At 63.1% G+C, this 114,163-nt stretch carries 104 protein-coding genes, 4 tRNA genes, 1 other RNA gene and 1 riboswitch (2 of these 110 cut by a window edge); of the genes, 39 read left to right on the top strand and 70 right to left on the bottom strand.

Annotation, left to right across the window (positions count from 1 at the left end; genetic code table 11):
• Positions 1-158: the 5' end (the start) of an ATP-dependent RNA helicase HrpA gene (gene hrpA / locus ABEA23_RS09635; protein ID WP_345477803.1), read on the bottom strand. Its footprint begins 3,919 nt before the window's first position; 158 of the gene's 4,077 nt are visible here — the first part of the coding sequence; the start codon lies at positions 156-158; its stop codon lies beyond the left edge, outside the window.
• 72 nt (positions 159-230) lie between these two features.
• Positions 231-314 (bottom strand) — tRNA-Leu (locus ABEA23_RS09630).
• Between the two features lie 246 nt (positions 315-560).
• Here ABEA23_RS09630 and ABEA23_RS09625 point away from each other — a divergent pair.
• From ABEA23_RS09625 to ABEA23_RS09580, 10 genes are all read left to right on the top strand, one after another.
• Positions 561-1,019, top strand: coding sequence for a 23S rRNA (pseudouridine(1915)-N(3))-methyltransferase RlmH (locus ABEA23_RS09625; RefSeq protein WP_044493003.1), 459 nt, complete (start codon positions 561-563; stop codon positions 1,017-1,019).
• A complete protein-coding gene (locus ABEA23_RS09620) occupies positions 1,012-1,683 on the top strand; it encodes an NADPH-dependent F420 reductase (RefSeq protein WP_345477802.1) in 672 nt (223 codons plus the stop codon). The genes ABEA23_RS09625 and ABEA23_RS09620 overlap by 8 nt, the downstream gene beginning before the upstream one ends.
• Positions 1,684-1,722: 39 nt before the next feature.
• Positions 1,723-6,369, top strand: a complete 4,647-nt coding sequence (locus ABEA23_RS09615) for an ATP-dependent helicase (protein ID WP_345477801.1) — start codon at positions 1,723-1,725, stop codon at positions 6,367-6,369.
• Positions 6,370-6,442: 73 nt separating this feature from the next.
• Positions 6,443-7,300 carry a VOC family protein gene (locus tag ABEA23_RS09610; RefSeq protein WP_345477800.1) on the top strand — a complete coding sequence of 286 codons (858 nt, stop codon included), beginning with the start codon at positions 6,443-6,445 and terminating at the stop codon, positions 7,298-7,300.
• Positions 7,297-8,334 carry a pseudouridine synthase gene (locus ABEA23_RS09605; protein ID WP_345477799.1) on the top strand — a complete coding sequence of 346 codons (1,038 nt, stop codon included), beginning with the start codon at positions 7,297-7,299 and terminating at the stop codon, positions 8,332-8,334. The genes ABEA23_RS09610 and ABEA23_RS09605 overlap by 4 nt, the downstream gene beginning before the upstream one ends.
• Before the next feature lie 12 nt (positions 8,335-8,346).
• The gene (locus ABEA23_RS09600; RefSeq protein ID WP_260073247.1) at positions 8,347-8,940 is read left to right on the top strand and encodes a DedA family protein; all 594 of its coding nucleotides are present in this window, start codon (positions 8,347-8,349) and stop codon (positions 8,938-8,940) included.
• A gap of 94 nt (positions 8,941-9,034) precedes the next feature.
• A complete protein-coding gene (locus tag ABEA23_RS09595) occupies positions 9,035-11,176 on the top strand; it encodes a hypothetical protein (protein WP_345477798.1) in 2,142 nt (713 codons plus the stop codon).
• A gap of 57 nt (positions 11,177-11,233) precedes the next feature.
• Positions 11,234-11,773, top strand: a complete 540-nt coding sequence (locus ABEA23_RS09590; RefSeq protein ID WP_044493016.1) for an NUDIX hydrolase family protein — start codon at positions 11,234-11,236, stop codon at positions 11,771-11,773.
• The gene (locus ABEA23_RS09585; RefSeq protein WP_044493018.1) at positions 11,770-12,234 is read left to right on the top strand and encodes a hypothetical protein; all 465 of its coding nucleotides are present in this window, start codon (positions 11,770-11,772) and stop codon (positions 12,232-12,234) included. Before ABEA23_RS09590 ends, ABEA23_RS09585 begins: the two co-directional genes overlap by 4 nt.
• 45 nt (positions 12,235-12,279) lie before the next feature.
• Entirely contained in the window at positions 12,280-13,527 is a 1,248-nt protein-coding gene (locus ABEA23_RS09580; protein ID WP_345477797.1) for an acyl-CoA dehydrogenase family protein, read from the top strand.
• On the opposite strand, the gene gcvT is transcribed toward ABEA23_RS09580, so the two are convergent.
• Both gcvT and gcvP read right to left on the bottom strand, forming a co-directional pair.
• Positions 13,524-14,651: a glycine cleavage system aminomethyltransferase GcvT gene (gene gcvT, locus ABEA23_RS09575; RefSeq protein ID WP_345478663.1), complete on the bottom strand. Its 1,128-nt coding sequence runs from the start codon at positions 14,649-14,651 to the stop codon at positions 13,524-13,526. The two genes, ABEA23_RS09580 and gcvT, sit on opposite strands and share 4 nt — an antisense overlap.
• 60 nt (positions 14,652-14,711) lie before the next feature.
• A complete protein-coding gene (gene gcvP / locus ABEA23_RS09570) occupies positions 14,712-17,594 on the bottom strand; it encodes an aminomethyl-transferring glycine dehydrogenase (RefSeq protein ID WP_345477796.1) in 2,883 nt (960 codons plus the stop codon).
• A gap of 208 nt (positions 17,595-17,802) precedes the next feature.
• Positions 17,803-17,930, bottom strand: a riboswitch (glycine riboswitch).
• Positions 17,931-18,128: 198 nt separating this feature from the next.
• Here gcvP and ABEA23_RS09565 point away from each other — a divergent pair.
• Genes ABEA23_RS09565 through ABEA23_RS09555 form a run of 3 tightly spaced genes read left to right on the top strand, consistent with a single transcriptional unit; the run spans position 18,129 to position 22,154 of the window.
• Complete coding sequence (locus ABEA23_RS09565; RefSeq protein WP_345477795.1) at positions 18,129-19,232, top strand: ABC transporter substrate-binding protein; 1,104 nt, start codon at positions 18,129-18,131, stop codon at positions 19,230-19,232.
• A gap of 10 nt (positions 19,233-19,242) precedes the next feature.
• Positions 19,243-21,033, top strand: coding sequence for an ABC transporter permease (locus ABEA23_RS09560; RefSeq protein WP_345477794.1), 1,791 nt, complete (start codon positions 19,243-19,245; stop codon positions 21,031-21,033).
• Positions 21,030-22,154 (top strand): ABC transporter ATP-binding protein, encoded by a 1,125-nt coding sequence (locus tag ABEA23_RS09555; protein ID WP_345477793.1) that lies wholly within the window; start codon positions 21,030-21,032, stop codon positions 22,152-22,154. The genes ABEA23_RS09560 and ABEA23_RS09555 overlap by 4 nt, the downstream gene beginning before the upstream one ends.
• A 16-nt stretch (positions 22,155-22,170) precedes the next feature.
• Here ABEA23_RS09555 and ABEA23_RS09550 read toward each other — a convergent pair whose 3' ends face one another.
• Both ABEA23_RS09550 and ABEA23_RS09545 read right to left on the bottom strand, forming a co-directional pair.
• Positions 22,171-23,127 carry a DUF368 domain-containing protein gene (locus ABEA23_RS09550; RefSeq protein WP_345477792.1) on the bottom strand — a complete coding sequence of 319 codons (957 nt, stop codon included), beginning with the start codon at positions 23,125-23,127 and terminating at the stop codon, positions 22,171-22,173.
• A 35-nt stretch (positions 23,128-23,162) separates the two neighbouring features.
• The gene (locus tag ABEA23_RS09545) at positions 23,163-24,983 is read right to left on the bottom strand and encodes a carboxyltransferase domain-containing protein (protein ID WP_345477791.1); all 1,821 of its coding nucleotides are present in this window, start codon (positions 24,981-24,983) and stop codon (positions 23,163-23,165) included.
• A gap of 40 nt (positions 24,984-25,023) precedes the next feature.
• Between ABEA23_RS09545 and ABEA23_RS09540 the strand changes: the two genes are divergently transcribed.
• Both ABEA23_RS09540 and ABEA23_RS09535 read left to right on the top strand, forming a co-directional pair.
• Positions 25,024-26,301, top strand: a complete 1,278-nt coding sequence (locus ABEA23_RS09540; RefSeq protein WP_260073254.1) for an MFS transporter — start codon at positions 25,024-25,026, stop codon at positions 26,299-26,301.
• Positions 26,302-26,643: 342 nt separating this feature from the next.
• The gene (locus ABEA23_RS09535; protein WP_345477790.1) at positions 26,644-28,470 is read left to right on the top strand and encodes an HNH endonuclease signature motif containing protein; all 1,827 of its coding nucleotides are present in this window, start codon (positions 26,644-26,646) and stop codon (positions 28,468-28,470) included.
• An 8-nt stretch (positions 28,471-28,478) separates the two neighbouring features.
• On the opposite strand, the gene ABEA23_RS09530 is transcribed toward ABEA23_RS09535, so the two are convergent.
• The 7 genes from ABEA23_RS09530 to ABEA23_RS09500 form a co-directional block, all read right to left on the bottom strand.
• Positions 28,479-29,273, bottom strand: a complete 795-nt coding sequence (locus ABEA23_RS09530) for a putative hydro-lyase (protein ID WP_345477789.1) — start codon at positions 29,271-29,273, stop codon at positions 28,479-28,481.
• A gap of 11 nt (positions 29,274-29,284) precedes the next feature.
• A complete protein-coding gene (locus tag ABEA23_RS09525) occupies positions 29,285-30,532 on the bottom strand; it encodes an NRAMP family divalent metal transporter (protein ID WP_345477788.1) in 1,248 nt (415 codons plus the stop codon).
• A 121-nt stretch (positions 30,533-30,653) separates the two neighbouring features.
• The gene (locus ABEA23_RS09520; protein WP_345477787.1) at positions 30,654-31,355 is read right to left on the bottom strand and encodes a GntR family transcriptional regulator; all 702 of its coding nucleotides are present in this window, start codon (positions 31,353-31,355) and stop codon (positions 30,654-30,656) included.
• 36 nt (positions 31,356-31,391) lie between these two features.
• Entirely contained in the window at positions 31,392-33,128 is a 1,737-nt protein-coding gene (locus ABEA23_RS09515; RefSeq protein ID WP_345477786.1) for an acetyl/propionyl/methylcrotonyl-CoA carboxylase subunit alpha, read from the bottom strand.
• The gene (locus tag ABEA23_RS09510; RefSeq protein WP_345477785.1) at positions 33,125-34,825 is read right to left on the bottom strand and encodes a 5-oxoprolinase subunit B/C family protein; all 1,701 of its coding nucleotides are present in this window, start codon (positions 34,823-34,825) and stop codon (positions 33,125-33,127) included. The genes ABEA23_RS09515 and ABEA23_RS09510 overlap by 4 nt, the downstream gene beginning before the upstream one ends.
• Complete coding sequence (locus ABEA23_RS09505) at positions 34,822-35,595, bottom strand: LamB/YcsF family protein (RefSeq protein ID WP_345477784.1); 774 nt, start codon at positions 35,593-35,595, stop codon at positions 34,822-34,824. Before ABEA23_RS09505 ends, ABEA23_RS09510 begins: the two co-directional genes overlap by 4 nt.
• 117 nt (positions 35,596-35,712) lie before the next feature.
• Positions 35,713-37,170, bottom strand: coding sequence for a helix-turn-helix domain-containing protein (locus tag ABEA23_RS09500; protein ID WP_345477783.1), 1,458 nt, complete (start codon positions 37,168-37,170; stop codon positions 35,713-35,715).
• A 134-nt stretch (positions 37,171-37,304) separates the two neighbouring features.
• On the opposite strand from ABEA23_RS09500, the gene ABEA23_RS09495 reads away from it, so the two are divergent.
• On the top strand, positions 37,305-38,678 hold the full coding sequence (locus tag ABEA23_RS09495; protein ID WP_345477782.1) for a CitMHS family transporter: 1,374 nt from the start codon (positions 37,305-37,307) through the stop codon (positions 38,676-38,678).
• Positions 38,679-38,779: 101 nt separating this feature from the next.
• Here ABEA23_RS09495 and ABEA23_RS09490 read toward each other — a convergent pair whose 3' ends face one another.
• Together ABEA23_RS09490 and aceA are read right to left on the bottom strand one after the other, a co-directional pair.
• The gene (locus ABEA23_RS09490; RefSeq protein ID WP_345477781.1) at positions 38,780-39,334 is read right to left on the bottom strand and encodes a hypothetical protein; all 555 of its coding nucleotides are present in this window, start codon (positions 39,332-39,334) and stop codon (positions 38,780-38,782) included.
• A gap of 19 nt (positions 39,335-39,353) precedes the next feature.
• Complete coding sequence (gene aceA / locus ABEA23_RS09485; protein WP_345477780.1) at positions 39,354-40,712, bottom strand: isocitrate lyase; 1,359 nt, start codon at positions 40,710-40,712, stop codon at positions 39,354-39,356.
• Between the two features lie 225 nt (positions 40,713-40,937).
• Between aceA and ABEA23_RS09480 the strand changes: the two genes are divergently transcribed.
• A complete protein-coding gene (locus tag ABEA23_RS09480; RefSeq protein ID WP_233722119.1) occupies positions 40,938-41,342 on the top strand; it encodes a hypothetical protein in 405 nt (134 codons plus the stop codon).
• A 20-nt stretch (positions 41,343-41,362) separates the two neighbouring features.
• On the opposite strand, the gene ABEA23_RS09475 is transcribed toward ABEA23_RS09480, so the two are convergent.
• The 4 genes from ABEA23_RS09475 to ABEA23_RS09460 form a co-directional block, all read right to left on the bottom strand.
• On the bottom strand, positions 41,363-42,022 hold the full coding sequence (locus ABEA23_RS09475) for a thermonuclease family protein (protein ID WP_345477779.1): 660 nt from the start codon (positions 42,020-42,022) through the stop codon (positions 41,363-41,365).
• 54 nt (positions 42,023-42,076) lie between these two features.
• Positions 42,077-42,631, bottom strand: coding sequence for a hypothetical protein (locus ABEA23_RS09470; RefSeq protein WP_345477778.1), 555 nt, complete (start codon positions 42,629-42,631; stop codon positions 42,077-42,079).
• A 170-nt stretch (positions 42,632-42,801) separates the two neighbouring features.
• A tRNA-Ser gene (locus ABEA23_RS09465) sits at positions 42,802-42,889 on the bottom strand.
• Positions 42,890-43,009: 120 nt separating this feature from the next.
• The gene (locus ABEA23_RS09460; protein WP_345477777.1) at positions 43,010-43,816 is read right to left on the bottom strand and encodes a tyrosine-protein phosphatase; all 807 of its coding nucleotides are present in this window, start codon (positions 43,814-43,816) and stop codon (positions 43,010-43,012) included.
• Positions 43,817-43,894: 78 nt separating this feature from the next.
• Between ABEA23_RS09460 and ffs the strand changes: the two genes are divergently transcribed.
• Both ffs and ABEA23_RS09450 read left to right on the top strand, forming a co-directional pair.
• Positions 43,895-43,991, top strand: an RNA gene (gene ffs, locus ABEA23_RS09455) — signal recognition particle sRNA small type.
• 141 nt (positions 43,992-44,132) lie between these two features.
• Positions 44,133-44,624, top strand: a complete 492-nt coding sequence (locus tag ABEA23_RS09450) for a DUF6480 family protein (RefSeq protein ID WP_345477776.1) — start codon at positions 44,133-44,135, stop codon at positions 44,622-44,624.
• A 58-nt stretch (positions 44,625-44,682) separates the two neighbouring features.
• Here the strand turns inward: ABEA23_RS09450 and smpB are convergent, their stop codons facing one another.
• Genes smpB through ABEA23_RS09395 form a run of 11 tightly spaced genes read right to left on the bottom strand, consistent with a single transcriptional unit; the run spans position 44,683 to position 53,434 of the window.
• Entirely contained in the window at positions 44,683-45,183 is a 501-nt protein-coding gene (smpB, locus tag ABEA23_RS09445; RefSeq protein WP_345477775.1) for an SsrA-binding protein SmpB, read from the bottom strand.
• Positions 45,184-45,237: 54 nt separating this feature from the next.
• The gene (gene ftsX / locus ABEA23_RS09440) at positions 45,238-46,155 is read right to left on the bottom strand and encodes a permease-like cell division protein FtsX (RefSeq protein WP_233722120.1); all 918 of its coding nucleotides are present in this window, start codon (positions 46,153-46,155) and stop codon (positions 45,238-45,240) included.
• Positions 46,152-47,744, bottom strand: a complete 1,593-nt coding sequence (ftsE, locus tag ABEA23_RS09435) for a cell division ATP-binding protein FtsE (protein ID WP_345477774.1) — start codon at positions 47,742-47,744, stop codon at positions 46,152-46,154. Before ftsE ends, ftsX begins: the two co-directional genes overlap by 4 nt.
• Positions 47,745-47,750: 6 nt before the next feature.
• The gene (gene prfB, locus ABEA23_RS09430) at positions 47,751-48,863 is read right to left on the bottom strand and encodes a peptide chain release factor 2 (protein ID WP_345477773.1); all 1,113 of its coding nucleotides are present in this window, start codon (positions 48,861-48,863) and stop codon (positions 47,751-47,753) included.
• A gap of 60 nt (positions 48,864-48,923) precedes the next feature.
• Positions 48,924-49,367, bottom strand: coding sequence for a pilus assembly protein TadG-related protein (locus ABEA23_RS09425; protein ID WP_345477772.1), 444 nt, complete (start codon positions 49,365-49,367; stop codon positions 48,924-48,926).
• Entirely contained in the window at positions 49,364-49,825 is a 462-nt protein-coding gene (locus tag ABEA23_RS09420; RefSeq protein ID WP_345477771.1) for a hypothetical protein, read from the bottom strand. Before ABEA23_RS09420 ends, ABEA23_RS09425 begins: the two co-directional genes overlap by 4 nt.
• Positions 49,812-50,222, bottom strand: a complete 411-nt coding sequence (locus tag ABEA23_RS09415; RefSeq protein ID WP_345477770.1) for a TadE family protein — start codon at positions 50,220-50,222, stop codon at positions 49,812-49,814. Before ABEA23_RS09415 ends, ABEA23_RS09420 begins: the two co-directional genes overlap by 14 nt.
• The gene (locus ABEA23_RS09410) at positions 50,197-50,385 is read right to left on the bottom strand and encodes a hypothetical protein (protein WP_345477769.1); all 189 of its coding nucleotides are present in this window, start codon (positions 50,383-50,385) and stop codon (positions 50,197-50,199) included. Before ABEA23_RS09410 ends, ABEA23_RS09415 begins: the two co-directional genes overlap by 26 nt.
• A gap of 45 nt (positions 50,386-50,430) precedes the next feature.
• Positions 50,431-51,351: a type II secretion system F family protein gene (locus ABEA23_RS09405; protein WP_345477768.1), complete on the bottom strand. Its 921-nt coding sequence runs from the start codon at positions 51,349-51,351 to the stop codon at positions 50,431-50,433.
• On the bottom strand, positions 51,348-52,202 hold the full coding sequence (locus ABEA23_RS09400) for a type II secretion system F family protein (RefSeq protein ID WP_345478662.1): 855 nt from the start codon (positions 52,200-52,202) through the stop codon (positions 51,348-51,350). The genes ABEA23_RS09405 and ABEA23_RS09400 overlap by 4 nt, the downstream gene beginning before the upstream one ends.
• Positions 52,203-52,216: 14 nt before the next feature.
• Positions 52,217-53,434 (bottom strand): TadA family conjugal transfer-associated ATPase, encoded by a 1,218-nt coding sequence (locus tag ABEA23_RS09395; RefSeq protein WP_345477767.1) that lies wholly within the window; start codon positions 53,432-53,434, stop codon positions 52,217-52,219.
• A gap of 249 nt (positions 53,435-53,683) precedes the next feature.
• Between ABEA23_RS09395 and ABEA23_RS09390 the strand changes: the two genes are divergently transcribed.
• From ABEA23_RS09390 to ABEA23_RS09380, 3 genes are all read left to right on the top strand, one after another.
• A complete protein-coding gene (locus ABEA23_RS09390) occupies positions 53,684-57,646 on the top strand; it encodes a type VII secretion EssC family protein (RefSeq protein WP_345477766.1) in 3,963 nt (1,320 codons plus the stop codon).
• Between the two features lie 74 nt (positions 57,647-57,720).
• Positions 57,721-58,356, top strand: coding sequence for a PepSY domain-containing protein (locus ABEA23_RS09385; RefSeq protein WP_345477765.1), 636 nt, complete (start codon positions 57,721-57,723; stop codon positions 58,354-58,356).
• 106 nt (positions 58,357-58,462) lie between these two features.
• On the top strand, positions 58,463-58,978 hold the full coding sequence (locus ABEA23_RS09380) for a MarR family winged helix-turn-helix transcriptional regulator (RefSeq protein WP_345477764.1): 516 nt from the start codon (positions 58,463-58,465) through the stop codon (positions 58,976-58,978).
• Positions 58,979-59,019: 41 nt separating this feature from the next.
• Here ABEA23_RS09380 and ABEA23_RS09375 read toward each other — a convergent pair whose 3' ends face one another.
• From ABEA23_RS09375 to ABEA23_RS09350, 6 genes are all read right to left on the bottom strand, one after another.
• Complete coding sequence (locus tag ABEA23_RS09375; protein WP_345477763.1) at positions 59,020-59,892, bottom strand: SseB family protein; 873 nt, start codon at positions 59,890-59,892, stop codon at positions 59,020-59,022.
• Between the two features lie 7 nt (positions 59,893-59,899).
• Positions 59,900-60,664 carry a bifunctional 1-(5-phosphoribosyl)-5-((5-phosphoribosylamino)methylideneamino)imidazole-4-carboxamide isomerase/phosphoribosylanthranilate isomerase PriA gene (priA, locus tag ABEA23_RS09370; RefSeq protein ID WP_345477762.1) on the bottom strand — a complete coding sequence of 255 codons (765 nt, stop codon included), beginning with the start codon at positions 60,662-60,664 and terminating at the stop codon, positions 59,900-59,902.
• 62 nt (positions 60,665-60,726) lie between these two features.
• Complete coding sequence (hisH, locus tag ABEA23_RS09365; protein WP_233722122.1) at positions 60,727-61,368, bottom strand: imidazole glycerol phosphate synthase subunit HisH; 642 nt, start codon at positions 61,366-61,368, stop codon at positions 60,727-60,729.
• Complete coding sequence (gene hisB, locus ABEA23_RS09360) at positions 61,365-61,982, bottom strand: imidazoleglycerol-phosphate dehydratase HisB (RefSeq protein ID WP_345477761.1); 618 nt, start codon at positions 61,980-61,982, stop codon at positions 61,365-61,367. Before hisB ends, hisH begins: the two co-directional genes overlap by 4 nt.
• A 12-nt stretch (positions 61,983-61,994) precedes the next feature.
• Entirely contained in the window at positions 61,995-63,173 is a 1,179-nt protein-coding gene (locus tag ABEA23_RS09355) for a histidinol-phosphate transaminase (protein WP_345477760.1), read from the bottom strand.
• A 70-nt stretch (positions 63,174-63,243) separates the two neighbouring features.
• Positions 63,244-63,678 carry a LysM peptidoglycan-binding domain-containing protein gene (locus ABEA23_RS09350; RefSeq protein WP_049897307.1) on the bottom strand — a complete coding sequence of 145 codons (435 nt, stop codon included), beginning with the start codon at positions 63,676-63,678 and terminating at the stop codon, positions 63,244-63,246.
• Positions 63,679-63,878: 200 nt separating this feature from the next.
• Here ABEA23_RS09350 and lexA point away from each other — a divergent pair, with 200 nt between their 5' ends.
• Positions 63,879-64,613, top strand: coding sequence for a transcriptional repressor LexA (lexA, locus tag ABEA23_RS09345; protein ID WP_345477759.1), 735 nt, complete (start codon positions 63,879-63,881; stop codon positions 64,611-64,613).
• Here the strand turns inward: lexA and ABEA23_RS09340 are convergent.
• Both ABEA23_RS09340 and hflX read right to left on the bottom strand, forming a co-directional pair.
• Positions 64,610-66,679 carry an ATP-dependent DNA helicase gene (locus tag ABEA23_RS09340; RefSeq protein WP_425577157.1) on the bottom strand — a complete coding sequence of 690 codons (2,070 nt, stop codon included), beginning with the start codon at positions 66,677-66,679 and terminating at the stop codon, positions 64,610-64,612. The two genes, lexA and ABEA23_RS09340, sit on opposite strands and share 4 nt — an antisense overlap.
• A gap of 4 nt (positions 66,680-66,683) precedes the next feature.
• On the bottom strand, positions 66,684-68,276 hold the full coding sequence (gene hflX, locus ABEA23_RS09335; protein ID WP_345477758.1) for a GTPase HflX: 1,593 nt from the start codon (positions 68,274-68,276) through the stop codon (positions 66,684-66,686).
• A 226-nt stretch (positions 68,277-68,502) separates the two neighbouring features.
• Here hflX and ABEA23_RS09330 point away from each other — a divergent pair, with 226 nt between their 5' ends.
• Positions 68,503-69,129 carry a class I SAM-dependent methyltransferase gene (locus ABEA23_RS09330; protein WP_044493092.1) on the top strand — a complete coding sequence of 209 codons (627 nt, stop codon included), beginning with the start codon at positions 68,503-68,505 and terminating at the stop codon, positions 69,127-69,129.
• Positions 69,126-70,385 (top strand): hypothetical protein, encoded by a 1,260-nt coding sequence (locus ABEA23_RS09325; RefSeq protein WP_345477757.1) that lies wholly within the window; start codon positions 69,126-69,128, stop codon positions 70,383-70,385. Before ABEA23_RS09330 ends, ABEA23_RS09325 begins: the two co-directional genes overlap by 4 nt.
• Positions 70,386-70,390: 5 nt before the next feature.
• Here ABEA23_RS09325 and dapF read toward each other — a convergent pair whose 3' ends face one another.
• The 11 genes from dapF to ABEA23_RS09270 form a co-directional block, all read right to left on the bottom strand.
• Positions 70,391-71,305 carry a diaminopimelate epimerase gene (gene dapF, locus ABEA23_RS09320; protein ID WP_345477756.1) on the bottom strand — a complete coding sequence of 305 codons (915 nt, stop codon included), beginning with the start codon at positions 71,303-71,305 and terminating at the stop codon, positions 70,391-70,393.
• Positions 71,306-71,307: 2 nt separating this feature from the next.
• On the bottom strand, positions 71,308-72,237 hold the full coding sequence (miaA, locus tag ABEA23_RS09315; protein WP_345477755.1) for a tRNA (adenosine(37)-N6)-dimethylallyltransferase MiaA: 930 nt from the start codon (positions 72,235-72,237) through the stop codon (positions 71,308-71,310).
• A complete protein-coding gene (gene miaB / locus ABEA23_RS09310; RefSeq protein WP_345477754.1) occupies positions 72,237-73,769 on the bottom strand; it encodes a tRNA (N6-isopentenyl adenosine(37)-C2)-methylthiotransferase MiaB in 1,533 nt (510 codons plus the stop codon). Before miaB ends, miaA begins: the two co-directional genes overlap by 1 nt.
• A gap of 44 nt (positions 73,770-73,813) precedes the next feature.
• Complete coding sequence (locus tag ABEA23_RS09305) at positions 73,814-74,617, bottom strand: regulatory protein RecX (protein WP_345477753.1); 804 nt, start codon at positions 74,615-74,617, stop codon at positions 73,814-73,816.
• Between the two features lie 10 nt (positions 74,618-74,627).
• Positions 74,628-75,686, bottom strand: a complete 1,059-nt coding sequence (recA, locus tag ABEA23_RS09300; RefSeq protein ID WP_260072741.1) for a recombinase RecA — start codon at positions 75,684-75,686, stop codon at positions 74,628-74,630.
• Positions 75,687-75,887: 201 nt separating this feature from the next.
• Positions 75,888-76,109 carry a DUF3046 domain-containing protein gene (locus ABEA23_RS09295; protein ID WP_044493103.1) on the bottom strand — a complete coding sequence of 74 codons (222 nt, stop codon included), beginning with the start codon at positions 76,107-76,109 and terminating at the stop codon, positions 75,888-75,890.
• Positions 76,106-76,612 carry a MarR family winged helix-turn-helix transcriptional regulator gene (locus ABEA23_RS09290; protein ID WP_345477752.1) on the bottom strand — a complete coding sequence of 169 codons (507 nt, stop codon included), beginning with the start codon at positions 76,610-76,612 and terminating at the stop codon, positions 76,106-76,108. Before ABEA23_RS09290 ends, ABEA23_RS09295 begins: the two co-directional genes overlap by 4 nt.
• Positions 76,613-76,674: 62 nt before the next feature.
• Positions 76,675-77,076, bottom strand: coding sequence for a helix-turn-helix domain-containing protein (locus ABEA23_RS09285; protein WP_044493106.1), 402 nt, complete (start codon positions 77,074-77,076; stop codon positions 76,675-76,677).
• A gap of 77 nt (positions 77,077-77,153) precedes the next feature.
• Positions 77,154-77,795 (bottom strand): CinA family protein, encoded by a 642-nt coding sequence (locus ABEA23_RS09280; RefSeq protein ID WP_345477750.1) that lies wholly within the window; start codon positions 77,793-77,795, stop codon positions 77,154-77,156.
• 63 nt (positions 77,796-77,858) lie between these two features.
• A complete protein-coding gene (pgsA, locus tag ABEA23_RS09275; RefSeq protein WP_345477749.1) occupies positions 77,859-78,473 on the bottom strand; it encodes a CDP-diacylglycerol--glycerol-3-phosphate 3-phosphatidyltransferase in 615 nt (204 codons plus the stop codon).
• A 16-nt stretch (positions 78,474-78,489) separates the two neighbouring features.
• Complete coding sequence (locus ABEA23_RS09270) at positions 78,490-81,579, bottom strand: FtsK/SpoIIIE family DNA translocase (protein ID WP_345477748.1); 3,090 nt, start codon at positions 81,577-81,579, stop codon at positions 78,490-78,492.
• 117 nt (positions 81,580-81,696) lie between these two features.
• Here ABEA23_RS09270 and ABEA23_RS09265 point away from each other — a divergent pair, with 117 nt between their 5' ends.
• Positions 81,697-82,920 carry an amidohydrolase gene (locus ABEA23_RS09265; RefSeq protein ID WP_345477747.1) on the top strand — a complete coding sequence of 408 codons (1,224 nt, stop codon included), beginning with the start codon at positions 81,697-81,699 and terminating at the stop codon, positions 82,918-82,920.
• Between the two features lie 5 nt (positions 82,921-82,925).
• Here ABEA23_RS09265 and ABEA23_RS09260 read toward each other — a convergent pair whose 3' ends face one another.
• Both ABEA23_RS09260 and dapA read right to left on the bottom strand, forming a co-directional pair.
• Positions 82,926-84,608 (bottom strand): ribonuclease J, encoded by a 1,683-nt coding sequence (locus ABEA23_RS09260; protein ID WP_345477746.1) that lies wholly within the window; start codon positions 84,606-84,608, stop codon positions 82,926-82,928.
• Between the two features lie 18 nt (positions 84,609-84,626).
• The gene (gene dapA, locus ABEA23_RS09255) at positions 84,627-85,613 is read right to left on the bottom strand and encodes a 4-hydroxy-tetrahydrodipicolinate synthase (protein WP_345477745.1); all 987 of its coding nucleotides are present in this window, start codon (positions 85,611-85,613) and stop codon (positions 84,627-84,629) included.
• Between the two features lie 19 nt (positions 85,614-85,632).
• Between dapA and ABEA23_RS09250 the strand changes: the two genes are divergently transcribed.
• The 3 genes from ABEA23_RS09250 to ABEA23_RS09240 are packed head-to-tail and all read left to right on the top strand — an operon-like array spanning position 85,633 to position 88,083.
• Positions 85,633-86,850 carry a heparan-alpha-glucosaminide N-acetyltransferase domain-containing protein gene (locus ABEA23_RS09250; RefSeq protein WP_345477744.1) on the top strand — a complete coding sequence of 406 codons (1,218 nt, stop codon included), beginning with the start codon at positions 85,633-85,635 and terminating at the stop codon, positions 86,848-86,850.
• A gap of 25 nt (positions 86,851-86,875) precedes the next feature.
• Complete coding sequence (gene dapB, locus ABEA23_RS09245; protein ID WP_345477743.1) at positions 86,876-87,637, top strand: 4-hydroxy-tetrahydrodipicolinate reductase; 762 nt, start codon at positions 86,876-86,878, stop codon at positions 87,635-87,637.
• A 2-nt stretch (positions 87,638-87,639) separates the two neighbouring features.
• Positions 87,640-88,083, top strand: coding sequence for a hypothetical protein (locus ABEA23_RS09240; protein ID WP_345477742.1), 444 nt, complete (start codon positions 87,640-87,642; stop codon positions 88,081-88,083).
• A gap of 72 nt (positions 88,084-88,155) precedes the next feature.
• Here ABEA23_RS09240 and ABEA23_RS09235 read toward each other — a convergent pair whose 3' ends face one another.
• Positions 88,156-89,022 carry a LysR family transcriptional regulator ArgP gene (locus ABEA23_RS09235; protein ID WP_345477741.1) on the bottom strand — a complete coding sequence of 289 codons (867 nt, stop codon included), beginning with the start codon at positions 89,020-89,022 and terminating at the stop codon, positions 88,156-88,158.
• Positions 89,023-89,091: 69 nt separating this feature from the next.
• On the opposite strand from ABEA23_RS09235, the gene ABEA23_RS09230 reads away from it, so the two are divergent.
• Positions 89,092-89,700: a LysE/ArgO family amino acid transporter gene (locus ABEA23_RS09230; RefSeq protein WP_345477740.1), complete on the top strand. Its 609-nt coding sequence runs from the start codon at positions 89,092-89,094 to the stop codon at positions 89,698-89,700.
• A gap of 14 nt (positions 89,701-89,714) precedes the next feature.
• Here the strand turns inward: ABEA23_RS09230 and ABEA23_RS09225 are convergent, their stop codons facing one another.
• From ABEA23_RS09225 to ABEA23_RS09200, 6 genes are all read right to left on the bottom strand, one after another.
• Positions 89,715-90,266, bottom strand: a complete 552-nt coding sequence (locus ABEA23_RS09225; protein ID WP_345477739.1) for a MogA/MoaB family molybdenum cofactor biosynthesis protein — start codon at positions 90,264-90,266, stop codon at positions 89,715-89,717.
• A 124-nt stretch (positions 90,267-90,390) separates the two neighbouring features.
• Positions 90,391-92,610: an NADP-dependent isocitrate dehydrogenase gene (locus ABEA23_RS09220; RefSeq protein WP_345477738.1), complete on the bottom strand. Its 2,220-nt coding sequence runs from the start codon at positions 92,608-92,610 to the stop codon at positions 90,391-90,393.
• Positions 92,611-92,724: 114 nt separating this feature from the next.
• On the bottom strand, positions 92,725-94,074 hold the full coding sequence (gene mgtE / locus ABEA23_RS09215; protein WP_345477737.1) for a magnesium transporter: 1,350 nt from the start codon (positions 94,072-94,074) through the stop codon (positions 92,725-92,727).
• 132 nt (positions 94,075-94,206) lie between these two features.
• Complete coding sequence (gene purH / locus ABEA23_RS09210) at positions 94,207-95,871, bottom strand: bifunctional phosphoribosylaminoimidazolecarboxamide formyltransferase/IMP cyclohydrolase (RefSeq protein WP_345477736.1); 1,665 nt, start codon at positions 95,869-95,871, stop codon at positions 94,207-94,209.
• 78 nt (positions 95,872-95,949) lie between these two features.
• On the bottom strand, positions 95,950-96,630 hold the full coding sequence (locus ABEA23_RS09205; RefSeq protein ID WP_260072729.1) for a response regulator: 681 nt from the start codon (positions 96,628-96,630) through the stop codon (positions 95,950-95,952).
• Positions 96,627-97,874: a sensor histidine kinase gene (locus ABEA23_RS09200; RefSeq protein WP_345477735.1), complete on the bottom strand. Its 1,248-nt coding sequence runs from the start codon at positions 97,872-97,874 to the stop codon at positions 96,627-96,629. Before ABEA23_RS09200 ends, ABEA23_RS09205 begins: the two co-directional genes overlap by 4 nt.
• A gap of 192 nt (positions 97,875-98,066) precedes the next feature.
• Here ABEA23_RS09200 and phoU point away from each other — a divergent pair, with 192 nt between their 5' ends.
• Complete coding sequence (phoU, locus tag ABEA23_RS09195; protein ID WP_260072727.1) at positions 98,067-98,723, top strand: phosphate signaling complex protein PhoU; 657 nt, start codon at positions 98,067-98,069, stop codon at positions 98,721-98,723.
• Between the two features lie 91 nt (positions 98,724-98,814).
• On the opposite strand, the gene ABEA23_RS09190 is transcribed toward phoU, so the two are convergent.
• The 5 genes from ABEA23_RS09190 to ABEA23_RS09170 all read right to left on the bottom strand — a co-directional run bounded on the left by ABEA23_RS09190 (position 98,815) and on the right by ABEA23_RS09170 (position 102,141).
• Complete coding sequence (locus ABEA23_RS09190) at positions 98,815-99,282, bottom strand: hypothetical protein (protein WP_345477734.1); 468 nt, start codon at positions 99,280-99,282, stop codon at positions 98,815-98,817.
• A gap of 20 nt (positions 99,283-99,302) precedes the next feature.
• On the bottom strand, positions 99,303-99,542 hold the full coding sequence (locus tag ABEA23_RS09185) for a hypothetical protein (protein WP_345477733.1): 240 nt from the start codon (positions 99,540-99,542) through the stop codon (positions 99,303-99,305).
• Between the two features lie 151 nt (positions 99,543-99,693).
• Positions 99,694-100,440, bottom strand: coding sequence for a phosphoglyceromutase (locus ABEA23_RS09180; RefSeq protein ID WP_044493127.1), 747 nt, complete (start codon positions 100,438-100,440; stop codon positions 99,694-99,696).
• Between the two features lie 33 nt (positions 100,441-100,473).
• Positions 100,474-100,776, bottom strand: a complete 303-nt coding sequence (locus ABEA23_RS09175; RefSeq protein ID WP_049897322.1) for a DUF2516 family protein — start codon at positions 100,774-100,776, stop codon at positions 100,474-100,476.
• Positions 100,777-100,785: 9 nt separating this feature from the next.
• A complete protein-coding gene (locus ABEA23_RS09170) occupies positions 100,786-102,141 on the bottom strand; it encodes a trans-sulfuration enzyme family protein (RefSeq protein WP_345477732.1) in 1,356 nt (451 codons plus the stop codon).
• A 110-nt stretch (positions 102,142-102,251) separates the two neighbouring features.
• On the opposite strand from ABEA23_RS09170, the gene tmk reads away from it, so the two are divergent.
• The 6 genes from tmk to ABEA23_RS09140 all read left to right on the top strand — a co-directional run bounded on the left by tmk (position 102,252) and on the right by ABEA23_RS09140 (position 106,304).
• Positions 102,252-102,908 (top strand): dTMP kinase, encoded by a 657-nt coding sequence (tmk, locus tag ABEA23_RS09165; protein ID WP_345477731.1) that lies wholly within the window; start codon positions 102,252-102,254, stop codon positions 102,906-102,908.
• Positions 102,905-104,065, top strand: coding sequence for a DNA polymerase III subunit delta' (locus ABEA23_RS09160; RefSeq protein ID WP_345477730.1), 1,161 nt, complete (start codon positions 102,905-102,907; stop codon positions 104,063-104,065). The genes tmk and ABEA23_RS09160 overlap by 4 nt, the downstream gene beginning before the upstream one ends.
• A gap of 29 nt (positions 104,066-104,094) precedes the next feature.
• Positions 104,095-105,660, top strand: a complete 1,566-nt coding sequence (locus ABEA23_RS09155; protein WP_345477729.1) for an alpha/beta hydrolase — start codon at positions 104,095-104,097, stop codon at positions 105,658-105,660.
• Between the two features lie 103 nt (positions 105,661-105,763).
• Positions 105,764-105,836 (top strand) — tRNA-Thr (locus ABEA23_RS09150).
• Between the two features lie 39 nt (positions 105,837-105,875).
• Complete coding sequence (locus tag ABEA23_RS09145) at positions 105,876-106,028, top strand: NUDIX hydrolase (protein ID WP_345477728.1); 153 nt, start codon at positions 105,876-105,878, stop codon at positions 106,026-106,028.
• Positions 106,029-106,085: 57 nt separating this feature from the next.
• A complete protein-coding gene (locus ABEA23_RS09140; protein WP_345477727.1) occupies positions 106,086-106,304 on the top strand; it encodes a hypothetical protein in 219 nt (72 codons plus the stop codon).
• On the opposite strand, the gene ABEA23_RS09135 is transcribed toward ABEA23_RS09140, so the two are convergent.
• From ABEA23_RS09135 to ABEA23_RS09125, 3 genes are all read right to left on the bottom strand, one after another.
• Positions 106,301-106,723, bottom strand: coding sequence for a hypothetical protein (locus ABEA23_RS09135; protein WP_044493138.1), 423 nt, complete (start codon positions 106,721-106,723; stop codon positions 106,301-106,303). The genes ABEA23_RS09140 and ABEA23_RS09135 overlap by 4 nt on opposite strands.
• 24 nt (positions 106,724-106,747) lie before the next feature.
• Positions 106,748-106,838 (bottom strand) — tRNA-Ser (locus ABEA23_RS09130).
• Between the two features lie 125 nt (positions 106,839-106,963).
• Complete coding sequence (locus tag ABEA23_RS09125) at positions 106,964-107,791, bottom strand: hypothetical protein (protein WP_345477726.1); 828 nt, start codon at positions 107,789-107,791, stop codon at positions 106,964-106,966.
• A gap of 47 nt (positions 107,792-107,838) precedes the next feature.
• Between ABEA23_RS09125 and ABEA23_RS09120 the strand changes: the two genes are divergently transcribed.
• Both ABEA23_RS09120 and ABEA23_RS09115 read left to right on the top strand, forming a co-directional pair.
• Positions 107,839-109,251 (top strand): phosphomannomutase/phosphoglucomutase, encoded by a 1,413-nt coding sequence (locus ABEA23_RS09120; RefSeq protein ID WP_345478660.1) that lies wholly within the window; start codon positions 107,839-107,841, stop codon positions 109,249-109,251.
• A gap of 19 nt (positions 109,252-109,270) precedes the next feature.
• The gene (locus tag ABEA23_RS09115) at positions 109,271-109,795 is read left to right on the top strand and encodes a GbsR/MarR family transcriptional regulator (protein WP_345477725.1); all 525 of its coding nucleotides are present in this window, start codon (positions 109,271-109,273) and stop codon (positions 109,793-109,795) included.
• 9 nt (positions 109,796-109,804) lie between these two features.
• Here the strand turns inward: ABEA23_RS09115 and ABEA23_RS09110 are convergent, their stop codons facing one another.
• The 4 genes from ABEA23_RS09110 to ABEA23_RS09095 all read right to left on the bottom strand — a co-directional run.
• A complete protein-coding gene (locus ABEA23_RS09110) occupies positions 109,805-110,851 on the bottom strand; it encodes a FecCD family ABC transporter permease (protein WP_345477724.1) in 1,047 nt (348 codons plus the stop codon).
• The gene (locus ABEA23_RS09105; RefSeq protein ID WP_345477722.1) at positions 110,848-111,897 is read right to left on the bottom strand and encodes a FecCD family ABC transporter permease; all 1,050 of its coding nucleotides are present in this window, start codon (positions 111,895-111,897) and stop codon (positions 110,848-110,850) included. Before ABEA23_RS09105 ends, ABEA23_RS09110 begins: the two co-directional genes overlap by 4 nt.
• Positions 111,878-112,936 carry an iron-siderophore ABC transporter substrate-binding protein gene (locus ABEA23_RS09100; RefSeq protein ID WP_345477721.1) on the bottom strand — a complete coding sequence of 353 codons (1,059 nt, stop codon included), beginning with the start codon at positions 112,934-112,936 and terminating at the stop codon, positions 111,878-111,880. The genes ABEA23_RS09105 and ABEA23_RS09100 overlap by 20 nt, the downstream gene beginning before the upstream one ends.
• A gap of 176 nt (positions 112,937-113,112) precedes the next feature.
• On the bottom strand, positions 113,113-114,163 hold the 3' portion of the coding sequence (locus ABEA23_RS09095; RefSeq protein ID WP_425577156.1) for a phosphoenolpyruvate carboxykinase (GTP). 818 nt of this gene lie beyond the right edge of the window; only the last 1,051 of its 1,869 coding nucleotides appear in the window; the start codon falls outside the window, past its right edge; its stop codon occupies positions 113,113-113,115.

Genomic DNA, 114,163 nt, shown 5'->3' with positions numbered 1-114,163 from the left:
CCGGCGACGACGACCACCTGGTGCTCCCGCAGCGCTTTCAGGATAGTTTCCCGCTGGCCGGTGACCGGCAGCTGCTCCGGATAGTTCAGGTTCTCCGGGGTCCACACCGAAGGTGTGGAGCTCTCGGTGTCGGGGGCGGGATTCTGCAGGTCAGACATGGCTGGTCCAGTCTACGTCGGAAGAAAAAAGAGCTGAGGCCCCGGGTGTGGACCCGGAGCCTCAGCTCTATGTGCGCGAGGGGGGACTTGAACCCCCACGCCCGTGAAGGCACTGGCACCTGAAGCCAGCGCGTCTACCTATTCCGCCACTCGCGCATCGGCCCCCGTTATCCCGGTTTACCCGGGTCCCTGGGGACCTCGAACTGCTGAAAACAGCGAGCACTATCTTAGGCACAGACTGACCGGTTCGTCCAATCGGCAGGATCAGACTCGCGTGATCCCTCGATTTTATTGGCCTGCAAGCTTCCTGGACGCCAGCTGGGAGGCATGAAGGCGCTCGCCGGTCTTCTATGATCTTGGTCTCACTCCAGACGCGGCGGTCTCCCGCATAGGCTGTCAGGCATGAGCATCACTGTTCTAGCCATCGGGAAGAAGCATGAGGCGTGGGTCTCCGAGGGAGTCGAGCGCTACACCAAGCGGTTGCGCAAGCCCTACGATCTGACCTGGAAGCTGCTGCCGCATTCATCCCGCGAAGGTGACGCCGCCCGGGACGAGGAATCGGCTCGCCTGCTGGGCGCTGTGAAGGGCGATGACCATGTGGTGCTCCTGGATGAGCGCGGCAAGAACCTCTCCTCCCCGGAGGTGGCGAATCATCTCCAGACCCAGTTCAGCGGTGGACGCAGTGTGGTGCTCATCATCGGGGGTGCCTACGGGGTGAACCAGGCGCTCACTAGCCGTGCGAACTTCACCTGGTCCTTAAGCCGGCTGGTCTTCCCGCATCAGCTGGTGCGCTTGATTCTGGCTGAGCAGATCTACCGCGCCCAGGAGATCAGCGGCGGAAGGCCCTATCACCATGTCTGAGGATCATCAGGAGCCCGAGCCGGTTGTCGGCATTCTAGGGGCGGGGCGGGCAGGCACGGCCTTCGCCCGGACCATGCTCTCAGCCGGTATTGCCGTGGACATCTGCTCAACTCGCCCGCCCAAAGCGCTGCAGCACCATCTGAAGATCTACGCTCCTGGCGCCCGGCCGGTCTGGCCGGCGGAAATCGCAGAGCGCACGCTCAGCCAGGGACCCGGCATCGTCGTACTGGCAGTACCCCAGGAGGAGCTCGACGAGGTGGATCCGCAGTGGGTCTCGGGCACTGTGCTCATAGACGCCACCAACACGTGGCACCACGAGCCGCTGCCGGGCTGGCTGCAGGCCGCCGTGGATGAGCAGCTTCCCAGCTCCATGGCCATTGCGGGACGCTTCGGCACAGCACAGGTGGTGAAGGCGCTAAATCACATCTCCCATCATGAGGTGGAGCAGGCCGCTGCACCGCACGCTGCCCATGAGCAGCGCCGGGCACTGGCTGTGGCGGCAGATGACGACGACGCCCGTGGTCAGGTGATGCAGCTGGTGTCGCAGATGGGCTTCGACCCGGTGTCACTGGGCCCGCTTCCGGCCGGGCGCATCATGGAACCCGACGGCCCACTGTTCAACCGGCCGCTGAGCCGGCAGGACCTGCTGCGCTGGGTGCGCTGAACAGCCAGCCTGTCAGCAGTGACGCTTAGGCTGGAGGGCGTGACTGCGCTGGAAAGATTCACCGAAGCGACCCGGAACTGGTTCCAGGCCTCCTTTGGCGCGCCCACCGCTGCCCAGGAGGGCGCATGGGAGGCCGTCTCCGCAGGTAAGAACGCGCTGGTCGTGGCCCCCACCGGCTCGGGAAAGACACTTTCGGCCTTTCTCTGGTCCATTGACCGGCTGATCGCCGGTGGTAGCGAGCCAGATGCTGCGCCCCGGACCGCAGGTCCCGCCCAGACACAGGTGCTCTACATCTCCCCGCTGAAAGCCCTGGGGGTGGATATTGAGCGGAATCTGCGCAGCCCGCTGGTGGGCATCGGCCATACCGCGCGTCGGTTGGGGCAGGAACCGGCGGAGATCAGCGTGGGTGTGCGCACCGGAGACACCTCTCCTAAGGCGCGCCGGGATCTGCTGAAGAATCCGCCGGATATTCTCATCACCACCCCTGAGTCGCTCTACCTGATGCTCACCTCTGCGGCCCGGACCACCCTCAGCGGCGTCCAGACCGTCATCATCGATGAAATCCATGCCTTGGCAGGCACCAAACGCGGCGCACATCTGGCGCTGTCTCTGGAACGCCTGGATGCCCTTGAGGAATCGGCTGGGAACCGTCCGGCTCAGCGCATCGGACTCTCAGCCACCGTGGAGCCCCGGGATGAGGTGGCGCGCTTCCTGGGCGGTCACTATCCGGCGGGTCGCGCTGCTGTAGAGATCGTGGCTCCGGCTTCGGAGAAGAAGTGGGACATCACGGTCTCTGTGCCGGTGGAGGACCTGGCCGCACCGCAGGTGGAGCCTGAGGCTGAGGGGTCGCAGCCATTGCAGCCCTCGATCTGGCCTCATGTGGAGCACAAAGTTGTCGAGCTGGTCACCGCCAACCGTTCCACCATCGTCTTTGTGAACTCCCGACGGCTGGCCGAGAAGCTCACCGGCCGGATCAACGAGATCTGGAGCGAGTCCCAGGGCCTGGCGGAGGACAACACTGAAGACCTACCGGACCTGGCCAAGGCGCATCACGGCTCGGTGTCTAAGGAGCAGCGCAAACTCATCGAGGAGGACCTGAAGTCAGGGCGGTTGAAATGCGTGGTCGCCACCAGCTCCCTTGAGCTGGGCATCGATATGGGTGCAGTGGACCTGGTCATCCAGGTGGAGGCGCCCCCGGCGGTTTCGGCAGGCCTGCAACGCATCGGCCGCGCCGGCCACCAGGTGGGCGAAGTCTCGGTGGGATGGTTCTTCCCCAAGCACCGCGGGGATCTGGTGAGCACCGCCGTCGTTGTTGAACGCATGCTGGCCGGAAAAATCGAAGCCCTGCATATCCCGAAGAATCCGCTGGACATTCTGGCTCAGCAGACCATTGCTGCCTCCGCCATGGAGACCTTGGAGGTGGAGACCTGGTTCGAGACCGTGCGCCGGGCCGCACCCTTCTCCGCACTGCCGCGATCAGCCTTTGAAGCTGTGCTGGATCTGCTCTCGGGCAAATATCCCTCCGATCGTTTCGCCGAGCTGCGTCCGCGCATCGTCTGGGACCGCGATGCCGGCACCATTACCGGGCGACCCGGGGCGCAGCGGATCGCCGTCACCTCCGGCGGCACCATTCCGGACCGCGGCCTCTTCGGGGTGTACTTAGTCGGCGCGGAGGACTCCCGCACCGGGGGGCGCCGCGTCGGTGAGCTCGACGAGGAGATGGTCTATGAATCCCGCGTGGGCGATGTGTTCGCCCTCGGGGCCACCAGCTGGCGAATCGAGGAGATCACCTTTGACCGGGTGCTGGTCTCCCCGGCCTTCGGGCAACCAGCTTCCCTGCCCTTCTGGCGCGGAGACGGTCTGGGCCGCCCGGCCGAGCTGGGCAAGGCGCTGGGAGAGTTCACCCGCCGGATGCACGCGGCCGCCCCCGCAGATGCCATGGAGCAGTTGAGTGCGCTGGGGCTCGATACCTGGGCCCAGGAGAACCTGCTGCGATATCTGCGTGAGCAGGACGAGGCGGTCGGTGCTCTGCCCAGCGACACCACGCTGGTGGTGGAACGCACCCGCGATGAGCTCGGCGACTGGCGGATCATTCTGCACTCACCCTACGGAATGCAGATCCATGCCCCGTGGGCTCTGGCGGTGGGCGAGCGCTTGCACCAGCGCTATGGGCTCGACGGCGCTGCCTTCGCCTCCGATGACGGCATTGTGCTGCGGGTGCCCATGATGGAGGAAGAGCCACCGGGCGCTGAGCTGTTCAGGTTCGAGCATGATGAGCTGGAGGAGCTGGTCATCCGCCAGGTCAGCTCCAGTGCGCTGTTTGCCGGACGATTCCGTGAAGCCGCAGCGCGCGCACTGCTGCTGCCGAAGCAGAACCCCGGTCAGCGCACGCCGCTGTGGCAGCAGCGCCAGCGCTCCAGCCAGCTGCTGGAGGTGGCTCACGGCTACCCGGACTTCCCGATCATCATGGAGGCCATGCGCGAGGTCCTGCAGGATGTCTACGACCTGCCAGCCTTGGAAGCTCTGACCCGCGGCATCGCCCAGCGCAAGATCAGGATCGTCGAGGCCACCACCAGGACTCCCTCCCCCTTCGCGCAGAGCATCATCTTCGGCTATATCGCCCAGTACCTCTACGAGGGCGATTCGCCGCTTGCCGAACGGCGGGCGGCGGCGCTGAGCGTTGACCCGCAGCTGCTCAACGAGCTGTTGGGCCGGGTGGAACTGCGCGAGTTCCTCGACGCCGGGATCATCGACGACGCCCAGCAGCACGCCCAGCGGCTGAGCCCCGGCAGGCGGCTGCGCGGTGCGGAGGGCGCGGCAGATCTGCTGCGGCTGCTGGGACCACTCTCCGCTGAGCAGCTAGGGCTGCGGCTCGCCGCAGAGGACGTGTCCGACGACGACGCGCACTTAAGCCCGGAACGGGCCGCGGAGCTGGCCGAGCAGCTGGTTGCAGCACAGCGCGCCTTCGCCGTGACCTGGCAGGGCCAACCCCGCTACTCCGCCGTGGAGGATGCCTCCAGGCTGCGCGATGGGCTGGGTGTGGCGATCCCACAAGGCATACCGCAGACCTTCCTGGACCCGGTGGAAGACCCCTTGGGGGATCTGGTCAGTCGCTACGCACGCACCCACGGCCCCTTCACCGCAGAGGAAGCCGCTGAGGCCCTGGCCCTACCGGTGGCCGCGGTAAGCCAGGTCCTGCGCCGACTGACCGATGAGGCCCGCATTGTGGAGGGCCTGTTCCGACCGGACCGTCAGCAGGCGGTCGATGTTGAGTACGTCGATGCGGAGATGCTGCGCCGGATTCGTCGCAGATCGTTGGCCGCCCTGCGCGCTGCAGTAGAACCTGTCACACCGCGGGCCTATGCCGCGCTGCTGACTGAGTGGCAGGCCGTCACAGCGAATCAGCAGCTTGAGGGCGTGGCCGGGCTGGCCGAGGTCATTGCCCAGCTCTCCGGTTTCCCCGCACCAGCCAGCGCCTGGGAGTCCTTCATTCTGCCGGCGCGGGTCAAGGACTACACGCCAGCGCTGCTGGATGAACTGCTGCGCTCAGGTGAAGTGCTGGTGATCGGCCGAGGCGCCTTAAGCGGTCACGACGGCTGGGTCTGCTTCACCCCTGTTGAGGACATCGCCGTACTGCCCCCGGCTGACCACACATCCAGCCCCTTCCAGGAGCAGATTCTGCAGGTCCTTGCCCGCGGTGGCGCCTGGTTCGCTGAGGCGCTGCATGAGCAGCTGGGCAGGGAGCATGACGGCACGGAGATTTCCTCGCTGGAAGACACCCGAACCGCGCTGTGGGAGCTCTTCTGGACCGGCCGGGTGGCACCGGACAGCTACGCCGCCCTGCGACAGCAGCTCAGCGGAGGCAGCACCGCCCACCGGCGCCGCGCCCAGCCGGTGCGCAGCCGGCATACCTCCCGCCGGGTGGCACTGCGCCAGGCGGTGCAGAATGCCCGCGGCGAATCGCCCTCAGCAGGGGTGCGCTGGGCGCTGGCTCCGCGGGCCTCCGCCTCCCCCACCGAGGCAGCTCACACCCGCGCAGAGATTCTGCTGGATCGCTATGGCGTGCTGACCCGCGGATCTGTGGTGGCTGAGCAGACTCCGGGCAGCTTCGCAGGGGTGTACAAAGTTCTCTCTGCAGCCGAAGAAGCCGGCCGGATCCGCCGCGGCTACTTCATTGAAGGACTGGGTGCGGCACAGTTCACCAGCTCGGCCACTATCGACCGGCTGCGCGAGATCGCCGAGCAGCAGGAGGACCACAACGCCCAGCAGGGCACAAACTCCGGAGTCAGTAGGTCTCAAGCCACCGCGTCATCTCCGGTGGTGTTGGCTGCCGTGGACCCCGCCAACCCCTACGGTGCGGCTCTGGACTGGCCGAGCACTCACGAGCAGGCAGCAAACGCCAAAGCCCGGCCTGGACGCAAGGCTGGCGCCGTCGTCGTGCTGATCGATGGTGAGTTGGTGACCTATATGGAACGTGGTGGGCGGACGCTTCTGGTCTTCACCGATGATGAGCTCCTCTTAGACACCGCAGCTGCTGCCCTGACCACCCGACTGCGCAAGGCGAAAACCGGCAGACTCGCCGTGGAGCGCGTCAATGGCGAGCCGGTTCTGCAGCACCGGTTCGGACAGTCGCTGCGCCAGGCAGGCTTTCATTCCTCCCCTTCAGGACTGCGGTTCTCAGCCTGATCTGCGGCGCGAAGGTTTCACCCCATAGCGGAGGTGGACCCCGCCCAGCGCGGTTTGCGGTTAGTCTTTTCCTATGATTTTGTGCCTTCCATTCCTGATGTTCCAGGGCCGCGCCCAGGAGGCCATCGACTACTACCTGGAGACTTTCCCGGACGCGGAGCTGCTGGAGATCCTCCACCACCCCGAAGGCACAGAGATTTTTGACCCTGCTGCACAGCAGGAGGGACTCACCTCGGACCAGGAACTGGACGAGGCTGAGGTCTCGGCGCCCGGGACTGAGCAGCTCGAAGCTGAAGACGAGCCCACCAGCAACGACCTTGACGATGATGAGAGTGCCGATAGCCACCACGCGTCATCCTCCGAGCATTCGAGCTTCCCGGAAGACGCCGAGGATTTCGAGGCACCCGCCCCGCAGGAGCCGCTCGAGGATGAGAGTCTTCCCGATGCCGAGACCGAGAGCGTCGAGGAAAACCCGGAGTCCGGAGGTCCCGCAGCAGCGAACGACGCCGTAGAAGCACAGACTCCGGCGTCGTCGACCCCCAGCTCCTCGGCATGGATGGATGACACCGCCGCCATGGAGACGGTGGTGGACTGGCAGACCACGCTGGTGGCCACCGCTCAGCTGCGCATCGGTGGTCAGGTACTGATGATCCAGGACTCTCTGATCAAACACGAGTTCGACTTCACCCCCTCGATTTCGGTGGCCGTAGTGGTCGATACCGAAGACGAGTTCACTCAGATCACCCAGAAGCTGGCCGCCGGCGGCAGCTACCTGATGGAGCCTGGTGACTACGATTTCGCCAAGAACTTCGCCTGGGTCCAGGACAAGTTCGGCGTCAGCTGGCAGATCAATCAACCGCTGGGCGCCCCCGAGCCCGGAAGCGACCTGGCCAAGGACGTCGCGCAGGCCCAAGCCCCCGACTGGGGATGAAATCACCGCTTCCGGTACGCAACGGAGTCAATGCCACCCGGCTGAGAATCCCGCTGCAGGGCCCGTGGGCGACAGTGCACGACTTTGTCCTGGAGAAGTTCGGGCATATTGATGCCGCTGGCATCACCCAACGGTTTCACCACGGAGAAGTCGTCGATATTGACGGTCGCCCGCTGAGCACCGAGACACCCCTGGGCGACGTCGAGTTCCTCTGGTACTACCGCAACGTGCCCCTAGAGACACCTCTGCCGGTGACAGAGGAAGTGCTCTTCGAAGACGAGCATCTGCTGGTAGTAGACAAGCCACATTTTCTGCCGACGACTCCTGCTGGACGGTACGTGCAGCAGTCACTGCTGGTTCGGCTGCGCAACCGACTGCAGCTTCCTGATCTGGTGCCCATCCACCGGTTGGATCGCGGCACCGCAGGGCTTGTGCTCTTCTCCAAGCAGCCAGAGACCCGCAGTGCCTATCAGCTGTTGTTTGAACGGCGCGAAGTCGCCAAGCAGTACCAATGCGTGAGCGCTCTTCCTGCAGGCATCGACCGAGCGGAACTCTCCAGCCGGTTCCCGCTGACGGTCAGCAACAGGATCGAAAAAACCAAGGGCGTGGTGGTCAGCCAGCTGATGCCCTACGAGGTCAAGGACTCGGGCAGACGCCCTCATGACCGTCGCGGCGGCAAGCGACGCCGCAGCACCGAAGTGATTCCCGGAGCCAATGCTTCCTCCCGTGTGGAGCTTGAAGCCACCGGTACCAGCCGGGCAGGAACGCCGGTGGGACTGTTCCGGCTGAGTCCGCACACCGGCAAGACTCACCAGCTTCGCATCCATATGGCCCTGCTGGGTCTGGGCATTCTGCACGACCGGTTCTATCCGGATCTCTGGGATGACGCTCCCGATGACTTTGGTGCGCCCCTTCAGCTGTTGGCCCAGCGCTTGGAGTTCACCGACCCGATCAGCGGCCGGATCAGAGAGTTCACCTCAGCACGTAAGCTTGTGGAGGCACCGGCTGAAGGCCGCACTGCCGACCGCAGATGAGAAGGGGCTGACGTGGTCGAACTGTTCGAACAATGGGGTCTGTGGTACTTGCCGCTGCAGGCAGTGGCTGTGGCATTTACGGCTTTTGTACCGCCATTTCCCTCTGAGGTGATGGTCATCGCCTCCGGCGCCATGGCGGCTGAGTCGATCATGCCTTTGTGGGCTGTGTTTCTGGCGACTTTCTTGGGATGCCTGGCCGGCGACGTCGCCCTCTACGCGTGCTTTAGGTATCAGTTCATCAGGCTGCTGCACCGGTGGAAGTGGGGGCGCAAGATCCATCGCGCCCTGCTGCGTGCTTCGATCCGCGCCGGCGATGCCAATACGCTGATCGGCCTGCTGCTGATTCGCTGGGTTCCTGGCGGTAGGGCCGCCTCCATGGCCAGCGCCGGAATGATGCGCCTGTCCTGGGGGCCGCTGGTGGGGTTGGCACTGCTGGGTGCGGCCACCTGGACGGCCTGGCTGGCCGGATTAGGTTACATTACGGGAACAACTACGGGCCTACCCCCTCTGGTGAGCACTATCGCCGCCATTGTTATAGGTACGCTAGTGGGACTGGCGATTGCGGTGCTGTACACCAGGCGACGTCGGGCATCCGCCCAGGTTTGACTGGAAGCATTTTCTGCTGATGACCAGACTGCGGCGGCATAGGCCGCTTGAGACCACACTGAGTACCTGATTGAGTGCCCGAGGGAGGCTTCCGTTGACCGAACCGTCACGTCCTGAGGCAGCTGCCCCGGACGAGGAAGCCCTGGAGACGGCACCATCGAACCCCATGTCAGGCGATGCGGAGTTGCAGAACGCTGTGCCAGATGATGCCGAGTTGCAGAACGCGGTGTCAGATGATGCCGAGTCAGATGACACAGCGTCACAGAATGAGGTCTCCCATAATGCAGTGTCCCCGGACGCTGCTGCCGATGATGCTGCTGCTGATGCCGACCCTCAGCATCAGGAACCCGTGCAGGAAGCATCTACTGATCCGCTGGGTGACGCCGATGAGCTGACCACCGAGCCGACCGCTGAGACCAGTAATGAGGCCAGCAGTGACCAAAGCGGTGAGAAGCGTGATGCCGGGAACAGCACGGTTGATATGGGCGCTGATGACTCATTAGAGGAAGCCAGCGAAGCTCTCCCTGAATACCGCGCCGAGGACGACGACGCCGCTGAGCCAAGTGCCCTGCCCTCGGAGAGCTCAGAGGCGCCCGAGCCAGAATCGCCAGAGTCACAGGTGCCCGGGCCGAAGATGCTCGATGCAGAAGAGGGTGAATCCCCTGAGAGCGAGGCTGATGCTCTCGGCTCGGAGAAGCAGACTGCCTCTGCCCAGCGTGAAGCCGAATCAGGGCTGAGCGGTTTCCTGGACTCCCTCGACGAGCGTGCCAAACGCTGGTGGGCGCAGCGCCGGGCGCGCAAGGCCGCTCAAGCTGAGCTGGTGACAGCTGCTGCAGCCGAGCAGCAAACACAGCCTGACCTCCCCGCCGAACAGGACTCTGAGCCGGACTCGGACGAAGAATCCGTCGAGGCGGCAGAACCAGTCGAGACGACGGAACCAGTCGAGTCGGCAGAACCAGTCGAACCCGTCGAGCCCGCTCCTATCGAATCACCCGATGCTGAGGCTGACCAGACTGAACCGGACGCCGCAGACTCTGCCGTGCTGGAGGACCAGTCAGCCGACTCCGACGCCACCGCTGCCATCCCCGCATATGCGCAGGACTTCGAGCCGGAATCCGACGCCGAGTCCACCACTGTGCTGCCGGCGTACCGCGAGGACTATGCTCCACCTGTCGGTGCCTCTGCCCCGCCTGGCACTGCCGTCCCGGTACGTGTCCGCAAGGCACTGGATGAGCACCGCCGTCGTGACGTGATCCTGCAGAAGGCGGCAGCCATCGAGGCTGCCACGGCCCAGAACTATCAGCCTCCGCGGTATGAGTTCGCTGATGAGGAAGAAGACCTCTACACCTACATTCCGCCCTACAACCTTCCCTCTCGGGACCCTGACCCTGAGCCCACCGCAGTGGATCTCTACCGTCGCATCTTCGTCTCTGCCGGAGCCGCGGCCGCCGTCGCCTCCCTGATGTGGATGTTCGGCTGGTTCGGCACCGCCCCTGCAGTGCTGTCCGGCAACGGGTTGCGTGAACACGCCGAGGGATGGTTCTCCGGCGAGCTCGCGCTGCTCTCCCCCGACCACAACATGTACTGGCTGTGGCCCATTCTGGTGATCGGGCTGGGCACACATGCGGTTTTCCAGTGGCAGAGCTCCCAGCGGTCCACCCCCCGCCAGCGCCGCTCGGGCTGGCTGGTGGGCACCGCGTCCGGGCTGATGCTGGTGATCACCGCGGCCATGCACTTCGGGTTGTTCACTCTGGGCGCGCTAGCCGCCATAGCTGTGGCTTTGACCCTGCTGGATGCGATCCGTCAGTTCAACCTGCACACCGCACGCAACACCACAGAACGTCGGCTCACCGACGGGATCATCGGCCTGTTCTTCGGTTTCGCCCTGGTGCAGGCCATGAGCTTCTTCTCGATATGGCTGACCGCCCACGGCTGGAGCATTCCGGGCATCCCAGCACTGCTGTGGGCGCTGATCGGGCTGTTCATCTGCGTCTGGACCGCGGCCTTCTACTCGATGACCGAGCGTGGCCGCATCACCATCGCACTGGGGCTGGGCTGGGGCATGTTCTGGCTGATCTTCCCGCGACTACTGACCGAGGTCACCAGCGTGTGGGTCGCCATCGGTGCGGCCATGGGCGCCTTCGTCGTTATTCTGTGCACCCAGTCCCGCCGCCACCGGATCAACCACGCCGAACGACGCGCTGCTATGGGACGTCCGCTGGAAGACATCATCTGAGTCAGCAGCGTCGCTGCGGTGGGCGGGGAAACGCCGCCACATGAGACTATGGGTGGCATGGCAGTACGCACCCCTGACCCGAACCCCGGATGGCTCAGCGAGGAGGACCTCTATGAGGCCCGCCGTCGTCTCCCCATAGTCTATGTGGAAGCAATTCCAGTCCGTCTGGACGCCCTCGGCTACGTCACCGAGATTGGCATGCTCTACACCGCCGACGACGACGGCCAGTTCTTCCGCACCGTGGTCTCCGGACGAGTGATGTATCGCGAAACCATCCGTGCCGCCCTGCTGCGTCATATCGAGAAGGACCTTGGCTCCCTGGCGCTTCCGCAGCTGCCCCCGTCGCCGGCGCCCTTCACCGTAGCCGAGTACTTCCCCTACCCCTCTGAGACGGGGCTGGTCGATGACCGCCAGCATGCGGTCTCGCTGGCTTATGTTGTTCCGGTCAGTGGAGAGTGCTCCGCCCGGCAGGACGCGCTGGAACTGTCCTGGCTGACCCCGGAACAAGCGCTTTCGGCAGAGGTACAGGCTGAGTTCCTCGGCGGCCGTGAACAACTGATCCGCCAGGCACTGGCGCATGTGGGGTATATCGGATGACCACCCCCGCTCCTGAAAAATCGGGCGGACGACGGCGCCCGGCCCGCTCTTCCGCGGACTCCCCCTCACCACAGCTGAAGCTGGGGCTCACCGGCTGGTTCGTGTCCTGGCTGGTGCCCACTGCCATTATGGGCGGACTGCTGCTGGGTCTGTCGTTTGTTCCCGGGCTCGACGGCGAAGGCTATATGGCACCGCTGATCCCGCTGTTGGGCGCGGCTGCCGTCGTCGTCGGTATCCCCGGAACATTGCTGGTGGGCTGGATATACCGCCACAACCTCAACCCGGTGGTGCATGTGCTTGGTTATGTTGCCGTGGGACTGCTCTATGGGCCCGTGGTGCTCTTCGCCGGGGTGGGCGGCCTGATGCCGATGCTGATACCAATTATTGGATTCCCCGCTGGCGTTCTTCTGGGCCTGGGACGCTGGGCGGCGCAGCCGCTGGCGCGCACTGTTCCTGAATAAAGACGCGGCTGGCACAGCTAGTAACTGGTGGGTAACATGTGGCCTATGACACATGCGCCCGACGCCTCCACTGATCCTGTCTATGACCTCACCACTCCGCGGGACTTGGATTATTACGGCGTCTTCGCCGATATTCCGGACCAGGACCGCCAGTGGTGGGAGCGGGCCCGGACGTTCAGCGCCGGACTCGACGATCGCATGAGCCAGCACTGGGAGAAGGCCGAGTACCCGCTGGACCTCGTCCGAGAAGCGGGGCGCCTGGGCCTGCTCACCGACGGCGTCGACGTCGGCGATGTCCAGGCCGAGAATATCGAGACTCTCACCCCGATGGCTGCCGGACTGGTCAATATGGAGACATCCCGCGCCGATGGCTCACTAGGCACCGCACTGGCCGTGCAAGGCGGTTTGGCTCTGCGCACGCTCGCACTCTTCGGCTCCGCAGAACAGAAAGCCGAGCATCTCACCGCACTGGCCACCGCGGAGACCCTGGGCGCCTTTGCTCTCACCGAACCCACGCACGGCTCCGACTCGGTGTCCCTGGAGACCACCGCGACTCTCCACGGCAGCGAGGAGAACGGTCACTACATCATCAACGGGGCGAAAAAATGGATCGGCAATGGTGCCTCCGGCGGCATCACCTTCACGTGGGCCCGGGTCTCCGGGGGAAGCCATGACGGTCAGGTGCGCTGCTTCCTCATCCCGCAGGACACTCCGGGGTACCGCGCCGAAGTCATCGGCGGCAAGCTGAGCCTGCGCGCAATACATCAGGCCCTGATCCAGTACGACGACGTCAACGTACCTGCTGATGCAGTACTGCCCGGGGCCACCAGCTTCAAAGATGCCTCCAGAGTGCTCTTCGCCACCCGGCTGGGTGTGGCTTGGTCTGCGGTAGGCCACGCGGCCGCCGTCGTGGAGACTGCGCTGTCCTACTCCACCCAGCGCGTGCAGTTCTCCAAACCACTGGCCCGCTTCCAGCAGGTCCAGGAGCGGCTGACTTGGATGACCTCAGAACTCACCAGTATGCAGCTCCACGCCCGGAAGGTGACTGAGCTCGACGCTGCAGGCAAACTCAGCGGCCCACAGGCCTCCATGGCGAAGTATCACAACACTCGTAAGGCGCGAGCGCTGGCGCAGACCGCTCGAGACATGCTCGGCGGCAACGGCATCCTGCTGCAGAACAAGGTGGCCCGGCATCTTGCCGATATTGAAGCCATCCACACCTACGAGGGCACCGAATCGGTGCAGTCGCTGATCATTGGCCGGGACCTCACCGGCTACTCGGCCTTCGCCTAAGCGGCTCGGCGTCGGTAGAACGGTAGGGGCACCACGTTGAAAGGCTGCGCTTTGCCACGTACATCAACCTGCACAGTCGTACCCGGCTCGGTGGAATCGATATCCACATAAGCCATGGCCACGGGGTAGCCCAGCGTGGGACTCAGCACGCCTGAGGTGACCACGCCTATCTGATCACCGTGCTCATCCAACACCGGGTAGCCGCTGCGGGCAGCCCGCCGACCGGTGCCTTTCAACCCCACCAGGCGCTGGCCGCTGGTTTTGCCCAGCCCGGCAGCCTTGGCCGCCTCAAGAGCAGCCCGGCCGATGAAATCCTCTGCCTTGGAATAGGCCACCACGGGAAGCCCTGCCTCCTGCGGCAGCCGCTCGGTGGAGAGCTCGTTGCCGTAGAGCGGCATACCGGCCTCCAGGCGCAGCGAATCACGACAGGCCAGGCCGCAAGGGATCAGCCCGAAGTCTGATCCTCCCTCCAGGAGAGCCCGCCACAGCGCACCGGCTTTGTCATGAGGGGTGTACAGCTCGAAGCCGTCCTCCCCGGTGTAACCGGTGCGGGCAAGCAGCACCTCATCCCCGCCGATGGTCACCGTGGTCTGGGCGTAGTACTGCAGCCCTTCCACCAGATACGTCTCGTCCATGCGCACCACGGAAGAAATGATGGCCTGCGCCTGCGGGCCCTGGACGGCGATCAGGCTGATGCCCTCGGACTCGTCCCAGATCTCGACGTCGAAACCTACTGCCCGTTGCTGTAAGGCACCGGCCACGGCCTCTCGGTTACCCGCATTGGGCACCACCAGGTACTGGTGCTCCTCCAGGCGGTAGGTGATCAGGTCATCGAGGATGCCGCCGTCGTCCTGGCAGATCAGTGAGTATTTGGCCTTCCCGGGCTCCACCTTCGCGAGGTTCCCCACCAGGGCGGTGTTGAGGAACGTGGCGGCATCGGGGCCTACCACCCGGATCTCTCCCATATGCGAGAGATCAAAGAGCCCGGCGGCCTCTCGCACCGCACGGTGTTCTTCGAGCTCAGAGCTGTACTTCAGCGGCATCCGCCAGCCACCGAAGTCGGTGAAGCTGGCGCCAAGCGCTTCATGCTCGGCCGCCAGGGCGGTTTCTTTGAGTTCAGTCATCATCAGTCCATTTCTTCACGAGGCGATCGAGTCTTTCGCCGATGGCGGCGTGTGAGTCCGTCAGGACGCGAACGCCTCAATCGGCGGGCAGGAGCAGACCAGATTCCGGTCACCATGGGCGCCGTCGATCCGGGACACCGGTGGGAAGTACTTATCCTGCAGCAGCCCCTGGGCCGGGAAAGCACCCTGAACGCGAGAGTAGGAGCGGTCCCAGTTGTCCGAAGCGACGACGGCGGCCGGGTGCGGAGCATGCTTCAGGGCTGAGCCCTCGGCTTCCAGCTGCCCATCGATGACCTGCTGGATCTCCGCGTGGATGGCGATCATCGCTTCGATGAACCGTTCGATCTCTGCCAGATCCTCAGACTCGGTAGGTTCGACCATCAGCGTTCCAGCCACCGGGAAGGCCAGTGTGGGGGCGTGGAAGCCGTAGTCGATCAGTCGCTTGCACACATCTTCAGCAGTGACGCCTGAGGCCTTGGTCAGTTCGCGCAGATCCAGGATGCACTCATGAGCCACTAGCCCGTTCTCCCCTGCATACAGCGTGGGATAGTGATCCTTCAGCCGGGCGGCAATGTAATTAGCCGAGAGCAGCGCATGAGCGGTGGCCGAGGTCAGTCCCTCAGCACCCATCATGGCGATATACGCCCAGGAGATGGGCAGCACACCTGCGGAGCCGTAGGGGGCGGCGGTGACCGAAGCGGAGCCGGTGGCACCGTGGTCACGGCTGGGCAGGAACTTCACCAGATGCTCCGCCACTGCCACCGGACCCACACCGGGTCCACCGCCACCGTGGGGGATGCAGAAGGTCTTATGCAGGTTCAGATGCGAAACATCTCCGCCGAACTCCCCCGGCTGCGCCAAGCCGACCAGCGCGTTGAGGTTGGCGCCATCGATATAGACCTGCCCCCCGGCGTCGTGGACCATCTTGCACACCTGGGGCACATCAGCCTCGTAGACACCGTGCGTGGAGGGGTAGGTCAGCATGATGGCTGCGATCCGCTCCGGGTGCTGGGCGATCTTCGCTTCCAGATCGGCAAGATCGATGGTGCCATCTTCAGCGGTGGCCACCACCACGACCTGCATGCCCGCCAGCACCGCCGAGGACGCATTGGTGCCGTGGGCGGAGGCGGGGATCAGGCAGATATCCCGGGCGGCGTCATCGTTGGCCAGATGGTACTGGCGGATGGCCAGCAGACCAGCGTATTCGCCCTGGGAGCCGGCATTGGGCTGGATAGAAACCCCTGCGTACCCGGTGATCTCCGCCAGCTGATGCTCCAGATCCTCAATGAGCCGGCGCCAGCCCACGCTCTGATGCTCCGGGACGAAGGGGTGAATACCGGCGAACTCTGGCCAGGAGATAGCTTCCATCTCTGTGGCAGCGTTGAGCTTCATTGTGCAGGAGCCCAACGGGATCATCGTGCGGTCCAGCGCCAGGTCCCGGTCGGAGAGCCGGCGCAGGTAGCGCATCATCTGCGTTTCCGAGTTCACAGTGTGGAAGATCGGGTGAGTCATGTATTCGCTGCTGCGCACCAGGACTTCGGGGAAACCGTGGGCGCCACGGACCTCGGCACCCTCTAGCCGGGTCTGGGCATCTTCCTCACCGGCGGCGAGACCGAAAGCACGCAGCACCGTCACCAGATGTGCCGTTGTCGTGGTCTCATCCACGCTGATGCCCACAGTGGTCTCGTCCACCCGACGCAGGTTGATGCCCAGTTCCTCTGCGGTACTGATGACATGCTCGGCCTCCACCTCAAGTCCCAGTCTCACCTGCACGGTGTCGAAGAAGGACTCCGAGACCAGTACCCGACCGCCGGCCTGCAGGGCCGCAGCCAGGGTCCGTGCATGGGCATGGACTTCTTGGGCGATCCGCTTCAACCCCTGCGGACCGTGGTAGACGCCGTACATGGAGGCAGCGACCGCCAGCAGCGCCTGAGCAGTGCAGATATTGGAAGTGGCCTTCTCACGGCGGATGTGCTGCTCACGGGTCTGCAGCGCCAGGCGGTAGGCCGGACGGCCCTCAGCGTCCTTGGAGACGCCCACCAGACGTCCCGGAAGCTGCCGCTGCAGCCCGGACTTCACCGCCATGAATGCGGCATGCGGACCGCCGAAGAACAGCGGCACGCCGAAACGCTGCGAACTGCCCACCGCGATATCCGCCCCCTGCTCCCCCGGCGAGGTGATCAGGGTCAGCGCCAGCAGATCGGCGGCCACAGTGACCAGAGCGCCGCGTTCCTTCGCCTCGGCGATCACCGCCGAATGGTCCACCACAGCACCGGAGTTGCCCGGCTGCTGCAGGACGATGCCGCAGATCTCTCCCTCCGGAAGACCCTCCGCAAGATCAGCGAACTCCAGCTCGATCCCTACCGCCTCGGCGCGGCCGACGATGACCTCGCGGGTCTGCGGAAAGATGTCTTCATCCACCACGATCTTGGCATTCGCGAGCTTCTTATTGCCCCGGCGCATCAGCAGAATCGCCTCGGCCACCGCGGATGCCTCATCCAGCAGCGAAGCATTGGCAATATCCATGCCCGTCAGATCAGCAACCATGGTCTGGAAATTCAGCAGCGCCTCCAGCCGGCCCTGGCTGATCTCCGGCTGATAGGGGGTGTAGGCGGTGTACCAGGCCGGGTTCTGCAGCACATTGCGCAGAATCACCTGCGGAGTATGTGTGTCGTAGAAGCCTTGACCGATCATTTGGACCTTGGTCTGGTTCTGCGCGGCGAAACTGCGCAGCGCTGCCAGCGTCTCTGCCTCCGAGCGGGCTGCCGGGAGGTTCAGCTGATTCTGCTGGCGAATGCTCTGTGGCACCGCAGCATCAACGAGCTCGTCCAGCGAGTCATATCCCAGGGTCTTGAGCATGGTGGAGCTGGTATCGGAGTCAGTGCCGATATGGCGGGCGGCGAAACCGGCTGGAACGGAGTAGGTGCTGACGGTGCTGGTCATCGAAGTGCCTTCCGGTGGGCATGGGTAAGGAGCATCTCCTCCCCTCGCTCTGTACTTCCCTCAACCGCTATGGCGGGGAACCTGAGAGATTCACTTGCAGCTGCCCTTAGATCTAGACCTCGTGGTCTAGCCCTAGTCGACAGCCTCAGTTTGCACCTTGGGTGTGGGGTACGACGTCGTGGCCGCACCTTGTACTTTCCAGAGTTGCCACCTCTGCGCGGTCCTTCCGGTGATGTTCACCGGGCCTGAGAGATTCGTAAGGGGAGAATCTTGCTCCTTCGGCGCCTGCTGTGTCCGACATGGCCGGGCATCGCAGGTCTCTCCCGCGTGGAGGACGTGGCCAGTATTGAATTGGGCGGCTTCAGTTGCGCGAAGCTGCTTTCATTGTGCCAGATCACACCGGCTGCGACTGGCGGGCGCCTTCGCCAGTTCACCTTTGCGTAAACTTGCCGTCGTTGTCTGTTTGAACACCGCCACTAGCGTCGGCACACGTTACGTCACTGACTTCATGCACCTGACTTGGGGGATCCTTCAATGCGCTCTGCATCTCACACTCACCGAACCGTAGCTTCAGGTTCCCGAAAAGGCAGGGCCGCATTGGCAGTCATGGGCGTTGCGGCCCTGGCGCTGACAGCCTGCGGGTCCGGAGAAGACACTGCCTCGGCGGATCTGCCCGATGATCTTGAGGGCTCCCTGACTGTTGTCTGCTCTCCTGCGGAGGAGCTCTGCGCTGCCTGGGCTGATGCATTTGAGGCAGAAACTGGCGTTCAGACCAACTATGTGCGCCTATCTGCTGGCGAGGCCGCCGCACGGCTTCAGGCCGGCGGCTCCACCCCTGAGTTCGATGTCTGGCACGGCGGCACAGTGGATGCCTTCATCGCGGCAATGGATGATGATCTGCTAGCACCCTATGACTCCCCGCAGCGGGCCGAGCTTGAAGCCGATGTCATCGACGAAGACGGCTACTGGTCCGGAATCTATGTGGGCGCCCTGGGATTCTGCTCGAACCAGTCCCGTCTGGACGAGCTGGGCATCGACGCTCCCGAGTCCTGGGACGGCCTGCTGGCCGGAGAGCTGCAGGGCGAGGTCATGATGGCCCATCCCTCCACCTCCGGTACGGCCTACACCGCGCTCTGGACTCAGGTGGAGCGCCTGGGCAGCGAAGAAGCGGCCTTCGACTACATGCGGGACTTCAACCGCAATGTCCTGCAGTACACCCGCTCTGGCTCAGCCCCGGCCCAGTCGGCCGGGCGCGGCGAGGTGGCAGTCTCGCTGGTCTTCGCCCATGACTGCATCAGTCATCAGGAAGAAGGCTTCGAGGATCTGGTGCTCAGCTTCCCGGCTGAGGGCACCGGACACGAGACCGGCGCGGTGGCGATGATCAACGGCACCCAGAATGAGGAAGCGGCACAGGCTTATATTGACTGGGCGCTGAGCCCTGCTGCCCAGGACCTTGGTCCTGAGGTGGGAGCCTTCCAGGTGCTGACCCACCCTGATGCGGTCGACGATGAGCGCATGGTCTCCATGGAGGACATCGAGCTCATCGATTACGACTTTGCCGAAGCCGGTGAACACCGCAGCGACCTGACGCAGCGCTTCGACGAGGAGATCGCCGACGAACCCGCTGAGGATGACTGATCGTTAACAGATGGCAGTAGGCTCTCTCTCCGCGGTCTCCCCCGGCGCTTCCTCAGGCTCCTCTTCGGCGGTGCCGCCGGAAGCAGCTGTCCCGTCCCCGCGCCGTCGTCGGCCTTTCGGAGCACCGGTACGACGGCGCATGGACCCGGTGTCGCGGCTGCTGCTTGTTCTGGTGCTGATCGCACTGACCCTGCTGGTGGGTCTGCCTGTCCTCGGGGTGATGAACCGAGCCTTCAGCAGTGAGGGGCTGACGGTGCTGCAGTCCTTCGTCACCTCGCGCACTAACCGGCAGCTTTTCCTCAATACTGTCCAGTTGGGGCTGATCGTCGGGGTGCTGGGTACTTGCTGTGCCTTCGCGCTGGCCTATGCACAGGCCCGGCTGCGCTTTCCAGGGCAGCGGCTGATCCACATCCTGACGCTGGTGCCGATCATCTCCCCGCCCTTTGCTGTGGCGGCAGCGATCATCACGCTCTTCGGACGCACCGGAATGATCAGCTATGACCTTTTTGGTGTCCGCTATGACATCTATGGACTGCAGGGCCTGGTCCTGGCGCTGACGCTGTCCTATCTGCCGTTGGCATATCTGAATCTGCTGGGCATGCTGCGCGCCTTGGACCCGGCGCATGAGGAAGCGGCCTCCTCGCTAGGAGCCTCGCGGTGGCGGGTATTCCGCACCGTCACCGCTCCGATGCTGGTGCCGGGATTCGGCGGTGCGTTCCTGCTGCTGTTCGTCGAAGCCATCTCGGATCTGTCCAATCCGCTGGTCCTGGGCGGTAATTATCAGGTCCTGGCCTCGCGGGCGTACCTGGCTATCGTCGGTGAGTACAACCTCCCCGGCGGTGCGGCCTATGCGTTGGTGCTGCTGATCCCGGCGGTGGCGATCTTTGCCATCCAGCGCTACTGGTCCTCTCGCGGCGTCGTCGTCTCCATCACCGGCAAGCCTTCTGGACGCCGGCAGCGGCATACCGCCACCAGCCTGCCGGGGCTATGGATCCCACTGGCGGGATTCGCCTATGCCATGACGGCCCTGATTATGCTGCTCTACGGCACGATCGTCGCCGGTGCCTTCGTGCGGATCCTCGGTGTGAATAACACCCCCACACTGGATAACTTCCGTTATGTGCTCACCGGGGTGGGCAATGACGCGATCATCGACACCACACTGCTGGCGCTTATCGCCACTCCGGTGGCCGGACTGCTGGGCATGATCACCGCCTGGCTGGTGGTCACCCGGGTGCAGCGCGGAGCTGCGCTGCTGGATTTCTTCGGCATGTTGGGAATCGCGGTGCCCGGCACCGTCATCGGCATCGGCTATGTGATCAGCTACTCGGAGCCCACTATGGTCTTCGGGGTGCCTGTGCTTCCGGCGCTGGTCGGCGGTTCCACCGTCTTCGGCGGCGCAGTGGCCATTGTCATGGCCTATGCCTCAGGGTCTGCCCCGGCCGGTCAGCGTACCGGCATTGCCGCGCTGCGGCAGATCGATCCTGCCCTGGAGGAGGCCAGCGCCTCACTGGGGGTGTCCACCGGTGGGACGTTCCGCAGGATCACTCTGCCGCTGGTGCGCCCGGCCTTCATGACCGGGCTGATGTATGCCTTCGCCCAGGCGATGACCTCTGTCTCGGCGATCATCTTCCTGGTCACCCCGCATACTCAGATCCTCACCTCGCGGATCTACGCCGAAGTCGAGCGCGGCCGCTTCGGCAATGCCTTCGCCTTCTGCACCGTCCTGATGATCATTGTGCTGGCCGCCATGCTGGCCATTCACCTGCTGACCCGAAGAATGAGGAGCGTGCAGTCTTGACCCAGACCACGACGACGACGGTGCCCGCCTCCGCGGATGAGACTCACCTGCGTCTGGAGAACCTGGTGAAGGTCTATGACCGGTCCTCTGGGCAGCGCGCAGTGGATCAAGTGAGCCTGGACATCCGGGCCGGGGAGTTCGTGACCCTCTTAGGGCCCTCCGGCTGCGGCAAGACCACCATTCTCCGCACCATCGCGGGATTCGAGGAGCCCACCAGCGGCCAGGTGCTGCTGGGCGGGAAGAATCTGACCCGGACTCCCCCGAACCGCCGGCCGGTTTCGATGGTCTTCCAGTCCTATGCGCTGTTCCCGCATATGACGGTGAAGGAGAACGTTGCCTATGGACTCAAAGCCTCGGGGGTGAAGGGCCGTGAGATGAAGCAGCGGGTGGAGGAGGCTCTAGCCCTGATGCATCTGGGGGCTTATGAGGACAGAGCCCCGTCCCAGCTCTCAGGCGGTCAGCAACAGCGCGTCGCACTGGCTCGGGCCATGGTCATGCAGCCGGAGGTGATGCTCTTTGATGAGCCGCTGTCCAATCTGGACGCGGCCCTGCGCGAGCAGATGCGACTCGATATCCGTCGTCTGCAGCGGCAGCTGGGCACCACTGCCGTCTATGTCACCCATGACCAGGCCGAGGCGATGACGATGAGTGACCGTGTGGTGGTGCTCAACGGCGGGCGGGTGGAGCAGGTGGGCACGCCCGCTGAGATCTACCGGCGCCCGGCGTCGAAATTTGTGGCCGGTTTTGTGGGCCGAGCGAACTTCCTCAACGTCCAGGTGACTCAGTGGGATGAGGGCCGTGCTGAGGTCCTGGTCATGGGGCAGCGTCTGCAGGTGCCCACCCATCTGGGTGTCGGCTCGGCCCGCCACGTGGAGTTGCTGGTCCGGCCGGAGTCATTCCGGCTGAGCTCGGAAACAGGCGAGCCGGGACCGGCCACCGCAGAGGTGACCAGCACAGTGTTTATGGGCGATCGGGTGGAGTACGAACTCGACTGGCAGTCCCAGCCGCTGCACGCCACCGTGATGGATCCGGCTGAGGAGCAGATTCTCCCCGAAGGCAGCCAGGTGAGCCTGCAGATTATGGCCCCGCGGGCCTGGTTGCTGCCGGGCTTCGCCAGCTGAACAGCCGGTGAAGCCCTCAGAGCTCCCGGGCGTGGCGTGCGGTCATCCGTGCATCAATGACCACCAGCACCAGGACGACCAGGAAACCAGCCGCCGCCAGGCCGAGTACTGGACCGAGATTCTCAGCTGGTGCCAGCATGACCCGGTCCTCGGTCTGCCAGGGCCACAGGGTCCGCAGCGCACCCAGCATGACCCCGGCCAGCACAGTCAGCGTCATGGTGTGGTGGTGGTCCAGCAGCCATTTGAGACCTTTGACGATACTGAGCAGTCCCAGCAGCATGCCCAGCGCGAAGATACCCAGGTAGGCCAGGTCAAGGTCCCGGGCGGCGTCGATGGTGGGCTCGTATAAACCGAAGGTCAGCAGCAGGAAGGATCCGGAGAGCCCGGGCAGCAGCAGAGCGCAGACTGCCACTGCGGCGGCCGGCAGCAGGATCCACCAGTGTGCCTCGGCGTTGTTCGGCGGCAGTGACACCAGCCAGAAGGTCAGCGCCGCGGCGGCCAGCCCGGCAATCCAGTGTTTGCCCTTCAGCCGCCCGGCCATACGTACCGGGACTGCGATGGAGGCCAGCACCATGCCGAAGAAGGCTGCTCGGGTCAGCTCAGGGTGGGTCTCGACCCAGTCGCCGATGAACTGCACAGCGGTGAACAGTCCCAGAGGCATTCCGATGAGCACCGGCAGCACCACCGCCCAGTGCACGTGGTGCAGATGCTCGCGCGCTGACGCCAGCCGCTGCGGGCCGGTGATCAGGCTGCGCGCTGCAGATACAAGAGCCGAGGCTGAGTCGATCAACTGCTTATAGATACCCACGACGAGCGCGACAGTGCCGCCTGAGACACCCGGAACCGTCTCGACAATGCCAATCAGGGCACCGCGAATCACGTTGCCGGGCAGCGAGGTGGGGCGGTGGGCGACGGCACCGCCGGAACGCGTGGCGGTATCGCTGGGCTGGGGTTCTGAAGAGCTCTGGTGCACCCGCCAAGCTTACGAGATCACCGGCGAGTAGGAGGTCAGGGAATCGGTATCAAGCTCGTCGGATCGACCGCCACGAAGTCAACCTGCGTCCCCGCGGAGAGCTGCCCGGTCAAGCCCAGATCTTCACGGACGACGACGCCGATCACCGGATGCTCGCTGACCACTGGATAGTCGGCCAAGCAGAGCACCGGCATCCCGTCCGGAGGAATCAGCACCGCCCCGCGCGGCACTGGTTCTGCGGCACGCTCAGCGTGGCCCGGGATCTGCAGAGCTGAGACCTCTGGTTCCTCATCGGTTGTGGTCAAGAACACTGACGAGCGCGATGAGTCCTTCAGCACGCTCCAGGGTTGACTCACCAGTGCTGCGAGGCCCGGATTCCGGCCGCGGGTGCCGGCAAACAGCTCCTCACGAGGGCCTGGCACAAAGCGAAGCCTCACACAGCCGGGTGCGCCGGGAGCCTGCGTTGAGGGCAGCGGTGTTCTGGACACATCAGCAATACCCACGAAGCGGGAGGTGGCTCCGACCAGGGCGAAACTCTGACCCTGGGTGACGGGCCCCGGCCCCAGGGCGGAATGAGTGTCAGTAGAGGCGCTGCCCAGGGTTTCTGAGACGGCAAGACCTCCGGAGACTGCCACGTAGCTGCGCAGCCCGCAGTTCGGGGCTGAGAGTTCAAGCTCTTCGCCGGGGAAAAGCCAGAACGGCGCCCGCTGCGGAACTTTCCGGACCACAGCTGCACCCGCTGGACTGTTCCCCTCGCTGCTGCCGGTGCCGTGGAGGGCCATGTTCGACCGGGCCGCATTGTCAGTGCCGGTCACTGTGAGTTCCACCTCGGCACCGGTCACCGCAAGCACTGCCGTCTGCCGGGCCAGCAACCGCAGGCCGCCACCGAGCACTTCGAGACCGGCCGCTGAGTCCTCATTGCCGACCAACTGGTTGGCCTGCCGTAGCGCGGCAGTGTCAAGAGCACCTGAGGACGGCACGCCCAGTCCCGCCCAGCCGATTCGGCCCAGGTCCTGGATGAGGGTTTCTTCGCCTGGGTCGAGGACTTCCAAGACAGCGTCAGCGCGGGGCTGGAGCTCCTCGCGGTTCCGCGCAGAGCCGCCGGCCTGCACCGTCACCTGCTCCTGAACCGGACGGTACTTCACCACAGTCCCGGGAGGAATCAGCCCCGGGTAGACCGCCGCGAACTGCTGGGGTGCGGTCGCTGTGTCACCTGCTCCCGCCGTCGTTGCCTCGGTTGAGCCCTGAGATGGCCCCTCTGCGGAGTCCTCCCGCAGTATCGGTGCAACAGGGGCGGCAAGGTGTCCGATCTGCCGCCAGGTTCCCGGATTCGCCCGCGGCCAGATGCCTGAGTACACGCCGGCGAGCACCACCGCCCCGGCTGGAAGATCCTGCGGTTCGGCGCCCGGGTTGATCACTGGTGAGGCTGATTTCCGGCTCCGCCGCTTATTCAGCAGTTCCCCGGGCACGCACTGCATCAGGCCGGGTTCGGCAGCGGTGAACGCCGAGATCCAGTCAGTTGCGAGGTGCCAGTCGATGAGAGCCTGTCTGCTCATGCCCAGTTCTTCAGCCACAGCGTCCAGCTCTGCGCCCTCGTAGTGCACATCAACGGTGAGTTTTCCGGGAAGCTGCTGTTTCTGGGCGCGCGGACGCAGCTTCCGGATCTGCCGGACTGCCGCTTGAGCATCTTTACGCGTGCGGAAGTCCAGCATGATGCTTCGCTCCGCCGCGATGACTTCCCGCTGACCTGGCAGCGGTGACTGCTGGAATTGCAGCTGAAAGGGCATCATCTCTGCCAATGAGCCGAACTCCACGAGGACGGCGCGCTGACCCGCCCAGAGCACGGCGTGGACCATGAGACTCCCAAACTAGTTGCAACGTGCAAGAATCAATGTTGTGGATCAGGATACTTCGCGTGATGAACAGCAGAGCCCGAAGCCTGAGCGACTGTTTACCTCGAACTTCCTGCTGGCCACCTCGATCAACCTGATCATCACCACAGTCTTTTTTACTTTGGTGACAGGTATGGCAGTCTATGCCGCCAGCGAGTTCGCCGCTGGTGAGACTTCTGCCGGCTTCGCGGCCAGCGCGTTCGTGGTAGGTGCTCTCTTCGCCCGGTTCCTTGCCGGCAAATGGGTCAATACCCTGGGCCGGAAGCGAACCATGGTGGTCTGCATGCTGGTGTATACCTTGGCAGGGGTCGCCTATATGGGCGTGAGCTCCTTTGAAATGCTGGTGGGGCTGCGTGTGCTGCATGGTGTGGCGCTGGGCTTCGGGCAGACCGCGCTCACCGCAGCGGTCTTCGACATCATTCCGCGCTCTCGCCGCGGCGAGGGATCCGGCTACTACCTGTTGGCCAACTCCCTTCCCCCGGCCATCGGCCCGTTGCTGGCCATTCAGCTGACCGAACGTTTCGGCTTTGATGCGATGTTCATCTCAGTGACGGCGATGTCTGGACTGGCATTCCTCTTCGCCGCCTTGATCACGGTGCCGGAGATCAAACCTTCAGGCACTCCACTGAGGGAACGGTTGAGGCTGCGCCCCTCAGACATCATGGAGCCCCGAGCGATTTCCATTGCGGTGGTGGGGATGCTGCTGGGTATCTCCTTCGCCTCAGTGATGACCTTCCTTAATGGCTACGCGCGCAGCTTAGGAATGCTCGACGCCGCGAGTATCTTCTTCTTGGTCTACTCCGCCTGCATGCTGACCACCCGCTTGTTCACCGGAAGGATTCAGGACCGCTATGGCGACAATGCGGTGCTCTTTCCGGCATTGGCCACCTTTGTGGGGTCCATGGGCTTGCTGGCCTGGGCTCCGGGTGAATGGGCAGTGGTGCTGGCTGGTGCCCTGGCTGGGGCCGGCTTCGGCTCAATGCTGCCTGCCCTGCAGGCTGCCATCACCTTCAAGGTCCCCTCGCACCGGATCAGTATCGGCATTTCGACCTTCTTCATCCTGATGGATGTGGGTTTTGGTTTTGCCCCACTGTTCCTCGGCCCGTTGGTGGAGCACTGGGGCTATCAGGTGATGTACACCGGCTGCACCGCCGTCGTCGTTGTGACCCTGGGGCTGTATTGGCTGGTCCATGGCAGATATGGCGTACGTCAAGGGGTTGCGGCCCGGGGTCCGCGCCGGGGTGAGCCGCCACCACGCACAGGGCTGATGCCCAAAGTCTGAAAGGTAGGTGGGTCCTCGTCCGCGAGGATCCACCAGGACGTGGAGAGTGCCGTCACTAGCAGCGTGTGAATGACGAGGTGGTCAGGCTCCGGAGGTCTGAGCCGCGGGATCTTGCTCGAGTCACGTCTGGGGCGGGGAAACCGTCGCTTTGTGGCGCGTCCCCTCTCTCGTTTCGCAGCCTTTCTACTCCTGTCTTTAAAAAGTGCCCAAAAACTCTCGACAAGTACCAGGCGACATGAAACTATAGAACATAGATTCGATACATGGACAGGTACACGCAGGCATGTGCGCATAGGTATAAGGCCAGGCCGCAAGGCCGGCACAGGGACAGGGGTGATCACCATGGCAGCTTCCACCACCAGCAGCGCCAACAGTGCCCCTCCTATGCCTGAGCACCTGAGAACTCTCGCTGGGGAACCCGAATTGGCTGCCGCCTGGGAACAGCAGGTCGCCTCCCGTCGGGCTGAAGCAGCCAAAATCACCGCCCTGATGGAATACCGACAACGAACTGCAGCGTCTTACACACAGGAACCCCTGGTCACCCGGTCCGAGGCAGACCGTGCCGCTGTTCATGATGCCGCTCGGATCCTCGGGGTCAGTGACCGTACTGCTACCACCGTCCTCAACACTGCCCAAGAGGCTCGCCACTTCCTGCCTCGCACATGGCGGGCGTTTACTGAGGGGCTCATTGACCTGCCTCGGGTGCGGAAAACCGTCGACGCCGCCACCACTAGTGACCTCCCCGCGGACCTGCTTCAACAGTTAGATCAGGCCGCGGCAGAACAAGCCCAGCGTTGTAGTCTCTCGGAGTTTCACCACTGGCTCACCCGCTACACCGCTTCACTTGACCCAGAGGCTTATGCGCGGGCTTGTGAGAAGGCATCCCAGGACCGGTTCATGCGGTTTCAGCACCTGTCTCAGGGGATGAGCTATCTGCAGGCCTATATCCCCACCTTGGAAGCCGCGGCGATTGAGAAGCGCCTCAAAGCCGCCGCCCGCGGCATGGACCAGCCCAGCTTCGACCAGCCCAACGGAGACCAGCCCATCCCGGGCGGGGACACCGCGGCTGATCGCTGCCAGGCAAGCCCTGGCAGCGCAGAAACTGGCGACGCAGGACAAGGTCGTGCAGAAACGAGCACCATGGAATCGGGCGCTGCGGGTCGCCACACCGCTGATGCCCAGTCCTCTGACTCCAGTACCACGCATCACCATGGCGCCGGTCCGCGCACCACGCGCTCCAGCGCCAGTGACGCGCGTGCAGCGGATCCCAGCACCACAAACCCCGACGCCAGTGACCCTGGCGCCAGTGATCCTCGCACCCTTGCTCAGCGGGTAGCTGACCTCTTCACCGCTTGGCTTCGCGATGGACGGGTCTATGACGCCGCGGTTGATGCCAAGATCATGATCATGATCCCAGAGGCCACCCTCACCGGTGACAGTGATGAGCCGGCGATGGCTGCAGATCGGTCATGGATGATCCCCGCCCACCAAGCACGCCACGTCGCCGCAGATCCCGAGGCCAACCACCACTGGTACCAAGGCCGGTCCCGCAAGGATTCTAGGAACGCAGAGTATGACCTGCTCAGCGCCCGCTATATCGGCCGCTACCCACCAGAGCACCTACGCGACGCGCTGATCTTCCGAGACGGGACCTGCCAAGCAGACGGATGCACCATCAGCGCTGAGCGCTGCGATATCGACCACCAAACACCCTGGGAACACGGCGGAGAAACCACCGCCGACAACCTCTGGGCGTTATGCCGGCGTCATCACCGGATGAAATCCCACGGATTCCTTCACCCACCACCCCGCGACTCCGAGCAAGACTCCAGTCCGAACCGCAGTCAGCACCGTCCAACCCCCGGCGCAGAACATTCTCACGCCAACAGAACGCATTGGCCTAGCTCACAACCAAGCGGCGCGCATTCTCCGAGCGCTCCTTCGCGAAGCGCACATTCACGCTGTGCTGGTTCACCCAGCACCCATTCACCCAGTGCTCATTCACAAACCGAGCGTTGGCTAAGCGAGCGCGTCCTCAGTGACCATCGCCCTGACGGCCGCCAATCTGCTGGCTACACTTCCGCCGAGGACACCCCACCTGCCGGACTACTTACCGCAGCAGACTTGATGTGGCGCGCCGCTCCGGTCCAGTACGACCTCGCCGCCTAGCCCAGCACCTAGGGCACCTGGAGGGAAGCATTGGGCAGATCAGTGATGAGCATATGTCCCGGCGCATGACTAATGGCCAGCTCAGGGCGCGATTCCATCACTGCTGCTTGTGGCGTGACACCGCATGCCCAGAACACCGGCAGCCAGCCAGCTGGGACTTCTACCGCGTCCCCGAAATCGGGGGCCTGAAGGTCACTGATTCCCAACTGGCGCGGGTCTCCGATATGCACCGGCGCGCCGTGGACACCGGGATACCGCGAGGTAATCCGCACCGCGTCGGATATCCGCTCCGGTGGCAGCGGCCGCATGGACACCACCATGGGACCGCTGAGGCTTCCGGCGGACTCGCACCGCACCGTAGTCCGGTACATCGGCACATTGACTCCCTGCAGCTGATGCTGGATAGGAATCCCAGCCTCTACCAGCGGCGCCTCGAAGGTGAAGCTGCAGCCGATCAGGAAGGCCACGAGATCATCGCGCCAATACTCCACGACATCGCTGGGTTCATCGATGAGCTCACCGTCACGGTAGACCCGGTAGGCGGGAATATCGGTACGGATATCCCCGCCTCCTAACAGCGTTGAACTGAGTTGACCGGGCTCGAGAACTCCCAGCACCGGGCACGACTTTGGATTGCGCTGGGCAAACAGCAGCATGTCAAAGGCCTGCGCCCGTGGCAGCGCCAGCAGATTCGCCTGTGCATAGCCTGCGCTATAGCCGCTGGTAGGCCGACGCAGCCCCGCCCGGAACTGGGACCTGGCCGCTGAGGGCAGCAAAGTCGCAAGGTTCTCACCGGTAGTCATAGTGGCCTCAATCAGCCCTGGCTCCACAGAGCGGCCAGCCCGCCGAGCGAGTTCGCACCCATGTAGATAGTCAGCAGCCAAATTGCGGTTCCGGCGATCAGCAGCCACTTCGGGTATCGGTAACCCTGAAGCAGATCGCGCCGGAACCAGGCCGCGATCAGAATCACCGCGAAGCCCAGCGGCAGCACTGCACCGTTGAACGCACCAGCCATAATCAGCAGGGTCTGCGGGGCCTGTCCCAGCGTCAGGAACACGCCGAGGGTCAAGGCCAGGAAACCTGCGAAGAGCCAGGCCCGGACTCGCGGTGAAGTCTTCTGCGTGGTCACGAAGGAGATGCTGGTGTAGGTGCACCCCAGGATGGAGGTGATAGCAGCCACCCAGAAGACAACGCCGAAGACCCGAAGGCCGATCTCACCCAGCGCTGCCTGGAACGCCGAGGCCGCCACATTATCTGCTGCCAATGCCACGCCAGTGCTGATCACGCCCAGGATCGCCAGGAACAGCAGGAATCGGATCACACTGGCCACCACGATGCCCAGCACTGACGTGCGTGAGATTGCCGAGACGTTCTCCGGCCCGGTGTGCCCGGAGGCGATGAGCCGGTGGGCACCGGCATAGGTGATATACCCTCCGACGGTCCCACCGATCAGGGTAACCACTGCAAAGAAGAAAGTGTTCAGTGTCTCCCCGTCCGGCAGCACCGGAGCCACTGTCTGGCGCAGAGCCTCGCCCACCGGAGGCGCGGTGGTGATGGCCATCCAGATCATCAGCAGAATGAGGATCGCACCACAGGCCACCACGATGCGGTCCAGGGCAACTCCGGCCTTTTTGGACAGGAAGATCAGCAGCGCAATCACCACTGAAATGGTGGCGCCGATACGGGCATCAATACCGGCCATCGCGTTCATACCGATCCCGGCCCCGGCAATATTGCCGATGTTGAAGACAATGCCGCCAAAGAAGATCAACGCCGCCAGTGCCCAGCCCAGTCCAGGGACAATCCGGTTGCCCAGTTCCTGAGCATAGAGGCCAGAGACCCCCAGCGTCCGCCAGACATTGAGCTGGATAGCGATATCAACGAGCACCGATATCAGGATCGCGCAAGCGAAGGCCGCGCCGAACTGCAGCGTAAAGGTGGAAGTCTGGGTAATGAACCCTGGCCCCACGGCACTGACAGCCATAAGGAACATTGCGCCCAGCAGGGCGGTGCGGCGGGTAGCCACAAAAGTGGGTCCCTTTGCCGCTGTGGTTTCAGCCATGGTCTTAAGCCTCACTGTTGGGTGGAGTGAGCTGTAAATGCGGTGTGCATCACATGCTGGCTTGAGAATAGCTGTTGTTCCACAATCTAGGCAACGAATTGTGGAACAATCTCACGAGGTTTTACCTGCGTGTAACACGCTCAGCCGGCTTCCCCATGTGCTCCAGGAGTTCCGACTCAGCCCGGCTGAGGTACTCGATCAAGAAGTTCTCAGCCTCCTGGCGCCGACCCTGTCCAATCAGCTCGGCCAGCTGCGCATTCGAGTCCACATAGCCGCTGTGGAAGTCTGGCTGGTTCCTGCGGGTATGGAAGACCAGCCGCATCCGGGCCAGAATCTGGCTCATCAGTGTGTCGAGTGTGGCGCTGTGAGCCTGGGCGATAATCAGACGATGGAACTGCTGGTTGGCCTGGCCCATACCCGGGACATCAACGTCCGCTCTGGCCCGCTTGGCCTCATCAACGATCTCCTGAAGTCTGGCAATGGACTCGCTGGAGAAATCGGCCGCGCGAAGTGCCCCCGTCTCCACAATCCGTCGAACTCGGTAAATCTCGCGCACGTCCTCCGCCGTCGGGGAATGGACAAAAACTCCCCGATTGGGCTGGCGCTCAACTAGCCCTTCACCGGCCAGCTGCTGGAACGCGCTGCGAAGAGTATGCCGCGAAACCCCGAGCTGTGCGGTGAGCCGTACTTCTGGAAGCTTGGTCCCAGGAAGCACGGCCCCACCGGAGATGGTGCTGCGCAAAGCCGCAGCCACACGCTCAGCCAGGTGGGCATGATCGCCGGGGTCGACCCGCGGAATGTTCGCCCAGGCATCGGTACTCATAGCCACTTAATCTATACCGACTGAGTGCTGCGCTCTCTACTCGATACGTCCAAGCACATCGCCGCTCTTTAGCGAACTACCTGGTTCCAGCTCCTCACGACGGAAGATCCCTGCCACGGAGGCGCTGATGGTCTGCTCCATCTTCATCGCCTCCACTACAGCCAGCGCCTCTCCGGCCTGAACCTGCTGCCCGTCCGCGACGGTCCACTTCACCAGCGTTCCCGCCATCGGCGAGCGAACCGCGGAGTCGCCCCCTGCGGCGTCGTCGGCTGCCCCTGCCGAGCTCTCTGCCTGACCGAAGAGTCCCAGCAGCTTCTCGGGGAGCCCCAGTTCCACCGCACGCCCATCCAACTCCACAACGGCCCGGCGGATGCCCTGCTCACGGTGCCGCACCGAACGTTCCAGATGCTCCGAGGATTCCAACTCGACAGCGAAATCTGTTTCGATCCAGCGGGTGTGGACCCGGAAGTCCCCTTCTGCAGCGATGAAATCCTCAGCTTCCAACACACTGCGGTGGAAGGGCAGCACGGTGGGAAGTCCCTGAATACGCATTTCGGCCAGCGCGGTCCGTGCCCGACGGATGGCCGTAGCGCGGTCCTCAGCAGTGACGATGAGTTTGGCGAACATGGAGTCGAAGGCACCGGAGACTTCGTCCCCAGAGCGCACGGCTGTCTCCACACGGATGCCAGCGCCTGCTGGGGGCTGGAAGAGCTCGACCGGACCGGGCGTGGGAAGGAATCCCAACGCTGGGTCTTCTGCGTTGATGCGGAACTCCACAGAGTGCCCGCGCGGCTGCGGGTCCTGCGTCACGGAGAGTTCACGGCCTTCGGCAATGCGCAGCTGCTCGGCCACCAGGTCCAGCCCGGAAGTCTCCTCGGTGACCGGGTGCTCGACCTGCAGCCGCGTGTTGACTTCCAGGAAACTCAGCAGCCCATCGGGGCTGAGCAGGTACTCCACGGTTCCAGCACCCACGTAGCCGGCCTCGGCACAGATAGCGCGGGCCGAGTCATGGATGCGCTGCCGGATGTCATCTTCTAAGAAGGGGGCCGGAGCCTCTTCCACGAGCTTCTGATTGCGGCGCTGCAGCGAACAGTCGCGGGTCCCCACCACGACGACGCGGCCGTGGGTATCGGCGATCACCTGGGCTTCAACGTGCCGCGGACGGTCCAGGAACCGCTCAACGAAGCACTCCCCCCGCCCGAAGGCCGCCTCAGCTTCACGGACGGCCGAGGCAAAGGCATCATCGATCTCCGCTTCTTCGCGGACCACCCGCATGCCGCGACCGCCACCGCCATGAGCGGCCTTGATAGCTACCGGCAGGCCGTGTTCGGCTACAAAGCTGCGGACCTCCTCCGCGCTGCTGACCGGGCCGTCGGTTCCCGGCACCAGAGGCGCACCGGCCTGCAATGCGATTTCCCGGGCAGTGATCTTGTTGCCCAGTGCCTCAATGGTCTCTGGGCGTGGCCCGATCCAGGTCAGCCCGGCGTCGATGACAGCACGGGCGAAGTCCGCGTTCTCGGAGAGGAACCCGTAGCCCGGGTGCACAGCATCGGCTCCGGAGGTCTGCGCTGCCTGCAGCAGCTTCTGCATGTCGAGGTAGGTCTGCGCTGCAGTATCCCCCTCCAGCGCCACTGCGGTATCTGCCAGCTCGGTGTGCAGGGCGGTGATGTCTTGGTCTGCGTAGACCGCCACAGTGCTGTATCCGGCCTCACGGGCGCTGCGGATAATGCGGGCAGCAATCTCTCCGCGGTTAGCAATCAGAATGCGCTTCATGTCAGTTCCTGGGGAAAGTCGGGGTCAACGGGGACCAGCTGGACAGTATCGCCGGGGCGCAGCTGGGCGGCGGCGGAGAGATCTTGGGGCAGGATCACTCCCATGACCGGGTAGCCACCGGTGACTGGGTGATCATTGAGGAACAGCACGGGGTTTCCTTCTGGGGGCATCTGCAGCGAACCGCGCGGTACGCCTTCACTGGGCAGTTCCTGCTTCTTCAGACGCTGCAATGGTCGAGCTGCGGGATCCTCTGCTGCCGGTGCCAGCCGAATGCCGATGCGATTTGCCTGGGCACTCACAGCCCAAGTCTGGGCGGCAAGTCGCGTGGCTTCCTCGGAGCTGAACCAGTCATCGCGGGGACCATAGGTGAAGCGAAGTTGGATTCGCCCCTGTTCATCAGGTTCGGGCAGGGTGGTGGGTTCCGGCCATCCAACGGGCCCGACGGCGGCGGCTCCACAGCTGAGGAGATCCCCGACCTGCAGCGGCGCGGGCCCCAGGCCGGACATCGTGTCGGCTGAGACGCTGCCCAGCACTGGGTTGGCGCTGATTCCGCCGCGCACCGCTAGGATGACGCGCATTCCTCGTTCGACGGTACTGATGCTCAGCTCATCCCCCGCCACGAGGGCGATGGCCGCCCGCTGCGGTACGGGACGTTCGCCGCCGTCGAGATCCTTTATGACCAAAGACGCCTCGGCCCCGGTCACCGCCAGCACCACAGTGTCCTGAGCTCGGAAGCTGGCGCCCCCGTTGAGAATCTCCAGCACCGCTGCCTCAGGACGGTTTCCTGCAAGGCGGTTGGCCTGGCGCGCGGCAGCTTCATCGGCAACACCGGCGCGGGAGACTCCTAGGTCACTGAGCCCGGGCCGCCCGAAATCCTGGATAAGCATCTGCAGCCCCGGGGAGGTCACCTCCAGTACTGCACCTTCAGGTGCGGCGTCGTCGCCGGCTTCAGGCGTGATTTCGGCGGAACCTCGCACCGTTTCGGCACGGACAGCTTCGGAGCGGGCAGCTTCGGGGCGGACGGCTTCATAGCGCACCGTGTCACCGGGGCTCAGCAGCGCCGGGGTTGCGCGGTGGAGATCCCACATGGCCTCAGTGGTGTGACCGATCAGCTGCCAGCCTCCAGGAGAGACGCGCGGGTAGACAGCGGAGAATTCTCCGGCCAGGGCCACAGCCCCTGCCGGCACTGCGGTCCTGGGCGAGGTTCGCCGGGGGATGCTGAGCGCACGCGTTTTCCCTGAAGCGTCCTGCCCGGCCGGCACACAGTACGCGAAACCAGGTGCGAACCCGCCGAAGGCCGCGGTCCAGGGCATTCCGGTATGCCACTGGATCAAAGCCTCGGGACTCATATTCAGTGACTCCGCCAGTTCAGCCAAGTCTTCGCCGTCGTAGATCACCGGAAGAACCACTTCTTTGGCCCCGGTTGACTCAAGTTCCGGGACAGTGATCCGCTCTAAGGATCGACGTGCCTGGCTGATGTGGTGCGGAGCTGCGAACCGGATCATCAGCGTCCGGGCGGCAGCCACTAGCTCCTGCTGCCCGGGCAGCGGCTGGCTGCGCAGCTGTTGATGGCAGGCCAGAACGGTGGAGAGGTCCGCGAACTCCAGCAGCAGCGAGTGCGTGCCCGCGCGGTGAATGCTGCTAGTGGCTTCCGCGATGGAGCCGGGCACCTCGGGCTGGGATCGCTGGGTGCTCATGAGGCGGTAAAACTGCGAATCTCGACGCCGGCGTCCTCCAGAGCCTGCCGCAGCGTGCGCGCCAGTTCTGCTGCCCCGGCAGTGTCACCGTGGGTGCAGATGCTTTCCGCTTCGGTCTCGATCCGTGTGCCGTCACGAGCGATGAGCACCCCCTCCTGGGCCAAGCGGAGCATATTCTCCACCACCTGCTCGGGCTGGTGAATCACCGCATCAGGTTCACGCCGGGAGACCAGTGTTCCGTCAGGGTTGTAGTTGCGGTCGGCGAAGGCTTCAGCCACCCCGCGCAGCCCAGTCTCGCGCGCATACTCCAGCGCATATGATCCTGGCAGCAGCAGCACCGGGAGGTCTCGTCCGGTGGCCTCGGCGTAGCTGGCAATGGCATCAATGACCGCACGAGCCTGGACCTGGTGGCTGACGATGGTGTTGTAGAGGGCGCCGTGGGGCTTGACGTATCGAATCTGGGTGCCGGCCACCGCCGCCAGACCTTCTAGGGCACCAAGTTGGTAGAGCACCTCAGCGGCGAGCTCTTCTGCGTCATAGTCGATGAAGCGCCGCCCGAAACCGGGCAGATCCCGGTAGCCGATATGCGCGCCGATGGCTACGCCTCCAGCGGCAGCCTGCTCAACAGTGGCCCTGATGCGCATGGGGTCCCCGGCGTGGAAGCCACAGGCCACATTGGCGCTGGAGACAATGCCGAGCATGGTCTCATCGGGGATGCTCCAGTTGCCGAAGGACTCTCCGACGTCGCTGTTCAGATCGATCTGTGGCATGCGATTCCTCCTCGGTCAGAGGTCCCGGTGAGACCTGCATTACGTTCCGGATTGTTCAACAATAACACCACGACGTCAACAAGAGGAGAGCTGTTCACATAGTGAGGCAGCGCAGGATTACGGCCGAGAATGACGCTGTAAGAACTGATACACCTCAGTGGTGTCCACCCCGGGAAACGCGCCCTGCGGCATAGCTGCCAATAAGTGCGTGTTGGCGCGCGCCGCGGGCCAAGCCTGGCCTTCCCACTGCTCAGCAAGTGCCGCCGGAGGCATCCGGCAGCAGCTGGGATCATCCGGGCAGCGCGAGACTGAACGCGAAGTGGTGTCCCGGCCGCGGAACCACTTCGCATGCGCGAAAGGCACCCCGATAGAGAGCGAGTAGATGCCTGAGGAGTGGGCCTCAGTACGAGCGGTGCACCAATAGGTACCGGCCGGGGTGTCAGTGTATTGATTGAAGGAACGGAACTTGTCCTCCACATCAAATACCTGACGCGATGTCCACTCCCGACAGATAGTCTGCCCCTCGATCGCGCCCGAGTGATCAGCAGGGAAGCTCACGCCATCGTTCTCGTAGGCCTTGTGGATGATCCCGGATTCATGCACTTTCTGGAAATGACAGGTGATGCCCAAATGCTCGGTGGCCAGGTTGGTGAATCGGTGGGCGGCTGATTCATATGAGACCGCGAAGGCATCGCGGAGATCCTCAATGGCCAGCGCCTTGGCGTTCTTCGCCCGGGCAAGGAACTCCACTGCGGTTCGCTCGGGCATCAGCAGGGCCGCAGCGAAATAATTGGTGTAGACGCGCTGGCGCAGGAACTCCGAATAGTCCTGCGGTTCGGTGTGCCCCAGCACCTGGTGCCCCAGCGCCTGAAGCAGGACGCTTCGCGCATCCCAGTCCCGGGAACGTCCCTGGGTCAGGTAGATGATCTGATGACGCTGATCGGTGACTGAGCGCGTGGAGTTGGGCAGGTTAGGGACAAATCGCAGTGTGTAACCCAGATGCTGAGCAATATCAGCGGCGATATGGTGGCTCAGCGGCCCGGAGGTATGCCCCACCGCATCAAGAATCCGCTGGGCCTCCGCCTCGATCTCGGCGTAGTAGTTATTGCGCCCCTTCATTTCTTCGCGCAACTCTGTATTGGCCCGGCGCGCTTCTTCAGGGGTGGCAGCTTGTTCCTCCAGGCGGCGCTTGAGCTCGCGCTGCAGTGCCACCATGGACTCCAGAACATCCATGGGAAGCCTGCTGGAGATACGCACAGTAGGCAGCCCTAGTGCGGCGTAGAGCGGTCCACGCTGTGTCTTTTCCAGCTCGATCTCCAGTGCGGCCCGCTTCGAGGGCGGCTCGGCGCCGAACAGGTCATCAAGGCGGACCCCCAGGACTTTTGCCAGGACCTGCAGCTGGGAGAGCTTGGGCTCGCGCTTACCGTTCTCCAACAGAGACAGCTGCGACGGCGCGGTGCTCAGCCGCTCGGCGAGGTCATCAAGGGTCATCCCTTGCTTCTTCCTCAGGTGCCGGACCCGGCGGCCGAGGGCGATGAGGTCGACGTCGTCGTCGTTCTCCTGCTGAGCCAGCATGTGAGTCAGTTTACACAGCGGCGTCATCTTTGTGACCGCGACAACATCACAGTGATACCGCTGGTATATGGTGTGGTGCGGCTCTCGTCACGACGACGTCCGGGGGCCCGAACTTGCAAAGGAATTCTCGCTCAATGGACGAGCCTTCAACTCTGCTGACCCTCGGCGGCTTGGGCATTATTGCCGTCACCGTTGGTCTGCTCATGTGGAACAAAGTCTCTCCGGTGGTGGCCATGGTGGTCACCCCGATTCTCGGAGCCCTGCTGATGGGCTTTGCCGTCGCCGATGTCGTCGACTTCTTCAACTCCGGCGTCTCTCAGGTCATGAATGTGACCGTCATGTTCATCTTCGCGATCCTGTTCTTCGGGATCCTGACGGATGCGGGACTGTTTGATCCGGTGGTGCGTGCACTGATCCTGGCTACCCGGGGCAAAGTGGTCCTGGTGACGGTAGGCACCGCGCTGATCGGCGTGGTGGCCCATATCGACGGCGCGGGAGCCACCACCTTCCTGCTGACGGTCCCGGCTCTACTGCCGCTGTATCGGGCCCTGAATATGAGCCGCTACCTGCTGCTGCTCCTGCTGGCCATCTCGGCGGGCATCGTCAATATGATCCCCTGGGGCGGGCCGCTCGGTCGGGCGGCAACAGTCCAGGGCATTGATCCGGTGGAGCTCTACCGCCCGCTGATCCCGCTGCAGGTGGTGGGCGTGCTGATCATTGTGGCCCTGGCTGTGCTGCTGGGCATCCGCGAGACCCGCCGCATCAATAAGCGGGTAGCGGCCGGTGAGATCGAAATGGCCGCCGAGGTTGATGTCCGCGGAATCGCTGATGCCTTCAGCCAGCGGCAGCAGGCTGAACGTGCTGACATTGTGGAGCGGATGAACTCGGCCCGCTGGATCTATTGGGCCAACGTTGTGCTGGCAGTCGGCATTATTGCTCTGATGCTCGGCGATGTACTGCCCCCGCACTTGGCCTTCATGATCGGTGTGGCACTGGCTCTGCCGTTGAACTTCAAGGGATCCAACCTGCAGATGGAGCGGATTCGCGCCCACGCCCCGAATGCTCTGATGATGGGTGCGGTCATTCTGGCGGCCTCCGTCTTCCTGGGTGTGCTCAATTCCTCCGGAATGCTGGAGTCCGTGGCGCTCTCCGCCTTGGCCATCCTGCCCGAAGCACTGGGCCCGAACCTGCATATCGCGATGGGCGCTCTGGGCGTGCCCATGGATCTGCTGACCTCCACCGACGCCTATTACTTCTCGGTGCTGCCGCTGGTGGATGCCACGGCAAGCCAGTTCGGCGTGCCGGGTATGGAGATCGCCCATGCGATGCTCATCGGTAACATCATCGGCACCTTCGTCAGCCCCTTCTCCCCTGCCCTGTGGCTGGCACTGGGTCTGGCCGGTGCGAACCTGGGCGAGCACCTGCGGTATTCCTTCTTCATCGTGTGGGGCTTCTCCATCGTGATGATGGGCGCTGCGCTGCTGTTGGGCATTATCAGTTTCGCCTAGTCACATATCTCGTAGCTGAGAACAGAGACCGCCGCCCGGTGAGTCAAGGGACCTCGAAACCCCGACTCACCGGGCGGCGGTGGTTTATGCACCGGCGGCGACTATGCCGCTAACCGGGTCTGTTCTCTGTGGAATGCCCGCTGTTTGGGCTGCAAGTGGATAGCCCGGACACTGCGAGCCGGCAGTCCTAGGAGACGCTCGGCTGCGGTAAAGATGTCCTGCCACAGCTGCACCTCCTCTTCGGATTCCAGCAGCGGAAGTTCCACAAAGGGAGCACGGCCTTCGGCCAGCAGCCGGCGTGCGTTGCGGTGGAGATAGAGGCCGAGGTCCACCAGACCTGCCGAGAGTGGAGTGCCCTGGCACAGCATCCGTTGTTCCCGGCGGGCAAGGCCCCGGGGACGGACGATGGTGCTCGGCGGTGTGCTCAGCAGGTGCGCCATGAACGCATTCCAGGAGAGTTCGACGACGTCGTCCCCGTCCTGTACAGCCACGCTGACGCCCTCGCTGAGTGCTCCGGCTTCCTCCAGTTCGGTCACCCGTGCCCAGAATTGGCGGTGCAGTGCGGCCAGGAAGCTGAGCGCATCGGCGGTGAGCACCTCGTTTTGTCGCGGTGCCCGCTGACTGCTCAGTGCGATTCCGTTGATCTCGATAGACATATCGACCTCACTTGCGGCTCTAGTGGAACTGGCCCTCTTCGGTGGAGCCTTTCAGAGCCACCGTGGAGGATTCTGGGTTGAGGGTGGTGGAGATCGCGTCGAAGTAGCCGGTGCCCACTTCGCGCTGATGGCGGGTTGAGGTATATCCCTCGGCCTCGGCGGCGAATTCGGCCTCCTGGAGCTCCACGTAAGCCTTCATCTGCTCTTCCTTGTACCCCTTGGCGAGGTTGAAGGACGCGTAGTTCAGCGAGTGGAAGCCGGCCAGAGTGATGAACTGGAAGGTGAAGCCCATCTGGCCCAGCTCATTTTGGAACTTCGCAATAGTGGCGTCGTCCAGGTGCTTCTTCCAGTTGAAGGAAGGTGAGCAGTTGTAGGCCAGCATCTGATCGGGGAACTTGGATTTGACCGCCTCCGCGAATTTCTTGGCCAGTTCAAGGTCCGGAGTGCCGGTCTCCATCCAGATCAGATCGGAGTAGGGTGCATAGGCCTTGGCGCGGGCGATGCAGGGCTCCAACCCGTTGGTGACCTTGTAAAAGCCCTCGGCGGTGCGCTCACCGGTGATGAAGGGCATGTCGCGCTCATCCACATCTGAGGTGATCAAGGTGGCGGCCTCAGCGTCGGTGCGAGCGATGATCAAGCTGGAGACATTGTGCACATCTGCTGCCAGCCGTGCAGCCTGTAGGGTCCGGATGTGCTGAGCCGTGGGGACCAGAACCTTGCCCCCGAGGTGGCCGCACTTCTTCTCCGAAGCCAGCTGATCCTCCCAGTGCACGCCAGCGGCACCGGCACCGATCATCTGCTTCATCAGCTCGTAGGCGTTGAGTGGTCCACCAAAACCAGCCTCAGCATCGGCAACGATCGGCACCAGGTAATCCTCCACGGTGCGCACACCTTCGAGGTATTCGATCTGGTCAGCACGCAGCAGCGCATTATTAATACGACGAACTACATTCGGCACCGAGTTCGCCGGGTAAAGCGACTGGTCGGGGTAGGTGTGACCGGAGAGATTGGCGTCTCCTGCCACCTGCCATCCGGAGAGGTAGATGGCGCGCAGGCCAGCTTTGACGTAGTTGACGGCCTGATTGCCGGAGAGCGCGCCGAGGGAATTGGTGTATTTGCCGGCGGCATGCTCTTCGGTCAGCTGCGCCCAGAGCTTCTCTGCTCCGCGCTTGGCCAGAGTTTGTTCCTCCTGGACAGTGCCCTGAAGTTTGACGACTTCCTCCGGAGTGTAGTCCCGGGTGGTGTGCTCCCAGCGCGGATTGGTGTCCCAGTCTTTCTGGAGGGCCTGAACCTTCTGCTCGAAGACATCACGGCTTTCCGGCTGCAGCACCGGTGTGTCAGTGGCGTCCTGGGTGGGTTTGCTGAGTGTCTCGGTCATGTGAATCTCCTTTGATTCGCTCGTCCGCGTCGATGAGGACAATTCCAGTCTTGACGCCCTGACAAGCCTCAGACCAGGACATTTGGATCAAAGATTTGCATTTCTTCGCTATTTGAGAAGATCTCACGAATGTGACCACGCTCGGTGACTTCGGTCACCTCTTCTTCTACGGGGCGTAGAAGTAGACTGGCTTCTGAGCCTATGACTCAACTAAAGGAGCTGACTATGACCTCGCAGTACCACAAGAGCCCGATGCCCCGGCTGACCTTCCTGACCGGAGGCCTCCTGGTGCTCGTCGGCATCATCGGCTATGTCGCCTCGATCGCCAATGACACTCAGCACTGGACCGCTTTCATTCCGTCACTGATCGGTGTGCTGCTGCTGATCAGCGGCGCAGTGGCACAGAAGAACCTGATGGCAGGCATTCACATGGCGTTGCTGCTGGCTCTTCTAGGTGCCCTGGCAATGTTCATGCCGCTGATGAGCCTGCCGGCGCTCTTCGCCGGCGAGGCAGAGCGACCTGCGGCAGTGATTTCCGCGCTTGTCACCGTGATCGTTCTGGTGATCTACCTGGTCCTGGGGGTACGCAGCTTCATTGCGGCTCGCCGGTGGAAGAAGTCCAACGCCTAAATCAGCACAAAGCAGGCCCGTCAGAGCGCGGGTTCACAGTCGAGGCCGTCGGAGAACAGACCCACTCCGGCGGCCTCTGCTTGTGCCCAGGCTTCTTCCACCTCTGGTAGGAAGCGCGCGTTCGGGGCGAAGTACACCGGTTCACCCCAGCCTGCTTCCGCCATCTCGGCATTGACCAGCACGCCCTCTGCGTACACTCCGGCCAGCAGCCGGTCGTAGCGGTCACGCAGATCTTCGTCGAACTCTAGAATCACAGTGTCACCCGGTGAGAGCAGGTCTTTCAGGTGTTCGCTGGCTTCTGGGCCTCCGCATTCCACCGGGCGATTCGGATGCACCGTTTCCGGGGTGTCGATATTGAGCAGCCGCACCCGCTCCTCAGTTCCTCCGATGCGCACAACGATCGTGTCGCCATCGACGACGCGTTCCAGCACCGCAGCTTGGGCATCTTCGGAGAAACCATCGGGTACCGCTGGTTCGCGCTGCTGTATCCAGCTGATCACTGCCGCGGCAAGAATGGCCAGCACGACGACGCCGAACCACATCCAGATGCCCTGGCTTCCGGCAGGGTTGTGCTTGCCTCGTGCTGTGCCAGCAGCAGCCCTGCGCTGACGAATGCCACGACGGGCAGCCCTGGTGACGTGACGCCTCATGGTCTTCTGGAGATGCCGATTGGTAGACATGGTCCCCAAGATTATCCACCGGCACTGACCTGCAGGGGCGTCGACACCGACTGGCTACTCTCCGGTGGACGCTTTCTGTGCTTCCAGTGCCTGCTTCTCCTCCTGGGCCACTTCCTGCTTGACCATCCACCAGGTCAGGGCTCCGGCGCCCCAGCCCATGACCAGGCGGGGGAATGGAACCTTCAGCTGCCGGAGGCCAGCTTCGATCTTTTCATCAGCCCAGAATCCTGCTGCCATCATCGCCGACGTCACTGCGCCCAGTGGGACAGTGACAGCCAGAAGCGCCCCGAACGAGACCGGCGTAAGCGCGCGGATGGCAGATTCAGCTTCTGCTGGCTCCTCTGGCGCAACAGGTTCGGTATCGGCCGCACCGCCCACCGAAGATGAATCTCCGCCGGCCCAGGCTGCGATCTTCTGCTGGGCGCTTGGTGACGTTGCTACCCATGCACTGAACGCCGGTAGTGCAATAGCGGGAGCCGCGATGATTCCACGGCGGAGCCAGCGGGGATAGTTCCGCGCCGGAATGATGGAAAGGGCCCCGCTCACCACCGCCTGTCCCCAGGGGTCGCGGCTGAAACGGTATGTGCCAGGAGTCCGTGTATTCACCATAGGGCCTACGCTACGGGCCAGCGCTGCGCCAGGCATCGGCCTGAAGAATGATATTGCCCGGAGTGCGCCGCCACAGGCGGACCTTGACTGACGTGGGGTACCTGCATCTGGATACCAAAACGCCCCGGGCGCTAGCACCCGGGGCGTCGACCTCCAGTGGAGATCATCGGCGGTGACGGTGGGATTTGAACCCACGGTACGGGGTTGCCGTACACAACGATTCCAGCGTTGCTCCTTCGGCCGCTCGGACACGTCACCTAGCACTCTCGAATGGGGAGATGATGCTTCATTTCCCTGCTCAAGAGCAGACTATAGCCTAGCCGATAAGGTGCGGTTTGTGCCAATCGGCATCCCGGCCGCTGTTCAAGCGAGGGACCCCTACTGACCGGTGGAGGTCACCAGCTTCGCGTGCAGCCCTTCCACCAAGGGATCTGGGGCCTGGTAACGGGCGATCAGATCCATCAGTCCGCCTGCGCCGCCAAGTTCAGTGAGCATCGCTTCCATAGAATCGGCGGTTGCGCTGAGCAGCGGGTGGTCGGAGGCGAAGAACTCCGCAGCGCGCCGAGCATCGTCGTCGATGTCTCCCTGTTTGCTGCGGGTATAGCTGGCAGCCTGAAGACGGGTGAAGATTCCGATGAGGTTCTCCTGCGTGTGGGCGTAATCCTCAACGATCACGTCTTGGTCCGCGCCCAGGAGCGTGAGAATCACACCTGCCAGAATGCCAGTGCGGTCCTTGCCTGCAGCGCAGTGGAAGAGCACTCCTCCGCCGGTGCTGCTGATCAGCTGCAGCCCTTGTACCACCTCTGGAACGTGGTTGCGGACCAGACCGGCGTACCAGTGCCCGACATCCCGCGGGGACTGTATCGACCCGGCTGCCTCGATCATCGCCAGTGGATGCACTGCTGCTTCGGCAAGTGGCAGGTGATGGTGGGCGATTCCCAGCCGCGGTGCCTGCGCATGCGGTGAAGCACGCACCTCGTGGCTGGAGCGCAGATCGATCACTGCCGCCAACCCTTGACCGGCCAGCGACTGGATCTCTTCCTGGGGTGAGATGGTCGGATCATCCGAGCGCCAGAGTGCGCGGGCCCGCAGGACTCCCCCGCTGACCGGGATTCCGCCCAGGTCACGCAGGTTCGCCAGCGGAAGGACAGCGGAATCGAGGTGAGAATCAGTGGTCTGCGTCATCACCGCCATCGTACCCTTGTACGCCCTTCCGACAGCTGGCCAGTTCGCCAAGGAGCGCCTGGCCGCGATAACATGGTCTCCGGCCCCACGCGTGGTGTCATCCTGCTGAACTCCCCCAGGACCGGAAGGTAGCAAGGGTAGGCGGGCTCTGGCAGGTGCGCGTGGGGCTCTTTCATGCCCATGAACGCACGCAGAGCGTTCTCTGATGATTCTTCCAGGCTATGTGGACCCGACCTGCAGTCTTGAGTGTTTACGCTGAAGTCACTGCCAACCGCCGGCCGTCACCGCACGGCCGGCCACAGGGAAGGTGATGATCATGGCTAGCGAAGGCGACTGGACCACACGGCATCTCGGATCGACTCAGGCCTCGGGCAATTCGGATCCTGCCCGCCGCCAAGAGGGCCAGCCGGAGAACTCAAATCCGCAGCCTGCACCGCAGGAGATGCCCGACGACGCCCAGCGGCAGAACGTCCGGGAACGGGACGAGGCCGAGCGTCACGGCATTGCCCCGCAGGAGCAGGAGTTGAGTGACTCTGAGACTCCCCCACCGGCTTCAGTCGGGGATGAGAGTGAGGGCGCGCGCTATGGTCGCGATGAGACACGCCGCAACCCCAATATCGACCCCGGCTCTGAGCAGACGCAGCCAGGGGAGACTCCCCCTGCGTCGAACTCAGCCACGGCAAGCCCGCCGCAGTCGGCTCCCACGAAGCCACCGAAGTCCAATATGGTCATCACCATTGTGGTGGTGGCGATCGTCATTTTGGTGGGACTGATTTTTGTCGGTTATATCGCCGGTCTGCTGGGCTGAGCACACACGGCCTGTGCTGTGAGAACGCAGTAGATCTGCCCAGGCCCAGCTAGATCGATCAGGATGCCTGCAGGTTCCGGTAGCGCATAGCGCGCTGGGCCTCGCGGGCATCCTGCTTTTCGCGCAGTGTCTGACGCTTGTCGAACTCGCGCTTACCGCGTGCGATGCCGATCTCCACTTTGGCTTTGCCCTCTTTAAAGTAGAGGCTCAGCGGCACGATGGTGTTTCCCGGGTCCTCGATCTGCCGGGAGATCTTGATCAGTTCCTTGCGGTTGAGCAGCAGCTTGCGCTTGCGTCGAGCAGAATGATTGGTCCATGTCCCGTTGAGGTACTCCGGGATGTGGACCTGCTCCAGCCACAGCTCATCACTGCGATCAAAGGCGGCGAACCCATCCACCAGCGAGGCTTGGCCCTCGCGCAGGGACTTCACCTCCGTACCGGTCAGCACCAAGCCCGCTTCATAGCGGTCAATGATGGTGTAGTCATGCCGGGCGCGGCGGTTCAGCGCCACCACGTGATTATTCGGGTCCTTGTCGTTCTTGGACTTTTTCTTAGCCACAGGTGCCACCTCCTACGCGGTGCTGCTTGTGATGGGCGAAAACGTAATTGACGACTATACACGCAGGTAGCGGCGCACTGTCAGCCAGGAGGACAGCGCTGCGAGCAGAATAGCGACCAGCAACAGGCCCGGCATCACAATCCAGGAGTCCTGCGCAGAGATGAAGACGACGCCGGGGACCTGTTGTGGCAGCCACTGCCCCAGCATGAATTCGGCGATCACCCAGGTGGCCGCGCAGGCCAGCACGGCACCGGCAGCAGCGGCGATCACCCCTTCCATAATGAAGGGCGTGCGGATCATGGATTTCGAGGCCCCCACCATGCGCATGATCGAGGTCTCTCGTCGCCTGCTGAAAGCCGAGAGTCGGATAGTTGTGGAGACCAGCAGTACTGTGCACAGGATCATCACCGCTGCGATGATGAGCGCGACGACGGTGAGCCCGTTGAGAATCCCGAAGATGGACTCCAGGACTTCTTGCTGGTCAGCCACGTTCTCCACCCCTGGCACTGCGGCAAAGAGCTCACTGACCACCGGGTATTCCTGCGGTTCGTGCAACAGCAGGCGGAATGATTCGGGCATGTCCTCAGCGGTGACTGACGCCGCCCGGACACTGTCCTCGTGGGCGGCCAGGTAGTTCTGCAGCGCCTCGTCCTGGGATTCGTACCGGTAGGAGGAGACATACTGGCTCGCTGCTCCGTTCTGGAGCATCTCCTCGATATTCTCGCGCTGGTCTGCGGTGACGGCTCCGGTGGGGCAGGCGCTGGCGGAGGAACTTTCAGTACACAGGAAGACCGATACCTCGAGGCGGTCGTAGAAGTCATCGGTCATCTGGTTGACCTGGATCTGCATCAGGGCGGCGGCGCCCACAAAGCTCAGCGAGATGAAGGTGACCAGCACCACCGAAGCCACCATGGCGACGTTTTTGCGCAGTGAGCTGAGGGTCTCCCCCAGCTGGTAGAAGAATCGACTCACCGACTGCCCCTCCTGCCGAAGATGCCGCGCTTGGATGCCCGCAGCTGCTCTGCCGTGCGGCGGGTATCGCTGTAGCTCGCCTCAGATGCGGAGGCGCGCGGTTTGGGCACCTCGGGGCGTGCTTCACCTGCGGGCTCATTAGCCGCAGGCTTATCAGTTTCGGCCCCCTGGGGCTCCTCAGACTGGGAGAGCCACGCCAGCCGGGACTGTGTGGTGCTGCGTGATGGCGGCCCGGGGATCCGCTTCGGCGGTACGGGAGTCAACGCGTCAGTTTCAGGCTCATCAGCTGCAACGTCTGTAGTCTCCACTGGTTCCTGCGGTGTCGCCTCAGGACTCTCCTCGAAGGCTTCGCCATCCAACGCTGGCATATCGGCTGCGTCGACTCCCGCAGGAGAGGAGGATTCAATGGGGTCGGCGTCGCTGGCGTCTTCTGGCCAGGTCACCCGGAACTCACGCGGGATCACCCGGTGGCTGTCCGCAGACGCTGCTGCGGAGTCCTCGGCGCTTTCCTGCTCCGCTGGCGGCTCCATCGGCTGCTCCGGCTCGAGTTCAGCCTCAGGCGCGTCTGCCACTGAGGTCTCCTCCGGCGCTGGATCGGGTTCATGCTCCAGTGACGCAGCGGAGTCCATAGGCTCAGTGTCGCGCTGATCCTCAGGGGCCACTTCGGGCTCAACGCGAGCTTCGCCGTCGTGCGGGTGTTCAATGCTGTTGCGCTCAGTGCTGCTCTGGTCAGCGCGGGCCTGGTCTGTGCTGCCCTGTTCAGTGCCCTGTTGTTGGCTGCGCTCAGCGGCTGCACCGACTGCCACCATGGGTACGGCTTGGGTGAGCAGGGGTGCGGGGTCGTGGGCGCGCAGCCCGGATTCTTCCTGCTCTTTGGTCAGCAGTTCCCAGGCGTAGCTGCCTTCGGGGGCGTCATAGCTGCCGTCCTGCTGGTCGCGGACCAGTTTGCCGCGGTGCAGCTGGACCACACGGCGGGCCATGCGGTCCACGATGGCGCGGTCGTGGGTGGCCATGATGACAGTGGTGCCGGAGGCGTTGATCCAGCGCAGGATCTTCATGACCTCTTCTGCCGCGCGCGGGTCGAGGTTTCCGGTGGGCTCATCGGCCAGCAGGATGGCTGGGCTGTTGACGATGGCGCGTGCGATGGCTGCACGCTGCTGTTCGCCACCGGAGATTTCATGCGGGTAGCGCTTGGCCAGGTTCTCCAGTCCCACGCGGGAGAGGATCTTCATGACGCGTTTGCGGATCTGGGTGCGGGGTGCGCCGATGACTCGCATGGCGAAGGCCACGTTCTCGTAGACGGTCTTATCCGGGAGCAGCCGGAAGTCCTGAAAGACCATGCCGATGCTTCGCCGGTATTCGGGTACGCGGCGTTCCAGCATGCGGGCCAGGTTCTGGCCGGCGACGGTGATTTTTCCGCGCTGGGGCAGGCCTTCGCGCAGGATCATCCGCAGCAGCGTGGACTTGCCGGAGCCGGAGGCACCGATGAGGAAGACGAAGTCGCCGCGGTTGAACTCCACGGTGACGTCTTCGAGCGCGGGTTTGCCGCCCGACTGGTAGAACCGGGAGACCTGGTCGAAGCGGATCATGAGCGGTTAGCTCTCGTCTCCGCCCTGGGAGCGCCAGCGGATGCCGGCGTCGATGAAGCCGTCGAGGTCGCCGTCGAGCACGGAGGAGGCGTTGCCGACTTCGTGGTTGCTGCGCAGGTCCTTGACCATTTGGTAGGGGTGCAGCACATAGGAACGGATCTGGTCGCCCCAGGAGGCTTTGATATCTCCGGCCAGTTCCTTCTTCTCCGCGGCTTCTTCCTGCTTTTTCAGCAGCAGCAGCCGGGCCTCCAGCACGCGCATGGCTGCGGCGCGGTTCTGGATCTGGGATTTTTCGTTCTGCATGGAGACCACGATGCCGGTGGGCAGGTGGGTCAGGCGCACTGCGGAGTCGGTGGTGTTGACCGACTGTCCGCCGGGGCCGGAGGAGCGGAAGACGTCGACCTTCAGGTCGTTTTCGTCGATCTCCACGGACTCGGTGCCTTCCAGCAGCGGAATGACTTCCACTGCCGCGAAGCTGGTCTGGCGGCGGCCCTGGTTGTCGAAGGGGCTGATGCGCACCAGACGGTGGGTGCCGGCTTCCACGGAGAGTGTGCCGAAGGCGTAGGGGGCTTTGATCTCGAAGGTCGCGGATTTCAGTCCGGCTTCTTCGGCGTAGGAGGTGTCTAAGACTTTGACGTCCCATTCGCGGCGCTCGGCCCAGCGGGTGTACATGCGCAGCAGCATTTCGGCGAAGTCTGCGGCGTCCACACCGCCTGCGCCGGCGCGGATGGTGACCACGGCGTCGTGCTCGTCGTATTCGCCGGACATCAGTGTGACGATCTCCAGGGCTGCCAGCGCCTTGCGGATGGAGCCCAGTTCATCGACGGCGTCGGCGAGGACGTCGTCGTCGCCTTCTTCTCTGGCCATCTCCGCCATGAGCTCAACATCTTCGATGCGGGTGCCCAGTTTGGTGATGCGCTGCAGCTGGGCCTGCTTGTGGCTCAGCTGGGAGTTCACGCGCTGGGCGTTCTCCTGGTTGTCCCAGAGATTGGGATCTGCGGCATGCTGCTCGAGGTCTTCCACCTCTTTGGTGAGGGCGGCGACGTCGATGACGTCAGTGATCCGGCGCAGGGTGGAGCGCAGCTCGCTGAGCTCGGTGGGGAAATCTGTCTCTGCCATAACGTCACTACAGTACCGGTCTGGGCCACGTTCTGTGGGGAGGACAGCCCACTGGGCGGCTCAGCGGTTGATGGTGACTCGGGCATGGGAGTCAGCGACGACGGGCACACCAGCGGGCATGATCCACCGCAGCACAGGTAATTCCGCTTCCGCTGCCAGTTCCACGTGGACGGTCTCACCGTCGTCGCTGGCCCAGGTTCTCACCACGTGCAACCGGTAGTGGTTCTGGTGTGCGCCAGTGACCGCTAGGTGATCCTCGACGGCTGCCTGCAGTTGAGCCTCAGCGGGCGCCTGGATGCTGTACCCGGGCTCAATGCTGGCGGCCGCAGCCGTCGCCGCGCCATCTGCTGTGGAGAACAGTTTGCGGGCTTCGAGATTGACCCGGGTTGCCCCAAAGATCACAGCGGTGAGCATCAGGACAATCAGGACCATTCCAAGGACGAGCACGCTGATCTGCCCAGATTCGCCCTCGATTCTCCGCGGATTCCTGGCAGGAGGACTCATATTCCGTCCTGCACATGGGCGGAGGTGGCGCTGACTGTGACCAGCCGGTGTTCCCATCCGCCGAATTCAGGGATCAGCGGCAGAGGGACGCGGATCTCCACGGAGAAGCCCACTGGCGCTCCAGCGGTATCGCAGCCTTCCGGGCAGTGCTGAGTGATATCGGCCTGGTCGGGATCGATGCCGAAGTCCTGCAGCGCTCGGGACACGGCGGCTTCACTGCGCGCCGCGCGCACAGCGGTCGGCCCCTCAGTGGTGACGTACATTTTTGCTGCTTGATCAGATGCACCCACTGCCGCATACGAGGCAGCCTGAATCTGCGCCACTGCTACCAGGAACCAGACAGCCGGAATGAGCAGCAGTGTGGCGAGCGCAATGAATTCAATGATCGCTGAGCCCTCTTCCCCGGCGTCGGAGTATCGGGGCAAGGGCGGTCGCAGGAGAGCATCACGGGAACTCATAGGCACTGCCTGACACCTCCACCTCACCTAAACCGCCTAAGACGCCGAGCACCGGTACCTGCGCCCGGACTCTAATCTCCAAGATCCGGCCCTCCCCGTTCTCGCTGGAGTAGGAGTGGCTGATGTCTTGGACGTAGCGGCCTGATACTGCGGACGTGATGAGCTGATGTGTGCGCTCCACGCCGTCTTCTGCTGTGCGGTCGGCCAGCGCTCCGAAACGAGCACCGGTGGATGCGGCGTCAATGAGTGTGTTGCGCACGTGAATCATCCCGGCGAACTGGATAACAATCAGGCACAGCATGACGAGGAGGCCCGCAACCATGGTGAACTCTGCTGGTGCGGAACCCTGCTCGGAAGCGTGGCCGGCTTCTCTAGGGCGCGACTTGGTTAATCGCATCATTGAACAGACCAGACAGCGCCGGCTGAGCGATGGCAAGCAGGCCCGCGACCAGCACCGCTGACATGAGCGTGATCATCACCCAGCCTGGAACATCCCCTCGCTCTTCGCGGTGGAGGCTTCGCAGCAGCGACGTCAGCAGGTGAGATGGTGGTGTATTCATGGAGTTCTCCGTTTCTTATCGTGACGTGTCCAGTAGGGATATAGGTCATAAGCCAATCGAAAGCAGCTCCAAGCCGGGGTAGACCGCGAAAATCACAGTCAGCGGAAGGATCCCGAAGACCAGCGGCACCAGCATGGCGATCTCTTTTCTCCCTGCCGCTTCCATCAGTTCCCGTTTGGACAGTTCCCGGACATCCGCCGCCTGCGCCCGCATCACCTCAGCCAGCGGTGTTCCTCGTTCAAGGGCGATGAGAATGCCCTCGAGAAATCTGGCAATGGGGGCGGCTTCTATCCTCTGGTTCAGGTTCCTGACTGCGGTACCGAAGCTCTCGCCAGTCCGCGTTTGTTGAATCACAGCGCTTAGTTCCGCCGCCAACAGTCCTGTGGAACTTCGCCCAATACGCTCAAAGGCACCGGGGGCGCTCTCTCCGGCGCTCACCGCCAGGGCGAGCAGTTCGGCGATGGTGGGAAATTCTGTCAGCATTCGCTTTCGACGCCGGGATACTCGCTCGGAGAGCAGATAGTCACGAAGGAGCACACCGCACACTGCTGTGACGGGCACACTGAACGCGGCGAAAAGCACACTCCCATTACCCGCCAGGAGCATCAAGACATTGAGCATAAGGGCAATGACCACGCCTGCAGCGGCGCAGAGGACTTGCTGTAAGCGATAGTCGCTGACGCTGAGGTTCATATCTGCATGGCGCAGGCGCCGGCGCAGCTGATCCGTATTCAGACTGAACCGGTCCAGTTGGGACACCGCTGCAGCCGCCAGCGGGGCGAAGATACGGGCGGCTCCACTGATCTGCAATGGTCGGTATGCGGGCTCAGGCGCCGATACGAGCACTCCAGCGACATAGGGCGCTACCCGCTCCTTCAACCGCGGCTGGTTCATGACTGGCAACGCGAAGAACAGTGTCACCAGCCCGACACCGGCAGCAATAGCCCACAGCAGCGGCGCGGTCATGCCAGCACCCGACCTTCCTGCGGCAGCGCCCCGATTCGAAGCATGATGCGATAGCACACCAGGGAAACAACAAGGCCAGCCCCGAGCACAAGCATGCCCTGAGCGCCTCGGTATGCCTCGGCTGCGGCCGGCTGGGTCCCCAGTAGCAACACCACAAGCCAGGGCGCAGCGACCGCGAGTTTCGCCGCATTGACGGTCCAGGATTGTCGCGCCTCAAGTTCGCTTCGGGTTTTGGCGGCATCGCGCAGGACCTCTGAAAGAGTATTGAGCAGCCGGCCCAGGTCCGATCCTCCCAATTCCCGCGTAATCTGCAGCGCGAGAATGATCCGGTCTCCCACCGGATCAGCGAGCCTGTCCTTCAGCTTCGCCAATGCCGTTGCCATAGGTTGTCCGGCGCGCCAGTCCCGGGCAAATTCGGCAAAGGGCGCCCGCAGCGGCTCAGGTCCACTGTGGCTAAGTTGAATCAGGCCCTCGGGCAGGGAGAGACCAGAGCGAATGGCTGAGCGCAGATGATCTACGACATCGGGCCAAACCTGGGCCAGCTGTGCGCGGCGTCTTCGGCCCTGCCAGCGCAGTGCTGCCCACGGGCCCAGGGAGGCAAAGATCGCCAAACATGCTGCAATGGGTGCAGCTCTGGTCAGCGCATACACCAGGAAGAAAGTGACCCCCGCGCTAAGCACCACAGCGGTGAGAAACGCGGAGACGGGAAGGCGGGACTGACCTGCTTCATCGAGCAGTCTGCGCAATCGACTGGTCCCTGGGGAGACCCTTTTCCGCGGTGTCTTCGGTGTGAACGAAAGCAGGATCAGAACGCCTCCAGTACCTAGTGAGACACCCAGGGCCAGTGCGATCCAGAAAGTGCTGCTCATGACGTTCCCCGAAGCAGCGCCTGGGCCGGGGCCGGAAGACGTGGGTGTTCAAAGACCGCACCGGGCCGCGGCCGCAGACTGCCGTCCTCCCAGTGGAATAGATCGGAGGTCTCGATGAGTTCCGCCTCAACGCGAGAACCTACTCCCAAGATCTGAGCGACGTACCGGCGACCGGACGGTTCGCGCTCACAGTGCACCACGAGATCGATGCATGAGGCTACTGTGGGCAAGATGAAGTTGCGCGAGATGTTCTCGCCAGCCAAGAGCGGGAGGGTGCATATCTTGGTCAGCGCATCTACCGCGGAATTCGCATGAATGGTGCACGCCCCGGGCAAGCCGCTGTTCATAGCGATCAGCATGTCCAGGCTCTCCGCCTCGCGCACCTCCCCGACTATCAGTCTGTCCGGTCGCATCCGCAGCGCTTCTTTCACAAGACGCCGTAGAGGGATCTCGCCCTCGCCTTCCAAATTGGCTTGACGGGACTGCAACCCCACCACATCCCTAAGCGGGATGCGTAGCTCGAAGATCTCCTCCACAGTCACCACGCGCTCGCGGGGACCGATGGCACTGGCAAGACAGTTCAGCAGGGTCGTCTTCCCGGCTCCTGTGCTTCCTGATACAAGAACGTTCATCCCAGCGGCGACACATTGGGAAAGGAAATCAGCTGCAAGAGGACTCAGCGACCCCAGCCTCACCAAGTCATCAAGTGAGGACGCCCGGCTGATGAACTTCCGGATATTCACCGCCCAATGGCGGCGAGTGATGTCGGGGATCACCACATGCAGCCTGGACCCGTCTGGAAGTGCGGCATCGACGAAGGGGCTCGAGAGATCAAGACGTCGGCCAGAGCTCTTGAGCATCCGCTCCACCAAGTCCTTGATACGGGTCTCAGAGAGCGTAATTGACGTCAATTCTGAACGTCCGGATCTGGCAGCGAATACTTCATTCGGCCCGTTGATCCAGACTTCTTCTACCTCTGGGTCGTCTAGCAGCGGCTGCAATTCGCCAAAACCCGCAACAGCGTCGTAAATACGCCGGACAGCCTGCGGAACGTCGTGAATCATCGGCAGGGCAGAAATGATGGCACGACGGTCATACTCGGCCACGGCGGTATCGACAATTTCGCGCACGCCAGACGGGTCATCCGCCGGATCAATACCGCGGCCGCGAATGAGTTCTCGAACTTCGTCCTCAACGATTGCCAGTGCGTCCACGACGCAGACCCTTCCGTACCCTGAACTGAACCTGGACCCAGTGTTTCTTTGTTCGATCAGAGACACCGGCGGCCGGCGCTCCCGAGCCCCACGATAGCCAGCATGGGCGAAGGGCACCAGCACTTTTTCGAAGCTGTGGAGAACGCGAGTTTTTCCACAGGTTGGCCATCCCTCCGAGCACGGGGAGTTCTTTAGTGCCTAATCTGCTAAGCGATATAGTCCGTGTTTTCTACTCCAGCAGGTGCCCCGATGTTGACCATCACTGTGGTCCACGCCCCCGGAGGTATCAGTCCGGGACGATGGGCTGAACTGCGTCGCCTTGCACCCGGCGCCGCCGAGCATGAACTGCGAGTTGCACTGCATGCCTCCGGCGGAACCGACGAAGCGACCGGTCCAGAAATCAGCGCAGCGCTGCGATCGTTCCTCTTCGGAGCCGACGCTGAGCCCGAAGTGCAGCTCAGCACCGCGGGCCGTCCGCTAGCTGATCTAGACCCCGGCTCTGCGCTGTTGCATCCAGGAATGGTTGTACTTGTAGCCCCTCCTGGTGAAAGACTGCGCCGCATCCGCCGTCCAGGCCTCAGTCTCTGCGTCGAGTCCGGCCCTGATGCCGGCCAGCTCATTTCCCTGCGCCGCGGCAGCTATTGGCTTGGCCGCGGTCACTGTGACATTCAAGTCGCAGATCCGGAACTCTCCCGTCGGCATGCGCTGATCGAAGTCAGCGCGCAGCAGATCACCGTGACTCGTGCCTCACAACGCGGATCCTCCCCCTCCGCACGGCCTCACGTGCTCGATACCGACAGCGTGCTAGAGGTCGGATACTCCACACTCACCCTGGCCCAACACAGAACCGCCAGCAATAACCGGATATGGCCCCCGTCGGCGCAGAAGGTTGAGGCCTCCCCGCCTGAAGGCCGTCACCGCATGATGTTGGCCACCGCGTGTATTCCACTTGTAGTTGGCTTAGTGCTGGTCGCTGTCACCGGCATGTGGTTCTTCCTGATCTTCAGTATTGCAAGTGCGGCATTGGCTGCAGGAGTTGCCTGGGACTCGCACCGGCGACGTCGTCGTTTTCGCCATGCCGTCCGTCACGCAGCAACTCGTTGGGCACTACTGGGTGAAGAAGCCCTACGGTCGGCAGGCCTGCTCGCGCTAGATCTGCGCACCCGCACGCCGGAGCGTCGTGTCAGCGGCTCAGCGACGTATGTCTGCGCTGAGGACTGCCAGGATCATCCAGACCAGCCCGGAGGTCTTCGCTTCCCAGTAGTGAGGATCGGTCATGCTCGGATACTCGCCTCTGTGGAGGCAGGATCCGCCACTAGCCAGATCAGTGACGCCGATGCGGAAGTGATGGGAGTAGCAGGGGCCGAACTGGCACCGGGTCGGCTCACCCTCATTCATGGGAATCATCGCGACTCAATGCGTCTGATGAGATGGTTCCTTCTGCAATTAGTCGTTCATCCGCTTCGCCCCAATGTGTTGATGTACCAGCTGCCTCACGCTGCTGCTGAGCCGCTGGTGGAACTACAGATGCTGCGCGATTATCGGCGGGTGAGGTTGGTCGACGATGCCTCGTCGCTGACCGTCGAGCTGGCGGACAGAGCACCGGGGGTCCTGGTGTGCGCAGGGACCGCTCCTGATGAGTTTGTCACTGCCGCCCTCGCATCCGGATGGCACGTCCTCACATGTGAGGTCAGCAATGATCAGAGCCGTCGCGACACCTCTGCGGAAACTGCAAGTACAGCGGATCGCAGAGTTTGCATGGAGACAAGGCAGGTGACCCGCCATGAGCGGTCAGAATCCGTCTCCGTTGAGGCAAACCAGCTCATTGCCGACGGACTCTCACTCAGCACGCTGGAAATCCTGTTGCGCGAGGCTGTTCCTGAAGGCAGCACCGATAGCGGGCTCGCAGGACTTCCGGAGACCTGCAGCGTCAGAGTTCCGGCTCCGTGGTGGAGCAATGACGCCAAATCCTCTCTGGTAGCTGATCTGGGACAGGGCCGTGAGCACATGCAGTCCATCGATCTGGTCTCAGATGGCCCCCATCTGCTGATCGGTGGTACCACCGGCTCGGGAAAGTCTGAGCTGCTGAGGACTCTGCTGGTCTCGTTGGCCTCTCGCTACGGTCCAGAGGAGGTGAATTTGGCCCTCATCGATTTCAAAGGAGGTGCTACTTTTCATCAGCTGGCACAGCTGGAGCATTGCCTGACTCTCGTCACGGATCTCTCCCGCGCGCAGGCCGAGCGCACTCTTGAAGGTCTGCGCAGTGAACTCATCCGCCGGGAGAAACTCTTCCTTGCGGCTGATGTCTCCGATTACGCGCAATACCGACACCAGCGACCGGACTCTCCGCTGGCACGGATCCTGGTAGTCATCGACGAATTCAGAGTCTTCGCCCACGAACTGCCGGACGCCATGGACGAACTGATGCGTCTGGCCACACTGGGGAGGTCCCTCGGTCTGCACCTGATTCTGTCAACGCAACGCCCCCAGGGTGTGGTCACCGCAGATATTCGAGCCAATATCGGCACAAGTATCAGCCTGCGAGTGCGCAGTGAAGAAGAATCCCGGGATCTCATCGGCGGTGGACAGGCCGCGGCTATTCCTGCACGGCTACCAGGTCGCGGATTTATCAAGCGCTCCGGTGAACCGGCCCGGGAGTTTCAGACAGCCCAGCTGATCTTGGATGACCTGAGAATTCAGGTCATTCCTGAGAAGGGACCCGTACCGGCAGGTTCCCAGGTACAACACAGCACTCCCCAGGTTCTTGAAACAGCCCTTGTGCACTCTCGACGACGGCGCCCCCACACTCCCCTGCTGCCTCCACTTCCCGATGAACTGCGTCCTGCAGACGCGCTGAAGGCAGAGGGATTCGACCACCAGATGGCTCTTCTGGGGCGGGTGGACGATCCCGCGGGCCAAGACCAGCGTGACTTGTCGTTCGACCCGCAGGATCCGCACAGCATCGCGTTCATAGGTGAACCGAGCGCCGGAGCGGCAGCGGCCGTTTGTGGCGCAGTCTGCCAGTTCCTGCAGCAGCCCGACCCGCCATATCTCTACCTCCTCGATGGGGATATGAGCCTCACGCAGTTCGCCGAACGTGACGAGCTGGGGTGCTGGCTGACCCCGGATGAGATGCCCGAAGTGCAGAAGATCCTGGGGCTACTCACCGGGGATCTCAGCGCCCGTCGCGCTGGTCAGACACAGGACCGCCACCCGGTGGTCATCGTTGTGACCGGGTGGTCTCAATGGGCAGCTAAAGATCAGTTCGGCACCGGCGGATCCCTAGAGCAACAGCTGGGGCTGATTGCTGCCGAAGGTTCCGCAGCAGGGATGTCGCTGATGATCTGCGGCGGCAGGGAACTAGCAGTCGGAAAACTAGTGGGACGGATACCGCAGCGGGTGTACTTGCCTTTCGGCTCGTCCCAGGACATCACGTATCTGTGGCCCAAGCTGCGTTCCAGTGACTCCCAACCGGGCAGAGGCGTGCTTCTCGACCCCACCGTCGCTCCACCTGGGCTGCAAGTACAGCTCATCACTGCCGCGCAGCCCCCGCCTGTGACTAAAGAGCCTAGCCAGCGACCCCCACTGTGGATTCGGCCTTTACCCCAGCGACTTCCGCATTCGCAGCTGATGGATGCCCTCGCGGGGCATCCCGAAGACCAGGGACCCTCCGACTCATTCACCGTCGGGATTGAACAGTTCACCTGGCGTCCGGTGAGGTTGAAGGTAGCGCCGGTGACCCTCATTGTGGGTTCCCCTGGTACTGGCAAGACCAGCTGTCTGCGACTTTTTCAGCAGCTTTCCTCCCATTTCTTGTACCTGGAAGGCGGCAACGACTGGGGTTTGCACCTCCCGGACCAGATTGCTGAAGGATCAGCAGCTGGACTGTCCCTGATCCTGGTCGACGACGCCGAGCGGTGCAGCTCCGCCCAGCATCAACAGCTCCAGGAATGGGCCTCGCGAGGGGCCGCTATTGTGGCGACCGCATCCCCCTCAGCAACACTCTTCAGTCAGCTTCCGTGGGCCCACCCGGCTCGCTACTCGGGAGGGGTGGTTTTCCTCTCACCAGTAAGCAGGAGTGAGACCGATGCAGTACCCTCCATGATGCCGTTGCTGGAACAGACCATCCCGGGCAGGGCGGTTCAGCTGCGGCCCGAAGGGCCACGGATTTTCCAGTGGGCGTTCGCGGAACCGGACGGTGCAGCCATATGAGGGTGGAGGCATGTAGAGGAACCTTCCAGCTTGCTAATAGCTGCTGTGAAGAGACGATGCGTAGACATATTCCCATGGCTGATCTTTCATCAAACCCGCTGGGAATCCTCTCCGTTACTGCTGCTGCCGCTCTGGCTTTGGCAGCTTGCGCCCCAGACGACACCGAGCAGACCACAGACGACGGCGCCGCCGAAGTCCAGGACTCCCCCACCCCGGAGGAGTCCCCCACAGCTGAAGAATCCCCCACCGACGCAGCCACTGAAGACACCGCGACAGACGAAGCCACCGATGACGCTGCAGCGGGTGCTACTGGGGATCACCCGGTCTACCAGGCAATCGATGCAGCACTCGCCGAGTACCCCGACGGCGTAGTGACCGAGTTCGAGGACAACACCGATGACGATGGCTACATCGAGGTCTTCGTCTACGATGGCCAGACCGAGTGGGAGCTCGAGATCGATTCGCAGTCCTTCGAGATCATCAACAGCGAAGATGACGGCATCGACGGAGATGACCGCGATGAGGCAGAAGCCGTAGAGATCGAGATCGCTGAGGCTATTCAGACCGCCGAGTCAGAAGGCGGCGCCGAGCCCTATCAGGGCGAACTCAACACTGAAGATGGCACCGTCGTGTGGGAGATCGAACTGACCAACGGCGCCGAAGTCTATGTGGATGTGTCCACCGGAGATGTGGTGCGCACCAGCGACTGATCTGGAGTGATCTCCACCTAACTCAATACGACTTGTGGGCCCTGCCGGTAGACTATTTCAACTGCCAGTAGGGCCCACAGCCGTTGTCTAAGAAAGAGGTGTTTCCGTGAGCATCGAACAGAGCGGGCACCCCGCCGAACCGCAGCCTGAGCGCCGCGACCTCACCGGATACACCCCCAAAGCGCGCGCCTGGCGAGCCTTCTTCGAAACAAGCGCCATCATCAGCGACCGGATGGAAAAGCGACTGCACGCCACCACCGGCTTAAAGCTCACCGACTACAACCTACTGCTGCTGCTCTCAGAAGCTCCAGGCCAGCAGCTGCGGATGGGCGAGCTCGCCGAGAAGATGGTGTTCTCTCCATCCCGGCTCTCCTACCAGGTGAAGTCGCTGACCTCCCGCGGGCTCATCGAACGCTGCGCAGACCCACAGGACAAACGCGGCATGACCGCCCGGCTCACCGAAGAAGGACGCAGCGTCTTCGCCACCGCCTCCAAGCTCCACGCCCAGCACATCAAACAGCTGTTCCACCCGGCACTGGACAACACAGAAGCCGAAGAACTCAAACGGATCTGCGATCAGATCCTGCAGACCGTAGCTGCAGCTGAAGCGGAACCCTGCTAATCCGGGCTTCGGCTGATCCGGGACTCGGTTGAAGAGCTAAATTACTGCCGCCGCGCCGGCAAAATCTGCAATGAGTCAGCACGGCGGCGCAGGATCTCCACATCCTCCAGCGCTGCCTGAACCGCGGCCAGGGCTAGCCGCTCATCCACCGCATCGGCCCCCGGTGAGCAGATCACCCCAATGCTCAGCTCCGGACCGGCTCCGCCGCCCATCACCTGGGTACCGCTTGCTGTGGTCGCGACAATGCCGGCATTAGGTTGCAGCACCAGAGACTCCACGCCGGGGCAGAGATCGGGGACCTCGGACAGCGCCTGGGCCAGCTCGGCATCAGCATAACTGGGCACCCAGGTGCTTCCCTGTGCCAGAGCCTCGAGCGCTGGACGGCGGATCACAAAAGTCAGCTCCGCGCCCGGATCCAGGACAACCAGTTCCGCGCCCTCAGCCACCGCGGCCAGCATAATGCGTTCGGCTTCAGCGGCCACCGGACGGGCCTCGGAGTGCCAGTCCGTCAACGCCTGCACAGAGGTGAATACCGGCATGGCCTGGCGTCCATCTGGAGCGGTCAGAGTCACCAGCGCGATATCGGCCTGCTTATCCCCTACCGGACCGCCCGCTTCCAAGGCCTCGCCCTCTTCTGCCACGGTGGCGATCACCGGAGCGAAAAGCCGCTGCCCGGCCAGGGCGTTCACAAAACCAGCTTCGTCCCCGGTGCCGGAGATAAGCGCCTGCCCGGCAGTCTGGACCTGCGGGGTAGCTAGGCCGTCGTCGCCGTCGAAGGTGTGTAACGGATTGCCTTCACCGGCCAGATCGCGCCCCTCCCAGGGCACCCCTGCCGAATCAGCAGCGCGCCCATCAGGGCTGCGCTGCTGACGCTGCAGCAGATTCGCGATATGCGCCGGTAGCTCTTTGGACATGTTGTGCTTAGGCCGAGGCGGCGGCAGCCTTCAAAGCTTGCGGCAACGTGAACTTCCCTGCGTAGAGCGCCTTGCCCATGATGGCGCCCTCAACACCGAGGCTCACCATCTTGGCCAAGGCCTGGATATCCTCCAGGGAAGAGATACCACCGGAAGCCACAACAGGCTTGTCAGTCTTAGAGCAGACCTGCGCCAGAAGGTCGGTGTTGGGACCGCGCAGGGTGCCGTCCTTGGTCACGTCAGTCACCACGTACCGGGGGCAGCCAGCGTCCTCCAGGCGCGCCAGCACCTCCCAGAGGTTCCCGCCCTCCTGCGTCCAGCCTCGGGCTGCCAACGTCTCCCCACGAACATCGAGACCCACCGCGATCGCATCGCCATGGCGGGCGATGGCACGGGCGGTCCATTCCGGATCCTCCAGCGCCGCGGTGCCGAGGTTGACTCGGGTAGCGCCGAATTCCAGTGCGCGATCCAAGGACTCGTCGTCGCGAATTCCTCCGGAGAGTTCGATCTTGATGCCGACCTCCTTGACTACCCGTGCCAGCACCTCGCGGTTATGTCCGCGACCGAATGCGGCGTCGAGGTCCACCAGGTGAATCCACTCAGCCCCCTGCTCCTGGAAGGTCAAAGCCGCCTCCAGCGGATCCCCGTAGCTGGTCTCAGACCCAGCCTCACCCTGGACCAGGCGCACGGCCTGACCTCCGGCGACATCCACTGCAGGCAGCAGCTCGAGTGCGGGTGTTGCTGCAGCGGGCACGGTGGCAGTCTCAGTCATGATGGCGGTGTCTCTTTCTCTTACCCGTTATGGTTCGTCTCAGCCTGCGTCCGTGTGGGCGCTCAGAGGCTCTTGATCCAGTTGCGCAGCAGCGCCATACCGGCATCCCCGGACTTCTCCGGGTGGAACTGCGTGGCCGCTAGCGGACCGTTCTCCACTGCGGCGATGAAGTCGGTGCCGTGATGTGCCCAGGTGACCTGGGGCGGATGCATCGCTTCCACGCTCTGATCAAAATCCCAGCGTTGCACTGCGTAGGAATGCACAAAGTAGAAACGCTCATCCTGCAGCCCTTCGAAGAGCACGCTGTCCTCCGGAGCACGTACGGTGTTCCACCCCATATGGGGAACGACGACGTCATCGGGCAGCGCGGTGACCTCGCCTGGCCACTCCCCCATGCCGTCTGCGGCAATACCGTGCTCTACCCCGCGTTCGAAAAGGATCTGGTGTCCTACACAGATGCCCAGCACCGGCCGACCCCCGGCAACGCGGCGACCGATCCAGCGTGGTGCATCAATAGCTTTAAGAGCGTCCATCACCGCAGCGAAGGCTCCGACGCCGGGAACTACCAGACCCTCAGCGTTGAGGATCTTCTCAGTGTCCTGGGTCAATTCAACCTCGGCACCGGCGCGTGCCAGGGCGCGCACTGCCGAGTGCACGTTCCCGGAGCCGTAGTCCAGCACCGCGACTGTGGGCCTAGCGCTCACAGTGCCCCCTTGGTGGATGGAATGTCATCTGTGCGCGGATCTGACTCCACGGCCTCACGCAGCGCGCGGGCGAAAGCCTTGAACTGGGCTTCGACGATGTGGTGGGGATCGCGACCACCCAGGACCCGCATATGCAGGCAGATACCAGCGTGGTAGGTGACCGCCTCAAAGACATGGCGTGTCATGGAGCCGGTGAAGTGCCCGCCGATCAGGTGATACTGCTGGCCTTCCGGTTCACCGGAGTGCACGAGGTAGGGGCGCCCGGAGACATCAACGACGGCCTGGGCCAGGGCCTCATCTAAGGGGACGGTCGCTTCACCGAAACGTCGGATGCCGCGCTTGTCGCCAAGTGCGGTGCGCAGCACTTCACCAAGCACGATGGCGGTGTCCTCAACCGTGTGGTGAACATCGATATGAGTATCGCCTTCAGCTTCAATGTCCAGGTCGATCAGGGAGTGCTTGGCCAGAGCGGTCAGCATATGGTCGTAGAAGGGCACAGTGGTGTTGATATTTGACGTGCCTGTGCCGTCAAGGTTCATCCGCACACGTACCTGCGATTCGCTGGTGGTGCGTTCCATCTGCGCGATGCGCCCGCTCATCAGTTCAGCTGCCATAAGAGCTCCAGTCTATCTTTCCGCTGTGACGCCGGCTGTGGAGTTCTCTACGAGCCGTGCAAGGGATGTCAGAAACGCCGTGGTTTCCTCTTCGGTGCCAGCCGTGACGCGCAGATGCCCCGGAATACCAACGTCCCTGACGAGCACGCCGTCGTCGAGCAGGTGCTGCCAAGCGTCCTTCTCATTCAACAAGCCCCCGAAGAACACAAAATTAGAGTCCGAGGGGTATGGGTCAAGGCCCATCCCCCGAAGTTCGACGACGATCCGGTCGCGCTGAGCTTTGATCCGCTCAACGTTGGCCATGAGGTCAGCCGCATGGTCCAGGGCAGCACAGGCGGCAGCCTGGGTGATGGCCGAGAGGTGATAGGGCAGACGAACCAGGCGCAGGGCGTCGGTGACTTCTGGGGCTGCGGCAAGATAACCGAGTCTGCCGCCGGCAAGGGCGAAGGCCTTACTCATGGTGCGGGTGACGATCAACTGTGGGCGTGAAGGAAGCAGTGTCAGGGCTGAGGGCGTGCCGGGCTGACGGAACTCTCCATAAGCCTCGTCAACGATGACCATGGTCTCTGTGTCCAGCGCGGCCTCGTAGGCGGCCTCCACCACAGCCAGGTCCAGTGCCGTACCGGTCGGATTATTCGGTGAGCACAGAATGACCACATGGGGACGGTGCGCACGGATTTGGGCCGCGACATCGTCAGGTGTCTGGGTGTAGCCGGGACCGCGGGTGCCTGCAATGTAGTCGCTGTATACACCACGGGCGTAGAGCGGGTACATCGAATATGTCGGCGGGAAGGACATCACGCTACGACCCGGGCCGGCGAAGGCCTGCAGGATATGCTGCATCACCTCATTGGAGCCGTTGCCCGCCCATATGTGTTCACCAGTGAGCTGGACCGCCGCAGCTCCAAAGTCAGAGGCGTCGCGAGCAAGTTCACGGTTGAGGTACTCCGCGAGCTTCTGGCGCAGCAGGCTGAACTCACGGTCTGGATAGCGATTGAGGCTCTCTGCAGCCCTGCGGACCTCTTTCGCGATGGCATCAACGACATCTGACGGGACGTCATAGGTGGTTTCGTTGACATTCAGCATTGCTGGAACTGCTAGCTGAGGTGCGCCGTAGGGCGCCTGACCGCGGAGCTCATCACGCAGCGGTAGGGCTGCCAGTCGGGAAGTGCGGGTCTGCTGTTCGCTCACCCGACTATCCTAGTCCTCGCCTGAATTGGAGGTATACGACCCCGGGGCGAAGACCACAGAGTGAAATGACTCAGTTCTGCGGCCCCGAGGTGGGGACATAAATGACCTCGCCTGGCTGAAGCTCTGACGAATCCAAGCTATTGAGTTCCGCAATTTGCAGGATCACCGTCTGGACGTCTTCGTTGGTGTCAGCACGAGAGGCGATCGACCAGAGAGTGTCCCCGGCATTGACCTTCATTTCTTCGGCATGGACACCAGCGGCTTCTGTCGATCCGGCCTGGACCTGATTAAAGAAGGAAGCGGAGACGAAGAGGGCACCCGCCACGACTGTTGCGGCAAGCAGCAGTGCAGGCAGGCCAAGGAACATCAAGCGGCCCCGGCGGGTCAGGCGCAGAGCGACCCCAGAGAGGTGTCCTTTGGCGCGGGCGGTGTTTGTCCGATCCTTATCGGTACGAGCCGTATGAGAGCGGAGCATATTGGTGGGGACCTGAGATGAGGTGGTCATGGGGAAGAACCTCCTGTTTCGAACCTGTGTTCTATTTCTAGCACATATCTTCGACTCATGGCCAGACACTCGCATATATCTATGGAATCTTTCTGCGATTTCGAGTAGCCTGACCGTAATGTTCGAAGTGACTTTCGATGACGTTCCCTATTCAACGGGGAGGGTCTGACACGAAAGTCCGTCACAGGGAGGATCGGCACATGGCGGCACCGGAGACCGATGAAGCACCAGCACTGACTGAGCGTCAGCGCCAGATCGTCAATGTCATCCAGAAGTCTCTGGCTGAGCGCAGCTATCCGCCGTCTATGCGGGAGATTGGAGATGCCTGCGGTCTTGCCTCGCTCTCATCGGTGACGCACCAGCTGGCTCGACTTCAGCAGCTCGGTTACCTGCGACGCGTCCCGGGTAAACCTCGCGCCATGGAGGTCATTCGTGACTCGTCTGGACGTCTGCTGGCCACCGAGAACAGCAGCAGCGATTCAGCACAGTCTCGCGGCCAGGGCGCCGAGGACGAGACCGTGGTCCAGCTGGACGCCTACCGCACTGATAGCGATAGCCGTGTCTCAGAGGTGCCTTTGGTAGGACGCATTGCCGCTGGTGGTCCCATCCTTGCCGAACAGAACGTGGAAGAAGTCATCCCGCTGCCTCGCCAGATCACTGGTGAGGGCGAGCTCTTCATGCTTCAGGTGCGCGGCGATTCCATGATTGAAGCTGGAATCTTCGAAGACGACTGGGTTGTGGTCCGCCGTCAGCAGGATGCTGATAACGGGGACATTGTGGCCGCTCTCCTCGAGGACGAGGCCACTGTCAAGACCCTCAAGCGTCGTGATGGTCATCAGTGGTTGCTGCCGCAGAACCGCATGTACGAGCCAATTCTGGGCGACGACGCCACGATTATGGGCAAGGTCGTCACCGTACTGCGGAGTCTGAGCTAGCCCTCGCGGAGTCGGGCTAGGGCACCGCGAGCGACCTTTTGGTCAGTAGTGGCCCAGAAGTCCGGCATGGACTTCTTCAAGAATCCGCCGTAACGCGCAGTTGCTAACCGCGAATCCAATACTGCGAGTACGCCTCGGTCCTCTGCGGTGCGGATCAATCGCCCTGCGCCCTGGGCCAATCGGATGGCTGCATGGGTGGCAGAGACTTGCATGAATCCATTGCCGCCAGCTCGGGCTGTCTCCTGACTGCGGGCGTTGGTCAGCGGATCATCGGGCCGCGGGAACGGAATCCGGTCAATAACTACCAGCCGGCAGGACCGACCTGGAACATCAACGCCCTGCCACAGGCTCATAGTGCCGAAAAGGCAGGTCTCTTCATCCTCGGCGAACTGCCGCACTAGGGCAGACATGGTCGCGTCCCCCTGGCAGAGGATCGGGACATCCAGCTTGGTGCGCAGTTCCTCTGCGGCTTCTTCGGCAGCTCGCCGCGAGGAGAACAGCGCAAGAGTTGCGCCTCCCGAGGCATCGATCAGCCCTGCCAGCTCCTCACGCTGGACATCCTGGGTTTTCAGTGACGGCGCCGGGAGGTGCTTCGCCACATACAACATTCCCTGGCGCGGATAGTCGAATGGGCTGCCGACATCAATGCCCTCCCACGCCGGGGCTGATTCGCCCTTCAGGCCAAGCTGGCCGGCTACCGGATCGAAACTGTCACCGATAGTCAGTGTCGCCGACGTGAGCACTACGGTGCGTTCCCCGAAGAGTCCCTCCCGGAGACGGCCGGCCACCGAGGTCGGTGCCACATAAATGATGGGCGGCTCGGAAATATCAGCCTCCCGATACCCCTGCCCCGGTGTGAATGTTCCAGGGCGGGACAACCAGATCACATCCGGGGTCTCACCCGCATCCAGCATCCGGTTGGCAGTATCCATCACCGCCTGCAGACGTGAACGCGCCGTAGTGCGGCCAATATCTGCTTCACCGTCACCTGAGGGCTTGGAATCAGAGAGCGCAGTGCGGGCAGCATTTCTAGCCAGCTCAACGGCCTGGAGCTGCTGTTCGTTCATTCCGGTCGGTCGCCGCGGGGTGCTCACCAACAGACCGGACTCGGCAGCGCCAAAAGCCGTCTCCACGGCCGATGCGGCGGCCTGCAGAGCATCGACGCTAATGGCGGTATGCCTTCGCGCGGAACTGGCGGCAGCCTGGATCATCTGCGCCGAGAGCTGTGCAGTCACCGCAGAGGTGACCCGCTCGGCCATCTCATGAGCCTCATCGATGATGACCGCATCATGCTCAGGCAAGACCTCCAACCCCTCGAAGGCATCAATAGCGAGCATCGCGTGGTTGGTGACCACCAAGTCCGCGTCAGCGGCGTCGCGTCGCGCCAGCTCCGAGAAACACTCCTCGGCCATCGGGCATTTACGTGGGCCGATGCAGTCCACCGCGTTGACCGACACCTGACGCCAGGCTTGATCTGTGACACCGTCGGGCAGGTCGTCGCGATCTCCGGTGTCTGTGGTCTCAGCCCATTCGCGCAGCATGACCACCTCTTTGCCCAGCCGCGAGGTGGGTTCGAAGGTGGTCACACCGCCGGTAGGCTCCACGGCCGCGGCGAAAAGGGCTTCCTGATCGTCGTCGCCCTCGGGGAATCCGCCGGCCAGTTTCTGCTTACACAGGTAGTTGGCCCTGCCCTTGATAAGGGCGACCTCCACAGGACGCGGCAGCTCAGGCTCAATGCTCTCCAGCAGACGCGGCAGGTCCCGACCCATGATCTGGGCCTGCAGGGCAAGAGTCGCGGTGGAGACCACAACGGGTTTGTCAGCCTCCACCGCATGGGCCACTGCAGGCACCAGATAGGCCATGGATTTACCAGTACCGGTACCGGCCTGAACCAGCAGATGCTTTCGACGACGCAACGCAGTTGCCACCCGTCGCGTCATCTCCACCTGCCCCTCGCGCCGACTGCCGTCGAAGGCGTCTACTGCTGTGGTGAGCAGTTCTTCAGCTCGGTCAGCAGCGGGGCTGATCTCAGCAGGGCGCGCGGTAGAAGTGGAAGCCGAAGTCACGCTCCTAGTCTTCCACCTGGTACTGACTCAGTTCCGCGGCAAGGCTCGGACGCACCAGGACATGAATCCTGGTGCCCTCCTCCTGGTAATCCGTGGAGAGAATCTCGGCGTCCTCAGCGTGCAGGCGTGAGACAACCTCGCCGTCGGCATAAGGCACCAACAGCTGCAAAGGCACTGTGGGACGTGGGATGGAGTCACGGATCAGTTGCTTCAGCTCGTCAATACCCTGACCCGTATGGGCAGAGACCACAATGGCATGCGGCTCGCGACGCCGGATCCGATCGATCACATGCGACTCGGCGGCGTCAGCCTTGTTCAGCACGATGATCTCATCGACTTCGTGGGCGTCCACTTCGGCCAGCACTTTGCGCACTGCAGCTATCTGGCTTTCGGGCTCCGGGTGGGAGGCGTCAACAACATGCAGGATCAGGTCCGCGTCGGCGACTTCTTCCAGGGTGGAGCGGAATGCCTCCACGAGCTGCGTGGGCAGCTGCCGAACGAACCCGACCGTGTCAGAGAGCGTGTATCCGATGCCATCAGGGGTCACTGCTTTACGCGTGGTGGGATCCAGGGTGGCGAACAATGCGTTCTCCACCAGCACCCCGGCGTCGGTGAGGCGGTTCAGCAGAGAGGACTTGCCCGCGTTGGTGTACCCGGCAATGGCCACCGACGGCACAGCGTTGCGCTTACGGTTAGCCCGCTTGGCATCACGGGCTGGCTTCATGCCAGCAATCTCGCGGCGCAGTTTGGCCATGCGCTGGTTGATGCGCCGACGGTCCAGCTCGATCTTCGTCTCACCGGGGCCGCGGGAACCAATGCCGCCGCCGGCAGCGCCGACTCGACCACCGGCCTGACGGGACAGTGACTCACCCCAGCCACGGAGTCGAGGCAGCATGTACTCCATCTGGGCCAGCTCCACCTGGGCTTTACCTTCACGGGACTTCGCGTGCTGGGCAAAGATATCCAGGATCAGGCCGGTGCGGTCGATGACCTTGACCTTCACGATGTCTTCAAGACCTCGGCGCTGGGACGGGGCCAGCTCGGAGTCGACAATGACAGTGTCGGCGCCGAGCTCAGCGACCGCTTCTTTGATCTCTACCGCTTTGCCGGAGCCGAAGAAGGTTCCCGGGTCGGGCTTGCCGCGACGCTGGATGAACCCGTCAAGCACCGTGGAACCGGCAGTCTCGGCCAGTGCCGCGAGCTCGCGCAGCGAATACTCGGCTTCGGTGATGGTTCCTTCAGTCCACAGCCCGGCCAGGACCACGCGTTCTAGACGCAGCTGCCGGTACTCGACCTCGGTGACGTCTTCAAGCTCTGTGGAGAGACCCTCCACGCGGCGCAGCGAGCGACGCTCGAAGAGGTCGTACTGCTCGCCGTCGTGTTCGGTGTGGGCATCGGAGTCAGCAAGTTCGCGGGCTCGATCACCCAGGATCGAAAGACGACGCTGCCTGGCGTCCTCATTGAGGTGTTCTTGATCAGCGACGAAGCGGGTCGCCTTGCCGTTGGTGTTGGCCTCATCTGCCGCGAGGATGCGGGCGATAGTGGCATCAATGCTCGACTGAGCGTTGTCTTTTTCTGAGTTCTTATATTCAGTCATAAATCCTCGGGGACCCGGATCGGGGTCCAAATAGTTAATGGGATTCGGACAAGCTCAACCGGCGGCTTACTTCAGAGCCCGGGAGCAATTTCCAGTGAGGTGTTTCAGCCGCGGGGACGGGCAAACACGGTGTGACGAATCCACATGGATTCTAGTATCGCACATCAAGCCAGTATTGGACAGGGGGAATCCGCACCGAACAGGTGCGGAGGATACGATCTCTTAGGTGAGCTCCTCGCACTATTTCTCCCCTGATCCAGCCGCTCCGATGCAGCGCCGCACTATCCCGGTCACCCTTGAGGGTCGGGACGTTCACGTCACCACCGCCGGCAGCATCTTCTCCCCTGACGGCCTGGATAAGGGCACCGCGGTGCTACTGCACCACGTTCCGGACCCTGCAGCCGGAGGCAATCTGCTTGATATCGGCTGCGGGTGGGGCCCGATCGCGTTGTCCATGGCAATGCGCTCCCCCGAGGCCGAGGTGTGGGCGGTGGATGTCAATGACCGGGCGCGCACCCTCTGTGCCGAGAACGCCGCAGCGCTGGATCTGCCTCAGGTCAGAGTCCACGCCCCAGAGGATGTTCCCGACGACGTCCGGTTCAGCACGATCTGGTCCAATCCTCCTATCCGGGTGGGCAAAGCGGTGCTGCATGAACTGCTTCAGACATGGCTCCCCCGATTGGAACCTGGTGGCACCGCGTGGCTGGTGGTGCAGAAGAATCTAGGAGCAGACTCACTTCAAAAGTGGATGAGCAGCATGCTCGCCGATATTGATAGCGAATTCCTTGTCGACCGACCAGAGACGGATAAAGGATTCCGGCTGCTGCGAGTCCGCCGGGGCCACCCACAGTGACACTGGAACAGCTGGCCGAGCTTCCCATCGCCGAGCTTGAAGAGGCGGTGATCTTCTCCGAGTGGCGCGAGCTGCGCCGGGCGTCCACACGATCGCTGACGCGCACAGCTGCGCTGATGACGGCACTGAATTATGAGCCCACGCAGCCGCCCCATCAGGTGATCGGCGTCGTGGGCTCCAAAGGTAAGGGAACGGCAGCCGCCTATGCCTCGGCGGCACTGGCCGGTCTCGGCTACCGGGTGGGGACAGTCATGAGCCCCGGAGCGGTGTCCAATGCGGACCGGATCCGGATTGCCGGGCGGGTCGTTGAGGAGCCAGTACGCCGTCGGGTGCTGCTGCAGATCGAATCAGCGCGCAGGCAGCTACCGCCCGCGACAGCCGAGTCCGGGTATTTGGCACCGACTGGACTGTTCCTGCTGATGGGGATGATGATCTTCGCCCAGGAGGGCATCGACGTGGCCGTGGCAGAAGCTGGAATCGGTGGTGCCTCCGATGATCTCTCGCACTGGCCTCTCAAGGGTGTGGTCGTCACCGGCATCTTTGCGGAGCACCTGGAGATCCTTGGCCCCACGGTGGCCGACGTCGCCCGTGATAAGGCCTCGGTGGTCACCTCCAGCACGCGATTCTGCGTGAGTTTCCCGCAATCTGCAGAAGTCGCACAGATTCTCATCCAGCGGTGCAGCAGCCGTGAGGCCGTGCTTCTGGAGTCCGGCCTCTGGGAGTACCGAATGGTCGAGCACCTGCCGGCCGGCTTTGGCCGCACCAATGCGGCTCTCGGTGTGGCCGCAGCGCGCGCCTTCCACGGGGTGGTCGGGGCTGAGCAGGAGGCCGACCTGTTGGCGGCGCTGCGCTCCGTGCAGTATCCGGGCAGGCTGTCTTTGCACCGATTCGGTGAGCAGGAGTGCGTGGTGGACTCAGCTGTTTCAGCTGCGGGCTTGGATGCTGCACTGGATTATTGCCGGCAGACCTGGGGGCATCAGGACCACCAGGTGCTGGTGTGCCTGCCGCCGTCGAAGGACCTTGCTGGTTTCATTCAGCGACTGCGGCAGTTCCCAGGCCGCAAGGTCTTCGTGAAGATTCCGGGGGCTTATACCGGCATGCCTGAGCGCGATGCCTGGCCCTGGGAGTGGGTCACCGATGACCAGCTGGATTCAATGCTGCGCCAGGGTCATACGTTGGCGGCGGGGACCGTACTGTTCACCTCGCTGGTGCTGCGCACCCTCAAGGTCGACGCCGAGCGGCTCTTCCTGGCCTGACGTCCTCAGTGCATTGTGCCGGTGTAGACCAGCTCAGCTGGACCGGCGAGTTCCACTTCCTCGGCGCCGTCGGGCCGGGCACGGAAACGGACCGTCACTTCTCCGCCGGGCACGCCCACCTTCCACGTATCGACGCCGTCGCCGGCCGCCCACACGCGGACAGCCGCTGCGGCGGCACACGCGCCGGTGCCGCAGGACAGGGTCTCACCCACGCCTCGTTCGTGGACTCGCATACTCACGCGTCCCACTCCGGTCTCCACCAGAGGTTCGGCGGGCACCACGAACTCCACATTGGTGCCGTGAGGCGGAACAGGCTCCACCTTCGGGGCCTGGTGCAGGTCGAGCCGCTGCAGGGACGCAGTATCTGGCAATGCGACCACAGTGTGCGGGTTCCCCATAGATATGCTGAGGGCAGGTCTCGGGTCCTCCAGGCCGGCTGCCTGGACCAGTGAATCGCTGGCTCGTTCCGCCGCCATTTCCGGGTCGATGAAGGACCAGATGCCCATGCCGATGGCATAGCCTTCCGGCACTTTCTGCACAGTCTTGAGCCCACCGCGGGTCAGCACCGGGAGGCTTCCGCCATCCTCCAACTCCGCGTAGCCATTGCTGAGCAGGAAATGAGCGAAAGCCCGCACACCATTGCCGCACATCTCGGCGATGGACCCGTCGCCGTTGCGGTAGTCCATGAACCACAGCGGCGCCTGCTCCGTGCAGGTCAGCCCGACGGCCTCCAGCGCGTCGCGACCTTCATCAAAGGCATGAGCGGGTACAGCACGGATGAGCCCATCTGCACCAACGCCGAGGTGGCGGTCGCACAGTTGCGCCACACGTTCGGGGCTCAGTGTGATGCCCCCTGCGGGGTCGGCGATCATGACGAAGTCATTGCCGGTGGCGTGGGCTTTGGTGAACTGCATAGTCATAGTCAACCACCTGCTGTCTCAATAGCTTCCAGGGCTGAATCCAGGAGATCCTCGGCGGGGGCCTGCAGCCACGTGATGCGCGGGTCGGCACGGAACCAGGTTTCCTGACGGCGGGCGAATTTTCGGGTCGCCACGATGGTCTCTTCCACTGCCTGTTCCAGGCTCAATGCCCCATCGAGGACACGGAGGAACTGCTGGTACCCGATGGCCTGACCGGCGGTGCGTCCCTCGCGCAGTCCGGCCTGCTCAAGGCGCTTGACCTCATCGAGGAGCCCCTGTTCGCGCATCAGGTGAACCCGCTCAGCGATCCGCTGATGCAGCAGTCCCCGCTCCACATTGAGCCCCAACTGCACCACCGGCGTCATCTCCCGGTGATAGACCCGCTGCGGCATGAAAGAGGTAAAGCTGCGTCCACTGACTTCGGCGACTTCAAGGGCACGCACTAGTCGGCGGTCGTCTCGAATCACACTGGCCGATTCTGGATCGGTGCGGCGCAGTTCATCGCGCAGCACCGCAGCCCCCTCCTGCTCCAGCCGGTCTTGTAAGCGTTGACGCACCGCAGGGTCTGTGGGTGGGAATTCAATGTCGTCGATGGCAGCGCGGATGTAGAGACCGGAACCTCCGACAAGGATCGGAGTCTTGCCACGTGAGCGGACCTCAGTGATTTTCTCGCGGGCCTGCTGTTGGAAAGTGGCCACTGAGGCCTCTTCACTCAGGTCTAGTGTGTCGAGAAGGTGGTGCGGCACCGATCGACGTTCCTGGTCGGTGACTTTGGCGGTGCCGATATCCATGCCGCGGTAGAACTGCATGGAATCGGCGTTGATGACTTCGCCGTTGAGGCGTTCCGCGAGATCAATCGCCAGCCCGGACTTGCCAGAGGCAGTGGGACCCACGACGACGAGAAGCGGTGGTGTCCCTGCAGCTGAGTCCATCACCGGGTGGTGCCGACTGCCGGGCGCAGGGCGGGCATCCCCAAAGAGACGGCACCGGGCTTGGCTCCTTCGACCTGGGTTGTTCCCACTCCACAAGAATCAGCCTGCCATCGGTCCCAGGCGTCACCGGCACGGGAGCGGCGCAATGAATACTGCTCGAGCTGAGGGTCTGAGACCAGGTGGAATCCTGCTGCTTCAGTGATCGGCACCGAGACAAAATCACCCGGCCGGGGCGTGTCAGCGCCGTCTGGAACGGAGAAGTGGACCAGTCGGTTATCTGCTGCCCGGCCGGAGAGCCGACCCGTGCTGGCCCCCTTGGATCCGGAATCGGCGGTGACCAGCAGTTCTTGTGTGGTACCGATCAGGGCGGCGTTCTCTTCTGCGGAGATTCTGTCCTGAAGCGCTACGAGTCGTTCGAATCGTTCTTGGACGATCTTCTTCGGGATCTGCTCATCCATCGTGGCCGCTGGAGTGCCCGGACGCGGTGAGTACTGGAAGGTGAAGGCACTGGAGAAGCGGGACTGCTCAACCACGCGCATGGTGTCTTCGAAGTCTTCCCCGGTCTCGCCGGGGAAGCCCACGATGATGTCCGTAGTCACTGCCGCATGCGGGATACGTTCGCGAACTTTCTCCAGGATGCCCAGGAACTTCTTCCCGCGGTAAGAGCGTCGCATGACTTTCAGGATTCGGTCCGAGCCAGACTGCAGCGGCATGTGCAGCTGCGGCATGACGTTTGGCGTCTCAGCCATCGCATCGATGACGTCATCGGTGAAGCTGGCCGGATGCGGGCTGGTGAATCGCACGCGTTCCAAACCTTCGATGTCACCGCAGGCTCGCAGCAGCTTCGCGAATGCTTGGCGGTCGCCGAATTCCACACCGTAGGTGTTGACGTTCTGCCCCAGCAGGGTGACTTCAACCACGCCGTCGTCGACCAGCGCTTGCACCTCTGCCAGGATCTCCCTGGGGCGGCGGTCGCGCTCTTTGCCTCGCAGGGAGGGAACGATGCAGAACGTGCACGTGTTGTTGCAGCCCACGGAGATCGACACCCAGCCCGAATGCACGGACTCGCGCTTGGTAGGCAGGGTGGAGGGAAAGGTCTCAAGAGATTCAAGAATCTCGATGGAAGCTTCAGCATTGTGCCGAGAACGCTGCAGCAAAGTAGGGAGTGAGCCGATGTTATGGGTGCCGAAGACCACATCGACCCAGGGTGCTTTCTCCAGGACCGCGTTCTGGTCCTTCTGCGCGAGGCAACCTCCGACGGCGATCTGCATTCCCTTGTGCTTGGCTTTGATCGGCTTCAGCTGCCCGAGGTTCCCGTAGAGGCGGTTATCGGCGTTCTCCCGGACTGCGCAGGTGTTGAAGACGACAAGGTCTGCCTGTTGTCCCTGCTCGGCCGGTACATAACCGGCATCTTCAAGCAGCCCCGAGATCCGCTCTGAGTCGTGGACATTCATCTGGCATCCAAAAGTGCGCACCTCGTAGGTGCGTTCAGCGTGCTGTGTGTCAGGGCGTTCCAGAAGGGTCTCAGTCATGGCTCAACTCAATGCGGGTTCGGGTGCTTCAGTGCTCGGCAATTCTACCGGCTGCGCGCGTCGAGCTCTTCGCGCACCAGGCTGAACGCGGCGCCCGGGCTGTGCCCCCTGCGGGCGAGCATGCCCACCAGTCGGCGCGTGAGCTTGTCACGCTCCTTGCGGTCTTCAACACTGTGCGCCGGAGGGACAACCACGCCGCGGAGCTTAGCGGCGATGAGTTCCCGCGCTGCTGCTGTCTCATCATCGGCGCTCAGCTGCTCAAGGGCGTCCCCGGCATCTGCTTCGCTGATGCCTTTATCGCGCAGTTCGCGCTTCAGGGCCGCACTGCCAAGGCCTTTGGTCTCATGCCGTGTGCGTACCCACATCCGGGCAAACTCGCGGTCATTGACGAGGTGGACTTCTTCCATACGGTCAAGCACAGCGGTGAGTGTCTCCTCGCTGAACTCACGTTCCCGTAATGCCTGCGCCAGCTGGTGGCGGGATTTAGGCGAGCCTGTGAGCTTACGCAGAACCACTGCCCGGGCCTTGGCGTACTGATCCTCCCGAGAGGCACTGGATGCCTTGTTGAGGTCAGGTTCGGCTGCCGGTGCAGCAGAGCCAGACCCGGCCGGTTCGGCGTCGGCGGTGCTGCCCTGTGGTGCAGCGTCGACGGTACCCTGCGGTTCAGTGTCGGCTGTGATCCCCTGCGGTTCGGCATCCGCTGGGCTTCCCTGTGGTTGCGTGGCGCTGTCCTGTGGTGCGGGGTCAAAGAGATCCGAGGACAGCTCTCCCGCCTCGAGCTTGGCCAGAGTCTCGCGGAGGGCATCCAGCTTCTGCTGCTGCCCTCCGCGGTCATCCTGCATACTCATGACGTCGACCCTAGGCGTCTACGGCCTTCAAAGCCGGGCCATCGGTATCCTCGGCAGGCTTGATGATGCCGAGCTTTTCCTTGATCCGGCGTTCGATCTCATCAGCCAAGTCCGGATTGTCCTTGAGGAACTGCCGAGCTTTCTCTTTGCCCTGACCGAGCTGGTCACCGTCATAGGTGAACCAGGCACCGGATTTCTTCACCATTCCGTGCTCTACGCCCATATCGATGAGTCCACCTTCACGGGAGATACCCTCGCCGTAGAGGATGTCGAACTCAGCCTGCTTAAACGGCGGCGCCATCTTGTTCTTCACGATCTTGGCGCGAGTACGGTTGCCCACAGCATTAGTGCCCTCTTTGAGGGTTTCGATACGCCGAACATCAACACGCACAGATGCGTAGAACTTCAATGCCTTACCGCCAGAGGTGGTCTCCGGTGAGCCGAAGAAGACACCGACTTTCTCGCGCAGCTGGTTGATGAAGATCGCGGTGGTCTTGGTCTGGGCCAGGCGGCCGGTGATCTTTCGCAGCGCCTGGGACATCAGCCGAGCCTGCAGACCCACATGGCTATCACCCATCTCGCCCTCGATCTCAGCGCGCGGCACAAGAGCTGCCACCGAGTCGATCACTACAATGTCCAGCGAGCCTGAGGAGACCAGCATGTCCATGATCTCCAGCGCTTGCTCGCCGGTATCCGGCTGCGAGACCAGCAGCGCATCAGTGTCCACACCGAGCTTCTCGGCATAGGACGGGTCAAGGGCGTGCTCAGCATCGATGAATGCTGCAATACCGCCATTGCGCTGGGCATTAGCCACCGCATGGAGTGCCACGGTGGTCTTACCGGAGGACTCAGGACCGTAGATCTCCACCACGCGACCGCGTGGGAAACCCCCAATGCCCAGTGCCACGTCCATGGCAATCGAAGAGGTAGGGATTGCTTCGATCGGCGCGCGGGTCTCATCCCCGAGGCGCATCACCGAACCCTTGCCGTACTGCTTGTCGATCTGCGCCAGTGCAGCTTCCAGCGCCTTCTGCCGGTCGCCGCTCTGCTTATTCGGATTGACTGCCATGTTTCACCTCACGGGTCTTTAGTGATGCGACGTGCGCACCGATGCTCGATACATGTTTAAGGCTACTGAGAGCCTCGGACATGTTGATGGGCCGCTGTCCTGCTGTGGAGAGAAACGCCATCGGGCCACGTATTACTGCTCTGGGGAAAACTGTACCCTTGATCGAACACAGTTTCGATAGTGTGCTGCGCGTGTCTCGAATCAGTCTCGCTTGGGAGGCCGATCTTTGCCGAACCGGCGCTCCTCAGGAATGTCCTGCTGGATGCACAGCGCCTCCCATACCTCGCGCGGAGACACTCCCGCAGCCAGGGCCTGCTTGGCAGTGAGCTGGTACCGGGAGATCACCAGCTCCCCGGCCAGCACGTGAGCATAGGATGCGCCGAATTCGTCCTCCATCAGCGTCCAGAACCGCGATTCCCTCACTGAGCTGCTCCATCGGCCCCAGCCCGCCCGGGCGTTGGGCTGCGCGGGGCGTCGTCGTACTCTGCGTAGGTCCGGTTGAGCTTGGACAACAGTCCCGAGAGGGTCTGAATCTCCTCCAACGTCCAGGGACTCAGCATGTCCAGGTAGCGCTCCGAGCGCTCCTTCTGGGCTGCTTCTAAGCGCTCGCGCCCTTCCTCAGTCAGGGAGATGACCAGCGCGCGCCCGTCGTCGGGATCTGCTTTCTTGGTGATGAAACCGCGCTCAGCCAAAGTGCTCAGCTGACGGGAAAGAGTCGGCTTGCCGATGCCCAGATGCCGCGAGATGGTCGTCATTCGCTGCGGGCCGTTAGTCTGCAGGGTCGAGAGCACCGAATAGGATGCAGGCTCAATCTCCGGATCGATCCGTTGCGCCAACTGAATAGCATTATGGCGGCGGCGGACGAACAGCCTGTAGAACTCCTCCTGGAGCTCCTTGACTTTGGCACGGCGGTCGGTCGATGTCATGCGTGCCAGTCTAAGCGGAAGTGAAACGGCCGCCCGCTTTCACGGACGGCCGCCTTCGAACATCAGTAGGAGACGAGCTCCTCGTGACCGAACTCGCGCTGGAATTCGGTGGGCACAGTATCCGGCACTGTCAGGCCCTCGGCTGTAGCGATGCGCTCAGCAACCTGGAAGAGCATGACCGCAAGCGGCACATTCAGCGCCGTGCAGATAGAGGCCAACAGTTCAGAGGAGGCTTCCTTCTGTCCGCGCTCCACTTCTGAAAGGTAGCCCAGAGATACTCGGGCATCGTGGGACACATCACGCAGGGTGCGACCTTCGGACTGACGAATGCTTCGCAGCACGTCACCAATCTCTTGACGCAGGACCACTCCCTTGGACTCTCGGGTGTCCGCTCCGGCGGCACCATCAACGTCCATGTCCTTCCAACGGGTGACTCCGTTGACGGTGACTGGCTGTCGAACCATGGAAATCGCTCCTTTAAGATTCATGCGTCTCGCCTAAGAACCAACTGACCTGCCCGCCGTTTTGTTCCCCACTCTAGCTAAGAACCGGCGCTGGCGGGCAGTCCCGCCGGTTCGGTCAGCAGAAAATCCTCCACCAATTTCAACGCTCCCTGCACTGAAGCCTTTCGGATCTCAACCCGCATCTGGTCAGGATCAGCCGAAGGGTCCAGATCCAGCAGCAGTGCACCGGCCAGCCACTGCTGCGATATGTCCTGGTCAATCCGGTCACAGCCCTGCGGAAGGCTCAGGCCCAGCCGCTGAACAGCATCCTCACGGCAGGCAATGCCCAGATAGACGGTGCCGACGTCCTTACCTTGGTGCGGCGCAGGCCCGGCCACCCCGGTAGTTGAAATGCCGATATCAGTTCCGCAACGTTCCGCTGCTCCCTGAGCCATCGAAGCCGCCACGATGGGATCAACGGCGCCACGGGTCTCCAGAAGCTCCGCCGAGACCTTCAGCACGTGCTCCTTAACCTGGTTGCTGTAAGCGATCACCCCACCCAGCAGGGCCTGGCTTGCACCAGGCACATCCGCAATACGGGCAGCCAGGGAACCGGCTGTCAGAGATTCGGCGGTGGCCAGAGTCAGCCCGCGGTGGGCGCAGCGCTGGACGATCTCTACCGGGTCGGTACTGGCTTCGGCCTCCTCGGCCACCTTCTGGGCGTCTCCTTCAACAGGCATGAACCCAAGCCTAGACCCGAAGTCCGCACAGTTGCTGAGAACGTCAACGACGACGACGCGGAGTCAGTCGCCACGGGAACGTAGCGCAGCCGCCCGCATCCGCAGTGCCGAGATCAGATAGTCAACGCCGGTCACCACGGTCACCACAGCGGCCAGAATCATGATCCAGAACGCAATATCGGCCAGCCAGGGGGCAATAACCACAAGCGGCAGCAACATCAGCTGCAGGCCTGCAGACTGCAGCACTGTCTTCAGCTTCCCGCCCCGTGATGCCGGCATGACCCCGTAACGAATAACGGCCATGCGCAGCACCGTCACACCGATTTCGCGCACCAGGATCACGATGGTGACCCACCAGGGCAGCTCGCCCAAGAGCGAGAGCATCACCAAACCTGCACCGATCAGCAGCTTATCGGCGATGGGATCAGCGATTTTGCCGAAGTCGGTGACCAGATTTCTCGCCCGCGCTAAGTCGCCGTCGATCTTGTCGGTGATCATCGCCGCAGCGAAGACACCGGCTGCAGCCCAGCGCCACGGGCCGTTCTCCGCGGCGAAGGCTTCTTCGGTACCGGCAGTGTCAAGGAGGAGGAACCAGATAAAAACCGGTACCAGCGCAATGCGCACCATGGTGAGAATATTGGCGATGTTCCACAGGGGAGCTTGCTGAGGTGTGGTCACGTGGGAGTCAGTGTCCTTATCGTCCGGTCAGCTGCCAGGCATCTTCAGAGCTGGTGTTCTCGTGACCGTCATAGTACTCCTGCGCCTGGGGCAGCCCAGCAGTCCGAGCGGCCATATCCCTGGCGATGAGGTCCTCCCCCCAGTCCTGCTGCGGGTTCTGCGCAGTGCTGTACTCCGATCCGGACTCGGCGTCGGGCTCGGCTGCTGACGGGCTGCTGCTCTGCGCCGGGCTGTACTCCTGGTCAGCCTGCGCTGGCTTCTCGGCAGGCACCGAGCGGCCGGGTTCGCGTTTGACCACATCATGCTCATAGGGGGCTTCGGCATCATCCTCGGCGGACGATGGTCCCTCCCCCTTGATAGTGGCAAGCACCTGCGGCAGCTCATCCGGGGTGACCAGCACGTCGCGCGCCTTGGACCCTTCGGAGGGGCCGACCACGCCGCGGGACTCCATGAGGTCCATGAGGCGACCAGCCTTGGCGAAACCAACGCGCAGTTTGCGCTGCAGCATGGAGGTCGAGCCGAACTGGGTGGTGACCACCAGTTCGGTGGCCGCCAGCAACAGCTCGAGATCATCGCCGATATCCTCGTCGATCTCCTTCTTGCGCGCAGTCTCCTTGGGCACCACGTCCTCGCGGTACTGGGCCTTGAGCTGGGACTTCACATGGTCGACGACGGCGTGCACTTCCGACTCATTGACCCAGGCACCCTGGACACGCATCGGCTTGGACATGCCCATGGGCAGGAAGAGCGCGTCGCCCTGGCCGAGCAGCTTCTCCGCACCCACGGAGTCCAGCACCACGCGCGAATCAGTTGCTGATGAGGTGGCGAAGGCCATCCGGGAGGGCACATTGGCCTTGATCAGGCCCGTGACCACATTGACGGAGGGGCGCTGGGTAGCCAGCACCAAGTGGATGCCAGCAGCGCGGGCCAGCTGAGTGATGCGGACGATCGAATCCTCGACGTCGCGCGGGGCCACCATCATCAGATCGGCCAGCTCATCCACGATCACCAGCAGGTAGGGGTAGGGGCGCAGCACCCGCTTGGAGTCCGGCGGCAGCTGAATCTTGCCTGCTCGCACCGCCTTGTTGAAGTCATCGACGTGCTTATAGCCGAAGTGGGCCAGATCGTCGTAGCGGTTGTCCATCTCCTTGACCACCCACTCCAGGGCCTCTGCGGCCTTCTTGGGGTTGGTGATGATGGGGGTGATCAGGTGAGGGATGCCCTCATAGGCGGTCAGTTCCACGCGTTTGGGATCCACCATGACCATGCGGACCTCATCCGGGGTGGCGCGCATCAGCACCGAGGTCACCATGGAGTTGATGAACGCGGACTTACCAGCACCGGTGGCGCCGGCAACCAGCAGATGCGGCATCTTGGCGAGGTTGGCCACTACGTAGCCACCCTCGACGTCCTTGCCCACACCCATCACCATGGGGTGCTCGGTCTTGCGCGCAGCGTTGGAACGCAGCACATCCCCTAGGGAGACCACCTCTTTGTCCCGGTTGGGGATCTCGATGCCGATGGCGGATTTGCCCGGAATAGGGCTGAGAATACGAACCTCGGGGCTCTTCACCGCATAGGAGATGTTCTTCTCCAGGTTAGTGACTTTCTCCACCTTGGTGCCCGGTGCCACCTCGATCTCGTACCGGGTCACAGTGGGTCCACGGGAGAATCCGGTGACCTCGGCATCGACCTTGAACTGCTGGAAGGTGTTGTCCAGCGCTTCGACGATCTCCGCATTGGCCTCGGAATGCTCCTTAGGCGGCGGGCCTGCCGGCAGCATGGACTGATCCGGCAGGGTGTAGGTGACGTCCCCGGAGAGCTCCAGCTGTTCGCTGCGGGCGGGGAAATCCGTAGGTGCTGCCGGTGCCTCCGGCGTGGAAACCGGTTTGGGTGTAGAAACAGGCGCAGCAGCAGAGCGCTCCGGTTCTTCCTCCGGCTCAGCGACACCTGCGGCGCGCTTGATCTCGGCGATCTCCTGTTCCTGCTTCGTGGGGCGCTTCACACCCGGGCGCAGTCGCGGTGCCGCCTTGGTCTCGGCGGTCTCTGCCGCAGGCTCGGTGAGCACCGAACTTTCATACGCGCCCTCGGCGGCAGCATCGGCTTCACCTTCACCGGATCCACTGGCGTGGGTGTCGATATCAAAGACCTCGGTGGGCTGGGTGGCGGCCCGGGCGTCGTCATTCTTCTTCCCGGCCAGGCCACCAGTGGCGATCTTGGCCAGCAGCGAGGTTCCGGACTCCTCCGGCTCAGCGGCAGTCTTCTTGGCCCGGCGCGGGCGCGGGGCAGGTTCATCCTCAGCCTGACGCTGCTGGGATTCCCCACCGGAGGGCAGGTCTTCGTAGTCCCGGTACTGCGGTTGGCTGGCCTCGCCGATGACGTAATTGCGGGCCACGGCGATCCGCTCCGGGATGCGTCGCACAGGGGTGTCGGTGAGCACCAGCAGACCAGCTGCCAGGGTCAGGCTCAAGAAGATCCACACCGGATACTGAGTGATCAGCGAGGCGATGGGGGCCGCGACCAGGTAGCCCAGGATCCCGCCGGAGGTCAGCAGGTTAGCGAAGCCCCCGGTGTCTCCGGCCTCGAACATTTCGTTAATAGTGGGCATCCCACCGGCAAGGTGGGACAGACCAGCAGCAGAAGCCAGGACGATGCTCAGGCCGATGGCGACGCGGCCGTTGGCTTCGTGCTCCTGCGGGGTTCGAAAGTAGCGCACAGCGGTGATCAGCAGCACCAGCGGCAGAATGACCGAGGCCCAGCCGAAAGTCCCGGCCGTGGCGCGGTGCACCACCGCAGAGATCCAGTGGTCCCAGTTGGCGGCACCCCACCAGTCGACCACAGCGGTCAGACCTGCCAGCAGGAAGAAGACCAGTCCCGCGCCGTCGCGCCGGTCATCAGGGTGGATCTTCACCTGCCGCCCGACGCTGCGCACTGAACCGCCCACCGGGGTAGCCAGGGCCAGCCAGATGCCGCGCAGGGCTGCAAAGAGCAGGTTGCCGCGCGCCTCGGGCTGTGCTGAGGAGTTTTTCGACGTCGTCGCGCGAGCCTTGGAAGAGGAGCTCTTCTTCGATCCGGCGGCTCGCGAGGGGGAAGTACGTGTCGCCATGGTCCCCAACTTAGCCGCTGACACCCCCGATGTGTAGGACTCCACGCCGCAGCGGTCCGCATATCTGCGCCCCGTACGATAGCGCACAGGACCCTATCACCCACTCAGAAGGACCCCATGGCACTGCCGCGCGAATTCGAGATGACTGATCAGGAACCCATTCGTCTCCACGACTTCTACCGGACACTGCACGCCCATCCAGAGCTCAGCATGCAGGAGCATCAGACGGCCGCACGGATAGAGACGGTCTTGAGCGAACTCGATGTTGAGCACTTTCGCTGCGCTGACACCGGCGTGGTGGCAGTGGTGCACAACGGAGAAGGCCCAGTGGTGGCGATGCGAGCGGATATGGACGGGCTGCCCATTGAGGAGAAGACCGGCCTGGAGTATGCCTCCCAGCAGCGCGGGGTGCTGCCCAACGGGACGCCCACCGCAGTCATGCACGGCTGCGGGCACGATACGCATGTGGCTTCCCTGCTAGGTGCCCTGCGGGTGCTGCTGCGCTGCCGAAGCAGCTGGAGCGGAACGCTGGTGCTGGTCTTTCAGCCCGGAGAAGAGACCGGGCAGGGCGCTCAGGCGATGATCGATGACCGGCTCTGGGACCGTGTTCCGCAGCCGCAGGTAGTCCTGGGACAGCACGTCTCCCCTGGTGAGGCCGGCACGGTGACAATGGCGATGGGCCCAGCGATGGCGGCTCTGGATTCGCTGAAGGTCACCGTCTACGGCAAACAGGCCCACGGCTCGCGGCCTCATCTGGGCATTGACCCCATTGTGCTCGGGGCAGCGATGGTGCTGCGCCTGCAGACCATCGTCTCCCGGGAGGTGGATGCCCATGATGCGGCGGTGGTCACCGTCGGTGTCTTCCAGGGCGGTGTGAAGGAGAACATCATCCCGGAGCAGGCGGAGTTCCGGGTGAATGTGCGCACCCTGACCGAATCAGTGCGCGAGCAGGTGCTGGCCGCCATCCACCGGATTATCCGAGCAGAGGCTCAGGCCTCAGGTGCGCCGGAGCCGGAGATTGAGCATTACGCTCAGCTTCCGGCCACTGTCAACGACGCCGAGGCCGCCGCCGAAGTCTTCGCCAGCCTGGGAGAAGCCCTGGGCGAGGAGAACGTGACTGTGGAGCGCCCGCGGATGGGTTCAGAGGACTTCGGACTGCTGGGCCGCGCCGCTGGTGTGCCCAGTGTGCTGTGGTTCTTCGGCAGCTCTGCGCCGGATGTGGTGAATCCACCGGGGAACCACTCGCCGTATTTCGCACCGCTTCTGGAGCCTACGCTCAGCGCAGGGACTTACGCCATGACAGCGGCAGCCCTGCGCTGGTTAGCGGCTCATCGAGCCTGAGGTGCTCAGGTCTCGACTACCACCGGGACAATCATGGGCTTGCGCCGCAGCTTGCGGCTGACCCATGCCCCGATAGTGCGGCGAACCACCTGCTGGAGCTGGTGGGTGGTGTGTTCTTTGTTCTCCTGGATCGCCTCAGTGAGAGCCTGGGCAATCTTGGGCTTGATGCCCTTGAAGACCTCATCCTCCTCGGCGACACCACGTGCGTGGATATCCGGTCCGGCCACGATCTTGCCGGTCTGCCGGTTCACCACGGTCACCACGGAGATGAAGCCTTCTTCGCCCAACACACGCCGATCCTTAAGATCGGTGTCGGTGATCTCACCGATGGAGGATCCGTCCACATAGACGTAGCCGGCCTCGATCTGCCCCACCACCCGGGCGGTGCCGGCACGAAGGTCCACCACCGATCCGTCCTCGCACAGCAGCACGTTCTGTGCCGGCACACCGGTCTGTTCGGCCAGTTTGCCGTTGGCGATCAGGTGCCGGGTTTCACCGTGGACGGGCATGGCGTTCTTCGGCTTGAGGATGTTGTAGCTGTAGAGCAGCTCGCCTGCGGAGGCGTGTCCGGAGACGTGCACCTTGGCATTGTCCTTGTGAATGACGTCGGCGCCGAGCTTCATCAGTCCGTTGATCACCCGGTAGACCGAGTTCTCGTTACCAGGGATCAGTGAGGAGGCCAGGATGATGGTGTCCCCCTCCCCCACCTGGACCTGGTGATCACCGTTGGCCATCCGGGACAGGGCGGCCATCGGCTCGCCCTGGGATCCCGTGGACATCAGCACCACCTTGTGATCGGGCAGCTGGTCCACCTTCTTGATGTCCACCAGGATGTTCTCCGGCACATTGAGGTAGCCCAGCTTGGCGGCAATGGACATATTGCGCACCATGGAGCGGCCGACAAAGGCGACCTTGCGATCATGGGCCACAGCGGCGTCGAGCACCTGCTGGACGCGGTGGATATGGCTGGCAAAGCTGGCCACGATGATGCGGCGCTGAGCGCGGCCGAAGACCTGCTCGATCACCGGTCCGATCTCCTTCTCAGGAGTGGTGAACCCGGGGATATGGGCATTGGTGGAGTCGGACATGTAGAGGTCCACGCCCTCTTCGCCGAGCCGGGCGAAATGCCGCAGATCGGTGATCCGCCCATCCAGCGGCAGCTGGTCCATCTTGAAGTCACCGGTGTGCAGCACTGTGCCTGCCTCGGTGCGGATGAAGACTGCCAGGGCATCTGGGATGGAGTGGTTGACCGCCACGAACTCACACTCGAAGGGGCCGAATCGCTCCACTTCCCCCTCGGCCACCGTCAGCGTATAGGCGTTGATCCGGTGCTCGGCCAGTTTGGCCTCCACCAGCGCCAGGGTCAGTTTGGAACCGATCACCGGAATATCCGGCTTCTTGCGCAGCAGATAGGGCACTGCGCCGATGTGGTCCTCGTGGCCGTGGGTGAGTACGACGCCGACGACGTCATCCAGCCGGTCTTCGATGTAACTGAAGTCAGGCAGGATGAGGTCGACGCCGGGCTGCTCTTCCTCGGGGAAGAGCACGCCGCAGTCAACGATGAGGATTTTGCCGTCGATCTCGAAGATGGCCATATTCCGGCCGACCTCCCCGAGACCGCCCAGCGGCACGATCCTCAGCGTGCCGTTCTTGAGCTTGGGCGGGGTCTGAAGTGTTTCAGGTGCCACTATGTGACGGGTTCCTTTCTAGAGCTTCCAGCCTGCCTCTCGCAGGTCGGCAAGGACGAGCTGCTGCTCGGCCTCATTGGCCTGCACCAGGGGCAGGCGAACGTCTGTGTTGATGGGGAAGCCCATCCAGTTCAGGACCAGTTTGGAGGACACCGCACCCTGCACCCGGGTCATCAGTGCACGAATCACAGGCCCCAGCTCGCTGTGGGCGATGCGGGCCTCCTTCAGGTCATAGCCGAGCACGGCGTCGATCATCCGTCGGAAGGTGGGGCTGGCCACGTGAGAGGTCACGGAAACCACACCGGCAGCGCCCATGGCCATCCAGGCCAGCACGTTCTGGTCATCACCGGAGTAGACCTCGAGGTCAGTCTTGGTGAGGACCTCTGTGGTGGCGGTGATGTCGTTCTTGGCGTCCTTCAGGGACATGATCCGCGGGTGCTCAGCGAGCTTCAGGATGGTCTCGGTGGCGATCGGGATGCCGGTACGACCGGGGATGTCGTAGATCATCAGCGGCAGGTCAGCGGCATCTGCCACTGCCCGGTAGTGGGCCAGCACGCCGTCCTGGGAGGGCTTGTTGTAATAGGGGGTGACCACCAGCTGGCCATCGGCACCGGCCCGTTCGGCTTTGGCTGCCATCTCCAGATCGTGGCTGGTGTGATTGGTGGAGGTGCCGGCGATGATCTTGGCCCGGTCCCCTACTGCGGATTTCGCCGCACGGACCAGATCGGCCTTCTCATAGTCCTCCAGTGTGGAGGTCTCGCCGGTGGTTCCGGAGACCACAAGGGCGTCATTGCCCTCGTCCACCAGCTTCACGGCCAGCGCTTCGAAGGCCTTGAAGTCCACGCGGTCGTCTTTAGTGAATGGGGTCACCATGGCGGTGATGAGGTGACCGAAATGCGGGTCGGTCTGGTCAGGGTGCTGAACCTGCCCCTCTGCCAGATAGGGGTCGAATTCGCGGGGTGCCTCGTGGACGTCGTCGCGCGCCACCTCATTCTCTGCTGCCATAGGACGTAGCCTACCGTTTGTGAGCTCTCGCACCCGAACCTCTTCCGCCCGCCGTCGTTCCGCTGCAGGACGCTTGTGGGGCGTTGATGCCGCCCGTGGACTGGCCCTGCTGGGCATGATGACGGTTCACGTGATCCCCACCACCGATTTTTCCGGGGAGGCGACATGGGCCGGACTGCTCTTTTCCGGACGCTCCGCAGCGCTTTTCGCCGTGCTGGCCGGCGTCGGCCTAGCGCTGCTGACCGGCGGGTCCGCCGATGAGCGCTCCAGTGACCGGCTGAACTGGGATCGCAAAGTGGTGGCGGTGCGAGCGGTGCTGATCATCCTGATAGGCCTGGTTCTCTCGCTGCTGTCCTCAGGCGTGGCGATCATTCTGGTGCACTACGGCGTGATGTTCGTTCTGGCGCTGCCGTTTCTGCGCCTGGGAGCCCGCTCGTTGGCTGCACTTGCCGCAGCTTGGGTGGCGATCGGACCGCTGCTCTACTGGTACTGGCAGAACGCGCTGCGGGAGACGCTGGCCCCGCTGGACCATCCGGCCCGGTTGTGGAGTTCCCCGAGCCCATTGGATCTGACCGATCCTGCACTGCTTGGCATGGACCTACTGGTCACCGGCTATTACCCGCTGTTGATCTGGCCTGCGTATTTCTTCGCCGGGATGGCCATCGGCCGGCTGAACCTCAAAAGTGTCACGACGGCGGTCTGGCTCACCGTGGCCGGTGCGGCTACCGCCTGGGTCATGCTGCTGATCGGCCGACTGACTATGTGGCAGTCGGACATCGTGGTCAATATGGCAGCAGTCTCCGGCTACAGCCAGGACCGGGTTCGGGGTGCGCTGACCGCCGGGGATCATGTGCTTCCCTTGGTGACTGACCCCCGGTGGTTCCTGCTGTCCACACCGCATCAGGGGACCCCGGTGGAGCTGCTGCACAGCATTGGGGTGGCTTCCGCTGTGCTTGGGCTCTGCCTGCTGCTGGCCCGGCCGTTCAAACTGCTGCTGAGCCCCTTGGCCGGAGCCGGATCCATGCCGCTGAGTCTCTATGCAGGACATCTGGTCATCCTGCATCTGTGGCGTCCCGACGGCGCGGTGCTGAATGATCTCAGCGCGGAGACTCTGCTGCTGATCCTGGTAGTAGCGGCGTTGGCGCTGGGTCTGCTGAAGACTGCGCTGGGACTCCGCGGACCGCTGGAAGCCGCCACATATGCCGCCGGTACCGCAGTGGCCGGTCCGCGGCCATAGACAACTCACCGATAGGCTGGTGGCTATGAGTGCGCAGCAGATTTCAGTAGCGGTCCTGGGGGCCGGGGGCCGGATGGGTTCAGAGGCGGTCAAGGCCGTTGAGGCGGCCTCGGATATGCAGCTTGTTGCAGCCCTGGGCCGTGGAGATTCACTTGACCAGGTAGTGGAAGCCGGCGCTACCCACATCGTGGATCTCACAGTCCCTGATTCCACAGAGGCCAATGTGCATTTCGCCGTGGAGAACGGACTCCACGCAGTGGTGGGGACCACCGGCTGGGACGCCCAGCGTTTGCAGCGGTTGGAGCAGAAGCTCACCGAGCACGCTGGGGTGGCAGTGCTCATCGCCCCGAACTTTGCACTGGGTTCAGTGCTGGCATCGGCCTTCGCGGCCAAAGCTGCCCAGTACTTCGAGTCCGCGGAGATCATCGAGCTGCACCATCCGCATAAGGTCGATGCCCCTTCTGGCACTGCGGTGCGCACTGCCGAGTTGATGGCTGCCGCTCGTCGCGAGCTTCACGTGCCGCCTTCTCCCGATGCCACCGAGTCCCAGTTGGACGGTGCCCGCGGGGCGGTGGTGGAGGATATCCATGTCCATTCGGTGCGGCTGCGCGGGCTTGTAGCGCATCAGGAGGTGCTGCTGGGTTCTGCCGGAGAACAGCTGAGCATCCGGCACGATTCCTTCGACCGCGCCAGTTTCATGCCCGGTGTCCTGTTGGGGCTGCGCACCGCGGCCTCCCGTCCGGGGCTGACCTACGGTCTTGATGGCTATTTGGATTTGGGGCTGTAGCGGTGCGGGATAAGTTCTGGACCTGGGTCATGATCGTGCTGGTGGGCATCGTCATGACCGGCGCGGTCATCAGTGCGTGGCGTTTCCTCAGAGTCGACGACGCCGCTGCCCGGGCGCTGGGCATCGGCACTCTGCTGCTGGTGGCCATTGGCGTCTGGTTCCTGTATCACGCCATTGCCTTCGGCTTCCGCACCGAGCGGTTGGGACGGATTCTTCAGGCCGAGGATGCGCTTCCGGAAGACACTGTGGAGCGCTCACCGGGCGGACGGCCCAACCGCGAACAGGCCGACGCGCAGTTCCAGCGCTATAAGGCTGAGGCCGAGGCAGCTCCGGAGGACTGGCGGTCCTGGTACCGGCTGGCGGTGGCCTATGACGTAGCCGGTGACCGGTCACGGGCACGCAAATCGATGAGCAGGGCCATCGCGATGGAGCGCTCCGCTCGCTGAGCCCCGGACCTGAACCCCGGCCCTGGGCGTCGGCCCGATGTTTCAGTGCAGTCCGTTTCAGTGCAGTCTGAGTCAGTGCAGGTCTGTTGCGGCTTCGCGGATGGCCTGAGTGACTCGCGTCAGCCGCGCGGATTCAAGATTCCAGGTCTGCCAGTACAGGGCGACGTCGCGGTGAAGTCCCTCCTCCAGCAGCACCAGCGAGCCATCGCTGATCAGAGTACCCAGCTGCATCTGAGGCAGCATGCCCCAGCCCAGGCCGGCGCGCACCGCATCCAGAAATCCCTCCGAGGAGGGAATCACGTGCGCCGGCGCTGATGCGGTGATCCCTTTGCTGCGCAGCAGGTCATGCTGTAAGTCATCTTTGCTGTTGAACCGCAGCGCCGGTATCGACTCCCAGTCCACTCCTGCGGCTGTGGTGTGCCGCTTAGCCAGCAGCGGGTCCGCCACCGGCAGGTAGCGCATATCCCCCAGGTGTTCAACTGTGCAGCCGTTGATGGGTTGCGGTTCTGCGGTGATCGCTCCGAGGACCTCGGCTGTGCGCAGCAGTGCGCTGCTGTGATCCTGGTCTTCCACGTGCAGATCGAGCGTGATGTCGCTCCACCCGGCTGCTGACCGCAGGACTGGATAGAGCCAGGTGGCAAGAGAATCAGCGTTGACGGCCAGTGGCGTGATAGTGCGGGCGGCGGGTCCTGGGCTCAGCTCCTGCCAGGTCTCTTCCTGTAGTAGCTGCACTTGACGTGCCAGGCGGAGCATGGCCGATCCCGCAGCAGTCACTGAGCACGGTGATTCGCGGCGCACCAGAAGCTGCCCGACGTGCGCCTCCAGGGCTTTGACTCGCTGGCTCACCGCAGACTGGGTGATCCGCAACTGATATGCAGCGCCCTCAAAGGAACCCTCGTCGATGATGGCGGCCAGAGTTCGCAACTGGTCCAGGTTCATGAAGCAATGCTAATCCAGCAGCAGTCGCATTCATTTGTCTGATAACCCCGGTCTGCCTAGCGTGAGGCTATGAGCATTTTTGGGATGGGGACACTGACTGGATTGGCCCTGATCGTCGCCATTGGAGCGCAGAACGCCTTCATCCTTCGGCAAGGGCTGCGCCGGGAGCATGTGGGCGCCGTCGTGGTCTTGTGCATCCTCAGCGATGTGCTGCTCATCTTCGCAGGTACTGCCGGTATCGGGGCGCTTGTCGCAACCTTCCCGGCGGTTCTGGAGATTCTGCGCTGGGCGGGCGCGGCATATCTGCTGTGGTGGGCGGTGCGCTCATTCCGTGCGGCATGGAAGCCCACTGCGTGGCAGGAGCAGACACCCCGCTCCCGCGGCTCGGTGGTCCTCACCGCCGCAGCGCTGACGTATTTAAACCCCCACGTGTATCTGGACACTGTGGTTCTGCTGGGCAGTCTTGCCAATCAGCACGGCGTGCAGGGCCGGTGGATCTTCGCCTCTGGTGCCGCGGCGGGCTCTGTACTGTGGTTTACCGCCCTGGGTTTCGGCGCGAGGGCACTCTCGTCAGTGCTCAACCGACCTGGCGTCTGGCGGGTGATCGATATCTGCATCGGCGTGATGATGGCCGCTCTGGCAGTCTCGCTCATCCTCGGCTCAGCACTGCTGACCTGAGGCGGTGAGCGGATTCAGCCCCAGCTGTCGGAGGAACGGATGTCAGCGACCTGATCACAGAGCTCAGGCAGCAGCTCAACGAGCACTTCCATGCCATAGCGCACGGCAGTGGGGGAACCCGGCAGGTTCACAATGACTGTGCCTTCCTTGACTCCGGCCACACCCCGGTTCAGCGCAGCAAGCGGAGTGCGGTCTCGGCCGTGTGCCCGGACGGCCTCCACAATGCCGGGGATCTCCTTATCCAGCATCGGTTTGGTGAACTCAGGAGTCAGGTCATCCGGAGTCAGCCCGGTGCCGCCAGAGGTGATGATGACCGCCGGGGCCACCTGCACCAGGAGCTCCGAGAGCGCGGCGAGCACACCTTCGCCATCGGGGATGATCACTGGAGGGCGGCATATGAAGCCGATCTCGTGAGCGAACTCTTCGATGATCGGCGCCGAGAGGTCCTCGCGCTCGCCGGTGGCGGCTCGAGTAGAGACAATCACCGGGGCAATCACCCGGGCGTCAGCGTCGTACTGCTGCTGCACCTGCTGCGCTGTGTCATCCTGCGCTGTGTCATCGCTCATAGCCCAAGCCTAAACCCCTTAACGGAATCCTCTGCGCCCAACAGAGAGCCTTGGTAAGCACAACGCCCCCGGACTCTTAAGAGGAGACCAGGGGCGTTGAAGCTCACCGCGAGCGGAGGAAGGGCTACTTCTTCAGACCGTCGATGATGGTGTTGAAGGTCTGCGAAGGCCGCATGATGGCGGTGGTCTTCGCCTCGTCAGGGCGGTAGTAGCCGCCGATATCTGCCGGGGAGCCCTGGACTGCCAGCAGCTCCTCCACGATCTGCTGCTCGTTGGCCACCAGCGCTTCGGCCACCGGCTTGAACTGCTCAGCCAGCTCGGCGTCCTCGGTCTGCTCAGCCAACTCCTTGGCCCAGTACTGCGCCAGGTAGAAGTGCGAACCGCGGTTGTCGGTGGTACCAAGCTTGCGTCCTGGGGAGCGGTTCTCCATCAGGAAGGTCGCAGTGGCACGGTCCAGAGCCGAGGCCAGCACCTTGGCCTTAGGCGCGGAGGCCTGCTCGGCGTACTTCTCCAGAGAGGGCACCAGCGCGAAGAACTCGCCCAGGGAGTCCCAGCGCAGGTAGTTCTCCTCGGTCAGCTGCTGCACATGCTTGGGGGCGGAGCCGCCGGCACCGGTTTCGAAGAGGCCACCGCCTGCCATCAGCGGCACAATCGAGAGCATCTTCGCGGAGGTGCCCAGTTCCAGGATCGGGAACAGGTCGGTCAGGTAGTCGCGCAGCACGTTACCGGTGACGGAGATGGTGTCCTCCCCGTTGCGGATGCGCTCCACTGAGTACTTGGTGGCCTCCACGGGGTTGAGGATCTTGATCTCCAGACCATCGGTGTTGTGGTCATCAAGGTAGTGCACCACCTTCGAGATCAGGTTCGCGTCATGGGCGCGCTTCTCGTCGAGCCAGAAGACCGCCGGTGCGCCGGTTTCGCGAGCGCGGGTGACCGCCAGCTTCACCCAGTCGCGGACGGGGGCATCCTTGGTCTGGCAGGCACGCCAGATATCGCCTGCCTCCACCTCGTGCTCGATCAGCACGTCACCGGCGGAGTTGAGGACCTGGACCTTGCCGTCGGCTTCGATTTCGAAGGTCTTATCGTGGGAACCGTACTCCTCCGCCTTCTGCGCCATCAGGCCCACATTCGGGACGGTGCCCATGGTGGTCGGATCGAAGGCGCCATTGGCCTTGCAGTCCTCGATCACCGCCTGGTAAACCCCGGCGTAGGAGGAGTCCGGGATCACCGCGAGGGTGTCGTCGGTCTCGCCCTGCGGGCCCCACAGCTGGCCGCCGTTGCGGATCATGGCCGGCATGGAGGCGTCCACAATCACATCGGAGGGCACGTGCAGGTTGGTGATGCCCTTGCGGTCATCGACCATGGACATCCGGGGGCCCTCTTCCAGAGCCTTCTTGTACTCAGACTTGATGGCTTCGCCGGTCTCGCCCAGCTTCTCGGCACCGGACAGGATCGAGGCCAAACCGTCATTGGCCGAGAGACCGGCCTGTGCCAACTCAGCACCGAACTTCTCGAAAATCGTCGGGAAGAAGGCCTTCACAATGTGCCCGAAGATGATCGGATCAGAGACCTTCATCATCGTGGCCTTCAGATGCGCGGAGAAGAGCACATCGGATTCCTTGGCGCGCTGAACCTGCTCCACGAGGAAAGCATCCAGGGCCTTAGCGCTCATGAACGTGGCATCGATCACTTCGCTGGCCTGGACAGACAGCCCGTCCTTAAGCACGGTGACCTGACCGTCAGCGGCCACGTGCTGGATGGTCAGCGTATCCTCGGACTCGATGATGACCGACTGCTCGTTGGAGGCGAAGTCGTTGACGCCCATTGTGGCCACTTCAGTCTTGGAGGCTGAGCTCCACTCCCCCATGCGGTGCGGGTTAGCGCGCACATAGGACTTGATGGAGGCCGGTGCTCGGCGGTCGGAGTTGCCCTCGCGCAGCACGGGGTTCACTGCCGAGCCCATGACCTTGCCGTAACGGGCACGAATCTCGCGCTCCTCATCAGTGGAGGGGCTCTCCGGGTAGTCCGGAAGCGCATAGCCCTGGGACTGCAGCTCGGCAACTGCGGCTTTCAGCTGCGGCACCGACGCGGAGATATTCGGCAGCTTAATGATGTTGGCCTCAGGAGTCTTGGCCAGCTCACCGAGCTCTGCCAGGGCATCGGCCTCAGCCTTGTCCTCACCGACATAGTCGGGGAACTGCGAGATGATGCGTCCCGCCAGCGAGATATCGCGGGTCTCGACCTCAACACCTGCGGTGGAGGCGAAAGCTTCAACGATGGGCTTCAGCGAGAAGGTCGCCAGCATCGGCGCTTCGTCGGTATTGGTATAGATGATCTTTGCCATGCAGGCATCTCCCTCGAGGTCGGTCGATCGTGTGGTGTAGATCTTCAATTGTCCGGGTCTAAACCTATCAACGACGACGGCCGCCAGTGGCCCCGCCGTCGGGCTTCAGGGCGATCACAGCCCCAGCACCGCCCGGGCGATCATGAAGTAGACGATCAGGCCGGTGGCATCCACGAAAGTGGAGATGAACGGATTGGCGAAGACTGCCGGGTCTGCGCCGAGCTTCTTACCCAGGATCGGCATCATCCCGCCGGCGGAGGCCGCCAGGGTGCACATGGAGACCAGAGTCAGGCCGATGACTGCGGCAATGGCCCACGGGTTGCCATCGCCCGGCCCCCACAGGCCCACCAGTACGAACCCCAGTGCTCCTAGCACCGACCCCAGAGTCAGACCGACGCGGACTTCACGCCAGAGCACCTTGAAGACGTCCCTGGTGGTGATATCACCCAGCGCCAATGCACGAGTGACCGTTGTAGCCGCCTGGTTGCCGGTATTTCCGCCGGTGCCGATCAGCAGCGGCACAAACAGCGCCAGAGCTACGACCTGCTCCAGGGTTGATTCGAAGATGTCCAGCACCTGCACGGTCAGCGTAGCTCCGACGGCGAGCACCAGCAGCCACACCACTCGGGAGCGCATAATCGTCAGCACCGGTGTGGAGAGGTATGGCCGGTGCAGCGGTTCGGCACCACCATGGCGAGCAGCGTCCTCAGACTCGGCTCGCTCCAGGATGTCCAGCGCGTCATCCACGGTGAAGATCCCGACCACACGGTGCTCTTTGTCCGTGACCGGCATGGCCAGATGCTTGCGGTCTGCACAGCGGCGTGCCGCGTCCTCGGCGTCATGATCAGCATCTACTGAGTCTGCCTCGGTCATCAGCGCTTCGACGATCTGCTCATCATCATTAGTCAGCAGATCCCGCAGTGACACCACGCCCTTGAGCAGCCGCTGACGGTCCACTACGGGAAGGGTGTAGATGGTTTCCGCGTCGGTTCCGGCGCGGCGGACCTTCTCCATCGCCTGCCCTACACTCCAGTGCTCGGGGATGGCGACGAACTCCGGACTCATCTGACGCCCAATAGTGCCGGAGGGGTAGCCCAGAACGATATTGGTCAGCGACCGCTCGCGCGGATCCAGATGACGCAGCATCTTCCGTGCCACCGAAGCTGGCATTTCGTCCATCAGACGCACACGATCATCGGGTTCCAGAGACTCGAAGAAGTGCGCGACCTCTCCGTCTTTGAGGCCTTCGATGATCTCGTGCTGAAGTGCCTGATCCAGCATGTCAAAGACTTCCACGGCGGTGTCCTTGGGCAACAGCCGGAAAGTCACCGCCCGGTCTTTGACGCCTAGACGCTCGAGAAAGTCGACGACGTCGCCAATGTGGAGCTCATCCAGTGCCACGCGCAGTTCACGCAGCCGCTCATCGCGGATCAGATCTGCAAGTTCGTCCAGCTGTTCAGTCATCAATACCACCCCTGTGGTGAAGAAGGTCAAGGCCTGTGGTCACGGCGTGCCCCCTGCGGCAGCGTGACCTTCACAGGTCTGCGCCGCGGGGCTAGGTACTTGATCGACTCATAAGCATCAGACTACCCGCCCTTAGTGGTAGAAGTGACGCGCACCGGTGAGGTACATCGTCAGTCCTGCCTCCTCCGCTGCGGCGATGACCTCGCTGTCGCGCTGCGAACCGCCGGGCTGCACCACAGCTGTCACCCCAGCGGTAATCAGACTCTGCAGTCCGTCAGCGAAGGGGAAGAATGCGTCAGAGGCCGCTACCGAGCCCCGTGCCCGCTCGACTCCGTCGCCAGCCAGAGTGTTGGCGCGCTGCACTGCCAAGCGGCAGGAGTCCAGGCGGTTGACCTGGCCCATGCCGATGCCCACGGTGGCCCCTGCCGAGGCCAGCAGGATGGCGTTGGACTTCACCGAGCGCACTGCGCGCCAGGCAAACTCGAGGTCAGCCAGGGTCGCGTCGTCGGCCGCGGATCCGGATGCCAGCTTCCAGTTCTTCGCGCTGTCGCCTTCAGCGTGCAGGGCGTCGGAGGCCTGCAGCAGCATACCTCCGGAGATCTGCTTGTATTCGATGCGATCACGGCTGTGTCCGGCGGCCAGTTTGATCAGCCGGATGTTCTTCTTCTTCGTGAGGATGCTCAGCGCTTCCTCCTCGAAATCCGGGGCGACGACGACCTCAGTGAAGACCTCGCTGACGGCCTGCGCCATCTCCGCGGTGATCGGCCGGTTTGCGGCGATGACGCCGCCAAAAGCCGAGAGCGGGTCACAGGCGTGGGCGCCGGCATGAGCCGCGGCAATGGTCTCACCCACGGCCACACCGCAGGGATTGGCGTGCTTGATGATCGCCACGGCCGGCTGATCGAAGTCGTAAGCCGTACGCACCGCGGCGTCGGCGTCGACGTAGTTGTTGTAGCTCATCTCCTTGCCGTGCAGCACGCTGGCCTGGGCCAGACCCGCGGCTGCGTTCTGCTCAGCGTAGAGGGCTGCAGGCTGGTGCGCGTTCTCGCCATAGCGCAGCGTGGAGACCCGCTCCAGCGCCAGGCCGGCGTAGGGCGGAAAGTGGAGCTTCTTCTCGCCCGCGGCCGGAGGCGCAGGAAGTGCAGCAGTGTCGAAGTCGTCGTCGAACTCTGTAGAGGTCCAGCGCGCCACTGCAGTGTCATATGCGGCGGTGTGGGCGAAGGCCAGTGCTGCCAGACGCTTGCGCTGGCCCAGCGTAAAGCCGCCCTCCTTGGCAGCCGCCACGGTCTCGCTATAGCGCAGCGGATCCACCACGACAGCTACCGAGGCGTGGTTCTTGGCGGCAGCGCGCACCATGGAGGGCCCGCCGATGTCGATCTTCTCCACGATCTCTTCCTCCGAGGCCCCGGAGGCGACAGTCTCGGCGAAGGGGTAGAGATTGACCACCACGAGGTCGAAGGGCTCCACCTCGAGCTCGGTGAGCTGGCGGCGGTGATCTTCCAGGCGACGATCAGCCAGAATTCCCGCGTGGATTCGCGGGTGCAGGGTCTTGACCCGACCGTCGAGGCACTCCGGGAATCCGGTGATCTCCGAGACTTCGATGACGGGGACCCCGGCTGCTGCGATGCGGGAGGCGGTGGAGCCGGTGGAGACGATCTCCACACCGGCATCGTGGAGACCTTGGGCCAGCTCGGCCAGACCGGTCTTGTCGAAAACGGAGATCAGCGCGCGCCTGATGGGCTGAACTCCCGCCTCGCTCTGCTGCTGCTCCTGATTCAGAGTCTGCTCGTTACCCATGGGCGCTCCTTAGTGCTGAACCGTCAAGACCGGGAACCAGTCTAGCCGCCGGTCTCCTGCGCTGATCGACGTGGACGATCAGGCATCGAATTTATAGCCCAGGCCACGGACGGTCACCAGCAGCCGCGGCTTGGCGGGGTCGGCCTCGATCTTGGATCGAAGCCGCTTGACATGAACATCGAGAGTTTTGGTGTCTCCCACATAGTCCGAGCCCCACACCCGGTCGATGATCTGTCCGCGAGTCAGCACTCGCCCGGCGTTGCGGATGAGAATCTCCAGCAGCTCGAATTCCTTCAGCGGAAGATTCACCATTCGGCCTGCCACCTCTACGATATGGCGTTCAATATCCATCCGGACAGGACCGGCCACAATGGTGGAGGAGTCATCAAACTCCGGTTCGGTGTGCCGACGCAGCACTGCGCGCACGCGGGCCAGCAGCTCCCGTGAGGAGTAGGGCTTGGTGACATAGTCATCGGCGCCAAGCTCCAAGCCCACCACCTTGTCGATCTCTGAATCCTTGGCGGTGAGCATGATCACCGGCACCTTAGAGCGCAGCCTGATCTGCCGGCAGACCTCTGTACCCGGCTGACCAGGGAGCATGAGGTCTAGCAGCACGAGGTCGGCGCCCTCTTTGTCAAAGACCTCTACCGCCTCGAAGCCATCCTCGGCGACCACTACGTCGTACCCCTCCTTCTGCAGGGTGTACGAGAGCGCCTCCGAGAATGAAGCCTCGTCTTCGACGATGAGAATCCTGGTCACGCGTTTCCTCCTTCACCCGCGCTGCGGCGAGCGGACTGGGTGTCTTCTGTCAGGTCATCGGTATTCAGATGGGCGGTGAGATCCACGGGGTCTTCGCCGAGCCCGGTGAGGCTGTCCAGCCCCTCTTCCAGCTCAGGCAGGCGCACCGTGAAGGTCGAACCGCGCCCGGGCTGAGACCACAGGGCTACTTCACCGCCGTGGTTGGTGATCACGTGTTTCACGATGCTCAAGCCCAGGCCGGTGCCACCGGTCTGGCGGGAGCGGGCAGCGTCGACCCGGTAGAAGCGTTCAAAGATGCGCTCCTGATTCTCCGGGGCGATGCCGATTCCCTGGTCCGTAATGGTGACCTGGGCGATACCGTCCCGGCTGGTCAGCCCGATGCCCACCCGAGTGTTGTCCGGGGAGTAACGCACGGCGTTATCGATCAAGTTCCGGAAGGCCATGGTCAGCTGATCGGAGTCCCCGTGAACTCGGCGCGGTAGCTTCCCGCCCACGCGGAGTTCTATCCCCTTCGACTCGGCTGGCAGTCGGGAACGGTCCACAGCTTCAGCGATGACGTAGTTGAGGTCCACCGGCTTTCCTGCGTGGACCACGTTCTTGCCCTGGACTCGGGAAAGCTCAATGATGTCCTGGACAAGCACAGCCAGCCGGTTGGCTTCCTTGTGCAGGCGCTGGGAGAAGCGGGCCACGGCGTCGGGATCATCTGCAGCGTCTTCGATAGTCTCTGCCAGCAGAGAGATCGCTCCGACGGGAGTTTTCAGCTCATGGGAGACGTTAGCGACAAAATCATTGCGCACCGCTTCGGTGCGAGAGACTTCGGTGCGGTCATCAGCAAGCACAAGAATGTACTCGTCCCCCAGTGGGGCCACTCGCAGGTGCACCACCATCGTGGTCTCGCCCTGCAGTCCGCGTGTCAGCTCCAGCTGCTGGTCAATGATGACTCCGTCGCTGCGCACCCGTGCAGTAAGCCCCAGCACTTCCTGATGGACCACTGTATGGCCGCGCACCAGGCCGAAGGCGTAGGCGGCAGGGTTGGCGCGCACCACGCCGTCGACGGTGTCAACCACGATATAGGCCAGCCCCAGAGAGGCAAGAACCTCGGTGGCGCCTTCGGGCATGGTGGGTTCATCGACGTCGATACCGGCGGCACGCTGTCGTTCGCTGACTCTGAAGGCGTGCATGCCCACCACGCCGATGGCGAGTCCGACGGCGCCGGAGAGGGCAGCAATGAGCAGGGGGTCCACGATCCTCCAGCTTATGCTCTTGTTCACCCTCGTGTTGCCCACATGACGGCCCGGCGTTAATCGTTCACGTTCTGTTCATCTTCTGGTTGCCTAGAACCTCAGAGCGTGTTTACCCAAGTATCTGAAGATATTGGGTGCATACTGCGTCCCAGGAGCCAACACAGGGCCCGTCGAGGAAAGGAACCGCGTAACGTGCGCAAACTCTTCCAGGAGGATCTCCATAATCTCGGAGACCAACTGACCGATATCGCCGTGCTTGTCTCCGAGGCAATGGAGAAGGCCTACCGGGCCTACGAGACTGCTGATGTGCAGCTGGCCGAGGAAGTCATCGCTGCTGACACCCGGATCGACACGCTGCAGAACGACCTCGATGAGAAAGCCATCGAACTGCTGGCACTCCAGGGTCCGGTAGCTGGAGACCTGCGCCTGATCGTTGGTGCGCTCCGGATGTCCACCTCGCTGGAGCGCATGGGAGATCTGGCCCGTCACATCGCTCAGCTGGTGCGGCTGCGCTATCCGGATCCGGTTGCTCCTCAGCAGCTGGTGGATGTGTATCGGCAGATGGCCGAGAAGGACATCCAGATCGCCAAAAAACTGGTGGAACTGCTGGTCACCCGCCAGGTAGACCTGGTGGCTGAAATCGCTGCGCTGAATGAGCAGATCAACGAGCTGCACGCCGGAATCTTCACCGCTATCGCGGCTGATAACTGGGACGCTTCGCCCTCGGCCACCGTGGACTCGGCCCTGACCAGCCGGTACTTCGAGCGCTTCGGCGACCACGGTGTCTCAGTGGCGAAGAAGGTGCTCTACCTGGTCACAGGCCAGTGGGAAGCTGAGCCCACCGCCTGAGCGCCTAGACGCCACCACCCGCCGTCGTTGCGAATAACGTAAAGAAACTGCCGGAACTCCCTGCCAATCAGGGTCAGTTCCGGCAGTTTCTTTACCTAAGTTCCGGCCCATTCCCCAGCAGCATCTCCGGCCGCGCAAGCATCGAAGAGAAGTTCTCCGCCAGATCCACGCGATTGACTTGAATGACCGTCCATCCTGCGTGAGCGAACTCTGAGTTGCGACGCTGGTCTCGGGCCTGCTGTTCGGCGCTGAAATGATGTTTCCCTTCGTATTGCAGAACAATCCGCCGATCTCGGTAGCCGGCGTCGCCCGCGGCCGAATAGGGGTCCTGCGGGTCGCGCTTGATCTGCAGCTCAGGCTCCGGCAGCCCGGCCCGGCCAATCCCAAGACGCATAGCCGTCTCCGGCGGCGAGTCCGCGCCGACCCGGACCAGCTCGACGGCTTCGCGCGCCCGAGCGATGCCTTGTCGTCCCTTGCCTAGCTTCACGGCCTTCTTCAGGTCGGCGATGCTGCACCAAGGGTGGCTGCGATCCTCCGGTCGGGAGCGCGGGAGACGCACCAGTTGATCTCCATAACTGATCAGCGACACAGCGCCGCCAGTAGCGCGGCATGCTCCGCCGGCTCCGGAGAAGAGTTCTGCGACGGCGCCCCTGATGCGGCCACTTGATGGGCCAGCGGAAGATGCCGATAGGTGCCTCTGCCAAGCCGCTCAATATCGCGGGCGCCCAGGCGCCGGTCCCGAATCCCGAGAGCGAACGCCTCGGCTCGCGTGAAGACGCGGCCGATCAACTGGCTCGGCAGAGGCGTTGGCGGTCGCATAGTGCCAGCCTGGCCCAAACCCGGCAGCGGCGGGACCCCACGTCGACGAGCTGTGGAAAAGAGAGCGTAAAGAAACTGCCGGAACTCCCTGCAAATCAGCAGGAGTTCCGGCAGTTTCTTTACGTTTTGCGCCCGAGGGACGTAGTTGGCGCTACTTCTTCCCCTGGTTGGCCACAGCCTCAATGGCGGCCTTGGCTGCCTCGGGGTCCAGGTAGGTTCCGCCGGGGGTCACCGGCTTGAAGTTCTCATCCAGCTTGTAATGCAGCGGGATACCGGTGGGGATGTTCAGCCCCGCGATGTCTTCATCGCTGATGCCGTCCAGGTGCTTGACCAGTGCGCGCAACGAGTTGCCGTGAGCAGCCAGCAGCACAGTCTTCCCGGACTTCAGATCGTCCTGCACCTCAGTCTCGAAATAGGGCACAAAACGGTCGACGACGTCCTTGAGGCACTCGGTCTGAGGGGCGGCATCGCCAAGATCCGCATAGCGGGGATCGCCAACCTGGGAGTACTCGTCGTCGGCGTCGATGGCCGGCGGCGGAGTGTCGTAGGAGCGCCGCCAGGTCATGAACTGCTCATCACCGTAGGTCTCCCGGATCTGGGTCTTGTCTTTGCCCTGCAGAGCACCATAGTGGCGCTCGTTCAGGCGCCAGTCGCGCTTCACCGGGATCCACAGTCGGCCAGCAGTCTCCAGAGCCAGGTGTGCGGTGGTAATGGCTCGCTGCAGCAGGGAGGTGTGGACCACATCGGGGAGCAGATCATGCTCGGCCAGCAGCTCGCCACCGCGGGCAGCTTCTGCACGCCCCTGCTCGGTCAGCTGGACGTCCACCCAGCCGGTGAAGAGGTTCTTCTGGTTCCAGTCGCTCTGTCCATGGCGGAGCAGAATCAGGTCGTATGCCATAAGCGGTTGCTGATCCTCACATTGAGAAGGGTCTTAGGAAACTTCGGGGTCGACGTCGGTGAGGTACACCGCGGCGATGCAGGCAGCGGCTACCGGGAAGAGCATCCCGAAGGGCCCTGCCCCCAGCAGGCCGATAAGCGCCAAGAGGCAGGCGCCACCGGTCATGAGCATCCAGAAGCCCTTGGTGCGCTTAAACGCGATGTCGAAACGCTGGGCGTTCTTCGGCAGACACTTGATGAGCGCCACCACGGCCAGCACAAGGCAACCGATGGTGAAAGCCAGATGGAGGTAGAACTCCATAGTGACGGCCAGCTGCCAGATGGAAGGTAACTGCATACCTCGATGCTAGCCGATGCTCCGCTGATCCTCAGCGGCGGTTCGCAGCGCGTTGAGCAGGTCAGCGAAGAGATCTTCAATATGTTCGATACCGGTCGAGAGCCGAATCAGCCCGTCCGGGACGGACTCGGGTTCCCCGGGATGACGACGCCGCCGCTCGGCCAATGACTCCACGCCCCCGAGGCTGGTGGCCGGGGTCCACAAGGTCAGAGCGGCCAGAACATCATCAGCTACCTGCGCGGGAGTTCTTTCACCGTCGCCGTCGAGCTCAATGGTAAGGATCGCGCCGAATCCGCCGAGTTGCTGGGCTGCCCGCTCATGCTGCGGGTGACTGGGCAGACCCGGATAGTTCACTGCTTTGAGGTGCAAAGGCCGCTCGCCGGCAGCTGAGCTTCCGGTGAGCTCGTGCAGCCGGTGAGCCAGCTGCGCAGCGTTAGATTCTGCGGCGTCCAACCGCACGGCCAGGGTACGCACCCCGCGCAGCGCCAAATAGACCTCCATCGGGCCGGGGATGGCGCCGTGCAGAGTGCGGTGCAGGTGAAGCTTCTGGTGCAGCTGCGGGTTGCCGGTGATCGCCACACCCATGATGAGGTCAGAATGGCCGGAGATGAACTTGGTCACCGAGTGAACCACCACATCCGCGCCGTACTTCAGCGGGCGCTGCCGCAGCGGAGTGGCGAAGGTATTGTCCACTGCCGTGAGCACCCCGCGCTTCTTCGCCGCCGCCAGCAGCGCCGGCAGATCCGCGACCTCCAGCATGGGATTGGTGGGCGACTCCACCCAGAGCATGACGGGAGCATCCTGGGCCTGCGCCAAGGTGGAGATGTCCTGGATGGTGCTGATGACCTGGTCGGTATCAGCGATGTCCACCGGATGCAGGGTCAGCAGTCCTTGATCAGCCAGCTGCTGGGCTAGCGTGGTGAAACCCATATAGCTGTGCCGCGGCAGGATGAGATGACCTCCCGGCGGCAGCAGATGCAGCACAGCGGAGATCGCCGCCATTCCGGAGGAGAACAGCAGACCCGGAAGCACCGGCACAGGGTGGTCCTCAGCAGTGGTGATGAATCCCTGGGCCTGATAGGTCGAGCGGGTTCCAGCCTCCAGCTGCGCCAGCAGTTCCTCCAAGGGCTGCCAGGAGGGCATCCCCTCTCGGGCGTAGGCCCAGTGCTGGCCGCCGGGAGTCTCCTCCGCTGGCTGCGCGCCCGGGACATAGCTGTAGGTGGACGTGAAGTCTACCGGCTGATTCACCGGTGCGTGCCCATGATGGGACCCCCGCCCGGCGGAGACCACATAGGTGCGTTCATGCTGACTGCCCTGGGGGTGACTGCCCTGGGACTGACTGATATTCGAGGACTCCGTGCTCACAAGGTCACGGTATCCCAGTCCGGCCTCCTGCACCGGTGTGGCGGGCCCCGCAGTTCAGATACCGGACTTCATAAGTCGGTGATGTCAGGACCGGTCGATAGGCTTAAGCCGTGACTGATCAGAATCGTGGGCTCTTCATAGTGCTGGAAGGCGGCGACGGCGCGGGCAAGACCACTCAGCTTTCGCTGCTTGAACAGTGGCTAACCCAGCGCGGCGTGACAGTGGAGCGCACCCGGGAGCCCGGGGGCACACCCATCGGGGAGCGCATCCGAGCGCTGGTGCTCGAACATGGTCACGGCGAGGTGGATCCGCGCACCGAAGCGCTGCTGTTCGCAGCGTCCCGTGCCGCACATGTTCAGCAGCGGATCCTGCCGGCCCTGCGGCGTGGGGCGCTGGTGCTCTGCGACCGCTACGTGGATTCTTCGGTGGCCTATCAGGGCGTGGGCCGCGGGCTGGGCGCCGCTGCTATCGCAGAGCTCAATGACTGGGCCACGTCGGGCCTGACACCTGATCTTACGGTGGTCCTGGATATCGACCCCGCCGTCTCCCGAGCTCGCCAGGCACAGCGCGACGGCGGAGCAGCGGACCGCATGGAATCAGCTGATGACACTTTCCGCGCCAGTCTCCGCGCCGCATTCTTGGACCGAGCCGCTGCTGAGCCGCAGCGCTACCTGGTGGTTGATGCCGCCGCAGAACCTGCGCAGATCCACCAGCAGATCCAGGTCAGACTGCAGCCGATGCTGAAGAATTCAGCGGTGGCACCATGAGCGTCTTTGATGAGCTGGTGGGCCAGGCGCCGGTGGTGGAGCAGCTGGTAGCTGCTGCGTCCTCCGGTGCGCCCACCCACGCCTGGTTGTTTACTGGACCACCGGGCTCGGGCCGGTCCAATGCCGCGCGGGCCTTCGCTGCTGCGCTGAACTGCGAGGCAACTACGCCTGGTGCAACGCCGGGATGTGGTCAGTGCAAGTCCTGTCAGTTGATCGCAGCAGGCGGCCACCCCTCGGTGTCTATGGTCTCCACAGAGAATGTGACGTACCGGATTGAGGATGTCCGCGAACTGGTGACCACCGCACAGGACCGGCCGCAGGGTGCCCGCTGGCGAGTCATCGTCGTCGAGGATGCTGACCGCATGACCGAACGGGCCACGAATGTGCTGCTCAAAGCCATCGAGGAGCCTCCCCCGCAGACTATCTGGGTGCTGTGCGCGCCCAGCCCGGCTGATGTGCTGGTGACCATCCGTTCGCGCTGCCGGCAGGTGAGTCTGCGCATCCCACCCACCGATGAGGTGGCCCGGCTGCTCATTGAACGTGACGGGCTCAGCCCTGATCAGGCCGCATTTGCCGCGCGCATTTCGCAGAACCATATTGGGGTGGCGCGCCGGCTGGCGGCAGATCCCGAGGCGCGTCGTCGTCGTGAACAGGTGGTGTCTCTGCCGTTGCGGGTGCGCACGGCGTCCCAGGCGGTGCTGGCAGCCGCGGAGCTGGTTAAGACTGCACAGGACGACGCCGCTGCCGAATCAGAGGTTCGCCTGGCCAAGGACCAGGAGCAGCTGCGCCGCTCTTTGGGTCTTGAACCGGAGGAGAAGATTCCGGCCAAGTTGCGCAGCCAGTTCAAACGGCTCGAAGAGGAGAACACCCGCCGGGCTAAGCGCGCGGTGGCTGATGCGCTGGATCGCACGCTGATCGACTTAGCTGCGGTGTACCGGGATGTCCTGAGTCTGAAGCTTGGCGCCGGCGTAGAGCTGATCAATGAACAGCTGCGCCGGGAACTGACCGATTATGCCGGGCAGATCAGCGCTGAGCAGGCGCTGCAGTGCCTGGATGCGCTGAATGCCGCTCGGCTGCGGATCACACAGAATGTTCCGCCGGCACTGGCGATGGAGGCGCTGATGATGCAGGTGATACCCCGCCGGATTCGGGGATAGGGGAAAACACTGTGGAGAGGACCTCGCCTGTGACCAGCCGCCGTCGATCAGTCTTGACGTCATTGGCCGCCGTCGTGCTTGTGGTCAGTGCCTGCAGCAGCCCAGAGGGCGGACCCCCGCCAGGGCCTGAACCGGATGCAACCGGCGGAACTGGTGTCTCTGAGACCCAGGATCGGGCTGCTCCCCCGGCTGAACTGGAGGAGTTCTACCAGCAGCAGCTGAACTGGGAGGACTGCGAAACCGGGGTGGATGAGCACATGCGCTGTTCCAGCCTCGCGGTCCCCCTCGATTATGAGGATCCACAGGGGACACAGATTGAGCTCGCCCTGATCACCAGTTCCCTCGAGGATCGTCCCTACCTGCTGACCAATCCCGGAGGGCCGGGGCAATCGGGTGTTGACACCGTTGCCCACAACCTCAGCGCTACGGTGACACCTCAGGTGCTGGATGAATTCAACATCGTCGGTTTTGATCCCCGCGGCGTGCACCGTTCCACTCCGGTGGTGTGCATGGATGATGCGCAGATGGATGCCTATCGTCAGCAGGTCGGGGACACGGATCTCGACGACGACGCCGCCTACGCCGCGGCCTTCGCCGACGCTGAACGGATCGCTCAGCAATGCCACGAACACAGCGGTGAGCTGCTGGGTTATGTGGACACTTTCTCCGCAGCCAAGGACATGGACATTATGCGGGCGGTGCTTGACCAGGATGAGCTGCACTATGTGGGGTTCTCCTACGGCACCAAGCTCGGCCTGGCCTATGCGGAGTTGTTCCCGGAGTACGTCGGCCGGTTCGTGCTGGACTCGGTCATGGATGTCTCCTTGGATGCACACGAGCTTGCTGTGACCCAGACGGCGGGCTTTGAATCGGCTCTGGAGAGCTTCGCCGCCTGGTGTGCTGAGTCCGACCAGTGCCCGGTGGAAGGCGAGGCAGAGAATGTGGTGGCCGGTGTGCAGGAGGTTTTCGCCGATGTCCAGCAGAACCCCCGAACGATGCCCGATGGCCGTCTCCTGAATGCTTCTACATTAGTAAGCGGCTTCATCACCCCGCTCTACCACCCGCAGGGATGGGGTCCCCTGCGCGATGGCCTCACCGCCGCGGTAACGGAGGATGATTTTTACGCTTTCCAGTACTGGGCTGATCTGCAGGCTGGCCGCGGCCCAGATGGCAGTTATGAGTGGATCAACACCTGGGCGTTCCGGGCTGTGATGTGCCTGGACTATCCCACCGCGCAGACCCAGGAAGAGATTGAGGCTGAGCAGCAGGAACTCAATGAGCGCGCTCCGACTTTTGGCCCCTACATGGGTCACGACGGCGTGCTGTGCTCCCAGTGGCCCTACCCGCCAGTGAATGAGCCTTGGGAGCCTGAGCTGCCCGAGGTGGAGCAGGTCCTGTTGCTCTCCACCACCGGCGATCCTGCGACCCCGGTGGCCTGGGCCGAGGACATGCACCTAGAGATTCCGGCATCCTCGCTGTTGGTGTCCGATGCTGAGGGTCATATCGCCTATCGCCCGGGCAATAGCTGCGTCACTGACGTGGTGGATGAATACTTGATCTCCGGGGAGCTCTTCCAGGGACGCCAGGACTGCTAAGTCCAGACCGCAAGACGCCGCCCTGGTCACTCTCCGGGACCGTTCAGCGCGCAGTTGGCGCAGCCGCCTGCTCTGCGGGTAAAGTTGACTCGCGCGCCCGCGCGCCTCCATAGCTCAGCTGGTAGAGCATTCCACTCGTAATGGAAAGGTCACCGGTTCAAATCCGGTTGGAGGCTCTGAACTCTCTTTCTACTCTGCCGTAGGCTGGAACTGCCATGGATATCAGAGTCGCGGCCTATGCCATCATCACCGACGAAAACAACCGCCTATTACTGCCCCACTGGCAGACCGGACACTACGGCGGATGGACCCTGCCCGGTGGCGGCATCGATCCCGGTGAGGACCCCGCCGATGGAGTCATCCGGTAGATCTACGAGGAAACTGGCTACACCGCCGAACTCGAGCAGCTGCTGGGAATCGACAGTATGGTGATTCCTGCAGACCGCCGCATCCGTGAGGAGGAACAGGGCACTGCCCTGCAGGCGCTGCGGATTGTCTACCGCGCCCAGATCACCGGTGGGGAGCTGACAGTTGAGCAGGAGGGCTCAACGGACGACGTCGGCTGGTTCACTCCCGAGGAGGTCGAGCAGCTTGAGCGCGTCACTTTAGTGGATATCGGCCGCAGAATGGCCGGGCTCATCTAGAGGGCAGCTTCAGCCTGATCCAGACAGGCGTGGACCTGTTCGGCCCGCCGCTGGACGGCCTGAACATCCCCGTGCTGCAGCCTGACCATCGCCGCAGCTTCAGCTGTAGTGGCCACATGATTGGCTGCCCGCGAAAGTGCGGAATGCAGGGCATTGGCTCCGCCCGGAACGTGCATACCATCAGCGGGGAAGTGCTGGTGGGCGCGTTGGCACAGTTCAAAAACAGTGTTCAGCCGCTCTGCCAAACTATCGCCGATAGGCACCAGCTGGTTATAGACGGCATCATCCTCGATTCCTTCCAGAATCTGGTGATACCGATCCAGGCCGCGCACATAGCGATCATGAGCCTGCCTCCAGAGCCCGGTGCCGAGCTCCTTCTCCAGACGCCTTGCGCGACGTCGGCGCGTGAAGATCTTCATGACCTGCCTATGCATTGGGCCCAATGGCGGAGGGCGTGGGATTCGAACCCACGGTACGGGGTTGCCGCACACTGGTTTTCAAGACCAGCTCCTTCGGCCGCTCGGACAGCCCTCCTTGGACTGCGAAAAGTCCAGAAAGACACTATACGCGACTCGAGGACTTAGTGCTCGCGCTGTACCCTGCGTGCCGCTGCAAGAAGCCATCACCACAGCTTCCCCGGCGTACAGGAGTTCTAAGGGTCAGCTCTGGTTTTTGAAGACCACCAGGAATCGATGAGCTTCCTCATGGGTCAGTGGTGAGTTGGCCGCCAACAGGCTTGCGGCCTGGTCTACCTCGTCGTCGCGCAGCAGGGCATAGAGCTGATCATGCACCCAGGGCTGTAAGTCCTCATGGGAGAGCGTGATCTTCTCCTCACCGCGCTGAACCTCAAGATGGAAACCAGCCTGGTCCTCACCTGCCACATCCCAGTCCTCCGGGATGGTCAGTTCTTTATCCGGGTCGAAGCCGGACTTCTCCAGCAGTTCACGGGACCGGGCGTCGACGTCGTCGTCGTTCTTCTCCTCGTCCCACACACTGGGCTGCTCACCGCCGGGGATATCCGGCACGTTATTGCTGTTCTCTCCGAGGATTTCACCGGTATTGGGATCTGCCTCTGCAATGGGACCCTCTTCATTGAGGTCATCTCGCAGATCATCAATGGCATCTTCCAGGGACTCGTCCTTGATGTCGTCCTCGGAGTTGAGGTTGAAGTCCTCTTCGAATCGGATGGCCGACGGCGCACTCTGCGGATACCTGTGCAGCGCCTGCACCGCGACGATGGAGTCCTTGATCGAAGCGCCTGTGGCTTCCTTGAATAGGCCCAGGGCGCGGCGAGCATCCTCCACGCCAATGGCTTGGTAAATGGCCTTGTGCTGCTCGTCATTGAGAGCAAGCGCTGCTTCACGTGCCCGCTGCGGAGTGATCTCTTCCTGCAGCCGCTGGTTCATTCGCTGCGCCTGTCGCTGCATGAACATCCGCACACCCAGGAACAGCAGTACGCCTACCGCAAGCACCACCACGATTTCCATGGGCGTAGTCTACGCAACTGAGCTGAATACGAGGCATGCTGGATAGGATGTGCCCCGTGACTACTGATCTTTCTGCCTCTTTCAAGGCCTATGACGTCCGCGGACTCGTAGGCGAGACCATCACCGCCGAATCGGTCCGCGCTGTAGGTGCGGCTTTCGTTGACGTCCTGGGACTGGCCGGCCAACGCGTGCTGGTGGGCGGAGATATGCGCCCCTCGTCCCCGGAATTCGCTGCCGCATTCACTGAAGGTGCGGTGGCGCGCGGGGCGCAGGTCACACAGCTGGGCCTGATCTCCACCGATATGCTCTACTTCGCCTCGGGCCAGCTGCAGGCACCCGGGGTGGTTTTCACCGCCAGCCACAACCCGGCTGAGTACAACGGCATGAAAATGGCTAAAGCCGGCGCTGTCCCGCTGAGCGCGGACACTGGGCTGGAGGAAATCCGCGACGCGGCCCAGGCCTACCTCGAGGCCGGCCACATCCCTGCAGTAGAAACCACCGGCAGCACCGATACTTCCGAGCTCCTTGCGGATTACTCCGAATATCTGCGTTCGCTAGTGGACCTCTCCGGCATTCGGCCGCTGAAGGTGGTGGTGGATGCCGCCAACGGTATGGCTGGCATGACCACTCCTGCGGTGCTGGGCGATGCTGTGCTTCAGGCGCTGCCGCTGGAGATCATCCCGCTGTACTTTGAACTCGACGGAACCTTCCCCAATCACCCTGCTAACCCGCTGGAGAGCGAGAATCTGCGCGACCTGCAGAAGGCCGTAGTGGAGCACGGGGCTGATATTGGGCTGGCCTTCGACGGCGACGCCGACCGCTGCTTCGTCATCGATGAGCGTGGTGAGCCGGTTTCGCCTTCTGCGGTGACCGCGCTTGTGGCCCGACGCGAGATTGCCCGTGCTAAGGCGGCTGGCGAGGACACTCCGGTCATCATCCATAATCTGATCACCTCCCGGGCGGTCCCGGAACTGGTGGAGCGCGAGGGCGGCCGCGCCGTGGAGACCCGCGTGGGGCACTCCTTCATCAAGGCTGTGATGGCTCAGGAGCAGGCCGTCTTCGGCGGTGAGCACTCGGCGCACTACTACTTCCGCGACTTCTTCAACGCCGATACCGGCATGCTTGCCGCGATGCATGTGCTTGCAGCACTGGGTGAGCAGCAGTTGGGGCTTCATGAACTGGCTGCCGAGTACAACCCCTACTTCGCCTCCGGGGAGATCAACTCCAAGGTGGAGGACAAGGACGCTGCAGTGGCTCGAGTGCTGGAAGCCTTCGCAGATCGCGACGTCGCCATCGGACGCATGGACGGACTCACCGTCAGCGCCGCCGATGGCAGCTGGTGGTTCAACCTGCGGCCCTCAAATACCGAACCCTTCCTGCGGTTCAACGGTGAGGCCCACACTCAGGAGCAGATGGCCGCCATGCGCGATGAGGTCCTGGCCCTGGTCCGCCAAGGCTGACCAGCAGCACTAGAGAATCATGAACAGCCACGCTGACCCCGGTTCCGGAACTGCGGCCCAGAGCCGGCCGCACTCTGGGGCCGGGTTCTCGCGTGAGGATTTCATTCAGCGCTTCGCCAGTTATTGGGCCTCTCAGGGAGGTTCTCTGGCCGAGGGGCAGATCGCTGCGTTTCTGCTGCTGGATGAGAACGACGGCGCCACCGCGGCACAGATTGCTCAGTCCCTGGGGCTCAGCCGCGGGGCGGTCTCACAGCACACTCGAGCGTTAGTTCACGCTGGCTTCGTCCGCAGATACCGCAAGCCAGGCCAGCGTGCTGACTACCACGTGATGGACGCTGATGTGTGGGGCGGTTTCCTGCAGCAGCACCAGAAGTACCTCGAATCCCAGCATATGCTGGCAGCGCAGGCGCTGCAGACGGTCTCCCCCGGCACTGCCGCGCACCAGCGTCTGCAGCATATGCGGGACTATATGGGCTGGCTCAGCTATGACGTGCAGCTGCCGCGGCGTTGGCAGGAATTCAAGAGCCAGCGCCAGATGGACTAGCTCAGCGGACTAGCTCAGCGCGACCGGCCTTCCCCCTCGCCAGAGCCTGAGCAGTAGGAATCCGAGATAGAGGCCGCCGAGTCCGGTGGTCACAATGCCCACCGGCAGTCCGGCAAGCACCGGGACCTGCTGTGCCGCGAGATCTGCTGCCACGAGCAATAATGCACCGACTGCGGCGGAGGCGGCCAATTGCGGACCGGATGCACCTACTAGGCGACGAGCGATATGTGGTGCTGTCAGTGCGACAAAAGCCACCGGACCAGCCACTGAGACGGCAGCCGCGGCAAGCAGCACCGCCAGAATAATTGCCCAGGTCCTCGTGGGAACCGCTGGCACACCCAGCCCCTGGGCGGCGTCGTCGCCTAAGTCCATGAGCCGCAGCCGTCTGCTCAGCAGCACTGCCCAAGGAAGCAGCGCCACTAAGCACAGGGCGATGATGAGCCCATGATGCATGCTCCGGGCGTTGAGCGAGCCCACCACGTAGGCAGCCAGGCCCTGCGCCGAGTCGCGAAGCGCCACGGCCACGACATATTGGGTCACCGCTGTCGCCATCGCGAAGACCCCGATGCCGGTCAGGATCACTCGCCCGGGCGAGGCGAAACCGCTGCCTGTTGACCACCACACCAGACTTACCGCCACGGCAGCACCGGCAAGGGCTCCCACTGGAGCTGAGACGGCTCCCGGGAACCAGAGCGTGGCAATCGCTACGCCAGCACCGGCCCCTGCCCCGAGCCCGATGACATCCGGGCTGCCCAGAGGATTGCGGGTCACGCTTTGAAAGAGCGCCCCGGAGAGGCCGAAGGCGATTCCTGCGCCCACCGCGGTGAGCAGCCGGGGGCCGCGCAGCCGTTCCAGAACAAAAGCTGTGCGGGTATCAGCCTCACCGCTGAGGGCATCGAGCAGGTCCGCCGGTTTCACCCCGGCACTCCCCCAGGCCAGGGTCACCAACGCCAAGGTCACGGTGAGGACAGTGACAACAACGAGCGTGATCATCCACCGCGGTCGAGGTCGGGGCCCGAGCCTCTGCTGGGCTGCCACGGGCAGCACCGCGCTCATCCGGTGATCCTTCCGCGTCGCACGGCCAGCAGCAGGAACGGGGCACCGATGAAGGCGGTGACCACGCCGACCATCAGCTCCTGCGGTCTGGCCACTACCCGCGCGGCCACATCGGCCCCGAGCAGCAGCACAGCCCCTAAGAGGACCGTCTGCAGGATGAGCCACCGGTAATCGGTACCGGCCAGAGCGCGGGCCAGATGCGGAACCACCAGCCCCACAAACGCTATCGGGCCCACCGCTGCAGTGGCGGTAGCTGCAAGTACCGCCGCAGCCGCCAGCGCTATAGTGCGCACCAGCACCACCTTGACCCCCAGCGAATGAGCGAGGTCATCGCCCAGGCTGATCTGGTTCAAGGCTGGGGCTATTGACCACGCACAGGCCAACCCTGCTGTGATGAACGGCGCTGCAGTGAACAGTGTCTCGAAGTGAGCACCAGCTAGAGAGCCCACCACCCAATGCCGGTAGGAGTCGAAGACTTCGGGGCGGGAGAGCACCATGGCCTGCACATAGGCACCCAGGACAGCGGAGACCACTGCACCGGCCAACACCCAGGAGACTGCCGAACTGCTGCGTGCGCGTCCTCCCAGTAGGTACACCGCCGCTACGGCCAGCAATGCCCCTGGCATGGCCAGCCCGATGGCGCCCAGCCCCAGGCTGAGCCCGGAGAAGGCGGCGACAGTGACCACTGAGGCCGAGGCGCCCATGGTGACACCCAGCAGGCCCGGTTCAGCCAGCGGGTTACGCATCACCGCTTGTATCAGCAAACCCGAGACTCCCAAGCCAGCACCGACGACGACGCCGAGCAGGGTCCGCGGAATTCGGGCGGCCACCACCTGCTCCACGTGGGGTTGGGCGGTTCCAATGGCGGCATCCCACACCTCGGGCAAGGGAATCGGACGGGTCCCCAACGCCACGCTGGCAATCATCGCTGCCAGCAGCAGGACGGCAGCGCTTATGGCGAACCAGAGCTGTCGCTGGAATCCGGCCCGCCTCGCCCGAGCCGCATATAGCGATTCAGGGGGCGATTCAGCCTTCAGTGCGGTCACTGCCGATGGAGTCGATCGCCTCATTGATCAGCGGGATATAACGTTCGGTGACCCAGGGTACGGTCAGCGGGTTGATCATGGACGAAGCGGTGACGAAGGAGTTGTCCTCGGAGATCACCACAGCATCGTCGGCGATGGCGGGGATCGCCCCGTAGAGTTCTTGGGACTCGATCTCCTCACGATTCTGCTCATCGGAGTACCAGGTGAAGATGAGATCGGAGTCGCTGAGCATATCGGCGTTTTCCAGCCCGATCATCGCTGAATCAGTCCCTGGCACTTCGTATTCGCCCATGTCTTCGACGGCCGGATCGACAGTGAGGCCCAGATTGCTCACCATCGCCACGCGCTGCTCTCCAGGGAAGAACACCCCAAGGGTGCCCGGCCCGTCGTTGTAGATATACGAGAAGGTCAGGTCTTCCCAGTCTTCCTGAGCAGCCTCTGAGAACTCAGACTCGATCTCGGCGATGAGGTCATCTGCAGCTTCCGGCTGCCACAGGGCCTGGGAGACTGTCTCGATCTGCTCCTCCCACGTGATGGTCCAGGGTTCTTCGGCATAGGCCACAGTGGGGGCGATATCGGAGAGGATGTCGTACTGCTCTTGGGTCAATCCCGACCAGGGGGCAAGGATCACATCCGCGTCCAGTTCCAGGATCGCCTCGATGTCCAGTTCGCTACCTCCGGGAATCAGCTTCGGCAGCTCCGCCCCCGCAGCGGTGACCGCCTCATGGACCCACGGAAGATATCCGGTGTCGTCGGCTCCCCAGGGGTATTCCTCCACACCTACCGGAACTACACCCAGCGCTATGGCAGTTTCTGCTGACCCCTGCCCCAGGGTGATGACGCGCTCAGGCTGTTCCTCGATGACCGCTTCGCCCAGGGCATGTTCGATGACCACTGGCTCACCAGAACCACTCGAGGTCTGCTGGGACCCAGCGGCTTCGGAGTCAGTCGAGCAGGCACTAAGGGTCACCAGGCTGGCGGCCATCGTCACTGCCAGAAGGGAACTAGTGCGGGAAGAGCCAGCAGAGAACGAGGGCATGAGAACCTCCTAGAAGAACTGCGCGAATTAGGACACATCACGCATAGCTAATGGGGCGACAATACCCTAAGTTTCATTTCCTGTGAAAGTTCGCGGCAGATGCTGCCTACCCGAAGAAATAACAAAGGGCCGGTCGCCTGCTGGGATTCAGCAGAGGACCGGCCCTTATATGAGACCTAGGCCGCTAGGCGCTGGCGCAGCTCCTCAAGCTCGGCGGTGATGGACGCCGGCAGAGACTCTCCGAAACGAGCAAACCATTCCTCGATGCCTGCCAGTTCTGCAGCCCACTCCTCGCGGTCCACCTTCAGGGCGTCCTCGATGTCCTCGGCCGCAACCTCCAGGCCGCTCAAGTCCAGGGCATCCGGGGTGGGAGTCAACCCGATCGGAGTCTCCACTGCCTCGCCTTCACCCTCCAGTCGCTCCACAATCCACTTCAGGACGCGAGTGTTCTCCGCGAAACCGGGCCAGGCAAAGCCACCGTCGCGGTTGCGCCGGAACCAGTTGACCAGGAAAATCTTGGGCAGCTTGGCGGGATCTGCCTGGGAGGACACTTTGACCCAGTGGTTGAGGTAGTCACCGGCGTCGTAGCCGATAAACGGCAGCATCGCCATCGGATCACGGCGCACGGTTCCCACCGCGCCCTCGGCGGCTGCGGTGGTCTCCGAGGAGAGCGTGGCACCGAAGAAGATGCCATGGTTCCAGTCGCGAGCCTCAGTCACCAGGGGCACAGTGGTCTTACGCCGGCCGCCGAAGAGGATCGCGTCCAGCTTCACGCCATTGGGCTCGAAGTACTCATCGGCCAGCATGTCCGTCTGATCGATAGGAGTGCAGAACCGAGCGTTGGGATGAGCTGCCGGTGAGTCAGACTCCGGCGTCCAGTCATTGCCGCGCCAGTCGATCAGGTGACTGGGTGCTTCCTCGGTCATCCCTTCCCACCACACACCGCCGTCGTCGGTCAGTGCACAGTTGGTGAAGATCGAATTACCCTTGGCGATGGCGCGCATGGCGTTGGCGTTGGTGTGCCAGCCAGTTCCCGGTGCCACTCCGAAGTAGCCGGCCTCCGGGTTGACCACCCGAAACTCGCCGTCGGCGCCGGGGCGGATCCAGGTGATGTCATCACCCAGGGTTTCCGCCTTCCACCCCTGAAGGGTGGGATCGATCAGGGCCAGGTTGGTCTTACCGCAGGCTGAGGGGAATGCTGCGGAGACGTGGTAGCTCTTGCCCTGG

This window comes from Nesterenkonia rhizosphaerae, assembly GCF_039544555.1.
GTDB lineage: Bacteria > Actinomycetota > Actinomycetes > Actinomycetales > Micrococcaceae > Nesterenkonia > Nesterenkonia rhizosphaerae.
This window is presented reverse-complemented; position numbering and strand designations above follow the sequence as displayed.

Excerpts from the sequence above, each read along its gene's own strand:
- aceA (WP_345477780.1), bottom strand. The coding sequence starts at position 40,712 with ATGACCGAGACACTCAGCAAACCCACCCAGGACGCCACTGACACACCG.
- recA (WP_260072741.1), bottom strand. The coding sequence starts at position 75,686 with ATGGCAGTCAATCCGAATAAGCAGAGCGGCGACCGGCAGAAGGCGCTG.
- ABEA23_RS09280 (WP_345477750.1), bottom strand. The coding sequence starts at position 77,795 with ATGCCTGTTGAAGGAGACGCCCAGAAGGTGGCCGAGGAGGCCGAAGCC.
- ABEA23_RS09580 (WP_345477797.1), top strand. The coding sequence starts at position 12,280 with ATGACACATGCGCCCGACGCCTCCACTGATCCTGTCTATGACCTCACC.
- ABEA23_RS09230 (WP_345477740.1), top strand. The coding sequence starts at position 89,092 with ATGAGCATTTTTGGGATGGGGACACTGACTGGATTGGCCCTGATCGTC.
- ABEA23_RS09530 (WP_345477789.1), bottom strand. The coding sequence starts at position 29,273 with ATGACTACCGGTGAGAACCTTGCGACTTTGCTGCCCTCAGCGGCCAGG.
- ABEA23_RS09305 (WP_345477753.1), bottom strand. The coding sequence starts at position 74,617 with ATGAGTATGCAGGATGACCGCGGAGGGCAGCAGCAGAAGCTGGATGCC.
- dapF (WP_345477756.1), bottom strand. The coding sequence starts at position 71,305 with ATGACTATGCAGTTCACCAAAGCCCACGCCACCGGCAATGACTTCGTC.
- ABEA23_RS09610 (WP_345477800.1), top strand. The coding sequence starts at position 6,443 with ATGATTTTGTGCCTTCCATTCCTGATGTTCCAGGGCCGCGCCCAGGAG.
- ABEA23_RS09535 (WP_345477790.1), top strand. The coding sequence starts at position 26,644 with ATGGCAGCTTCCACCACCAGCAGCGCCAACAGTGCCCCTCCTATGCCT.
- ABEA23_RS09410 (WP_345477769.1), bottom strand. The coding sequence starts at position 50,385 with ATGAATACACCACCATCTCACCTGCTGACGTCGCTGCTGCGAAGCCTC.
- ABEA23_RS09160 (WP_345477730.1), top strand. The coding sequence starts at position 102,905 with ATGAGCGTCTTTGATGAGCTGGTGGGCCAGGCGCCGGTGGTGGAGCAG.
- ABEA23_RS09375 (WP_345477763.1), bottom strand. The coding sequence starts at position 59,892 with ATGTCCAAAGAGCTACCGGCGCATATCGCGAATCTGCTGCAGCGTCAG.
- ABEA23_RS09385 (WP_345477765.1), top strand. The coding sequence starts at position 57,721 with ATGGCTGATCTTTCATCAAACCCGCTGGGAATCCTCTCCGTTACTGCT.
- ftsE (WP_345477774.1), bottom strand. The coding sequence starts at position 47,744 with ATGATCCGCTTCGACCAGGTCTCCCGGTTCTACCAGTCGGGCGGCAAA.
- ABEA23_RS09140 (WP_345477727.1), top strand. The coding sequence starts at position 106,086 with ATGGTGATTCCTGCAGACCGCCGCATCCGTGAGGAGGAACAGGGCACT.
- ABEA23_RS09515 (WP_345477786.1), bottom strand. The coding sequence starts at position 33,128 with ATGAAGCGCATTCTGATTGCTAACCGCGGAGAGATTGCTGCCCGCATT.
- purH (WP_345477736.1), bottom strand. The coding sequence starts at position 95,871 with ATGGGTAACGAGCAGACTCTGAATCAGGAGCAGCAGCAGAGCGAGGCG.
- ABEA23_RS09460 (WP_345477777.1), bottom strand. The coding sequence starts at position 43,816 with ATGACGCAGACCACTGATTCTCACCTCGATTCCGCTGTCCTTCCGCTG.
- ABEA23_RS09415 (WP_345477770.1), bottom strand. The coding sequence starts at position 50,222 with ATGCGATTAACCAAGTCGCGCCCTAGAGAAGCCGGCCACGCTTCCGAG.
- ABEA23_RS09475 (WP_345477779.1), bottom strand. The coding sequence starts at position 42,022 with ATGTCTACCAATCGGCATCTCCAGAAGACCATGAGGCGTCACGTCACC.
- ABEA23_RS09145 (WP_345477728.1), top strand. The coding sequence starts at position 105,876 with ATGGATATCAGAGTCGCGGCCTATGCCATCATCACCGACGAAAACAAC.
- ABEA23_RS09180 (WP_044493127.1), bottom strand. The coding sequence starts at position 100,440 with ATGGCATACGACCTGATTCTGCTCCGCCATGGACAGAGCGACTGGAAC.
- ABEA23_RS09560 (WP_345477794.1), top strand. The coding sequence starts at position 19,243 with ATGGCAGTAGGCTCTCTCTCCGCGGTCTCCCCCGGCGCTTCCTCAGGC.
- mgtE (WP_345477737.1), bottom strand. The coding sequence starts at position 94,074 with ATGACTGAACAGCTGGACGAACTTGCAGATCTGATCCGCGATGAGCGG.
- ABEA23_RS09470 (WP_345477778.1), bottom strand. The coding sequence starts at position 42,631 with ATGGTGAATACACGGACTCCTGGCACATACCGTTTCAGCCGCGACCCC.
- ABEA23_RS09450 (WP_345477776.1), top strand. The coding sequence starts at position 44,133 with ATGGCTAGCGAAGGCGACTGGACCACACGGCATCTCGGATCGACTCAG.
- dapA (WP_345477745.1), bottom strand. The coding sequence starts at position 85,613 with ATGGCAGCAGAGAATGAGGTGGCGCGCGACGACGTCCACGAGGCACCC.
- ABEA23_RS09420 (WP_345477771.1), bottom strand. The coding sequence starts at position 49,825 with ATGAGTTCCCGTGATGCTCTCCTGCGACCGCCCTTGCCCCGATACTCC.
- ABEA23_RS09490 (WP_345477781.1), bottom strand. The coding sequence starts at position 39,334 with ATGTCTATCGAGATCAACGGAATCGCACTGAGCAGTCAGCGGGCACCG.
- prfB (WP_345477773.1), bottom strand. The coding sequence starts at position 48,863 with ATGGCAGAGACAGATTTCCCCACCGAGCTCAGCGAGCTGCGCTCCACC.
- ABEA23_RS09510 (WP_345477785.1), bottom strand. The coding sequence starts at position 34,825 with ATGAGCACCCAGCGATCCCAGCCCGAGGTGCCCGGCTCCATCGCGGAA.
- ABEA23_RS09110 (WP_345477724.1), bottom strand. The coding sequence starts at position 110,851 with ATGAGCGCGGTGCTGCCCGTGGCAGCCCAGCAGAGGCTCGGGCCCCGA.
- ABEA23_RS09620 (WP_345477802.1), top strand. The coding sequence starts at position 1,012 with ATGTCTGAGGATCATCAGGAGCCCGAGCCGGTTGTCGGCATTCTAGGG.
- priA (WP_345477762.1), bottom strand. The coding sequence starts at position 60,664 with ATGACTGAGACTGCCACCGTGCCCGCTGCAGCAACACCCGCACTCGAG.
- ABEA23_RS09135 (WP_044493138.1), bottom strand. The coding sequence starts at position 106,723 with ATGAAGATCTTCACGCGCCGACGTCGCGCAAGGCGTCTGGAGAAGGAG.
- ABEA23_RS09405 (WP_345477768.1), bottom strand. The coding sequence starts at position 51,351 with ATGACCGCGCCGCTGCTGTGGGCTATTGCTGCCGGTGTCGGGCTGGTG.
- ABEA23_RS09100 (WP_345477721.1), bottom strand. The coding sequence starts at position 112,936 with ATGCCCTCGTTCTCTGCTGGCTCTTCCCGCACTAGTTCCCTTCTGGCA.
- gcvP (WP_345477796.1), bottom strand. The coding sequence starts at position 17,594 with ATGACCAGCACCGTCAGCACCTACTCCGTTCCAGCCGGTTTCGCCGCC.
- miaB (WP_345477754.1), bottom strand. The coding sequence starts at position 73,769 with ATGACTGAGACCCTTCTGGAACGCCCTGACACACAGCACGCTGAACGC.
- ABEA23_RS09350 (WP_049897307.1), bottom strand. The coding sequence starts at position 63,678 with ATGACCACCTCATCTCAGGTCCCCACCAATATGCTCCGCTCTCATACG.
- ABEA23_RS09520 (WP_345477787.1), bottom strand. The coding sequence starts at position 31,355 with ATGAGTACCGATGCCTGGGCGAACATTCCGCGGGTCGACCCCGGCGAT.
- ABEA23_RS09270 (WP_345477748.1), bottom strand. The coding sequence starts at position 81,579 with ATGGCGACACGTACTTCCCCCTCGCGAGCCGCCGGATCGAAGAAGAGC.
- ABEA23_RS09120 (WP_345478660.1), top strand. The coding sequence starts at position 107,839 with ATGTGCCCCGTGACTACTGATCTTTCTGCCTCTTTCAAGGCCTATGAC.
- ABEA23_RS09495 (WP_345477782.1), top strand. The coding sequence starts at position 37,305 with ATGGACGAGCCTTCAACTCTGCTGACCCTCGGCGGCTTGGGCATTATT.
- ABEA23_RS09175 (WP_049897322.1), bottom strand. The coding sequence starts at position 100,776 with ATGCAGTTACCTTCCATCTGGCAGCTGGCCGTCACTATGGAGTTCTAC.
- ABEA23_RS09625 (WP_044493003.1), top strand. The coding sequence starts at position 561 with ATGAGCATCACTGTTCTAGCCATCGGGAAGAAGCATGAGGCGTGGGTC.
- ABEA23_RS09225 (WP_345477739.1), bottom strand. The coding sequence starts at position 90,266 with ATGAGCGATGACACAGCGCAGGATGACACAGCGCAGCAGGTGCAGCAG.
- hflX (WP_345477758.1), bottom strand. The coding sequence starts at position 68,276 with ATGACTGAATATAAGAACTCAGAAAAAGACAACGCTCAGTCGAGCATT.
- ABEA23_RS09565 (WP_345477795.1), top strand. The coding sequence starts at position 18,129 with ATGCGCTCTGCATCTCACACTCACCGAACCGTAGCTTCAGGTTCCCGA.
- ABEA23_RS09285 (WP_044493106.1), bottom strand. The coding sequence starts at position 77,076 with ATGGTTCGACAGCCAGTCACCGTCAACGGAGTCACCCGTTGGAAGGAC.
- ABEA23_RS09590 (WP_044493016.1), top strand. The coding sequence starts at position 11,234 with ATGGCAGTACGCACCCCTGACCCGAACCCCGGATGGCTCAGCGAGGAG.
- ABEA23_RS09425 (WP_345477772.1), bottom strand. The coding sequence starts at position 49,367 with ATGAGTCCTCCTGCCAGGAATCCGCGGAGAATCGAGGGCGAATCTGGG.
- miaA (WP_345477755.1), bottom strand. The coding sequence starts at position 72,237 with ATGGACTCAGCTGCAGGGACACCACCGCTTCTCGTCGTCGTGGGTCCC.
- ABEA23_RS09265 (WP_345477747.1), top strand. The coding sequence starts at position 81,697 with ATGGCACTGCCGCGCGAATTCGAGATGACTGATCAGGAACCCATTCGT.
- ABEA23_RS09480 (WP_233722119.1), top strand. The coding sequence starts at position 40,938 with ATGACCTCGCAGTACCACAAGAGCCCGATGCCCCGGCTGACCTTCCTG.
- dapB (WP_345477743.1), top strand. The coding sequence starts at position 86,876 with ATGAGTGCGCAGCAGATTTCAGTAGCGGTCCTGGGGGCCGGGGGCCGG.
- lexA (WP_345477759.1), top strand. The coding sequence starts at position 63,879 with ATGGCGGCACCGGAGACCGATGAAGCACCAGCACTGACTGAGCGTCAG.
- ABEA23_RS09505 (WP_345477784.1), bottom strand. The coding sequence starts at position 35,595 with ATGCCACAGATCGATCTGAACAGCGACGTCGGAGAGTCCTTCGGCAAC.
- ABEA23_RS09235 (WP_345477741.1), bottom strand. The coding sequence starts at position 89,022 with ATGAACCTGGACCAGTTGCGAACTCTGGCCGCCATCATCGACGAGGGT.
- gcvT (WP_345478663.1), bottom strand. The coding sequence starts at position 14,651 with ATGACTGAACTCAAAGAAACCGCCCTGGCGGCCGAGCATGAAGCGCTT.
- ABEA23_RS09185 (WP_345477733.1), bottom strand. The coding sequence starts at position 99,542 with ATGCGACCGCCAACGCCTCTGCCGAGCCAGTTGATCGGCCGCGTCTTC.
- ABEA23_RS09220 (WP_345477738.1), bottom strand. The coding sequence starts at position 92,610 with ATGGCAAAGATCATCTATACCAATACCGACGAAGCGCCGATGCTGGCG.
- ABEA23_RS09545 (WP_345477791.1), bottom strand. The coding sequence starts at position 24,983 with ATGGTCCACGCCGTGCTCTGGGCGGGTCAGCGCGCCGTCCTCGTGGAG.
- hisB (WP_345477761.1), bottom strand. The coding sequence starts at position 61,982 with ATGGCAGCTGAACTGATGAGCGGGCGCATCGCGCAGATGGAACGCACC.
- ABEA23_RS09125 (WP_345477726.1), bottom strand. The coding sequence starts at position 107,791 with ATGGAAATCGTGGTGGTGCTTGCGGTAGGCGTACTGCTGTTCCTGGGT.
- ABEA23_RS09390 (WP_345477766.1), top strand. The coding sequence starts at position 53,684 with ATGTTGACCATCACTGTGGTCCACGCCCCCGGAGGTATCAGTCCGGGA.
- ABEA23_RS09585 (WP_044493018.1), top strand. The coding sequence starts at position 11,770 with ATGACCACCCCCGCTCCTGAAAAATCGGGCGGACGACGGCGCCCGGCC.
- ABEA23_RS09605 (WP_345477799.1), top strand. The coding sequence starts at position 7,297 with ATGAAATCACCGCTTCCGGTACGCAACGGAGTCAATGCCACCCGGCTG.
- ABEA23_RS09525 (WP_345477788.1), bottom strand. The coding sequence starts at position 30,532 with ATGGCTGAAACCACAGCGGCAAAGGGACCCACTTTTGTGGCTACCCGC.
- ABEA23_RS09500 (WP_345477783.1), bottom strand. The coding sequence starts at position 37,170 with ATGCTGGCTCAGCAGGAGAACGACGACGACGTCGACCTCATCGCCCTC.
- ABEA23_RS09290 (WP_345477752.1), bottom strand. The coding sequence starts at position 76,612 with ATGACATCGACCGACCGCCGTGCCAAAGTCAAGGAGCTCCAGGAGGAG.
- ABEA23_RS09115 (WP_345477725.1), top strand. The coding sequence starts at position 109,271 with ATGAACAGCCACGCTGACCCCGGTTCCGGAACTGCGGCCCAGAGCCGG.